Origin of the sequence: Streptomyces sp. NRRL F-5123 (assembly GCF_000721495.1) — a bacterium.
Taxonomy (GTDB): domain Bacteria; phylum Actinomycetota; class Actinomycetes; order Streptomycetales; family Streptomycetaceae; genus Actinacidiphila.
Genome location: NZ_JOHY01000007.1, coordinates 173015 through 258343, shown reverse-complemented (window position 1 = coordinate 258343; position 85329 = coordinate 173015). Strand labels below are relative to the sequence as shown.

Below are 85329 nucleotides of genomic sequence, written 5' to 3'. Positions count from 1 at the left end.
CGCCGCCACCTCACCCCCGCCGCCTGACCACCCGCCCCCGCAACACCCCACGAAGGAGAACCGACATGGCCGGCGCCTACTGCAAGTTCTGCGGAAACCGATGCTTCGTCTACCGGATCATCCCCGACGGCCCGCAGAAGGGCTGGGCCGGACACCTCGCCACCTGCGCCCCCGGCATGGCTCACGACCGCGAGAAGACCGGGTACGACCACACCACTGCCACCAACCCGATCCAGGCCGACTGACGCCGCGCCGCCCCCGCCGCCCCGTGTCGCCGAAGCTCGGCGCGCGGGGCGGTGGTCGTCGTACCGTGCGGCCATGACCTACGCAAACGACCCCGAACGTCTCGCCCGGCTACTCCGCGACCTCGCCGACGCCCTGGAAGAAACAGGCGTCAATCCGGTCGGGACAACGCGCGAACGCCACCTAATGGACGACGCCCGCGCCGCAGCACGAGAGTTGCACCCGCCGGAGTCCGGACGGACGGCGAGGTTCCACGCGTTCTGAGGCGGCCCCATCGTCACAACCCGGTCACACCGCCCACACGCCGCCCCCACAAGCGGGAAACTCCCCTCCACGAACACCGAGGGGGGACCACCCATGCACACCCGCACCACCGCGGCCGCGCTCACCGGCATAACTCTGCTGGCCACAATCGTCGGCTGCTCATCCAGCGGCAGCGACGACAAAGCCGCACCCGTGCCGACCACCACGAGCCCGGCCGCCGTGACCACCACCAGCGCGCCCACTGCAACGCCCACCCCGACGCCGCCCACGACGTACACCATCGGCCAGTCCTGGCCATGGCGAAGCGATCAGGGCGCGACCGGCTCCACGACCGTCCTCGGCTACAAGCAGCCCGTCCTCAAGAGCGACCCGCCCGACGAGAGCCTCGGCGTCCCGGCCGGCTCGCAATGGGGACGCCTCGACATCAAGATCTGCCAGAAGTCCGGGCCGTCGATCGAGGTCAGCCAGGACCCCTGGCACGTGAAGTTCGACGACGGGTCGCAGGCGGACACGACGGGACTGTCCGGCGGGGACTTCCCGAAGCCGGAGTTCCCCATGGACGGGACGGTCCGGGCCGGCGATTGTACGCGCGGCGGGATCATGTTTCCGATCCCGAAGGGGCAGCGGCCGGTGGGGGTGGTGTACGCGCCGGAGTCGGCGCCGGAGCCGATCTACTGGGCGATCCCCGCGAAGTAGCCGCGCGACGGCGACCGCCCCGTCACCGAGCTGGTGACGGGGCGGCAGTGCGTCCGGGGTCAGATCTCGGGGGTCCACTCGTCCGCGCGGTAATCGGGGTGGTCGGCATAGGCCCGTGCGAGGTGGCGCAGTGCGGGGCGGAGGATGTGAAGCGTCATGCGCGCGGCACCCCGGGTGCCAGCGTCAGGCCCGTCAAGGCCGGGCGCCATCTGGTCGTAGATGCCCAGCACGCCGCGCACGGCCTCAATGTCCCGTAGCACTCGCGCCGGGTCGTGCCGGGCAATGTGGGCGGCCAACTCCGGGCTGCTCGCCGTGAGGCCGCGCCAGTGCTTGTCCTGCTCGTAGGGCGTGTGATGCTCCGGCGGCCACATGCAGACGACCGACTCGTCCGTCCAGCCCGGGTCGTCCCCCGGGCCCGTGTGCCAGTCGGGCGGTTCGGCGAGCGTGCGCACGATGGCCTCGTCCTCGTCGAGCCGCGCCCGCAGGAACGCCACCAGGTCATCCACCGTTGCTCTCCCTCTTCACCCGCGGGCGCGTCGTCCCCGACCCCTTCCCCCGGAACACCGCCTGCACCGTCGCCTTCTTGATCCCCAACCGGTTCGCGATCTCCTGATACGACAGGCCGCCCCCGCCGTCCCACAACTCACGGATCAGGTCATCCCGCTCCTGCGACCAGTCCTTGTTCCGCTCGGCCTGCGCGGCCATCACCCGGCTCTTTGCCTTCACCCGCTCCTCGCGGTCGGGGATCTGCTCCACCGCATCCAGGGCGTCCGCCACGCGCCGCACCTCCTCGTCGCCCACTTCAGCCCTTCCGTTCTCGGCGGGCCGCTTGCGACCAAGCGTAGGGGTCCCCTACGGTGGTTGCCAAGCAGCGCACGCTGCTTCAAGTAACGGCGGCCCGACCGGAGTTCGCACCTCCATATGGCCGGGCCGCCTGACCTCCAACGACCTGTGACAGCACTGGAGATCCCGTGAAGCGTACCGAGACCCCTGCGCCCGAGCCCACCCCCGGGCCGCAGCCCAACGTCGTCTCCGCCGAGCCCGCCACCGTCGAGGCCTGCGCCAACGACTACCAGCAGCGCAACGACGAGCACGCCGGCGGGCACAGCAGCGCCAGCCCCCACACGTTCCACCGCCGCTGATGGGCCGCCTGTCCTGGCTCGGCGGCAAAGACACCGCCAGCAGCGACGCCGCGTCCGCACGCCGCGCCCGCGCCCACCGCCGCAGCATCCCCAAGGCCGCCGCCGCCAGCGAGACCTGGGAGCAGCAGGACCGCGCCCGCTTCGGCAACGGCATCTTCCGCCGCCGCTGACCCACACCCCGTTCACCACCACACCCCAAGGAGAAACCCATGAGCAGTAACGACCCCTTCATCAACCAGCGCGCTGACGAAGTCCAGGCCGCCGTCGCCACCGGGGACATCGAGCGCGCCGCCGACCTCGTCGCCCACCTCATCGTCGAGGAGGGAGCGACGGGCGTCGCCCAGGTCACCGACGCCATCAACCGCAGCAAGTAGCCCGACCGCCGCGCCCGGCGATCCGTCCCCCACGGCCGCCGGGCGCGGCCCCACCCCAGAAAGGACCCCCGTGGCCGAGCGCCCCACACTCACCCCGCTCCAGCGGTACGTCGTCGCCGGCATCACCACCGGCGTCGCCACCATCGCCGGAATCGGCCTCGCAGGGTCCTACGCCGCCGTCCGCCAACTCGCCCTGGACAAGGGCTTCGGCTGGTTCGCCAACGTCTTCCCCATCGGAGTCGACGCCGGCATCGTCGTCCTCCTCGCCCTCGACCTCCTCCTCACCTGGCTGCGCATCCCCTACCCGATGCTCCGCCAGACCGCGTGGCTGCTGACCGCCGCGACCATCGCCTTCAACGGCGCCGCCGCCTGGCCCGACGGGCTCGGCGTGGGCATGCACGCGACCATCCCCGTCCTCTTCGTCGTATCCGTCGAGGCCGCCCGTCACGCCATCGGGCGCATCGCCGACATCACCGCCGACAAGCACATGGACGGTGTCCGCCTCGCCCGCTGGCTGCTCGCCCCCGTGTCGACGTTCCGGCTGTGGCGCCGCATGAAGCTGTGGGAGCTGCGGTCGTACGAGGAAGTCATCCGGCGAGAGCAGGACCGCCTCACGTACCGTGCACACCTCCGCGCCCGCTACGGGGTGATGTGGCGGCGCCGCGCCCCCGTTGAGGCGGTGCTGCGCCTGCGCCTCACCCGCCACGGTGCGCCGCTCCACGCGGCTGCCGCACCCGCATCACCGGGGCGCCGCACCATGATCTGCACCGCCTCACTCGGCCGCCTCACCGTGCCGCCCCGCCCCATCCCGGCGGCCGTGGAGGATGCGCCCGCCGCGCTCCCCGTACCCGCCCCCGCGGGTGATGCGCCGGTGATGCGCGCAGCTCAAACCCCAGATGCGCCCCAGCCTCACCGGCCGGACGACGACACCGAGTTCACCCGCCACGCCGACGATGCGCTCCGCCTCGCCGATATGTCGAAGGCCGCCGCAGTCCGCACCGTCGCTGAGGCGCACCCCGATGATGCGGCGCCTCAGATCGTGGCCCGCCTCGCGCAGCACGGCATCACCGTCACCGCCGCGTACGTCCGCACCGAGCTGTCGCGGCAGCGCCGCCGCACCGCCGCATCATCCGGCACCGGCTACTACCCGTGACCCCGGAGGTCCGCATCATGACCGCCACACCCGGCGCGGACGAGCACCGCATCCGCCACGCACTCCACCGCCGCGGCGTCGGCTACGCCCCACAACCGCCCGCGCGCGACCGGGACTGGTTCGACGACTACGTCGACGCCACCACCCAACCCAGGACACCCCCGCCGGGCCCACCCCCCGACCGGGCGACCGCGCAGGCAGCCGACGGCCCCGAACCCCGCTGGGACCTGCGGCGCCTCACACACTGGCCCTACGCCCGCCCCACCATCGGCGCGGCCACCGCCCTCATCCCCTGGTGGGGCGGATGGTCCGCCGCCACCCGGTGGGGCGCCATCCTCACCCAAGCCCGCCACGAAGCCGGCGTCAGCGCCGCCTGGGTCATCGCCTGCACCGGCCTCACCGTGGGCGCCGTCCTCGTGCACCGCCGCCGCGGCTGGCCCTCGTACGCCCTGCTCACCTCCGCGTTCGTCGGGACCGTCGCCATGGCCTCACCCCTCGACATCGTCCGATTCGTCACCGGAGCGTTCTGATGAACCACACCACGATCACCGTCGGCTGCCTCGCCGTCAGCCTCGCCGTCACCGGGCTCTACGGCTGGAAGTGGTGGAAGACCCCCGGCCGGAAACCCGCCGACCTCGCCCCGTTCGCCGGGTCTTACGTCCTCGGCGGGCTCGCCACCATGTGCGCCGGCGTCATCGGCATCCTCGCCGGGTGGACAGCGCTCGTCGGCAACGGCGTCGGGAAGCACGCGGTCAGCGGCACTGCGGGTGGCAAGGCGGAGGTCCTCAACCACGGGTCGGCGGGAGTCCTCACGGAGGGCGGGCACCTGGTGGCGTTCCTCTTCGCGTTCGGGTTCGTCGTGGTGTGGAAGGCCGCGGACAAGGCGGTGAAGAAGAAGCTGTTCTGGGGCTGGTTCGCGGGCTCCACGATGACGCTCACCGTCGGCGTGGCCGGGCTGTTCCTGCACGTCACAGGGGTAGCGAACGGCATGGGTGACGGCATCCTCGGCTGGTTCAACGGGGGGCAGGCATGAGCTGGTCGCAGCACCTCGCAAAGGGAGTGAGGATCCTGGGGGAGCGGTGGTTCGAAGGACCCCGCAGGTGGATCTCCGCGGGGGAGGGCGGGTTCGACAAGGCGGTGCGGGCCGCGATGGTCACCGGGGTGGGGTACGGGCTGTGGCGGCTCCTGTCCACCTCGTGGAAGGTCTTGGCCCTGGCGGTGTTCATCGTCGCCATCCTGGCGCTGCGGGCCGCGACGAAGGCCGCCAAGGCCCCGCCGAAGAAGCCCTCCACCGCGGTCCTGGACGTCCCGCCGACACCTCGCCGGGAGCTGTTCGCGGGTGAGTTCCAGGACGCCGTCAGGGGCGTCCTCGGCGACTCCCCGGCCGTGCACCTCACGACCCTCGCCGACCACCTCCACGCGCTCACCGGCGACACCTGGACCGGCGCCCAGGTGCGGGCCGCGTGCACCACCCACGGCATCCCCATCCGCCCCAAGGTGCGGGACCTGGGCGGTGACCGGGTGTCCAGCGGGGTGCACCGGGACGACCTCGACCCTCTCCCCCAGCCCCTCCCGGAAGGGGCCCAACAGGGGCCCGTAGGCGACTACACCGCAGGTCACAGCGGCAACGCCACGCCCCTACCGGTCCCCCACGCTACGGCCCCTACGCCCACCGTCCGGCGAGTGGGGGACCTGCGGATCACGTCCGTCGACGACCCCGACAACCCCGCCCGCACGCACGTCACCGTCGCCGACCCCATCCGGGCCGGCCGAGTCAGGAAGGGGTGACCGCATGTCTGCCAGATACCGGCGGCGCCGGTGGCATCGCCCCACCTGCGGATCGTTCCTGCTCGCCGTGGCGATCGGCGCTGCGGGGGTGTGGGTGGTCGTCCGCGCCGTCGTGGCGTGGCTCACCGGACACCCCGCCGCCGTCGCGGCCGTCGTCGCCCTGGCTGCGCTCGGCGGGACCGGGATCTCGCGTCTCACCGGCCGTGCCACCGCCCGCAGGGTACAGCGCGCGGACGCGGTCCGCGAGTACCTCGACCTCGACCCCGCCGCGTTCGAGGCCGCAGTCGCCGACCTGTGCTGGCGCGACGGGTGCCGGGACGTGCAAGTCGTCGGCGGCGCCGGAGATCTGGCCGCGGACGTCCTCGCCACCACCCCGGACGGGCGCACGATCCTGATCCAGTGCAAGCGGTACGCCGCCGGCCGCAGCGTCAGCTCGCCGGACGTGCAGCGCGTCGGGGGCACCTACCAGATCGTCCACGGCGCGCAGCTCGCGATCGTCGTCACCACCGGCACCTACACGGCGGACGCCCGCGCCTACGCCAGGCAGGCTGGGATTCGGCTCGTCGACGGCGACGGTCTCGCGGAGTGGGCTCGGGGCGGCCGGCCGCCCTGGACATGACCGCGGACACGACGAGGCGCCCCCGCTCTCCCGAAGGAGAGCGGGGGCGTTCTGCTGTTCAGGTGCGGCGCCGGTCCAGCAGCGCAGCCGGAGTTGACGGCGCCGGTGTCGTCGGCGCGGGCGCCCCATCCCGGCGACACACCAGCGCGTCCGGATCGTCCACCGCGGGCTGGAGGGTGTACCCGTCCGGGCACGCCGGACCCGCAGGACCCAGCGGCCCCTGCGCACCCGCGGGACCAGCCGGGCCCGGGTCACCCTGCGGACCCGCCGGGCCAGCAGGACCAGCGGGCCCGGCGGCGCCGTCCGTGCCCGCCGCGCCGTCGGCGCCCGGCTCCCCTGTTGCGGAGGCGCCAGCCGGACCGGTCGGCCCCGGCGAGCCCGGCGGACCAGACGGGCCCACGGGCCCCGGCGGGCCAGACGGCCCGGTCGCGCCCTGCCGGCCGGAGTCGCCCGGCGTGCCCGGCGCACCGCGGCTTCCGGGCGGTCCGGCTACCGGCGAGGCGCCGAGCTGCTGCACCTGCTGCGCCAGGGCGTCGCGTGCGGCGTTGGCCTGGGTGAGGTTGTGCCCGAGCTGCTGCATTGTGATGACCACCCACGCCAGCAGCGCCAATCCCAGCACTACCGCAGCCGCGTACAGCGCGTCCGTACGACGGTCCCGCACCCGATCCGCTCCATGCCCGGTCACGACCCGGCTCCCTTCGTCTGGAGCCACACCGTCAGCAGCACGATCAACACCGGGGCGACCAGCGCGGTGAACACCAGCCTGCGGTCCGAAGCCCGCTGCGCCGCAGCCGCCTGCCGCTCGTCGTCACGCCGCCGCGCCTCCCGGCGGGCGGCCTCCTCCAACGTGGCGATACGGGCGGCCTGCTGCGCGGCCCGTTCGTCCTGCGCTTGCTGTTGCAACGCCAGCATCTGCGCATCCACCTTGCCGTCGAGCCGGGCCGCAAGTCCGCTGATGTCCTCCTTGAGGTCGGTGCGTACATCCTCCAGGCGGCGCATCAGCTCGCTCGTGGTCGGCTCGTCGGCCACAGGTCAGGCGCCCTTGACCGGAGGGGCGGCCGTGATGACGGGCCGGGACACGGGCGGCACCGGTGCGGTCACCTGCGTACGAGTCCACATTGCGACGATCGCGGCGGCGGCGGACATGACGACGGCCTGCCGGTCCGCGGACCAGTCCAGCCCGAAGCCGACCGCGGCGGCGATCCCGGCCTGGACGAAGTTCAGGACTGCGGCGCCGAGCCCGTCGTGGGTGGTGGCGGCGACGAGGATGCCGACCGCGGCCGCGGCGACGGTGTTGATGACGGCCTGCTGGTCGCCGGAGACGTTCACGCCGAACGCGGCGATGAGCTTGACCGTGACGGCGATGAGGGCGAGCCACAGGGCGGGCTCGCGGCCGAAGATCTTCATGGTGGTCCGTTTCTGCTGGTGCGGGTTGGGGGTCAGGACGCGGCGGGCGCCGGGGCGTCGCCGGTGTCGACGGTCACGTGCACGGTCGCGGTCGCGATGGCGTCCTGCACCGCGCTTACGATCCGGCCCACGTCCGCGCCGGTGCCGAGCTGCGCCGCGAGCGCGGTGATCGCCGCCGTCTGCGCCTGCTCCCGTGCGAGCAGCGTCTGCACGTAGCCCCACGTCTGCACGAGGTACGAGTACGCGTCGGGGATGTGACCCTTGCCCGCCTTGACGCTGGCCGCGTCCTTGTCGGCGTTGCGGTACGTCCACGGTGCAAGGGCGAGGCCTGCGATGGCCTTGTCCACGCGGGCGAGGGCTGCGGCCTGGTCGGGAGTCATGTCGTCCTCCGAAGGGGTCTTGCCGGGCATCCACTGCCCGAAGTCGGGGTGCATCGAGGTGTTCTTGTCGCAGCTCACGCCGCCGATCCGGACCGTGCTCGCGTACTGCCGGATGTGCGCCCGGGAGTCCCACCGGCCCTGCGACCAGGCGACCGTCTGCCACGCCCACGTGGCGAGCCGGTGGTCCAGGAGGTACGACACGACTCGGTACCCGCCGTACACCCCGGTCCGCGCGAGGCCGAGCACCGAGACGACGCCCTGGAAGTACGCGACGACCGCGGACGGCGAGGCGTCGAAATCGACGGCGAAGAAGATCGGCCTCAACGGCGGCATGCCGCATGCGGCCGCCTGCGCCGCGGCCGCCTTGGCGTCCGCGATCCCCGCGGCCCGGCCCGTGCTCGCGCGCTGCGCGGTCGTCTCCCACACCACCACCGCCCACACACCGTGCGCTGCAAGGTCGGCGGCCTCCGACTTGGTGAGGTTCTTCGACGGGTTGTGCGACAAATAGCGGGCGGCAAAGGCGATGCCAGCCGCCGCGAGTGCCGCACCGCCGGGACGGCCGGACGAGTAGTCCACGCCCTGAGATTCGGTCATCACACCACCTCGAAAATCGTGACGATCAGGCTGGTATTGGTGCCCTGAATCGTCTGGGATGCGGCGGGCGAACCCACCAGTTTGAAGGTGTGGGACCCCGCGCTCGCGAGGACGCCGGTGTACTGCTGCGGGATCGTGGACCGGTTGCCGGACGCCGACGCTGCGAAAGTGCCCAACGGCGCCACGAGCGTCCCGTCCACGTTCAGCCGGACCGTGAGCAGGGACGTGGTCGCGCCCGTCAACTGCACGTCCCACACGCACGTCACCGAGTAGGCGGCGCCCGCTGTCGCCGTGGTCAGCGTGATCGTCGCGCCAGGCACGTCGCCGTTGGTGGCGGCGCCAGCCAACGGTCCGGTACCCACCGCCGAGTACACCGCCGGTTTGAGCCGGTTGAGCATGTCCGCGGTGACCGTCTGGCCCGCCAGGATCGTCACGTGCGCCTCCTACAGGGCGAGGGTCATCGGGTGGGCCAGCCGCACGTCCGTGCCCGACGGCCACGTGCGGCTGATGCCGTTGCGGGCGCGGGTGACCTGCATGGTCTGCGGGCTGGTCTGGGTGCCGGCCACCGGCATGATGCGGATGCCCCACGCGAACCAGACGGCCGACGCAGGCGGCGTGCCCGCGTGACGGGCCCGCATCTGGCCCATGGACGCGGACGCTGGGGCGGTGAACGTCTGCGCGAGGAACTTCCACTGCCCAGCCGGGACGGCGGTCCCGACGCCGAGGCTGCTGCTGATGAACGCGCTGGCGGCCGTATACCAGTCGACGCACGGTCGTAGATCGCTATGGCCGCCGGGACTGTACGCCCACATGCACACGACGTAGGACGCGCCGGGCGTGATCGAGCCGACCGCGGTCCGGGCGGTCGAAATCGCGCCGCCGGACGCTGACACCCCGTCCGGGGTGATCTGCAGGACGGGCGCCGTGACGCCGTCGGGGCGTGGCATCGTCACCGCCGCCACGGTTGCCGTCGTAGCCTGCGCCGACCACCCGCTGATGCCTGAGTCCATCCACGCATTGGCATTGAGGACGCTCGTCCCGACCGCCTCGACACGCATTACCTCGCCGCCGCCGACCCGCACATCCCACGGGGCCTCAGCAGGGTCGGCCGTCCACAGTGGGCCCGAGGTCGTGGCCACACTCAGCGTCGTGCCCGACGCGGTGACCGATGAGGCCAACGTGCTGCCGCTGGTGTCCGCCTTGCCGAGCACCACGTCACCGACCACGCCCACCTGGTACGGGGCGTACGGCTGGCACGCGAGCGAGAGCCGCCACGCGACCTGCGCCAACGTCTCCGTGTAGCCCAGCACCAGCTGGTCAATCGCGTCGGGCGGGAGCTGGCCCAGCAGCGGCGGGGTGATCCGCATCCGCGACCCGGTGTCCAGGCGGCACACCTGCGGGATCAGCGAAGGGGCCTTCTCCAGCCAGACGTTGACCTGCGGGAACCTGTCTGCATCGACTGTGCCCACGTGCGCGCGCCACGCGGCGTGCGGGACGGTCTGACCGTCGGCGTACAGGTTGAGGGTGACGTTCTCGTCGTACCCGGACCCGATCCCGAGGGGCGGCTCCTGGACGGACAGGCGGCCATCGATCACCTGGTACCGGCCGCTGGAGCCGTTGGTGCGCGTCACCGTGCTGTCGTTGAGCCTGCCCTGGAGGTCACCGACCGGGGTGAGCGGCGCCATCAGCGGCTGCGGGGCCGCGACGTACGACAGGTCCAGCGCCGACGCCTGGTTGTAGAGGGTGGCGCGGCCGCGGGCGCGGATGCCGAGGCGTTCCCGGGTCTCGTAGAGCAAGCCCTCGTCCGCGCGGACCGCGTCGGTGATGACGTTGAGGAGGGTGTCGATGGGCTGCGGGCCCATCAGTTCGGTCTCGTTGCCGATGGCTGCGATCGACAGCGGCACCGCCTCGTCCAAGATCACTCCGAGGAGGCGGTCCGTCATGGTGTCGCCGTCGTATCCGTCCACTGCGAGGTAGGTGCTCGCGGTAGTGGACGGCGACCACACCGCGAGGTGGCCGACGCTGGGTACTCCGGCGTCGTCGGCTGCCCCGCCGTTGACGTCGATGGTGCGGATCGCCCCGAGGGTGACGCTGGCCTCCGACGTGTTGATCACGCGGGTGCCGTCCAGCCACACCTGGATGCTGATGGCGGTGCCGGACTGGGCGACGGTTACACGGACCTGATGCCACTTACCATCGTTGATGCCGATGTTGCTGTAGTACGGACCGCCGAAGTCGTCGAACGCCGTGTCTGCCCACTGCACGGACAGACCCCCGTCAGCCTGGGGCTGTGCGTCGATCTCCCACACGTTCGCGCGGGTCCCGAGCGCGGTCCAGCTGATGGCGGCAGCGAATCCGAGGGGGAGATCAGTGGGGAACTGGACGAGGCACTCCACGGTCCACGACGATGCGACGCCGCCACCGAGTGCGCCGTGCAGGGTCCCGCCGTTGGAGAAGTCCGGCAGCGCCAGGCTGCCGGCGGGCCCGACGGTGGCGCCGAAGCGGGGCGCGCCAGCCTTGACGCGCATCGGGGAGCCGTTGAGTAGCCCGGACGCGGCCTGAGTGGCTGTGGGGCCGTCCTCCATGGGCCAGTACGCCAGTGGCGTGTCGATCCGGCCGGAGGTGAGGGTCTGCCTCATGGGGCTGCGGAGAGTGTTCTTGGCCTGCCCGTATCGCTGGAGCAGGCCGGTGGCGGTGATCGGTGTGGTGACGTCCTGGCCGCCGGTCGTCCACTGCGGCGGCCACTCGGACACCTCGCCGGAGAACCGCAGGTATCGATTGGTGATCGCCCCGACAGGGGCAGTCCAGGTTCGCGGCGACGGGGCGGTGTCCACGAAGCTCGTGGTGCCAGCCGCCTGCGACTCGAACGACGGGTTCGCGACGACGGTGCCGCCGATGCCCGAGCGGACCTCTGCCGCGTAGATTTTGCGTGCGACGAAGTCCTCGTCGGTATCTACCCCGGGGGACCCCACCAGCAGATTCGCGGACCCGGAGAAGATCGCGGTGGTGCCCGTCCCGGTGACCGGGGAGCCGACCTGCGTCCACGTCCCGGCCAGGGTGTCCGCGGTGTAGAAAACGACGGTCCACCCCCCGGCCCCGTTGTTGACGTCGAGGGTGGCGCGCACCGCCCGGCGTGACCACGGCGGGAGGCGTAGCCGGTCCGACTCCGCGAAGAGAGTCGTGGACGAGGTGGGGCACCAGACCAGGATGATGCGCCCGTCGGGAGTGATGCCCAGGTACCAGGACTTGTCGCCGGCCGGGGCCCACTTCGCGACCAGGGCGATATCTACGGCCTGTGCGGCGTCTCCCCACACGGGGAGTTCGGCGCCGACGCGCACGTCCAGATCCCCTGTGACGTCGAGGACCGACGCGTCGGGTGTGGACGCGGCCTGGTACGCCCCGTACGGGGAGTCCAGCCACGGGGTGCCGTACGCGGCGCCGACCTGGAGCGGCGTGTTGAGCCCCAGGTACGGGTAGTGCGGGCTGAGGGGGTTGCGGGCGGAGTAGTTGCCGCTGTTGTTGTCGAGGGTCAGCGAGCACGAGCCGCGGTCGGCGAGCACCCCGCCGGAGGCGCTGATGCCCCGGGTGATGGTGATCGCGTCGGTGCCGCTTGAGCGGACGTCGCCGGATACGTCGACCCAGGTGCCGTTGATCTGGAGGCGGGCCCACACGTCCAGCTTCGTCTGGGGAAACGTCATCGGGTCCGACCTCCAAGGGCCTTCTGCACGTCTCCGCCGGCGACACGCTGGATGAGGTCCCGCTGCGGGACGAGGAGCTGCTCGGCGAGGACGCGGCCGTCGAGGGCGAACTGCACGAGGATCGGCTGCGCACTGCCGCCGCCCGCGCCGGACAGCATGTGCCGGGTCTCGTTGGCGGTGTGCACCCGGGACCCGGCGGCGAGGTCCACCAGTTCGGGGCCCTGCTCGCCCACCAGGGTCATCCGGGACCGGGGACCACCGGAGGCGGCGCCGACGACACCGCCGTGCGCGTACCGGCCGCCACCGGCAACAGGGACGCCGGCGCCGGACACGAGGCCGCGGTAGGTGATCGTGACGGTCTTGCCGTGGACCTTGTCGATGGCCCGCTGCGCCGCCGCGACCTTGTTCTGCAAGTCGATGACGTTGCCCCTCAGCGCGTACTCCTTGCCGGGCGGCGCGGCCTTGAGGTCGGCCTTGGCCTTGGCCAGCTTCGTCTGGAGGTCTGTGAGGTCGCCCTTGAGGAGCGCGGTCTTGTCGGGCGTCGCGAGGATCTGGTCAGCCAGGGCTTTGGCCTGCGTTTTGGTGAGGCCCATCTGCGTGGCGGTGCGGATCAGGGTGTCCCGCCCGCGGTCATAGATCCGCTGCACCTCGGCCCAGGACTTGCCGTTGTCCCGTGCGGCCGCGGCCGCAGCGTCCGTCTTTTCGGCGAGGTCGGCCAACGGCTTGTAGGCGTCACGGGACTTCTGCGAATTCAGGTCGAGCTGCCCGTTGACCATTTTCAGCGCGGTGTGGTGGCCCTTGATTGCGGCGGTCGCGTCGTCGATTGCCTGCTCGAAATCCGATTCGGCGTTGAGCCCTTCGCGGTTCGCATCGTTGAGCGCCTGAATGCTTTGCCTCAGTCCGTCCGCGCTCTGCTTCTGCGCGTCCAATTTCTGCTGCACGTCCTGCGCCTGCTGCCCGAACAGGCCCATGCTGTCTGCCGCCAAGTCCTGTTCGAACTTCGCGTCCGCCACCGCGCTCTTGTAGTCGTCGAGCTGGGCAGTGAGGTCCTTGGTCGGCTTGCCGTTCTTGGCCAGCTCGTCGCCCATTTTGGCGATCGCGGCCGCAGCGAGGTCGGCCTGCCCGTTCTGCACGAGCTGCGCCAGTGACTTGTCGACGGCGTCCAAGTCTTTCTCGGCTTCCTTTAGGGAATTCGACTTCCCCATTCCGAGAGTGAAAACCTTGTTCATCGTGTCATTGAATTTGTCCATCTTGGACCCGCCCCCGCTGAGGCGGTCAATGGCACTGTTCAGCCGGTCAAAATTCCCGCCGAAAGCAACCGCGGCCTCACCAGTGATTTTGCCTGTGCGGCCGAACTGCCCCATCGCGCTCGTCAACTTCTGGACGTCCGGCGCGGCCTTCCCGCTGCCCTGCAACGCCTTCATCGCGAGGACCACACCGGCCACCACGGCGACCGCCCCGGTCACCTTCGTGCCCGTGCTCAGCGTCGCCAGCGCCGCCCGCACACCCGCGAGACCACCACCGGCAGCGGTCGACGCCGCGCGCAGTGCGACCAGGCGGGTCGCGAGGGACTGCACGCCGCCCGCGACGGACGTGAGCCCTGCGCCCGCCAACTTCACCAACTTGAAGGCGGTGTAGAGCTGGAGCAGCCTGCCCAGCGCTTCGGGCGGGACAGCGTTGACGATCCGCGCCAGCGCGTCGACCACGGTCAGCATCGACGGCCCGGCCTGCGCCATGCCCTGGATGACGTGGGACACCGTCGTCGCGAGGTCCTGGAGCACCTGGCGGACGTGGGGGCCTTCGCTCCTCGCGTAGGCCATGAACTGCTGGATGGGCCCGTCCGCGCGCCCCTCCGAGAGGAGGCGGGAGAAGTGGACGGTCTCGTCCCCGGCCCTCTTCAAGACCTTGTTGGTGTAGGTGTCCAGCTTCGCCATCAGCGAGTCGAACCCCGGCGTCGACACCGCGCCCCCGGCGAGGGTCATCAGCCGGTCCAGCTGCGCACTGGCGTCCTGCGCCAGGGGCGACAGCTTCGGGAGGATCCCCTCGACCACCGCGAAACTCTTGATCACCGGCTGCATCGTGAAGTCCGCGAGGCTGTTGGACCACGCGGTGAAGGCGTCCTTCAACGTGCCGTACGCCGCCGCCGCCTTCAACGTCACCGCCGGGGCGCCCTTCAACGCCGTCAGCGCCTTCTGCTCCGCCTGGACCGCCTTCTCCGTGCGCACCCCACCCGCGATCTGCTGCTGCTGGAGCACGTCCAAGGACTTGGACAGGTCGCTGATCTGGCTGATCTGCGGAGCAACCGCAGCCCCGAACGCGATCATCGCAGCCCCCGCGGCCCCGGCGCCGGCTGCGATCGGCCCGAGCTGCGCCGCGACAGGCAGCAGGGCTGGGGCCAGCGAGACCAGCGCCCCGACGAGGTGGTCCGTCGCGCCGGACGCCCGGCTGCTGCTGGTGGTGACGGATCCGACGCTGCCGCTCAGGCTGGACAGGCTCGTGCCCGCGGTGGTGGCGGCGCCGTGCAGGTGGGTGAGGTCGGTGGTGAGGGTCTGGGTGTGGGTGCTGAGGGTGTGGACGCGGGTGCCTGCGGCGTCGGCACGGTCGCGGAGGGATCCGACGGCGGTGGCGGCGGACGACGCCCGGGTACGGAGCAGGGCCAGGGCGACCGCGGTCTCCGTCGCCTTGTCCCGCAGCCGCTCCAGCTTGTCGGCCGCACCCTCCGCCGCAACCCGCAGTGCCTCCAACGCGGTTGCCGCGACGGTGCTGCGGGTCGCGAGCGTGGCGGTGGACTGCCCGGCGTCACGCGCCTGGCTCTTCAGGTCCCTCAGCGCGCGGGCGGTGGCCGTGATGTCGCCGGCGCTGCTCGCGAGGTGCACGCGGATCTCGACCGGCCCGAGGCGCTCCAGGTCCCGGACGGCGTGGCGTACTTGATCGGCGCCGGTGTGGGTGTCGTTGTCGACGCGGGCCCGTACGCGGACGTCTCCGGCGGCGGCGCGGAGGTCGGTGAGGGACCGGGTGGTGCTGTCGGCGTCGCGGCCGACCGCCCGGAGGCTGAGGGCTGCGGTCCCGGCCCGGGTGGTGAGGGTCCGCAGCCCGTTCGCGGTGGACTCTGCGACGCCCTTGAGGGTGCGGAGTTGGGCGTTGACGGCGGTGAACCCGGCGGCCGACTGGTCACGGATCTGCACGTCGATGCTGACGTCATTCGACACCGGGATCACCTCCTTCAGGTGTACCGAGCTGCTCAAGCCGTAGGAGCCGGATCAGCTCGGCGGGCTCGGCGAGGATCTCGGACGGGGTTTTGTGCCAGCGGTCGCAGAGCGCGAGCACGAACTTCGCGCGCTCAAGCTCTGCTGGGATTACGTGAGGGGTTCCATCGGAATTGAGACCGCCGGGGACGGCTCGCCACCGGGCGAGCTCGGCGGCAAAGGGCCGGAGGGCACGCCGTTCAGCGCGTCCAGCCACCGGTTGACGATGAGCTGATTGAGGGAACGGTCCTGCTTGCGGACGTTCTCCAGCGTCGGCGCCAGCGGCTTGCCGTCCGGGCCGTCCAGGTTCCAGGACTCCAGCTGCCCGGCGAAGCTGGTGACGAGCGCCTCGTGCGTGGTCTCGTTGGGCATGGAGATCAGCTCGTCCGTCGTCATGTCGCGGACGGTGATCTCCAGTCCCTCGTGCTCGGTGCCAGTGAAGTCCAGGTCGTACAGCTTCTTCGGCGGGGTGTAGCCCATCGCGACTCCTCGAATGGGTGGTGGGTGGGTGGTGGTCGCTCAGGACCAGGTCGGCACGGTGCCGTCGCAGAGCACGCCCGGCACGCTCCACGTGAACTCGCCGGAGTCCGCGCGGGTCAGCGGGTAGTCCGTGAACAGGCACTCGTTGGTGAGGGTCTGGCCGCTGACGGTCAGCGTCAGCGTCCGCGCCACCGAGGTGGATGAGATGGTCTTGAACACGTCGTGCGCCTGACCGGTCGCGTCGTTGAAGACGCCGTTCAGCGTGACGCTGAAGTCCGCCAGCAGAAGCAGCCGCTCCATCGCCGACTTGTCCAGACCCGTGGTGTCCTGCGTCGCCCGCGGCGTCGCGAACTGCAAGTTGGTGCAGTCATTGACGATCGCCTTCGCTGTGCCCGACGCATCGTCGACCGAGCACACGCTCCAGCCGAGCCCGCTCTCCTTGGCCATGGTGGTCAGCCCCTTTCTCTGTCGTCTGCTACGTGCTGGAGGTGCTCGCCGCAGTCCTCGACCCAGTCGGCCGGGCGGGTGTGCACCCGGGACGGTGCGCCGCGGTCGAGGCGGTGGTCGCCCCCGCGGACGAGGTACGTCTCGGGGGTGGTGTGGTGGTCGGCGAAGCACCGCTGGTACGCGTCGAACCGGAACACGGTGAGGCCGGCCGCGGTCGTTAGCTCCTTGAAGGTGCGGCGGCTGGCCGTGCGGATGTACGCGGCCTGCTGCCGGCCGAGGTCGGTGCGCTCGTCGATGGTCGACTCCCACCCGCGCAGGTACGCCGGGCAGCCGACCTGCTCGCACGCCGCGACCACACGGACGTCCCGTTGACGGCGGATCGCGTACGTCTTGAACGCCTGCGGGGGAAGCTGGGATTCGATGCGGAACATCAGAAGTCCACCGCCACAGGGTTCCGGTTCGCCATGACGGCGAACACGGCCTGCGTGAATGTGCCGCTGGTGGTAACCCTGAGGTACCGCTTGACGGTCTGGCCGGCCGCGGTCTGGATCCGCTGCGCCCCGGCCGCGGTCGCCGCGGTGAACGCGCCGCCGGTGACGTCTGCCCAGGCGTCGCCGACGCCGTTGTCGCTGGACTCCTGGAGCTTCGCGGTCACCGATGTCCCGGTCAGCGAGAGGACCTGGAGGTACGCCTGGAGGCCGTGCGTGGTCGCCCCGGTGCCCATGTCGACGCCGGTCCCGGACGTGCCGGTGGTGTCCGTGCGGGGGCCGGGGGTGAGCTGCTGCCCCCATTCCAGCCCGTATCCGTTGGCCTGCGCGCTGAGGGAGAAGGTGAAGCTGCCGTCGTCGCCGCGGGTGCCGTCGTAGCCGATCTGCTTCGCGACGAGGCACGCGGCGGGTCGGCCGAGGGTGACGGTGTGGAGGTACATGCAGTGCACGTCGGTGCGGGGCAGCTTGGACAGCACGCTGTGCGCGTCGTCCGCGCCGATGCCCGGGTTGAAGAAGGCCGTCCAGCTGAGCGCCCCGTCACGCACGAGGCCGAGGCGCTCGAACGCCAGCTTGTCGATGCCCGTGACGGCCTGCGTGCCTTGCGGGCTCGACAGCGTCGGGCTGTTGGTGTCGCCGCTCAGGTTGTGGCCGCTGACGAGGAGGCGGTCGCCGAGGCCGCTCTGCTTGCTCATGGCGTCTGCTCCCAGAGGTCGTCCGCGATCAGCGGGAGGGTGATGGTCATGACCCGGTACGTGGTCTCGCCGACGGTCAGGTAGCCGGGGCGGGCGCGGAGCGGCTCGCCGCGGGCGCCGAAAACATCGACCTGGCGGACGGTGCCGTCGAGGGTGAAGTCGCCGATGTACGCCGCGAAGAGCTGATCCGTCGCGCCGACCACCGCGGGGTCGATCGCGTCCATCGGCTCCTGCACCGCGGTGGTGTAGATCCGCACCGACAGCTCGACCCGCGCGGACGTCTGCCCGAGGCCGGACGTGCGGACGGGCGTGACGTCGCTGACCCACACGCCGCAGGTCAGGCCGCCGGACGCCGGGGGGTTGAGCGGCTCGTGGCCGTTCACGTCTTGGAAGAGGCCAAGGGTCCCGGCGTGGGAGATGGCCTTGTCCAGCAGGGTGCTGATGTCGAGTCCCATGGGTCACCTCATCTCCGGCAGGTAGCGGACCTGGAGCAGCTGCTGCGCGGTGTCGGGCGCCTCACGCGCGAGCTGGGTCTTCACGCGCCGCCAGTGGCCGTACCCGGCGAACCTCGTCACCGGGGAGTTGCGGGAGCCGACGCCCTCCAGCCACGGCCCGTACACCACCCCGCCGTCGGACACCCGGTCGGTGTCCGGCGTGACCCGCTCGGTGCGGATCTGCGACTCGTAGTAGCCCGTGGGGTGCCGCAACACGCGGCCGAGCTCGGCGAGGACCATGTCCTCCGCGCGCGCCGCGAGGGTGTCGCGGGCATCGTCCACGTACCGCGCGACGGCGGCCTGGGCGCGCCCGTCGAACAGCGGGCCCGTCGCAGTCACGCGGATCTCGTCAGCCACGTCACACCGCCCTCGTCCTGGCCATGCGCCCGTGAGCGGTCAGGCACTGCTGCCGGATGTCGTCGACCGTCGGCTGGAGCGGACGCTGCTCCCCACTGCCCGAGGAGGACGAGCGGGACGTCCGCGCGTACCCCGCCAGCTCCTGCGACAGCGTCATCACGGCCTCCGCGATCGTCAGCGTCCGCACCAGCGCCGGAGGCTCCCACGCCACCAGAGGGGCACCGTCCGCGATGCTGGCCGCCGTGGTGCCCAGGGCACCGCGGACCACCGTCAGGGTGCGGGGCGCATACACGTGGGTGCCTGCGGTGTGCGCGGCGAGCGGCGTGCCGTCCCACTGCCGGCGCACGACGACGGTGTCCCCCGCGATGTCGTCGACGCGGACGCGCTCCCCGTCGAAGAGCAGCACCTCGTCCTCATGCACCAGGCTGGCATCGGCAAGCTGGAGGGTGACGGCGTTCGCCTGAGCCGTGACGTCCGCTGCCAGGGTTGCGCCGGTGTCAGCCATGCTGCGGCCGGTGACGAGGAGTCGTTCGCCACCGGCACGCAGCACGCTGCCGACGCCCACCAGGGAAGCGTCGGACACCGTGAGGGTCGTGGCCGCCTCATCCACGGCCCCCACGGCAGTCCCGGCCGGCCGCTCGACGTTCTTGTAGCCCCACAGCCCAGTGACGGTGATGGCGTTCTGCTGGGTGTCCCCGGTAGAAAAGGCGCTGCTGGACGACAGATCGATCTCCAGGGACCGGTACGGGGGGCCGCTGCGGTTCGGCTGGAGGATCACCGTGTCGGTGGGGATGGTGACGCCGCCGGACACCACGCCGTGCAGTTCAACGAGCTCGGAGTTGTCGAGCCACAGGCGCCAGGAGCGGGCGTACTGGCCGTTCGGCCAGTCCCAGGAGCGGGCGTCGAGCACTGGGTAGAAGCGGCGGTGGCACAGGCGGTCCACCGACCTGGATCCGGCGGCGATGGCGCGGTCGATCCGGGCGTCAGCGCGCGCGGTCACCTTGTAGTCGAGGGCGTCCTTGACGTCCTCGCGGGTCGCGTACCACGGCTCCATGTAGTCGATCACCTGTGTCACCTCCTCTCCTCGTACGGTTGGGGTTGGTCAGTCCTGCTCAGAGCCGGTCGCCGACGTGCCGCCCGCCGGGCCGCCACCCGTCGAAGGCGCAGAAGAGCCCTCCATCCGGCCCTTCTTGGAGCGGCTCCCCATCGTTCGGGCAGGCTTGGACGGGGCGGTCTCGCTCGTCGGCTGCGAGGGCTGCGGCTTCTCGGAGGATGTCTCCGAGCTGTTCGAAGCTGATGGCTCCTCCTCGTCGCCCCACGTGGCGGTGACCCCGGCGATGGACGGGCCACCGTGAACGGTGATCTTCGGCATGGGCTCTCCCTCCTCGATGTGTCCGGTTGCGCCGCACTGGGCGCACCGCGGCGCGCCGACGGCGTACGCCGCCGTGCACGCGGTGCACACCCACAGCGCCATGTCAGGCCGCCGTCACGGTCGCGCCGTCGTCCAGCGGGATGTACGTCAGCGACCACTTCACCGACCCGGTGGTCGAGGCCGTGGTCTTCAGCCCGAGGTTCCCCACCGGCAGCACCACCGCGTGCGCGGGGAGCCCGGTGCGGGCCGACGTCGGGGCGTTCGACCCGGCGCCGTCCGCGGAGAACAGCGACGTCGCGTCGCCGCTGATGCCGTACAGCGTGCCGACCTCGTCGGAAGTGATCACGGTCGCGGCGCACACGTCGCCGACGGTGCCGGTGGTCGGGGTGTGGACGAGGTTCGCGGAGGTGGCGGTCGACCCGATGACGGTGGTGACCTCGCCGACGATGCTGGTGAGGAGGACCCGGCCGCCGGCCACGGTGAAGAGGGTGCCGGTCGCGGTCTGCGGGAGCGTCGCGGTGGCCCGGTCGACCTTCGTGCCAAGGAGGATCGTGCGGAGCTGGCCGCCCTGGATGAGCACGGACATGGTCAGGCCCCCCGGATGGCGAGGTTGTCCGCCTTGCGCTGGGTGGTCAGGTCGTGGAACACGGCGGTGACCAGGCCCGAGCCGCCCGCGGACACCTTGACGTAGGACTTCCCGTCGGGGAGGGAGTCGCCGCTGACGTAGAACGCGACAGTGCCGCTGCTGATGGTCACGGCGTTCGACGCGGCCTGCGTGGAGGTGACCCATGCGGCGGTGCCGTTGGTGGACGTGTTGGTGATCTTCCGGGTGATGGTGTTGCCCGGCGACGCGTACGACCCGCCGAAGCTGTCGGAGCAGGTCAGGGTGAACGTGTCGTTGCCGGTGCAGACGAACGTCACGCCGAGGCAGTCGCGCAGCGAGAACGCCGCGCCCGCCGCGATCGGGGCGACGTCGAAGCTCCGCCCGAGTCCTTCCATTGCAGCCATCAGGGTGCCTTCCTTGCGGGGGGTGAGTGCCGTGTCGGAGCGGCCCGGGCGGGGGTGTCAGTGCCCGCCCGGGCTGGCGGGTCAGCGGGTGGCGATCTTCACGAACGGCGAGAGGGTGTTGGAGCCCTTCCGCGGGGTGATCGCCGTTTTGATCCAGGGGGTGCCGTCGACCCGCTCGATCACGCGGACCGCGGTCTTGTCGTTGCCGAACTTGTACTCGGTGGACGTCTGGGCCTGCATGGCCTGCCGGTCACCGATGAGGTAGTAGCCGAAGTCGACGAAGTTGATGTCGCCCGCGGTACCGACCGAGGAGACCTTCTCGGTGAAGATGACCGGCCGGCCGAGGATCGTCATCGGCGGGGCGCCGGCGCCGTCAGCGGCCGGGGTGCCGATCCACACCGCGGAGCCACCGGTGCCGACGGACAGGGCCATGGTGGCCAGCTCCGGGAAGGTGTCGATGTGCGCCACCCACACCGCCCGCGCGATGCTGGAGGGGAGCATGCGGGAGTACGCCTTGACGATGTTCTCCCACACGATCGACCCTGCCGCCTGGCCGGACTCCTTCGCGACGGACACGGCGGCCGGGGCGTTGAGGTAGCCCAGCGGCTGACCGACGCCGTTGCCGTCGGTGAACGCGACGTCCTCGAACCAGGCGAGCGCCTCGGGGTAGGACTCGTTCATGAACTGCTGGAGGCTGATGATGCTGTCGGAGAACAGCTCGTTGGGGATCTCGCTGTACAGGGTCAGCTTCTTCGCCGCCAGCTCGATCCGTCCGAACGTCGGGCTGCTGTCGGTGAGGGAGCCGCCCTCCTCGGTCCAGTAGCCGACGACACCGCCATACACCGAGCTGGCGTTGCTGGTGGAGTCGAGCATCGGGTACGGGACCGTCAGCGACTCCATCGGGACGACGCGGGCGCGGGAGCGGACGACGGCCATCTCCAGGGCGACGCGCAGCAGCTCGGAGCGGAGGATCTCGGGAATGAGGAACCCGCCGTCGCTGGGGACGGTGCTGCCGAACGCGTTCTGGATCTTCGCGATGTCGGACTGGGCGCTGAGCGCGTCCGCGCCGCGAGCACCGGCCCAGGTCGCCGCGAAGTAGTCGGACCAGGTGCCCCACCGCTCGTCGAGGCCGGCACCGGGAGCCTTCGCGTTGTAGTGCTTCGACCGGGCGACGGGCTTCCCCGCCGGGTCCAGGTTGAGCCGGTTGATGGACTGGAGGAGCTTGTCGTTGCGGAGGATGTCCGCGAACTGGCGCTGGGTCTCGTCGCGGATCTGGTCGGCGATCGCAGGGTCGTCCTTGGCCTGGGCCTTGGCGTAGTTGACGATGAACTCCGTCAGAGACTCGGGGGACTTCGCGATCTCCTTAAGCGTCGCGGTGTCACCGATGGCCTCGGCGAGTTCGTCCTGGTTCCGCGGGACGGCGAGAGTGGGCATGGTGTCTCCTCCTTCAGGCGTCCGTCGCGGACGACGCTGGGGTCTGGGTGAGGTGTTCGAGGGCCTGCCCCCAGGGGGCGGGCGTGGTGAGGTGGGCCAGGGATGCGGCCCAGTCGTCAGGCTGCTCGTCGGCCAGCTCGTCCAGGTCGGTGGTGGCCGGGGGGTCGAGGGGCGCGGTGTCGAGGTGCGCCTGCGCCAGTTCGCGGAGCGCGGCAACCTCGGTCTCGGTGAGGGCGTCGGCGACGGAGATCACCAGGGCGGGCGCGGGTGCCTCGGCGGCGGGCTCCGGTCGGGCCGGGGGCGGGCCGGGCTTCGGCCGCTCCGGCTCGGCGGGCCCGCGGTACCCGTACGCCGCAGGGTCGAACCGGGCGCGCATCTGCGCTGGCTCGTCCTCCGCAGGTGCCTGCTTCGCCGACATCACCTCATCGACCAGGCCCGCCTTGAGTGCGTCCTCGGGGAGGTACCACGTCTCGTTCCGCATCACGGCCCGCCACTCGTCGCGGGTACCGCCAGCCTTCGCGGCGTAGACGTCAGCGATGTTGTTGGAGATCAGGTCGAGGACTTCGGCCATCTTCTGCATCTCAGCCGCGTCACCAAGGCACATGCCCGAGGCGTCGTGCACCATCAAGGTCGCGTTCGGGGCGGCTACCACGCGGTCCCCTGCCATGGCAATGACGGACGCGATGGACGCGGCCAGAGAGTCGATCTGCACGGTGGTCTGTGCGGGGTGGGAGCGCAGCGCGTTAGCGATCGCAATCCCGTCGAAGACCGAACCGCCGGGGCTCGAAATCCTGACCTTGATCTTCGGTGCGGTGATGGCGCCGAGTTCCGCGACGAACTCGTCGGCGGTGACGCCGAGCCACCCACCAATCTCGTCGTACAGCAGGATCTCCGCCTCGTCCTCCGACGCCGCGTTCTTGATCGAGTACCAGGCGCGCGTCTCCTGCGCCTTGGCCTGCGCCGGGCGTCGCGGCTGGAAATCGGGGACCTCAATCCATGGCATCGACTGTCATCCCCTTCCGGGCCTGCTTCCTCTGGTGGGTCCGTTCGGCGTGGCAGTTGGCGCACACCACCTCGCACTTGGCGATCTCGGAGAGGAGCCGGTCGTAGCTCGCGCACGTCACCCCGGCGCTGACGTTGAAGTCCTTGGTGATTGCGTCGAGGTGGTCGAACTCCATGACGTAGTACGGGTAATGGACACCGCAGTCGGCACACGGCCGGTCCTTGGCCTCCCGCACTGCGTTCCGGTTCTTGGTGAGGGTCCGGTGCTTGATGGCCCGGACCGCGGCGGGGTCGCTCTCGCGCCTGCGCCGGGACGCTTCGGCGTTCGCACGTCGGTACGTCTCCAGCGCCTCGGCGGAGAGCGTGCTCCGACGCTCGTTGGACTTCTGCGTCTGGGCGGCAGTGCACGCGGGGCAAGGGGTCTCGCCCTCGTCCCGGTGTGCCTGGTAGCCAGTGGCCGTTCCCGTCCGGCCGTCGGGGGACCCGGCCGTTGGCCGGGCGCAGGCGGCGCCGGGGATGAGCACGGCGTCCTTGCAGGGCTTGCACGGGTACTGCCCGGCGGCCAGGTGCGCGGCATGGCCTTCCGCGGTCCCCTGCGCCCCGCCGGAGCAGGCTCGGCTCTCTGCTCGCTTGCGTTTCGCCGCCGCGTTGGACGAGGCGTCCCAGCGTGCCCGCGCCTCCGGGCTGGCCTTCTGCTTCTGCTCGGCGCACTTCGCGGTCCACGCCGTGCGGCACGGGCCGCACGCTGCCTCGCTGTGGGCGCGGTGTGCGGTGTACCCGGCGGTCGTCCCGGTGCGTCCGGCGGGGTACTTCTTCGTCGGGCGCGCGCAGGCAGGGGTAGCCTGATCCATGTCGATCTCCTCAGAAGGTCGGCCATGCCCCGGGGGTGTTACCAGCACCCGCCGGGGTCCAGTGTTCGTACGGCTCATTGTACCGTTTCCGCAGGTCAACTGCCTTGCGGAGGGGCCGGGTTGGGGTGCGCAGAGGACGCTCACGAGTCCTCCTTGCCGCGCTTGACGACCTTGCAGCGGCACTCGTTGCCGTACTGGGCGCCGATGCAGTGGATGTAGCCGGACCCGCCGGGGTAGTCCGCGTAGGCGTCGGCCCGGTTCTTGTAGAGCGCGCCGTCGTTGTCGGCGCAGGGCTGGCACACGTCGTCGTCGTGTTCGGACACGGCGATCCAGCGGAGGGCGTCGTCGACGTCGGGGACGTCCGAGCCGCCGGTGATCCCTGCGACGGCGCGCTGCCACGCGGCCTGCGCCGGTGTCGTCGCGGGCGTGCCCGGCTCGGCGGGCAGTTGGAAGCCGAGCATGGGCAGGATCAGCGGCGCCAGCGACGGGGCACCGGTCACGAGACGGATCAGCAGCTCCCGGTCCGGGTCACTGCCGGGCTGCCCGAACTCCATCTCCGGCAGGCCCACCGCGGCGAGGGCGTCGGGCCCGTACACGCCGGCGGCGATGAGGGACTGCACCGCCTCGGCCTTGGAGGTGAGCCGTGCGGCTTCGGCGTCTGCGTCCTCGGGGACAGGGGAGACGTAGTCCCACTCCAGGTCGCGCGCGCTGGGCCCGTACATGGGCAGGAGCCGGGTGTTGAGGGCGGCCTTGGTGCGTTCCAGTCGGGGCACGAGGAGCCAGCGGGCGAAGACGACCTCGGCGGCGTCCGCGTTGGCCCTGTTGACGTCGTCAACGGCGCCGAGGAGGGGCTTGGGGAAGCCGAACGCGCCGCGGATTTTCTCGTCGCTCACCTGGGACAGCTCGGCGAACTGCATGTCGCGGTTGGTGTACTTGCGGTCGACCCACTGGATGCCGTTCTCCAGGATCGCAACCCGGTGGGCCGCTGCGACGCCGCGGTGCTGCTCGTTCCAGCGCGCGCGTAGCTCGTCGAACTCGTCGTCGTCGAGGCGCTTCTCGACCTGGAGGACCCCGCCCGGCTCGGCCGAGCTCACGAAGAAGTTCCGGTTCCACTCCCTGCTGTACCGGGAGGCGTCGAGGTCGACGAGGACGGTCTGCACGGGGCCGAGCCCGCGGTACGGGTCCAGCGGGTTGGGGCGCAGCATGGAGATCACGTCGTCCAGACCGAGCGGGACAACCTCGCCTCCGGGCCCGCGGTACTCGTACCCCGAGAGGAACTCCGTCGCCGAGGGGATGGGCTCGATGCGGTCGGGGCGGACGGGCCACAGCTCCAACGGCAGGGACGACGCGGCGTGGCGGGAGATGACCCACCGCTGCTCCCCCGTCAGTTCCTCGTGCTGCTGGGCTGCCTCCCTGAACGCGGGCCCGGTCATGAACGGGTTCGGGGCGTGCCACAGGTCGAGGGCTGCGTGCGCGGTGACCTCGGTGCGGTCGTTCTTCAGCCCGGACCGGGCCTTGCGGTAGAGGCGCCACTCGACCTGCGAGTACGACGTGCACGTGCGGTCGACGATCGCGAAGAGGGTGCCGTTGGTGCCCTGGGCGCGCATCTGCGCTTCCATGCCCGCGGGCCGGCCGAGGATCCCGCCGAGACGGCCGCCGCGGGTGGAGGCGTAGGGGACTGGGGGGTTGGCGGCAGCGTTACGGAGTACGGCGCGGAGGGGGTCCAGCAGTGTCTTGCCCACTGGGCCCCCTCTCGCTGTACGCCACCGTCTGGGCCGTCACCCAGAGCGCCCCGCCCACGACGAGCCCAACGCCGAGTCCGAAGATAATCCCGAATCCCACTGCCATGAGTGTAAATCCTCCTGTCAAGTTGGCTAGTGGCAGGAAATTCTTCGGTGCGCGGGGTGTGGGGATCCTCATGACGACTCCTCGAAAGTTGGGTGCGGCGAGCGCGCCGCGGACTACAGGCGGCGGATCCGCGGCCGGCCGCCGAGATCCCGCTCAGCCACCACGTACCGCATCGCGTCCATACCGTGATCATTCAGCTTCAACGGGGCGTCCTTCGCGGGCTTCTCGCCCGCCTGCTGCGCAGCCGTGCCCCGGTCCCAGACGTACCCGGTGATCTCGTCCTCCGTCGAGCACGGCTTCTTCGCCGCGTCCAGCTCCGGGTCCCGCGCCACCAGCGCGCCGCGCATGATGAACAGCCGCGGCCGACCGTCGCCCGCGGGCTTCAGCCGCGCCTGCACGGCCTGGATCCCGTCCGACACGCCCTTGTGCGCCGCGGTGGTGGACAGCTTCAGGTGCCGCTCCAACGTCGCCCGGTCCTCCGCGTCGTGGTCGGTGATGACCGCGCGCGGCCGCGGCTCGGTCCACTCGGTCACGCAGGCCTCGCAGGTGAAGCAGTTGTGCGAGCTGGTCTTGTTGGCCCGGCAGTGGCTCACGCAGCGCTGCACCGTACGGAGCACGGCGCGGGCGTGGTCTTCCACGAGGGTCTTGGTGCGGTACATCTCCCGGTAGAGGAACAGCCGGCCGTCCGGGTCCTCGGCCCAGAACTGGATCACGGTCGGGTTGACGTAGCCGAGGTCGACGGACCACCAGCGGGTCCAGTCCTTCGGTACCTCGAACGGGTCGACGAGGTGCACGGCCGGGTCCCACGCCTCGTAGACGAGGCCTTCGGCGGCCACCCATTTGCCGAAGCGCATGCGGTCCTTGCGGGCGCCGGTGAGGCTGTCGAGGCGTTCGAGGTAGGCGCGCCCGTACTCGGTCCATTCGCCGTCGTGGTAGAGGCGGGGGTTGTCCTCGTGGCGGGAGTACAGCATCTGGCAGCGCCCGGCGTTGGCGCGCTGCTTGAGGTGGTGGGTGGGGGGCCCGGGGTTCGTCGCCATGATCAACTGCTGGTAGGAGAGTCGCCCGTTCCGCAGCCGGGTGACGATCGTGTCGAGGTCTTCGGCGGTCGTCTCGATCGCCTCGTCGACGAAGCACAGGTCGTACTCGGTGGACAGTAGCCGGGTGGCGCGGTCGAGTCCGCCGACGACGATCGCGGACCCGTTGCTGTACCGGAACGCGGCGGGCTCTTGCGCGGACCCGCCGTAGAACTTTACGACCTGGGCGGCGATCGCTTCGGCGGCGACCTTCTGCCGGAACGTCACCAGCGTGGACGCGGTGAGGGAGGCGTGGGTCTTGCGGACGATCAGGGCCCGCACCTTGGGGGTGTGGAGGCAGGCGAGGTGGACCTTCATGAGCGCGCCGACGCTCTTGCCCGTGCCGGCCGCGCCGGACATGAGGATCTCGTTGGCCTTCGACCGGAACATGTCCAGGGCTGCGCCGCGGGGCTCGTAGCGGACGACGGTCGCGGTCACTTGAGGTCTTCCGGGTCGATGCCGATGAGCTGGTAGGTGACGTCGCCGGAGTGCTGGACCTGCGCGGGCGCGTCGAGGCCGTCGAGCTTCCGCAGGGACTCGGAGAGGGCGCGGAGGCGGTCGGCGGCGGCGAGGAGCGGGGCGTCGTCGATGATCGTGTTGCCCTGGTCGTCCTTGACGACGCGGCCGTGGGAGACGGTGATGTGCTCCGTCTCCAGGATGTCGAGAACGACCTCAACGGCGTACTCCAGGCGGGTGCGGTGTGCGGCGCGGGCCTGCTCAACGGTGGCGGCGGTGGCTTCCCGGGTGGCGCGTAGGCCGCGTTGGATGTGCCGGTGGGCGTTGCCTTTGCTGCCGAGCCCCATGGTGTCGCTGATCTCTTGCATGGTCCAGCCGTCGATGGCCCAGCGGGCGGCGGCCCAGGCGCAGCGGGCGTCTGTGGCGGGGTTGGGCATGTAGCGGCCATTGCCAGGGTTGCGGCGGGGGTCGGCTGCTGGTGGGGGTGGGGGGATGCCTTCGGCTTCCCAGTCGCGGGCGCCGGGTTCAGTGGTCACCGGGTGCCTCCTTCCGCCGCCGCGAGCGCAGCCGAGCCGAACGGCGGGTGCTCGCGAGCGAACTGGAGACCGTCCGGCAGTTGCTCGCGCGGCACGAGGCCCGTGGTGTAGCCGCAGTCGCAGAAGGCCACCCCAAGGCCGGTGAGTCGCCGTTCCGTCCAGGTGCGCCCGTCCGTGTCCGGCGCGCCGGGGCGGGCTTCGTTCTGGATGAGGATTCGCGGCTGGTGGTTGAGAGTCCAAGGGGCGTCGTCGTTGGTCATGATGCTGCTCCCTCCTCCCTGGTTGTTGATCGTCGCATGGGGTTATGCCTGTCGGCTATGACTGCTGGTCAGGGGTGGTGTTCCACCAGCGGGCGCCGGTGGCGTCTTGGTGTACGGGCCCGTCGTGGTGGCCGCGGAGGACGCACGGGCCCATCGGCTGCCCGAACCCGGTGTCGAGGGACGCGTCGCATGTGCTGGCCGCGCGCAGCTCGTCGATGCGGTGGTCGCGTTGTTCGAGGGCGGGGCCGATGATGCGCCACGCCGCTTCGGCGAGGGCGGGTGCTGCGCTGGGCCGTCCTGCGGTGTGTTGGCGGAGGGCACGTTCGAGGGTGCGGCGGAGGATGCGGCGCTGCTCGGCGGGGTCGGCGGGGGTGGGCATGTGGTGCTCCTTGCTGGGGTGGGCGCCCCGGGATGGCGGGGCGCCCGGGGGTGGGTCAGTCCTCGGTGCGTTCGGGCCAGTGCCAGGTGCCGCCCTCGTGGGAGGTCTCGCTGTGCGCGACGTCCCTGTCGGGGAAGATCGTGTCAGGGAGGAACACCTGCACGCTGATGCGCTGGTCGCGGGTCTCGGTCACGATTGCTGCGCGGCAGACGGGGGTGCCGGTGGCGGTGCTGACGTAGTGGACGATGCGGCCCACGGTGGGCTTGGGCATGGTCAGTTCTCCTTCGTGGTGTCGCGGTGGGGTTCGGCGCCGTTGGTGTCGTCGGTCCACTGGCCGAGGACGGTGTGCTGGTGCGGGCCGGGGTGTCCGGCTTCTCCGTGGCAGGTGATGGGGGTGTCGGGCTGGTTGCCGACGCCGATGATGCTGGCGTTGCAGGGGGTGGTGGGCATGGGTCAGTCCTCCTTGGTGGTGCGCGGGATGATCACGATGCGGTCGCCGGGCTGCGCCTCGACCTGCGCGATGCGGGCCTCGACGAGTTCGGTGTGTGCCTGGGTGGTGCGGTCGAGTTGGTCGTACGCGGCGGCGATGGCGGCCAGCCCGGTGGGCGCGTCGTTGGAGGCGCGGCAGGCGGTGCACCGTTCGCTGAAGGTGCAGGTGCACGGCAGCGCGTCGTGGGGCGTTTCGGCGGGGGCCCGGTAGCGGTCGGTGCGGTGGCCGCACATGCACTTGGGGTCGGCGCAGTGCTGGTCGCGGGGTGCGTGGGTGTCGGCGGCGCGGGCGCAGGGCGGGCAGATCACGGCTGCTCCTGGTTGATGAGGCGGGCGACGGCCAACGCCTGCGGAGACGCGCCGATCTGTTCGGCGTCGTTGGCGGCGGTGTCGAGCCAGTCGACGAGGGCCAGGCCGAGGGCGGGGTCCATGGTGGCGATGCGCAGGGTGTCGGTCACGGGCGGATCTCCTGGTCGAGGGGGATGAAGTGCTGCACCATCTCGTCGCCCCACAGGCCGCTTCCGCCGCGTGCGGCGTGCTCGGCGCAGATCGCGGTGCCGACCATGTACGTGCGGCCGGGCGCGTAGTCGCGCCACCAGCAAGGGTGGAGCAGGTTGATGGCGACGATGAGGCGGTGGGTGGCGGGCGGGAGCTCGTCGCCGCGGTGCCAGGTGCACCGCGGGGCCGCGACCGGTCCGGGCGGCGCGGCCGGCCGCGGGCGGGGGATGGCTTCGACGGGGAACAGGGCCAGGGCGGGCGCGCTCATGCGGTCCACCGCCTCACGGGGATGCCCGCGGCGTCGGCGAGCGCCGCGGTGTGCGACGCGCCTCGGGAGCTGTTGCGGATGAACGCGAGGCACAGGTCAGCACCGAGGTTGACCATCTCGGCGTTGCGGCGGAACCCTGCGGCCTTCCCGTGCTGCTGCCAATCGGCGGGGTGCGGCTCCACCTCGATGCCGCGGGTGGTGGCCCAGGCGTGGGCCATGGCGTCGGCGCCGCGCGGGCACGCGCCGTGGACGACGGTTATGTGGCGGCGGGTGAGGAGCAGGGAGGTGAGGGCGATCTCGATGCTGACGGGCTGGTGCCAGTCGCGGGAGCCGGTGACGAGGACGCGGTAAGTGGGGGTGCTCACGCCTGCTCACCGCCTGCCGGGATGGTGAGGCGGCGCAGGGAGTCCACGGCTGCCTGGTCCTGCTCGGTGAAGCCGGCGTCGGCCCAGATGCGTTCCTGGGCCTGGTCGAGGGCGTAGGTGAGCGTGGTCCGCTCAGCCTCGGACAGCACGGCGGGCACTTGGGCCTGGGCCGCGGCTCGCCGCTCCAATTCGGCGAGCGCGCCCGCCGTACCCGGGTAACCCTTCGCCACGATGAAGTTGCGCATCGCCTCGGACGGCATCGCGACCTCGCAGGTGACGTCGCACCACTGGTGGTCGCCAGCTGCGTGGGCGCACCGGGTGATCGCCCGGTCCTGCTGCTCCTCGCGGGCTGCGTCGTCCTCGATGTGTGCGACCTCGGCTGCGGCTTCGGCGTACCAGCGCGCGGCGGCGCGGGCGGCTTCCGGGTCGGTGGTGCCGAACCGCTCGAAGTGCAGCGCGCCAGCAGCGGCCTGCATCGCGGCGACCGTGGGCGGTGGCTGCTCGGTGCGCTGTGGGCGCGCGGTCGGTGCCGGAACCGGGTTGGGCTGGGTCATCAGTTCTCCTGGCGGGGGTTGTGGGCGGCGCCGTGTGGGCGTGTGCGGGGCGTTGGGGGTGTCGTGCGGGTGTGCGGTTACTCGGGGGTGTGTTCGGGGCTCAGGTGGGCGTATGGCCAATCAGTCGATGCGGATGTCGGCCAGTGGGACGCCGGCCTGGAGTTGGTCGTGGAGGGACCGGTAGCGGGTGATGGCGCCGTCGCCGCGGCGGTTGAGCTGGCGGCGGGCGGCAGCAGTGAGGGCGGACCAGCAGGTGGCGCAGAGGTACTTGCCGGGCGCGCGGCGGTTGGTGCAGCCGGGGCAGGGGCTGGGGTTGGTCGGCATGGAGGTCTCCGGTTCGGATGGCGGTGCGGGTTCGGCGGGTCAGAGAGCGGCGATCACGCGGGCGGCAGCGGAGTCGGACGCGTGGCCCTGCTCGGCTGCCCACTCGGCGATGTCGAGGGGCCACCGCTTGTCGAAGTAGTCGATGACGACGGTCGCGCCGTCCTGGCGGACGGTGTTGGACGGGCCGGCGCCGAAGTAGTCGGCGTGCTCGGCGATGACCATTTCGGCGTCGCTGGGGGTGAGGCACTGGAGGCGGGTCTCGGGCATCGGGGTGGTCTCCGTTCAGGTCGGGGGCGGTGTGGCGCAGTTGCAGTCGGGTGTGCAGATCGCGGAGGTGGCCGGGTGGGTGCCGTGTGGCCAGGCGCCTCGGTGGTGTCCGGGTCCGTGGGTGGGGGTGTCGGGCCCTGCTCGGGGCTCGGGGGTGTGGCGGGTTGGTCGGATGAGGTCGCGGAGGTAGGCACCCAGGTCGCCCTGGCGGCGGAGGGCGGTGATGTCGTCCTCGGTGGGGTCGGTCACGCCGTCTCCCGGTGGCCGAGTGCGGCTTCGGCGGCTTCGACACGGGACGGGTGCGGCGTGGTCCTTGCCCGGGAGGCGCCGGGGCGCCCACCGCGCTGGCACTGCTGGCCTGAGCGCGCCTTGCACCAGGGGCAGTCGACGGCCAGGTAGTCGGCGCTTCCCGTGCGGATGGCAGCTTCGCGGGCGGCGGCGGCCGGGCGGTGGGGCGCGAGTTCCTGGCGGACGTGGTCGGGGATGTAGCGGCCGATCGCGGCAAGGCGGGCGGTGACGTCGGGGTGCGGGCCGCCGGTGATGGCGAGGGGGGTGGTGGGTGCGGGGACGGCTCCGGATGCGACGTCGGCGATCTGCCCGCGGAGGCGGTGGAGGTACTGGGGGTCTTGGTCGCCTTCGGGCGGGACGTAGGTGTAGTTGGTGAGGCGTTCGGCGCGGATCTTCCGGGCGATGCCGATGATGTCGGGGCTGGTGGCGCGGTAGCGCTTGTCGGCGGGGGTCCCGGCCTGGTCGACGTAGAAGCGGGAGAGGGCGGCTTCGGCGGTCTGGTAGTCGATGCTGGCGGCGTTGAGGTCGGCGTGCCAGGCGAGGGTGTCGGCGTCTCCGACGGTGCGCTGGTCGCGGGCTGCGGCGAGGCCGAGGAGGAGTCCGATCTCGGCGAAGGTGATGGTGTCGGTCATGACTGCTCCTGGGCGCGCTTGGCGTCGGCGAGTGCTTGCATGCGGCGCCCGGCTTCGATGGCCTGGTTGACGCGGGCGTCGGTGACGGAGGGGCGCTGGCTGGGGTCGGGAAGCTGGTGGACGTTGTCGCCGACTGCGGCGGGCAAGTAGCCCTGTTCGGCTTCGGGTTGGGCGGGGGCGTCGGCGAGGACTCGCCAGGCGGGGATGAAGTAGTTGCCCCTGCGGGGCTGCTTGCGGGCGCCTTGCCAGCTGGAGCGGGCGGAGACGACGAGGCGGGGGATGGTGCACCGCTGGATCAGGGCCTCGATGAGGAACCACTCGGCGGAGTCGAGGTCCCAGCCGACGACGAGGCCGGCGCGCTCCAGTTCGTCAACGAGGGGTTGCGAGGCCGCGGGGATGCGGGGGCGGTCGCCGATGCGGGGCGGCTCGGGCGAGCGCGCGTAGCTAGCTGTCTCTTCCTCCTTCTCCTTCTCTGAAGGAGAAGGAGGGACGGGACGGGACGGGGTGCCGTTATTAACGGCGTTACGAATCTCGCTGACCTGCGGTGACTGCTGATTTGTGAGGCGGTTTTCTTCCGCGTTCGTGTCGCCGTCGTGTCGCGTTGCTGTTGCCGTCGTGTCGTTTCGGTGCTCCGAGGGGCTGTCCGTAACGCCGTTACGCGCGGCGTTACGGACAGCCTTCTCTGCGGCGGCCTTAGCTTCCTTCTCGGCCTTCTTCCGGTCTCGCCATGCCTGCTGCCGGAGGGCGTTCGCTTCGCGTTCGGCTTGGACCTTGGCGCGGTCGGGGTTGTATTCGAGGTAGTCGTGGATCGTCCAGCCGCCCTCGGCGCGGTCCCACAGCCCGGCGGCTTCCAGTTCCTTGGCGGTGGCCTTGATGCCGCGGATGCGGGCGATGACGGGCAACTCGCGGTCGAGGATCTTGCCCTCGGTCAGGTTCTCCGAGGCCCAGCAGAGCGCGGAGACGTGCAGCCGGAAGGCGCGGTCGGACAGGAGCGCGACCTTGCGGTGTGAGGGGAAGCGGTCGTCCAGGCGGACCCAGGGCATCGGGGCTTCTTTCGGTTTGTGCTGGTCAGGGGCTCAGGGCATGTGAAATCGGACCCTTCAGGGGGGCTCGCCTTGATCGTGCCTAACGTGACCATCATAGCTAAGAACGCAAATTCGCGCTGTTGTGATCTGTAGCGATTCCGCTACCCTGGCGGCATGAGCACCCGTACCGAGCACCACGCGAAGATCGCTGAGGCGCGCAACGTCCTCGGTGAGGTGATCTCGCGCGCCCGCTTCGGCGGAGAGGCGACGGTGCTGATCAACCGTCGGAAGGAGGCAGCCGTGATCGTGCCGTTCGACTTCTACGAGCGCGCCCTGGACGCCCTCGGCGAGCGCCCGGTGGCGGCGCCCGGCGACGTCCTGGCGGCCGAGAACATTGCGCGGCGCGCGGCGGCCAAGTCCGAGTCCTGACACGGCCCTCTCCTCTCCGTGCTGGCCCCGCCTTGTGCGGGGCTTTGTGCTGTGCGGGGGCCCGCGGCGGGGGAAGTCGCCGCGGGCCGGGCGGGTCAGGAGCAGTCGGGCACGACGAGCCAGCCGGGCGCGGACGTGTCCTTGTAGCCGAGGGCCATGGCGGCGGCGACGAGTTGCCGGTCCCAGTCGGCGAGCTGCTCGGCGGTGGCGCTCTGGGGGGTGACGTGCTCGTACTCGCCGAGGTCGACCTCGTTGCACTTGGTGACGAGGAAGAACATGTCCCGGTCGTAGTCACCGGCCGAGAGGTGGCCGACGTCGGGGCAATCGGCCTTGATCTTCGGCAGTTCGGCCTCGGCGTGCTCGGACTCGACCCACGCGTACTGGTCGGTGTTGATACGGAGGCCGTAGGCGAAGTAGGTGGAGCGGCTGAATCCCATCGGGGTGTCCTTCGTGGTTCAGGCGGTGGTGGGCTGGAGCATGCGGAGCCAGCGCTCCGGCGTGCGGGTGCGGAACAGCACGACGGGGTCGACGACGGCCACGACCTGGGCGCGCGGGCACTGCCACGACAGGCCCGGGATCCCGCTGTCCGGGTCCGGCTCCAGGGCCCCGTCGGGCTCGACCCGGTACAGGGCGCCGTCGGGGTAGTACGCGGCGAAGGAGCGGGCGACGTCGCGGCCGGTCGTCACGTAGACGATGTCCGTGCGGGTGGCGTAGGCCGGGCCGCCGTGCTCGGCGGCGATCGCGGACAGGGTCCGGGTGGTGCCGGTCTGGTCGGGCGGCAGGATCCAGTCACCCGCCGTGAGGCCGGGGATGCCGCCGTGGAAGTACGTCACCGGGCCACGCTCCGGACGCTTCCGCCGCGGCGGAGGGCGCCCTTCGGGCGGAGCGTGGTGCCCGCTTCGAGGAGCAGGTTCCGGACGTACCCGTACGAGCGGCCGGTGGCGAAGGCGATGCCGCGGATGCTGTCGCCGGCCTCGTACCGGGTGCGGTAGGTGGTGGCGGTGTTGGTGCGGTCGGTGCCGCGGTGGATGGTCATGGTGCGGTGGTCCTCTCGGGGCGTGGTCAGGCGGCGTTGTGGGCGGCGTAGTACGCGTCGCGGATCTCGCGCTTCGGGATGCCCCGCTCCGGCACCCTGATGCCGTTCTCCCGGGCCCAGGCGCGGATCGCCGGGTAGTCCGCGGTCGTCCCGGCGGGGAGGGTGGTCGTGCTGCCCGGCTTCGGCTTCGTGCTCTTCGCTGCGGCCAGGTCCCGCTCGGCGTTCGCCAGCTGCGCCTTGAGCCGCTTGATCCGCGCCTCGGCGTCCGTGACGCGGGCCTCGCGCTCGGCGGCCTGCCGCAGGTCGGCCAGGGCGGAGCGGGCCTTACCCGCGAGGGACTGGACGCGGCTGGAGGTGTGGGCGGCACCCCACTCGATGAGGGCTTCGGTGGTCGTGGGGATCTGCTCGGCCGGGGGCGGGGTGGGGGTGATGTCGGTGACGGTCACGGTGGTCTCCTGGGGTTCGAGGTCGGCGAGCGCCTGATCGAGGGCCTGGTCTGCGGTGATGTCGCCGCGGGCGATGGCGTCGCGCTCTTCGGGCAGGAGGCCGGCGCGCATGCCGAAGCGGTGGTGGAGGGAGCTGGTTTGGATGTCTTCGTCGAGGCAGGCGGCCAGGACGGGGCAGGCGGCGCAGGTTCGGCGGGCCCGTGCGTAGGAGGGGAGGGCGTTGGCACCGGCGGGCGGGAACCACGCTTCGAGGGGCTGGCCTTTGCAGGCGGCGTGTTCCCACCAGCGCTCGTGTGCGGTGCGTGGGGCGGTCACAGGGCACCGTCCTGGTAGTCGGCCTGGGCCTGGGCGTACTGCGCGGCCAACGCCGCTTCGGCGCAGGTTTTGTGGGCGTGGTGCCGGTGGGAGTCGAGGAGCCGTGTGGGCTGGCCGCAGTAGCGGCACGGGCCGGGCCCGTCGTAGTCCCAGTGGGCGGAGGACGACCAGTCGAGGATCTGGCCGGGGTGGAATTCGGGGATCGCGGAACGGCGCCGCGTGCGGGCGGTCATGACGCCTGCGCCCGGGCGGCGCGCTCTTCGGGGGTGAGACCCCCGAAGACCCCGTACCTGTTGTGCTTGGACAGGGTGCCTTCGGCGGTCAGGGCCAGGGCGAGACACTGCCGGCGTACGGGGCAGGTCCGGCACGTGGCGCGGGCGGCTCCGAGGTACCGATCGTTGAAGAAGACTTCGGGCTCGTCGAAGCGGCACAGCGCCTTGTCGGTCCAGGTGGTGGCCGGCGTCTCGGGCGCGGGCTCGGCCACAGGCTTGGTGCGCCAGCGGGTCACGGTGCGCGGGCTGATGCCGAGCTGCTGGCCGATCTCGCGGGCGCTCTTGCCCGCGGCGGTGAGCTGGGTGATGGCGTAGACGAGGCCGATGGGGGTGGGGGCGCTCACGTTGTCACCGCCCGGTCCGGTCCGACCCGTGTGGTCCAGACGTGCCACAGGTCGTAGGTGGCGCCGCAGGGGGCGCGGTGCCTGCTGCGCCACGCCGTGACCATGTCGGCCGCGCAGGGCCCGCACATGGGTGCGCTGTCGGCCCCGGCGTGGAGGGGTGGGGAGGTGACCGTGGTGGGTCCGGTGACGGCGTACGGCCAGGTGTCCCGGGCCTGGAGGTCGGGCCGGGTGTGCACCCGGGTAGTGGCGGGCTGGTCGCAGCGCGCGCACTGCGTAGTGAGGACGGCGTCTGTGTCGAAGAGCGCGAGGGCGGTCATCATTGAGCCACCGCCGTGGGGAGGCGCCAGACGCGGATGACCGCGCCCGGCTCGTCCAGGGCGTCCAGCCCCTCCCCGGGGAACACCTTCCGCGCGACGACCTCGACGACCCGGGAATCGTCGGCGATCGCCCCGGAGGTGGTGAGCGCGTCGAACGTCGCACGGAGCAGCTTGTCGATGTCGCCGCTGTCGCGGGTCGTCGGCCAGGTCGTGCGCCGCTTCGGGGCGGAGGCGGGCTTGCGGACGGTGAACGCGATCTCGATGGACAGCGGGCCGTCGAGGGGCGGGCGGTGCACCGGCGTGGCACCAATGTGCCCGGACGTCATGGCGGCGACTGCGGCGTCCTCGACGGCCGCACGCCAGGGCTTGACGCGCTTGGACTGTTCGATGAGGCGGCCGTTGCCGACGTGCCGCTTGGAGCCCTGGGGGGCGGGGCGGTGGCCGTGGACGGTGATGGTGATGTCGGGGGCCGGGGCCCCGGCCGCCGTGGTGGCGGCCGGGGCGGTGAGGGGGAGCGTGTTCACTGCTCGACCTCCGTGGTGGTGCCGCAGCTGCGGCAGGTCAGGCCTGCCGGGGTGCGGTCGTGCGGGGTGGTCATGTGCCCGCACACGGGGGTGTGGCAGGGCAGGTACGCGTCCGCGGCCGGGCGCCGCGCGGGCTGCTGCGGGGCTGTGGCGGGGCGGGCCTGCCGCCACGTCCACACCCCCGCTGCGACGGCCACGACGACCCCAGAGAGGGCGACGATGGAGGCGGCGATGGCTTCGGTGATGTGCATCAGCCCGCCACCTCCGCCCTGTCGTGGAGCTCGCGGTTCATGCGGTCGTTCACTGCGCCGAGCTGGCGGCACTGTGCGTCCAGCGACGCCCGGGCCCGCTCGCACAGGACCAGCGCGCGCCGCAACACGGACCGTTCCTCCGCCCAGTCGGCCGGGGCCGTGGTGGTCAGGCGGGCTTCGAGTCGGCGGCGCAGTGCGTCGTTCTCCTCGCGGGCTTCCGCGAGCTGCTTGGCGAGGCGGACGACGTTGAAGTGCTCCGTGCCCGCCGTGCCGACCGCGTCCTCGCGGGCGTCGGCGAGGCGGCGGATCTGCGCGCGGGCGTCCGCGAGCTGACGCGAGAGGGTGCGCTTCGTCGTCATCACGCCACCCCGCCCGCAGCCGGAATGAGCGGCCACTCCGTACGGACGGACGCCGCCGTCTCGTGCTCGCCACGCCCCGTGAACCACGCGGCCAGTGACGCCTGCTGGTCTGCGCGCCACTTCTGCTGCGCCTCGAACATGGCGGCGGGCCCGCGGTCCCACACCTCGCCCAGCCGGGCGTACCGCCCGTCGAACTGGGCCTCGGCGATCAGCAGCGCGGCCAGGGCATCGGCCTCGGCGGTGTGCCAGTCCTCCAGCTCCACGCCGTACCGTTCCGCGGTCGGCTTCAGCTTCCGCATGCCGGTGCCGCGGACGTACCTGTCCATCTGCTTGTCGATGACGTGCGGGTCGAGGAGCGGCAGGACCGCGTCCGGGCCGACGCGGTCGGCGACGGTCGGCAGGTTGTTGCGCTGGAGGTCGTAGTGCAGCACCGACCAGTCGAAGGAGTGGTTGAACGCCACCAGCGGCATGCCCCAGCCGATTGCCGCGGTGAGGCGGGACGCGATCTCGTCCAGCGCAACCGCAGGGTCCTGGCCTTCGGCCTGCACGCGTTCGGTGGTGTACCCGTGGATCTCGGCGGCCTCGTCCGGGACGGGCACGCCGGGGTTGATGACCCACGACATGACGGTGTCGTCTCGGCCGCCGCCGCGGACCATGAAGGCGGCGGTGACGATGCGGGCGGTGGTGGGGTCGGGGCCGGTGGTCTCCGTGTCCCAGGCGCCCCGGCGCATCTCGATGAACTTCATGTGCTCTCCTTGTGGTGGCCGCGCCCGCCTGCTTCGGACGGGCGGGCGCGGCCGCGAAGCGGGTGGCTACTGCTGGGCGCGGTCGAGCGCATCCACCTCGGCCACGAGGCTCAAGGTGAGGGTCCGGATCTGCTCCGGGCTGGCGGTCGCGAACGGGCCGCCCGTCACGCGGATGCACCGCTCGTCGAGGTCGTCCTCGGTCATCCCGAGCGTCGCGGCGAGGTCGTTCACGTCCCACTCGTGCGGCGCCGAGTCGACGCTGCGCTCGACCGGTCGCCCCGGTGTACGGGCGGGCCGCGCGGCGGCCTGGGTGATCTCGTCGACGGTCACCCGCGGCTGCGGGAACGCCTCATCGACTGTGACCTCCCGCTGGTTGATCGACCGGAAGAGGATCTGCAACTCGGTGAGGTCGTGCTCCGTCCACTTCCCCGACGGCCGACCCACCCGCGTCTCAATGCGGTCGACGTGCACGCCGATCCCCTCGAACGCCTGGACCGCCTGCGAGACGCGCTGCGGCAGCGGGACCCCGCCGCCGTCGGCGAGGGTCTTGCGGCAGGTGTCGATGGCCTCGTCGACGAACCATCCGGGCAGCACGGCGAAGATCTGCTCGCGAACCCTGCGGGCGCCGTTGTTGGCGTTCGACTCGTAGATGTCCCGCATGTCGGTGAGCTTCGTGGGACCGGTCTTGGTGTCGCGGCGGTGCGGGACGATGAACGTCGAGGAGACGCGGCTGTTCTTCTCGACGTCCCACGCGAAGGCCTGCATCTCGGACTCGCCGTACTCGTCGTCGCGGCGCATCTCGATCAGCCCGTACTGCATGTTGCCCCAGCAGCGGGCCAGCTCCCGGGCAAGCTGCACGGTCGGCCCGGACACGGTGCTGCCCGCGCGGGGGAAGGAGTAGAACGCCTTCTCCGCGAGCGCGCGCCGCTTGCAGACCTGCTGCATCTCGGCGATGGCGGAGGTGATGTTGCGGGGGCACTGCTGCGCGACGACGATCGCGGCCTGCACCTCGGCGACCGCGCGGGACTGCTCCACCGCGGTGCCCTGCCCGACCCGGGCCGGGGCCGCCGCCGGGGTCATGCGCTCGATGGACTGGTGGCTCACAGGTACTCCTCGGTATCAGCGCGCTCGACGTACGGGGGAAGGGAGAGGTAGGCGATGTCGTCGCCGTAGCCGGGCCACCGGCCGGTGCGCTGGCACTCGGCGAAGACCTCGATCGCGCGGCGGTTGCGGGCGGCGCCGATCCGGCGCGACGCGGCATCGACCTCGAAGACCGTGACCACGAAGGGCGGGGTCTTCTCCTGGCAGACGAAGACGAACGCTGCGGCCTCGTCGGCGAGGTCAAGGGCGCGGGCGCCGGCCCGGTACCAGTCGTCCTGCTGGTGGTAGCCGTACGTCGCGACCGCGCGCGCCAGGGCGGCGGGCTCGGCGGAAGCGCAGGTCTTGTAGTCGGGGATGATCAGCCGCCCGGGCCCGGGGTCGGGCAGCCAGTCCAGGCGGGCGCGGCGCATGACGCCGGTGCGGCGGTCGCGCCAGATGAGGGTCTGCTCGGGGCGGCCTCGGTCCGGGTCGAACAGGGCCCGGGCGATGGGGTGTTCGCGGAGTGCGGCGGCCATGGCCTTGATGCGGTCGTACTCGGCGGTGAGGACGGGGACGGCGCCGCGTTCGCGGGCCTCGGCGCGCTGCTGCTGTGCGGACTTGGTGCGCCAGTCGTCGGCGTCGACGATGACGATCTCGGGGCCTTCGCCGAGGACGTGCATGTGTGCGGCCTGGCCGAAGTCGAACACGGCACGGGCCTGCTGGCCGTGGTCCTGCTCGTAGCGGAACTTCGCGGGGCAGGACGGGGCGAGGAGCTTGCGGGCGCCGCTGGAGGAGAGGGAGCCGCCGGGGACGGGGTCGGCGTGGTATTCCTCGGCGGTCATCTGGTAGATGCCGCCGGGGAGGTCCCGGCCGCCGGCCGGGGTGGTGGCCCCGGTCAGGGTCTGGGTGGTCATGAGGCGGTGGCCTCCGTCGTGGTGCGGGTGTAGGTGCGGTTGCCGGGCCCGGGCAGGGGGGCCAGGAGCCCGGCGCGGACGAGCGCACGGGCGTCGAGGCGTCCGGTGTTCCGGGCGGCGCCGAACCCGGCCGCGGCGTTGGCGGCGGCCAGGTCAGCGGCGCGGATCGGCTCGGGCATGTGCTGTATGGCCAGCGCGAGGTGCGCGCGGCGCGTCAGGACGGCGGTCATGCGGCAGCCGCCTTCCGGGCCGCGCGGTAGGCGTTGATGCGTGCCATGTGCGCCTCGGTGCACGGTTCGCACCGGCAACCGTGGTTGTTGTAAGTGCTCGCGTTGCCGTGGCCCGCACGGTCTGCGCTCTGGGGGTTGTGGGCGGCGCGGTGACGCCACTGCTTGTGGCGGCGGGCGTTGGCGTTGCGGCAGTCCTGGCAGCGGCAGCCGTGCCGGTAGGTGCTCATCCGGCCGTGTTCCTGGTCGTCCTGGGGGAGCGCGGATTCCGCTTCCGTGACGGTGGGGAGGAGGCCGAGCATGTCGAGCAGGTGTCGGCAGTCGGCGACGCTGGTGGCGCGGGAGGCGACGGCGAGGAGGACGGGGTCAGCCACGGGGCTCACCGCCCTCCGTGACCTCGACGAGCCCGTTGCGGGCGGCGGCCCGGACCCGGTCGGTGATGGCCTGGACGCCGTCGTTGGTGTACTCCGGGCCGAACTCCAGGCGGATCGTCAGGTGCGGGTTGGCCCCGGCGAAGGCCTGCGTGAGGACGCGGGTACGCGGCGCGGGCCGGGCGGGCTCGCCCGCGGCCATCGCGGCGGCCACCTCGCGGAGGGCCTTCGCCATCCGGCGCACCGCGACATGGGCCGCGGTCTCCGCGTCGGTCAGCGCCCCGTGATCCAGGGCGACCGCGTCGTCGGCGTCGTTCTGCCACACCTCGATCTGGTCCGCGGCTTCGAGGTACGCGTCGCGTCGGGTCTCGGCGCGGTGCTGCTGCCGGACGTACGCCTCCTCCTCCGCCAACGTCGGCTCGTGCCCGACGTACAGGTCGAGGTACTGCACCAGCCGGGCCAACAGCCCGGGGGACTGGAGGACGAACTCCTCCGTGTCCTCCCGGCCGTCCAGGGCGCGGGCCTGGGCGATGGCCTGCCGAATCTCCGGCATCCTCGGGGCGCTCACGCGACCTCACCCCTCCGCAGCCACGGCCACTGCACCACCAGCGGGTCGGCGATCTCCGACAGGGACTCGGCCAGGCGCCCCGCCTCGCGGGTGCGCATACGGATCGTCAGGGTCGCCGGGCCCAGCGCCCGGACGAGGTCGTCGATGAACTTGTCGTCGCGGGACCCGGTGTCCTGCACGTGCGGGTCATGCCTCGGGGCGTCCGTGTCGAGGAGCCGGTCCAGGTCCTCACGCAGGTCGTCCCGGTCGGCGAGCACACCGATCACGTCGGCGAGGAGCTGCCGCGCGTACCCCTCCACGCCGAGGTCGGCGCCGTCCGGGAGCGGGGTCGGGGTGATGCGGTGGATGCGGGGCTCGGTCATCGGGCACCCCCGGTGCACTGGTGTCCGGCGGTGGCCGGGGCGCCGCACCCACGCGGGCACGGCTCCGGCGGCAGCACCTCGTGGAAGGACCCGGTCAGCGCTCCGGTGGCGGCCACGACGACCGCCATGAACGCGAAGGCGGGCAAGAAGTTGTTCATCGGAGTCCCCCATGGATCCCGGTCGTACGAGAGGAAAGGTGGGCCGCGGGTCGCGCGGCAGGGGTGGAGTGCAGGTACTCCGTCAGCTCGTCGAGCCAGCACCGGGCAACGAGAGCCCGGTCACGGGCCGCGTCCGCCGTGGCGTGCACGGCGCGCGGCACGACGCGCTGCACCCACAGGGCCGACGCCCCGGCGATCCACCAGGCGCCGACAGCCCCGCCGAACGCGAGGAGCCCGCGCAGGACGTCCAGTTCGGTGGCCTCATCCACGGCGACCACCCCGCGGGGGCAGCGCAGCCCCGACAACCAGGGCACCGACGATCGCGACCGCGGAGAAGATCAGCAGCCACACGAAGTCAGCGGCGTTCACGGGCGCTCACCGCCCACAGCCAGGCCCGTCGCCACGGCCAAGGCGGTCTCCGCGGAGTCGTACTCCCACAGCCCGTCCGGGCCGACCACCGGCAGCACCTGCCACCGGCCACCCACGTACGCCCGCCGCTCACCACCGGTACGGCGGCTCGCGAGGATCGCCCACCGGTCACCCTGCGGCTCCCGGCGGACCATCACCCACTCCGAGTCCGACACCGGCACCTGGTACTCGGTGACCAGCGCGGCCGTGTCCAGCTCCGCGACGCGCTCGCGCAGCGTCCGGACCTCCGCGGCCTGTTCGGCGGCCGCCTTCTCCCGGAGGCCGTGGAGGATCTGCTGGGCGCCGGTCTTGTCGCCGACCGCCTGGGTCAGGTAGTCGAGGGCCGCCGTCTCCACGTCCGGCCTGTGCCACGCGCTCATCGGGACTCACCGCCCCGCGCGGCCACCGCGACCCGGAACGAGTTCAGCAGCTCGTGGATGTACGCGATCGCCCCGTCGATGGGCTCGTACTCGACGGCCTGCCCGAGCGAGATCAGGAAGTTGTCCAGGCTCTTGGCGTCGAGCTGGTCGGCCCACGCGAGCGGTGACTCAACGGCCGCCGTGACGCGGGCCTCGGCGGTGGCGACCTGCTGCTCCAGCTCCGCAACGCGGGCCTGCGCGGTCTCCAGCTCGCCGGTGAGCGCCTGCACGTGCCGCTTGTTGCCCTTGGCCACCGCAGTCAGCGTGTCCACGCGGTCGGCGTAGGCGTTGCGGTCGGTGCGCAGCCGCTCGACCTCGGCCGCCTGCTCGGCCAGCACCTCGGCGCGATAGTTGTCGAGCATCGCCTTGGCGTCGGTCGGGCTCATGGGCCCGGCCGCGAGCGGAGCGACGATGCAGTTGAAGAGCGGTCGGCGGGCGCTCACAGCACACCCCCGGTCTGCACGTCGGCGGTCCGCACCGGCTTGTCGCCCCACACGACCGGCGGGTTGTATCCCGCGTCGGTGGACGCGGCGTAGTCGGCGGAGTTGCAGGTGCTCGGGTACGCGTGCGGCGGCACCCAACCCGGGTAGTCCGCGTCGCGGGAGACGTGCGCGCCCGGCAGCTTCACCAGCCCGGCGAACGCCCGATCCGCGACGATGTCCAGCGCGTGACGATCCGGGTCCGACACCGGCAGGAGCTCCCGCAGAACCTCCAACCGGACCAGACGCCGAGCCCGCATCCGCTCCAACACCTGCGCATCCGTCGGCTGCACGTACATGTGCCACCCCGGACCGCCCTTCGACGGTGCCACCCACTGCTGCGCGTGCTCCCGCTCCGGGATGCCATCCCACCGGCACGCCGACGGCGCGATCAGACGGGCCCTCACGCCGTCACCTCGGCCGCGTCCGCAGCCGCGTACAGCACCGCGCACACCGACTCGGTAGTCCGGCCCTCCACGTCACCCCACGCCGCGACGTGCATCTCGCACTCGATCGGCCGGTCCAGGTGCACGACCGGGTCGTCCTCGGTGATCTCCAGCCGCCCGGCCAGCACGCTGATCGCGCGCTCCGACAGCTCCGTCTCCACGTGCCGACCGGACACCGCCACGCGGATCGCGGCCACGATGCTCAGCGGCCGGGACAGGCGCGGCGTCCTCAGCACGCGGTTGAAGGGGTCGGGCAGGTAGTCGCCCTGGTGGTGCCCGTTCGCCGCGATCAGCCGCGCGGCCGCCCGCAGGGCACCGGACAGGGTCGTGGGGTGCGGGGCCGTCACGGTCGTCAGGACCGGCCGGCGCCCGTAGGTGGGGACGGACGTAGCGCTGACGTCCGGCATGATGATGGTCAAGGCTCTCGCCTCTCTTTCGTGAGTTTCGAAGGGGCGTGATGCCGGCGGGGTCGTCCGGGGCCGGGAAGCAGCGGGCGGCCCTGCATCACGCAGGGGGGTCAGGAAGCGCGCTTACGCGCGGGGAGCGGCTTCAACGCCGCGAGCGGGTGCACCCCGGCCACGGCGGGGGCGGGTGCCGGCTTCGCCAGCGGCCCGTACGACGGCTCGTGGTGATGCATCTGGTCGATGCGCTCCAGGTCGGCGTCCGTGAAGGTGACGACCCGGCCCTTCTTGCTGTGCGGCAGCTCCTTGATGTGCCGCTGGAGCCAGGACTTCTCAACCCGCAGTGCGGCGGCGGCCTCGTCGTAGTCGTAGATCGTCACGCCGACGCCTCCTCGACCGGCTGCACGAGCGCCGCGTACGCCTGCACCGTCGTCGTACTCCGGCACACCGGCTCGAAAACGACCAGCAGGTCGACACCGAGCCGCTGCGCGAGCGCCATGGCCTTCTCCTCCGGGAGGGTCTTCTGCTCCCCGGTGAGGAGGCTCCCGACTGTTCCGTGAGCCACCCCGGCGGCTCGGGCCAGCTGCCGCCCAGTGACAGGGGAGCCGTTGCCCGTGCGCCGCATGAGCTGCCGGAACAGGTCGGTGTCGACGAGGCGGTACATGGTCGTGCGGTCTCTCATGTTCACCTCGGTGGATGGTCCGTTCATTTCGGTGAATGAGTAGAGCATTGCACAGCCTGAACGGAACGTCCATCTCAATGAACGGTGTTACGAAAACAAGACATCACCCCCGTGCGCCCTAGCGCGCGCCGTCCATCGTGGTGGACACTGCGTTCAGCATGTGAAACGTGTGTGGCGCGCGAGCAGCACGAGAGCGCGCGCCACGGGCTACGCCAGATGGACACCCCACGGCCCATTTCGCGCACAGGAGTGGCAGGATGATCACCATGGCCGCGCAGGGAGCAAGCACGCGCCTGTCCGACCTCGTCGCCGACAGGCGGGCAGAGCTACGACTCAGCCTCGTCAAACTCGCCGAGCGCTGCATCGACCCCGAGACAGGCGTTCAGGAGTGGAAGGTTGGTCGGCTCCACCGGCTCGAACGCCGTGAAGCCATGGAAGCGATCACGGTCGAGCAAATCCGCGCACTCGCGGCCGGCCTCCAGTGCGCCGTACGTGAGGTCCAAGACGCCGCAGGGGAGCAGTTCTTCGGCGTGGAGACGGTCGAGGTCGAGGATCCGCACGCCGAGCGCGTCCGCATCCTGGCCCGCCGCGCGAGTGACCTGTCCTCCGAAGACCTGGAACGCCTGATCACGATCGCGCAGAGCTTCTCGGTGCGCCACGACGGCAAGTAGTACGACTTTCCGCTTCGGCCTTGGCCGAGTGTGACCGACGTGGCATCATCTGTGATCCGCCTGGGGGGCGCAAAGTTGGCACGAAACGCACACCGAACATCTACACGCGTACATTCGAACGCGCGTGCGTATAAGGTGGGCGTGCCCAAGGCGAGGGGGTTCGATGGAGTCAACGACGACTACTGCCACGAACGGGATCTTCCAGATCGTGCCCGCGGCGGCCTACCCCGCCACTGCGGACCCAGTCATCTACGTCGAGATCGACGGCAGCCCCACCGTGCTCATCCGCGAGGGCACCACTCTGGAAGACGCCGTCGCCGAACTCAACCGCACCGTCACACACCTCGTACGCCACGGCATTTGGCAGCTGGCAGGCGACGGCGACACCAAGCCGCCGTCGCACCTGCGCCACGTCAGCTGACCTGCGGCACCAGCGCCAACCTCTGCGCCGGGGCGACCACCGGGGCCATCGCAGCCTCCACCGCGGCCAGCACATCATCCGCCAGGTCGTCCACCAGGTGCCCGTACCGGTCCACCGTGGTCTGGATGCTCTCGTGCCCTAGCCGAAGTTGAATCGCGGGGAGCGGGATCCGGCCATTGATCAACCACGCCACATGGGTGTGTCGAAGATCGTGGATCCGAGGCCGTTTCGGCAGACCCTTCGCGACCGCGGCCGCCACGGCCGGCTGCCACTTGCGGTGGTAGAAGTTGCTGTGGCGCCACGCCCCGCCCTGCGCCGCCCGGAACACGAACGCCTCCGGCGGCATCCCCGTGACCTGCTCGCGCACCACGGCGGCCTGGTCCGGGGTCAGGAAGATCCTACGGCGGGCCTTCTTCGTCTTCGGCGGCCCCAAGAAGAACGACGCGTCACTTCCTGCCTTCGCCTTCTTCCACGCCCTGTGCACGTCCACATAGGGCCGTGGCGCGGTCAGGTTGCAGTCCCGCACCTGCACGGCCGACGCCTCGCCCCAGCGCATCCCTGTGCCCACGAGCCAGTCCGCGAGGAGCCGCGCCGCCGGGTCCCGGATCTCCGCTGCGACTCGCGCGTACTCGTCGCGTTCGAGGAAGCACATCTCCTCCTCAACGTGGTCGTCAACCCGAGGCAGGCGCGACCCCTTGCACGGGTTGTCGGTGCGGAGCTGCTGGTGCTTGCTGTCGACCGCGGCCTGCATGACACAGAACAGCAACCCGTGCCGGTTGCGGATGCTCTTCGGGTCCGCCGGCGGCCGGAGCCATTTCCCCTTCGCGCCGTCGGGCGCAGGCTCTCCGGTCTCCTCGGCGCGAACCCAGTCGGCAACGTCGTCGGAGGTGATGTTCGCGATCGAGGCGGGCACCGTGGTGCCGGACGCCTGGGTGTGGTGGATCAGGGTGAAGTGGAGGCGGATTTCGCGCCGGTAGTCCTCGCGGGTGCGGTCGTCGATGCCGGTCAGGCGGTCGACGTAGCGGTTCGCGTAGTCGAGGAGCGGGGCGTCGTTGGGGACCTCGGCTTCCTCGACGAACCCCTCGCCGCGGACCCAGCCGGGCGGCCACTGCTGCTTGTGGAGGTTGACGAGCTGCTTGAAGGTCTCGGCGGATTCAGGGTCGGCGAAGCGTTCGGTCTGTACAGGGCCGTTCCCGCCGCCCAGGCGCCATTTCACCTGGAAGGTGGTCTCGCCGTTCTTCTTGGGGCGTTCCACGATGCTGGCCATGGCCCCGGACGGTAGTCCGTTTTGAGGGGGTGCGGGAGGGGGTTGTGTTCCCGCGTTGTTCCCAAACTCCGGGCATGAACAAGGGCTGACCTGTTTTTCCAGGTCAGCCCTTGATCAACCAGGGTGAGTGACGGGACTCGAACCCGCGGCATCCTGGACCACAACCAGGTGCTCTACCAGCTGAGCTACACCCACCATCGGCGGCACGTCCCCCCGGTGATCTTGCCGGGGTGGCGTCGCCTCGAAAAGTGTACAGGGTGGCGAGGGGTGGTCGCGCCCTGCTTTCGCACGGGTCCTGCGGGGGCCGGGGCGGTGCCCCGCCGGGGCGGTGCGCCGCCCGGGTCAGTGCGCCGCCGGGCCCTCCGCCGGGAGGACGTGGCGGGCGGCGATCGCGCGGGCCGTGTCCGTGTCGGGGCCGGGCTGCGGGACGAAGACGGCCTCGCGGTAGTAGCGCAGCTCGGCGATCGACTCGCGGATGTCGGCGAGGGCGCGGTGGTTGCCGTTCTTCTCGGGGCTGTTGAAGTAGGCCCGCGGGTACCAGCGCCGGGCCAGCTCCTTGACCGAGGAGACGTCCACGATCCGGTAATGCAGGTGCTGCTCCAGCGTGGGCATGTCACGCGCGAGGAAGCCGCGGTCGGTGGACACCGAATTCCCGCACAGCGGCGCCTTGCGCGGCTCGGCGACGTGCGAGCGCACGTAGTCGAGCACGATCCGCTCGGCCTCGGCCAGGGCCATCCCGCCGGCCAGCTCGTCCAGCAGGCCGGAGGCGGTGTGCATGGCCCGGACCACGTCCGGCATGGTGTCGAGCGCCTCGGCGGGGGGGCGGATCACGACGTCCACCCCCTCCCCGAGCACGTTCAGCTCCGAGTCGGTGACGAGGGCTGCCACCTCGATCAGCGCGTCCTGCGCCAGTGACAGCCCCGTCATCTCACAGTCGATCCACACCATCCGGTCGTTCATGCGTCTCACCCTACGGGGCGGTCACGTGGTCCCGGCAGTGCGGCGCCCAGACCGCGTGCGCCACGCAGCCGGGAGCGGGCGGGCCCGTCCTGCGGCTCGCCCCGCCCCGGCTGGTCGGGGACGCGCGCGGCGTACGCGTCGCTCTCCGGCTTGCCCAGTGGCGCGAGCACCTGCGAGACCGGCGGGTGGTGCCCCGCCGGCGCCGCCGCCCCGGCCGGCGCGGGGCCCCGGCGCAGCGCGGACAGGTCGGCGGGCGGCGGCTGCCGTTCCGGCTCGTCCTGCGGCCTGCGGGCCCGGTAGGCGGCCCGGTAGGACGCGGGGGAGGAGCCGAGCTGCCGCCGGAAGTGGCCGCGCAGTGCCACCGGGGAGCGGAAGCCGCAGCGGCCCGCGACCTCGTCCACCGAGTAGTCCGACGTCTCCAGCAGCCGCTGCGCCTGGAGCACCCGCTGGGTGATCAGCCACTGCAGCGGCGCACTGCCGGTGAGCGAGCGGAAGCGGCGGTCGAAGGTCCGCCGGCTCATGTACGCGCGCGCGGCCAGCGCCTCCACGTCGAACTGCTCGTGGAGGTGCTCCAGGGCCCAGGCGACGACCTCGGCGAGCGGGTCGGCGCCGATCTCCTCCGGTAAAGAGCGGTCCAGGTGCCGCTGGCCGGTCTGCCAGTCGGACCGGCGCGGCGGCACGACCAGCCGGCGGGCGAGCGCCGCGGCCGCCTCGCCGCCGTGGTCGGTGCGCACCACGTGCAGGCACAGGTCGATGCCGGCGGCGGTGCCGGCGGACGTCAGCACGTCGCCGTCGTCGACGAACAGCTCGCGCGGGTCGACGTGCACGGACGGGTAGCGCTTGGCGAGCGTGGGCGCGTACATCCAGTGCGTGGTGGCGGGCCTGCCGTCCAGCAGCCCGGCCGCGGCCAGCACGAAGGCGCCGGTGCACAGGCCGATGATCCGGGCGCCCTCCTCGTGAGCGCGGCGGATCGACTCCAGCGCCTCGGGCGGCGGGGCCTGGGAGATCGACCGCCAGGTCGGCACGACGACCGTGCCGGCCCGGGAGAGGGCCTCCAGGCCGTAGGGCGCGGTCAGTTCGAGACCGCCGGTGGTGCGCAGCGGTCCGTCCTCGCCGGCGCAGACCAGGAGCCGGTAGCGCGGCACCCCGGCGTCCTGCCGGTCTATCCCGAAGACGGACAGCGGTATGGAACTCTCGAAAATCGGGCCACCGCTGAACAGCAGCACCGCGACGACTTCCGGTCGCCGGCGCGCGGAGAGCTTACGGATGGCGCGAGGCGATGCCGATGGTGCCTGCGACGGGCTCTCCGTCGCCGTAACGGAACCGGACTCCTGGCTCATGGAGCTCAAGCCCCCCTCGAATCGACGCGTCGTCACCTCGGTCCTGCACGTACCCCCCGCGCGGCCACCCAAGATCAAATCTACTGTGTCAGGTGGGGCGTCAGTGACGTCATTGTCACCTGACGGCAAATCGACAAGACAACGTGGCGTAAAGCATTCGATCACGAAGCGTTTCACTCGTTGCGCGCTGAGGGAAGTACGCCTCCCGTCACTTCGGCCACGCAGTGCGTCACCCGCGACACGCCGCATCGTAGAACCGCAGGTGACAGGGGTGTTAGCGGGCGTCCATCCGAACGCCGGTGCATGGCCCGGAAGTTGGCCGAAAATCGACCTTCAGGAGCGGGGGGCGCGTACAACGCGCCGGTGCGCGCGCGGGGCGGCTCCCGGGCGCGCCGCCAACTGGCGCACGGAACGGGTGAATCCGGTGGATATCCCGTGGCAGCAGCGGGTATGACCGTCTCACGGCGCGCGGCCGCCCGCGGGTGATCCGATGCGCCCCCGGGATGCTCCGGTGCGCCGCGCCGTGCGGCCGGTTGGCGGGATGGCGTTGCGCTCGCGGCGCCGCTCCGGCATTCTCCTGGGAACTCCGGGTACGTGACCGGTGGAGACGCTGCCGAACCTGTGCAGGCGGTCCTTACAGCCGTACTCTGGAGAGAGCGGGACGGGAAGTGGCGAACTGGCCCAAACCGGCCGGTCCGGCGGACCGACCCGCACGACCCGTCCTGTCCGCTGCTCGGCGCGTCAGCGCCGCCCTCGCCGAGAATCCGCATCATGGCCGGTCATGACTTCCCCGAGCCCGCCGATCGCAGGCCGCTAGCCGAATCGGCCGCGGCGCTGCCCGAACAGGCGCCCGCCCGGCATCCTTGCGATCCGGCCTTCCGGCACGGTGTCGTCGTCGGGTTCGACGGGTCCGTCTCCAGCGAGCGCGCGCTCGCGTACGCCGTGGGCATGGCCCGCAGGACGGCGTCCGCTCTGATCATCGTGCATGTGGCCAACCGGCTGCCGGCCACGGTGTGGGCGGGCTGCGAGCCGCCGGTCTTCGTCGACGTCCCCGACCACCGCACCGAGGTGCTCGGCCTGGAGCTGGCCTGCTCGGACCACCTCGCCGAGATCTCCTGGGTGCTGGTGGAGCGCGGCGGAGACATCTGCCACGAGCTGGAGGAGGTCGGCCGGGAGTACGAGGCCGACGCCATCGTGGTCGGCGGCACGCACGGGCTGGCCGGGCGGATCTTCGGCTCGGTCGCCGGGCGGCTCGCCCGCCGGGCGCAGCGCCCGGTCGTCGTCATCCCGTAGGAGTCCGCTCCTGGCGTGACAGTCACCCGTTCAGCCGTCACTCGTCCGGGTGGGGTTCGCGCGCGCCCGGTGCGGCTACTCCAGGGTGACGGACTTCTACTCCACGGTGACGGACTTCGCCAGGTTGCGCGGCTTGTCGATGTCGCGGCCCAGCGCGAGGGCGGTGTGGTAGGCGAAGAGCTGGAGCGGGATGCCCATGAGGATCGGGTCCAGCTCGTCCTCGTTCTTGGGCACCACGATCGTGTGGTCCGCCTTCTCCTGCACCTGGTGCGCGACCGCCAGGATCCGGCCGTTCCTGGCCTTGATCTCCTCCAGCGCCGCGCGGTTCTTCTCCAGCAGGTCGTCGTCCGGCACGATCGCGACGGTCGGCATCGACGGGTCGATCAGCGCCAGCGGCCCGTGCTTGAGTTCGGAGGCCGGGTAGGCCTCGGCGTGGATGTAGCTGACCTCCTTGAGCTTCAGCGACGCCTCGCGCGCGACCGGATAGCCGCGGACCCGGCCGATGAACAGCATCGAGTGCGCGTCGGCGTAGGACTTGGCCAGCTGCTTGATGTCCTGCTCGGTCTTGAGGATCTCCTCGATCTGCGCCGGCAGCCGGCGCAGCCCCTCGATGATCCGCCGCCCGTCGGTGACCGACAGGTCGCGCACCCGGCCGAGATGCAGGGCCAGCAGCGCGAAGGCGACGACGGTGTTGGTGAAGCACTTGGTGGACACCACGCAGACCTCGGGCCCGGCGTGCACGTACGTGCCGCCGTCCGCCTCGCGGGCGATGGCCGAGCCCACGACGTTGACCACACCCAGCACCCGGGCGCCCTTGCGCTTGAGTTCCTGGACGGCCGCCAGCACGTCGTACGTCTCGCCGGACTGCGACACCGCGACGTAGAGGGTGTCGGGGTCGACCACGGGGTTGCGGTAGCGGAACTCCGAGGCGGGTTCGGCGTCCGCGGGGATGCGCGCCAGCTCCTCGATCAGGCCCGCGCCGATCTGCCCGGCGTGGTAGCTGGTGCCGCAGCCGAGGATCTTGATGCGGCGCACGCTGCGCGCGTCGCGCGCGTCCATGTTGAGGCCGCCCAGGTGGACGGTCGCGAACCGGTCGTCGATCCGGCCGCGCAGCACCCGGTCGACCGCCTCGGCCTGCTCGAAGATCTCCTTGTGCATGTAGGTGTCGTGGCCGCCCATGTCGTACGACTCGGCCTCCCACTCCACCGTGGTCGGCGTAGCCGTCGTCTGCGAGCCCTCGGTGGTGTAGGTGCGGAAGTCGTCGGCCTTGAGAGTGGCCATCTCGCCGTCGCCGAGGGTCACGACCTGCCGGGTGTGGGCGACGAGCGCGGCCACGTCGGAGGCGACGAACATCTCCTTCTCGCCGATCCCCAGCACCACGGGCGAGCCGTTGCGGGCCACGACGATCCGGCCGGGGAAGTCCTGGTGGAGCACCGCGATGCCGTACGTGCCCTCGACCGACCGCAGCGCCTCGCTGACCTTCTTCTCCAGCGTCTCGGCGGCGGACCGGGCGATCAGGTGGGCCAGCACCTCGGTGTCGGTCTCGGAGGTGAAGACGACGCCCTCGGCGGTGAGCCGGACGCGCAGCTCGGAGGCGTTGTCGATGATGCCGTTGTGGACGACTGCGACCTTCTCCTCGCCGTCCAGGTGCGGGTGCGCGTTGACGTCGCTGGGCGCGCCGTGGGTGGCCCAGCGGGTGTGGGCGATGCCGGTGGTGCCGGCGAAGCGCTTGGGGATGCGCGACTCCAGCTCCCGCACCCGGCCCTTGGCCTTGACCGTCCGCAGCTCGCCCGACCTGCCGGTGATGACCACGCCGGCCGAGTCGTAACCGCGGTACTCCAGCCGCTGCAAGCCCTCCAGCAGCAGTGGGGCCACGTCACGCTTGCCGATGTACCCGACGATTCCGCACATGAGCCGTCCGTCCCTCTCCGTCGTCCTGCGCTTGTCCCTGAAGCTCTGCTTGCCCTGGTGCCCGGGTCTTCTCAGCCGTAGACGATGCGGCGCAGCTGGCGCTGGGAGAGCGCGGCGGGCGCGACCGCGCGGTGCGGCAGCTCCTCGCCGATCCGCGCGAAGATCTCCGCGTTGACCAGGCCTTTCGCCTGGAGCTCACGGTGTCTGCGGCGGACGAACTCCTCCGTCGTCTCGTCGAAGTACGCCAGGACGTCCAGGACGACCCGGGACGCCTCGCCGCGGTGCAGCGGCGTGGTGCGCACCAGGTGGTCGATCAGGTCGTCGTACGGGGTCCGGCGTTCGAGCACCCGTTGATACTGGTGTGATGATCTTTGCTTTGCAAGAATCCTGCCCGATTTCGGGCAGAAAGGTGGGTCTGGAACGGCCAAAGGGGTGATGGTGGACGCGGGAAAGTCATATATCGGGTCAAATGGTTTCGCGGTCGGTGCGGTGGGGACGGTGGGGTGCGAGGGGGTTCGTGAGCGTGCCGGCGAACTGGAGCGCGGCCGACGGATCGGCCAGGTCCACCATCCGGCGGTTGTTCCTGAGCTGGAGCCGGTTGAGGCAGGACAGCGCGAAGCTGTCGGCGAAGAGGTCGTGCCGCGCGAAGCGGTCGGCGAGGTGGGGGTGCGCCTGCTGGTAGTCCGCGACGCATTCGGCGACCGTGCGCCAGAAGGCGTCCTCGTCGAGCACGCCGCGGGTGTGCAGGATGGCGCTCAGGAAGCGGAGGAAGCAGTCGAAGACGTCGGTGAAAACCGCGAGCACGCGTTCCTCGTCGGGCACGTCGGCCGCCCGTATCCGCTCGGCGGCCGGGGGCAGCGGCAGATCCGGGTCCATGACCATGATCTCCTCGGCTATGTCCTTGAAGACGGCCCGCTCGACGGTGCCGCCGTCCGCGCCCAGGACGAGGATCACGTTCTCGCCGTGCGGCATGTAGGCCAGGCCGTACGCGTAGAGGCTGTGCAGGACCGGGACGAGGTAGGCGTCGAGGTAGCGGCGCAGCCAGCGGGCCGGGGGCAGGCCGGAGCGGGCGATCAGGGCGGCGGCGAAGGAGTCCGTTCCGCGGTCCGGGGCGTCCGGGCCGCCTGGGCTGTACGAGCCGGCTGAGCAGACTGAGCCGTCTGCGCTGTTCGAGCCGTCCGAGCTGTTGCCGGTGTGATCGTCGGCTCGGGCGTCGGCGTCGGCGTGGGGATGGGTGTGGGCATGGGCGTCGGCGTCGGTGTGGTCGTCGGTGTGCAGCAGGGCCGCCATCGTCACCGGGGTCTCGCCCGGCGCCAGCCCCGCCACCGGGCTCTCCCGCCACAGCGCGGCCAGCATCATCCGGTACGGCGACCCGTGGGCGGTCGCGGCTTCGTAGCCGCGGTGGTGGTAGCCGACGGCGGCGCGCTCGCGGATGATCGAGAAGCGCGCGGCCTTCAGTGTCGGGTCAGCGGCGATCAGGCCCGCGAGCCAGTCGTTGATCGCCGGGGTGCCCGCCATGTACGCGGCGGACAGGCCGCGCATGAAGCCCATGTTGAGGACGGAGAGCGCCGTCTTCACGTAGTGCCGCTCGGGATGGGACGCGTTGAAGAACGTACGGACGGACTGCTGCGCGAGGTAGCCGTCGTCCCCGGGCCCGAGCGGGACCAGCCGCCCGGCGGCCACCTCGCCGGCGAAAGTCACCGAGAGCTTGTGCTCCCACTGCCAGGGGTGCGCGGGGAGCAGGACGTACGCAGCAGGGTCCAGGCCGCGCGCGGCGAGCGTGCCGCGCAGCCGGGCGTACTGCACGGTACCCAGCTCGGCCGCCATGAAGTCCCGCTCGGCCACGCCCTCTCCCGCGCTGAAGACCGCGTGGTCGCGGTGGGCCGCGAGCCAGAAGAGCCGTACGGGCGCGGCGGCCTCCGGCGTGTAGCGGCGGTGGTCGCAGGAGCCGAAACCGAGCCGGCCGCTGTTCGCGACGAAGCAGGGGTGGCCCTCGGTCATCGCCGCCTCGACGGCCTGGAAGCCGGTGGTGGGCAGCTCGGCGGCCGTACGGGCGCGGGGCTCGCGCGGGCGGCCCCGGAAGGCGGTGGCGGAGAGGGTCGCGGTGATCTCCTCCAGGTAGACGGGGAGGATGTCGTCGCTCAGGCCGAGGGTGCTGCGCAGGCCGGTGAAGAAGGCGAGGGCGTCGGGTTCGGCTTCTTCACCGGACGGGGTGTGGCGGGTGAGGGAGGCGGGGTCGACCTGCCAGTGGTCGAGGGCGAGGCGGCGGGCGGTGAAGCGGTGGGCCGTGCGGCCGTCGTCGGAGGTGACCTCGTAGCGGGCGGGCCCGTCCGGGGCGGCGGGTGCGGGGCCCAGGCGTACGGGCTCCAGGAGGCGCTCGTGGGCGAATTCACCGAGGGCCTTGGCCAGCAGCCGGCGGGTGGCGCGCTGCCAGGCGCCGGGCGTGAGGTGGTCCACGGCGGCGGGGACGTACGCGGCGGGCCCGTCGCGCGTCGTGGGTGCGTACGCGCCGGCGTCGTCGCTGGTCGCGGGTGCGTACGCGCCGGCCTCGCCGTTTGTCGAGGTGGCGGTCATCGGGTGGCCTCGAAGCGCTCGCGGGTGCAGATGCTGAGCAGCGCGTCCTTCTCCGGTTTGACGACCGTGCCGACGATCTCGAAGCCGACGGTCGCGTTGAGCCGGTGCACGGCGGTGTTGCGTACGTCCGGCTCGACGACCACCCGGCGGGTCGCCGGATCCGCGAAGAGCTCCGCCAGGACGGCCCTGATCACCGCGCGGGTGAAGCCGTGCACGGGGGCGTCGGCGGGCGCGACCAGGAAGTGCATGCCGACGTCGCCGGGCTCGGCCGGGTAGAGCCCGGCGAGTTCGACCCGCGCGGGGTCGTACCGCTCCATGACGCACACCGGCTCGCCGCCGTGGAGGCCGAGGAAGGCGTCCTCGTACGGGGCCGCGGCGATCTCGGCGTACGCGCGCTCGACGTCCTCCCGGGTCGCGTCGCCCATCAGCCAGAACGACGCCTTGGGGTGCACGACCCAGCGGTGCAGCAGCGCTGCGTCGGCGCCGGGGTCCACGGGGCGGAAGACGAAGCGGGCCGGGGCGGGGGTGCCGGGCCCGGCGGGGGCGGGTTCGGCAGGGGCGGCGGGTTCGGGCGGTTCCGCGGTGGTCGATTCGGGGGCGGTCATGCGGTGAACTCCTGGAAGGCGATCGCGGTCTCCACCCGGTAGTGCTCGCGGCCGAGCAGCTGCCGGATGATCCGCGAGTTGCGGTAGGCGGCCATGCCGAGGTCGGGGGAGGCGAAGCCGTGGGTGTGCAGCTCGGCGTTCTGCACGAAGATGCCGCTGCCGGTGACGTCGATCGCGTAGTCGCGGGTGACGTCGTAACGGCCCTGATCGTCGTGCCGGACGCGGTCCAGGACGGGCGTGAGGAAGCCGGGCACGCGGTAGCGGTAGCCGGTGGCGAGCACGAGACCCTCGGTCGTGAGGGTGTGGTCGACGCCCTGCTCGTCCTGGCGCAGGCCGAGGGTGAACGCGCCGGGCGCGTCCGGCGTGTCGTAGGCGGCGTGCACGAGTGAGGTGTTGGTGAGCAGCCGGGCGGGGACCTTGCCGCGCCGGCTCTTGACGTAGAGCAGGTCGAAGATGGCGTTGATCAGCTCGGAGTTGATGCCCTTGTAGAGGTTCTTCTGCCCGGCGTTGAGGCGGTCGCGGGTGCCGGGGGGCAGGGCGTGGAAGTAGTCCACGTACTCCGGGGAGGTCATCTCCAGTGTGAGCTTGGTGTATTCGAGCGGGAAGAAGCGGGGGGAGCGGGTCACCCAGGTGAGCCGGTAGCCGTGGGTGTCGATGTCCTGGAGGAGGTCGTGGTAGATCTCCGCTGCGCTCTGGCCGCTGCCCACGACGGTGACGCTGCCCTTGCGGCGGAGCTGCTCGCGGGCCGGGAGGTAGCCGGAGGCGTGCACGGCGCCGCCGCCCAGGCCCTCGCACGCGGGCGGCAGGTAGGGGGGCGTGCCGGTGCCGAGCACGAGGCGGGGGGCGCGGAAGGACTCGCCGGTGTCCGCCGTCACGGTGTAGAGGCCGTCGGCCTCGTCGTACGTGACCTCGGTCGCGGTCCTGCCGAAGCGGATGGAGGGGATGCGGGCGGCGGCCCAGCGGCAGTAGTCGTTGAACTCCTCGCGCAGGGGGTAGAAGCTCTCGCGGATGTAGAAGGCGTAGAGGCGGCCGGATTCCTTGAGGTAGCTGAGGAAGCTGAAGGGGGACGTCGGGTCGGCGAGGGTGACCAGGTCGGAGAGGAAGGGCGTCTGGAGGGTGCTGCCCTCCAGGAACATCCCGGAGTGCCAGTCGAAGTCGGGCTTGCTCTCCAGGAAGACGCCGTCGAGGCCGTCGATCGGCTCGGTGAGGCAGGCCAGGCCCAGGTTGAAGGGGCCCAGCCCGATCGCGACGAAGTCGGCGGTGGTGTCGCGGGGCCTCCGGGGCTCAGGACGCGTGGACAAGGGATCCTCCTACCTGGCCGTCCTGGCCGTCCTGGCCGTCGTGGCCGGCGTCCTGGTCGGCGGCGTGGCCGGCCAGCAGATCGAGGACCTCGGCGATGTCGGCGGGCGTGGTCAGCGGGTTGAGCAGGGTGAACTTGAGATAGTGGCGGCCTGCGACCGTGGTGCCGGACACGACGGCCGCGCCGGATGCGGAAATGGCCTTGCGGGCGTACAGGTTGGCGCGGTCGACGGCAGCGGGGTCGGGGCTGCCGCCGACCGGTTCTGGCGGCAGCCAGCGGAAGACCAGGGTGGAGAGGGCGGGCCTGGCGGCCACCTCGAAGCGCGGGTCGGCGTCCAGCAGCTCCCAGCCGCGCCGCGCCAGGTCCAGGACGTCGTCGAAGAGCGTGCCGATACCGTCCGCGCCCATCACGCGCAGGGTCATCCACAGCTTGAGCGCGTCGAAGCGGCGGGTGGTCTGGAGCGACTTGTCCACCTGGTTGGGGATGCGCTCGGCGGCGGCGCGGCGCGGGTTGAGGTAGTCGGCGTGGTGGGTGGCGTGCCGCAGGGCGGTCCGGTCGCGGACCAGCAGGGCGCTGGAACTGACGGGCTGGAAGAAGGACTTGTGGTAGTCGACGGTCACGGAGTCGGCGTGCTCGATGCCGTTGAGCAGCCGGCGGTGGCGGTGGGAGACCAGTAGCCCGCAGCCGTACGCGGCGTCGACGTGCAGCCAGCTGCGGTGCCGGGCCGCCAGGTCGGCCAACTCGGGGAGCGGGTCGATGGAGCCGAAGTCGGTGGTGCCGGCGGTGCCGACGACCGCCATCGCGGTGAGGCCGGAGCGGCGGCAGCGGTCCAGCTCGGCTTCCAGGGCCGGGACGGAGACGCGCTTGGCGTCGTCCGCGGGCACCGCGACGACCGCGTCCGCGCCGAGTCCGAGCAGCCGGGCGGCTTTCTGGACGCTGAAGTGCGCGCACTCGGAGGTCAGCACGCGCAGCCGGTCGGGAGCGGCGCCGCGGCCGAGCGCCTCTTCGCGGGCCAGCAGCAGGGCCTGGAGGTTCGACTGGGTGCCGCCGCTGGTGAAGACGCCGTCGGCGGCCGGGCCGAGGCCGAGCCGTTCCGCCGTCCAGCCGATCAGCCGGCGCTCGATCAGGGTGGCGCCGGCGCTCTGGTCCCAGGTGTCGAGCGAGGAGTTGACCGCGCTGAGCACCGCTTCCGCCGCCACGGCCGGGATGACGACGGGGCAGTTCAAATGGGCCAGATAGCGGGGATGGTGGAAGTAGACGGCGTCCCGGAGGTAGACCGACTCCAGCTCTTCCAGCGCCGCGGCCGTGTCGCCGAGCGGCCGGTCCAGGTCGATCGCGTCGATACGCGGTGCGAGCGCATCGGGGCGGACGCCGGTGAACGGCCGGTCAGCGGCGGCCAGTGCCGCCGCCACCCGCTCGACCCCTTGGAGCACGGATGTGCGGTAGTGCTCCGTGGTGGTGCCGTTGAGCAGGTGTGCGCGCATGAAGGGGCCTCCCGATGGATCATGAATTAGGTAAGCCTAACCTAACTTCGATCCATCGGGTGCCCGACGCACGGAGTGGGCTGTCCGCGCGCCCGGCTTGGCCGGATCTCCTCAGTCCCACCGGCCCCGGAGGGTGCCCGCCGGTGTGCCGACCCCGGCGTCCCGCCCCGGGTCTCAGCCGGCCAGCCCCAACTCCCTTGCGATCAGCATTCGCTGCACCTCACTCGTCCCCTCGCCGATTTCCAGGATCTTGGAGTCGCGCCACATCCGCGCCACCGGGTAGTCGTTCATGAAGCCGTAGCCGCCGTGGATCTGCGTGGCCTCGCGGGCGTTGGTCACGGCCACCTCGGAGGAGTGGAGCTTGGCGAGCGCGGCCTCCTTCTTGAACGGCTCCCCGTGCACCAGCCGGGACGCGGCGTCCCGCCACGCCAGCCGCGCGGTGTGCGCGCGCATCTCCATGTCGGCGAGCTTGAACTGGATCGCCTGGTTGGCGCCGATCGGCCGGCCGAAGGCCTCCCGGGTCCGCGCGTACGCCACCGACTCGTCCACGCAGCCCTGCGCCAGCCCCGTCGCCAGCGCGGAGATCGCGATCCGCCCCTCGTCGAGGATGCGCAGGAACTGTGCATAGCCGCGGCCCTGCTCGCCGAGCAGATTCGCCGCCGGGACCCGGCAGTCGGAGAAGGACAGCTCCCGGGTGTCCGAGGCGTTCCACCCGACCTTGCTGTACTTCTTCGACACCGTGAAGCCCGGTGTGCCGGACGGCACGATGATCGACGAGATCAGCGGCCGCCCGTCGTCCGTCCGCCCCGTCACCGCGGTCACCGTCACCAGCCCGGTGATGTCCGTGCCGGAGTTGGTGATGAAGCTCTTGGTGCCGTTGATCACCCACTGGCCGGTGCTCTCGTCGAGCCGCGCGGTGGTGCGTGTGCCGCCCGCGTCCGACCCGCAGTCCGGCTCCGTCAGCCCGAAGGCCCCGAGCATCTCGCCCGAGCACAGCTTGGGCAGCCACTCCTGCTTCTGCTCCTCGGTGCCGAACCGGAAGACCGGCATCGCCCCCAGCGACACCCCGGCCTCCAGCGTGATCGCGACCGAGGAGTCCACCCGGGCGATCTCCTCCAGCGCCAGGCCCAGCGCGAAGTAGTCCCCGCCCATCCCGCCGTACTCCTCCGGGAAGGGCAGCCCGAACAGCCCCATCCGCCCCATCTCCCGCACGATCTCGTACGGGAACTCCTCCTTCTCGTAGAAGTCGCCGATCGCCGGGGCGATCACCTCGCGGGCGAACTCCGCGACGGTGACGCGCAGCTCCTCGTACTCGTCGGACAGCCGGTGGTCGATGGTCATGGCTACTGCTCCCGGTGGGTGAGGGCGCGGACGGTACGGGACGGGCTCGGCCGTCCCAGCTGCTCCGCCATCCAGACGCTTGTGGCGCCGAGGCGGCCGAGGTCGACCCCGGTGTCGATGCCGAGCCCGTGCAGCATCCACACCAGGTCCTCCGTGGCGAGATTCCCGGTGGCGCTCCTGGCGTACGGGCAGCCGCCGAGCCCGCCGGCCGAGGCGTCCACCACGCTGACGCCCCGCTGGAGGGCGGCCAGCGTGTTCGCCAGCGCCTGCCCGTAGGTGTCGTGGAAGTGCACAGCCAGCCGCTCGACCGGAATCGGCCCGCCTGCACCGGACCGCCCGGCGCCGCTCCACTCCGCGTCCAGCCGGCCGGGACTGCCGGGACTGCCGGGTTCGCCGGTTCCGCCTGATCCGTCCGATCCCGTCAGCTCGTCCAGCAGCGCCGCCACCTGCCCGGGCGTCGCCACCCCGATCGTGTCGCCGAGGCTCAGCTCCGTGCACCCCATCGCGTACAGCCGCCGGGCCACCGCGGCGACCTGCGCGGGCGGCACCGGGCCCTCCCACGGATCGCCGAAGCACATCGACAGGTAGCCGCGCACCGCCAGCCCCTCCTGCCTGGCCCGCGCCACCACCGGCTCGAACATCGCCAGCGACTCCGCCACCGTCCGGTTCAGATTCGCCCGCGCGAAGGACTCCGTGGCGCTGCCGAAGACCGCGATCTCCCGCACTCCCAGATCGAGCGCCCGCTCCAGGCCCCGCTCGTTGGGCACCAGCACCGGCAGCCGCACCGCGGGATCCCGCCCCGCCAGATCGGCGAGCAGCGGCATCAGCTCGGCGGCATCGGCCAGTTGGGGCACCCAGCTGGGCCGCACGAAACTCGTCGCCTCGACCGTCCCCAGCCCCGCGTCCGCCAGCCGGTGCACGAACTCCGCCTTCACCGCGGTCGGCACCACCGCCTTCTCGTTCTGCAGCCCGTCCCGCGCCCCCACCTCGTGAATGCGCACCGCCCGCGGCAGCCCGTCCGCCCGCACCGCCGCCGGCAGCCCCAGCTCCAGCACCCCGGGCTCCGCCGCGCCGCCCGCCGCCACCTCTTCCGCCGCCCTCACGATGCACCCCCGGCCGCCGCGTCCCGGCCCGCGTCCGCCCCGGGACCGGCCTCCGCCGCGCCCTCAGGGCCACCCTGTCCCTGCCCCGCCGGGGTCACCACGGCCAGCACCTGGTCCATCGCCACGGCCGTGCCCACGGCGACGTCGATCTCGGCCACCGTCCCGTCGTGCGGCGCGGTGATCACGTGCTCCATCTTCATCGCCTCGACCACCAGAAGGCTCTGGCCCGCCACCACCTCGTCGCCCTTGGCGGCCTTCACCACCGTGACCGTCCCCGGCATCGGCGCCGTCAGCGCACCGCCGCCCGCACCCAGCGCCGCGCCCCGCAGCGCCTCGGCCACCGGGTCGTACGGCCGCACCCGCCAGCCGTCACCCTCCCGCCCGAGCCATTCGCCCGCGTGGGAGAAGGTCAGCACCCGGTCCGCCAGCTCCAGCCGCACCCGCCGGCCGTCGACCGCGATCCGGGCCGGCACCGCCGGCAAGTCGCCGATCCGCACCTCGCCCGGCCGCACCCGCACCTCCACCGGATCACGCCCCGGCACCCGCAGGTGATGCACCGTCCAGGCCGGCTCGCCGCCGAGCCGCCAGCCGCTGGGGACCGAGAAGGGGTCCGTCCAGCCCTCCGGACCGGGCCGCGGTGCCAGGGCTTCGTGGCGCAGCAGCGCCGCCGCCGTGTACACCTCCGGCGGCACCTCGGACGGCACCAGCCGGGCCGCCTCCCGGTCGATCAGCCCGGTGTCCAGATCCCCTGCCACCACCGCCGGATGGCCGAGCAGCCGCCGCAGGAAACCGGTGTTGGTGTCGAGGCCCAGCACCTCCGTCTCCGCCAGCGCCGCCCGCAGCCGCCGCAGCGCCGTCTCCCGGTCGGGTCCGTGCGCGATGACCTTGGCCAGCATCGGGTCGTAGGCCGTGCCCACCTCCGTGCCCTCCGCGAGCCCGGAATCCACCCGCACCCCGGGCCGCCCCACCGGCTCGCGCAGCGCCAGCACCCGCCCCGCCGAGGGCAGGAAGTCGACCCGCCCGTCCGCCGGCCGCGCCGTCTCCGCGCACACCCGCGCCTCCACCGCGTGCCCGCTGAGCCTGACGTCCCCCTGCGCGAAGTCCAGCCGCTCGCCCGCCGCCACCCGCAACTGCCAGGCCACCAGATCCAGCCCCGTCACCAGCTCCGTCACCGGATGCTCGACCTGGAGCCGGGTGTTCATCTCCATGAAGTAGTACGCGGACGGATCGGCGCCCGGCACGATGAACTCCACCGTCCCCGCGCCCGTGTAGCCGCACGACCGGGCCGCCTGCACCGCGGCCTCGCCCATCGCCGCCCTGGTCACCGCGTCCAGCAGCACCGAGGGCGCCTCCTCGACGACCTTCTGGTGCCGCCGCTGGAGGGAGCACTCGCGCTCGCCCAGATGCACCACCCCGCCGTGCCCGTCGGCCAGCACCTGGATCTCGATGTGCCGCGGCCGGTCGATCCAGCGCTCCACCAGCAGAGTGTCGTCCCCGAACGACCCCAGCGCCTCCCGCCGGGCGGCCGCGATCTCGTCGGCCAGCAGCGCGGCGTCCCGCACCAGCCGCATGCCCTTGCCGCCGCCGCCCGCCGAAGGCTTCAGCAGCACCGGCACGCCGATCTCCCGCGCGGCCTCCGCCAGTTGGGTGTCGGTCAGCCCGCTGCCCTGGCTGCCGGGCACCACCGGCACCCCGGCCGCCCGCACCGTCTCCTTCGCCCGGATCTTGTCGCCCATCAATTCGATCGCGGCCGCGGGCGGTCCCACGAAGGCCAGCCCCGCCTCGGCGCACGCCCGGGCGAAGGCGGCGTTCTCCGCGAGGAAGCCGTAGCCGGGGTGCACGGCCTCGGCCCCGGCGGCGAGCGCGGCGCGCACGAGGTCGGAGGCGGACAGATAGCTCTCCACCCGCACCGCGGTGTCGGCCTCCCGGACGTGCCGCGCCTCGGCGTCCGCGGCGGTGAAGGCGGCGGCCGACCGCATCCCCAGCTCGCGCAGCGTGCGGATGATCCGTACGGCGATCTCGCCCCGGTTGGCGACCAGCACGGTGCCGAAGGCGGTGGGTCCGGCGAGCCGGGGGCGGGCCCGACCGGCGGCGTTGGAATCGACTGTGCTCATCTCGGCCTCACATCCGGAAGACGCCGTAGCCGGGCGCGGCGGGATCGGCGGCGGGCAGCGGGGCGTTGGCGCAGGCGGTGAGCGCCAGGCCCAGCACCGTGCGGGTCTCCAGCGGGTCGATCACCCCGTCGTCCCAGAGCCTGGCGGTGGCGTAGTAGGCGTTGCCCTGCGTCTCGTACTGCTCTCGGACGGGTTTCTTGAAGGCTTCCTCGTCCTCCTCGCTCCACTTCTCGCCGGCTGCGGCGAGCTGGTCGCGCTTGACCGTCGCGAGCACCGAGGCGGCCTGCTCGCCACCCATCACGGAGATCTTGGCGTTGGGCCACATCCACAGGAAGCGCGGGCTGTACGCCCGGCCGCACATCGAGTAGTTGCCCGCCCCGTAGGACCCGCCGATCACGACGGTGAGCTTGGGGACCCGCGCGCAGGCCACGGCCGTGACCATCTTGGCGCCGTGCTTGGCGATGCCGCCCGCCTCGTACTGCCGGCCGACCATGAAGCCCGAGATGTTCTGCAGGAAGAGCAGCGGGATGCCGCGCTGGTCGCACAGCTGGATGAAGTGGGCGCCCTTGAGGGCCGATTCGCCGAACAGGATGCCGTTGTTCGCCACGATCCCCACCGGGTGGCCCGCCAGCTGGGCGAAGCCGGTGACCAGGGTCGTTCCGTACTCCGCCTTGAACTCGGCGAACCGGCTGCCGTCGACCAGCCGGGCGATCACCTCGCGCACGTCGTAGGGGGTGCGGGAGTCGACCGGCACCACCCCGTAGAGGCCGGCGGGATCCACGGCCGGCGGCTCGGCCGGCCGCAGCGGCCAGGGCGGGGCGGGGCGCCGGGGGAGGGTGGCGACGATGTCCCGCACGATGCTCAGCGCGTGCGCGTCGTCCTCGGCGAGATGGTCGGTGACCCCCGAGATCCGGGAGTGCACCTCGCCGCCGCCCAGTTCCTCGGCCGTGACCACCTCGCCGGTGGCGGCCTTCACCAGCGGCGGCCCGCCCAGGAAGATCGTGCCCTGCCCCCGGACGATCACCGCCTCGTCGCTCATCGCCGGGACGTACGCGCCGCCTGCGGTGCACGATCCCAGCACGGCCGCGATCTGCGGGATGCCGCGGGCGGACATGGTGGCCTGGTTGTAGAAGATCCGGCCGAAGTGGTCGCGGTCGGGGAAGACCTCGTCCTGCCGGGGGAGGAAGGCGCCGCCGGAGTCGACCAGGTAGACGCACGGCAGCCGGTTGTCGAGGGCGACCTCCTGGGCGCGCAGGTGCTTCTTGACCGTCATGGGGTAATAGGTGCCCCCCTTGACCGTCGCGTCGTTGGCGACCACCACGACCTCGCGTCCGGCCACCCGGCCGATACCCGCGATCACCCCGGCGGCCGGCGCCTGCCCGTCGTACATCCCCTCGGCGGCCAGCGGTGCCAGTTCGAGGAAGGGCGAGCCGGGGTCGAGCAGCCCGTCCACCCGGTCTCTGGGCAAGAGCTTCCCCCGCGCCGTATGTCGGGATCTGGCCCTCTCCCCACCGCCCAGGCGCGCGGCCGCGAGCGTGTCGCGCAGGTGCGCGGAGAGTGCGGTGTGCGCGGCCGCGTTGGTGCGAAACGCCTCGGATGCCGGATCCGCGGTAGTGGTGAGGACGGGTGCTGCCATGGTTCTGCCCCCCCGGTGATGCGAGCGAGGATGTTAGCGGTCGTTAACTTGATTACCCCACGTTAACGCTCGCTAACCGGATTGTCTAGACTCGACCTCATGAACTCGACGAATTCGGCGCTCAGCCGGCGCGACCAGATCCTCAGGGAGGCCGCGCGGCTCTTCGCCGAGCGCGGCTTCCACGGCGTGGGCGTGGACGAGATAGGTGCCGCTGTCGGTATCAGCGGTCCCGGGCTCTACCGGCACTTCGCGGGCAAGGACGCGATGCTCGCCGAGCTGCTGGTGGGGATCAGCGGCCGACTGCTGACCGCCGGCCGGCGCCGGGTCGCCGAGGCGGCCGGTCCGGAGCAGGCGCTGAACGCGCTGATCCGCGGCCACATCGACTTCGCGATCGACGACCGGCCGCTGATCACCCTGCACGACCGCGAGCTGGACCGGCTGCGCGAGTCCGACCGCAAGCTCGTCCGTCAGCTCCAGCGTCAGTACGTGGAGGTGTGGGTGGGAGTGGTCGGCGCGGTCCATCCGGACGCCACGGAGCGTGAGGTGCGCACGGCTGTCCACGCCGTCTTCGGCCTGCTCAACTCGACGCCGCACCTAGGCGCCCAGGCCGTCCTCGCGAGCCGCGCCGGGATGTCCGAACTGCTGCGCAAGCTGGCTCTCGGCGCCCTGGGCGCCCTGGACAGCGCGCAGGACTGGCGGGTAACTTACTGAGCGCTTGCTTATCCCGTCCGTCGTGCCGCCCTGCCGGTGCGAGGCGGGGAAACGGCGGGCCGGTCAGTCAGTTCAGTCGTCACCACTCGCCGACGGGAGGCGCGCTGTGCGTCGTACGGTGTTCAACGAGGACCACGAAGCATTCCGCGAGACGATACGCGCCTTCATCGAGGCCGAGGTCGTCCCGGTCTACGACGAGTGGCTGGCCGCCGGCCAGGCGCCGCGCGACTTCTACCGCAAGCTCGGTGAGCTGGGCGTCTTCGGTATCGAGGTGCCCGAGGAGTTCGGCGGCGCGGGCGAGGAGAGCTTCAAGTTCCAGGCCGTCGTCACCGAGGAGTGCGCCCGCGCCGGGGTCAGCTTCGGCGGCAGCAGCGTCCACACCGGCCTGTGCCTGCCGTACGTGACGGCGTACGCCACCGAGGAGCAGAAGAAGCGCTGGCTGCCGGGCTTCGCGAGCGGCGAGACCATGTTCGCCATCGCGATGACCGAACCGGGCACGGGCTCCGACCTCGCCGGCATGAAGACCACCGCCAAGCTCTCCGCCGACGGCAGCCACTACGTGCTCAACGGTGCCAAGACCTTCATCACCGGCGGCGTCCACGCCGACCGCGTCATCGTCTGCGCGCGCACCGCGCCCGCGACGAAGGAGGACCGCCGGGCGGGCATCTCGCTCTTCGTCGTCGACACCGCGTCGGACGGCTACACGGTGGGCCGCAAGCTGGACAAGCTCGGCCTGAAGACCTCCGACACCGCGGAGCTGTCCTTCACCGACGTCCGGATCCCGCTGGAGGACCTGCTCGGCGAGGAGGGCAAGGGCTTCTCCTACCTCGGCCAGAACCTGCCCCAGGAGCGGCTGGCCATCGCGGTCGGCGCCTACGCCCAGGCCGCCGCCGCGATCCGCTTCACCAAGGCCTACGTCCAGGACCGCACGGTCTTCGGCCAGTCCGTCGCGTCGTTCCAGAACACCAAGTTCGAGCTGGCCGCCTGCCAGGCCGAGGTGGACGCCGCCCAGGCCGTCGTCGACCGCGCCCTCGACGCCCACGACGTGCGCGAGCTGACCGCCGCCGACGCCGCGTCCGCGAAGCTGTTCTGCACCGAGGTCGCCGCGCGGGTGATCGACCGCTGCCTGCAGCTCCACGGCGGATACGGTTACATGAACGAGTACCCGATCGCGCGCCTGTACGCCGACAACCGCGTCAACCGCATCTACGGCGGCACGAGCGAGGTCATGAAGTCGATCATCGCCAAGTCGATGGGCCTGTGAGCGAACTGAACGAGCCCCTGGAAGCACTGCTCGCCCTGCTCGATCTCGAACCGATCGAGCAGGACATCTTCCGCGGTGTCAGCCGCCCGGCGGTCGTGCCGCGGGTCTTCGGCGGCCAGGTCGCCGCGCAGGCCCTGGTCGCCGCCGGGCGCACCGTCCCCGCGGACCGCGGGGCGCACTCCCTGCACGCGTACTTCCTGCGTCCCGGCGACCCCGGCGCGCCGATCGTCTACCAGGTCGACCGCATCCGTGACGGCCGCTCCTTCACCACCCGGCGGGTGGTCGCGATCCAGCACGGCCAGCCGATCTTCCACCTTTCGGCCTCCTTCCAGACCGCGGAAGAGGGGCTGGAGCACCAGGAGCCGATGCCGCAGGCGCCCGACCCGGAAACGCTGCCGGACGCCGCGGAGCTGCTGCCCGCCCATGCCGACAAGTTCCCCGACCCCGGCGTCGTCGACCGGCTGCTGGAAGCGCGCGCGGCCGTCGACCTGCGCTATGTCGAGGACCCGCCGTTCCTGACCGCCGGCACCGCGCGCGAGCCGCGCTCCCAGGTCTGGTTCCGCACCCGCGGCAAGCTCGCCGACGACCCGCTGCTGCACGTGTGCCTCGCGACCTACGTGTCCGACATGACGCTGCTGGATTCCGTACTGCTCGCGCACGGGCGGGGCGGGTGGGCGGTCGGCGACGTCGTCGGCGCGAGCCTGGACCACGCCATGTGGTTCCACCGGCCCTTCCGCGCCGACGAGTGGCTGCTCTACGACCAGCACAGCCCCTCCGCCTCCGGCGGCCGCGGCCTGGCCTCGGCCCGCATCTACACCCAGGACGGCCGGCTCGCCGTCTCGGTCATCCAGGAAGGCCTGGTCCGCACCCCCCGGACCTGACGGGGTGGCCGCTCCGCTGCTCACGCCGCCGGGCCGTCCGCGAGGAGCGGCAGCCTGGCCCGTACCAGGAAGCCTCCTGACGGTGCGGGCAGCGCGGCGAATTCCCCGCCGAGCTGGACGGCGCGCTCGCGCAGCCCGGCCAGGCCGTGGCCGCCGGACGGGAGCGCGGCCGGCGGCTCGGCGCCCGGGCCGTTGCGCACCTCCACCAGCAGTTCGGTGCCCCTGCGCTCCACACGCACCCGGGTGGGGGCTCCGGGCGCGTGCTTGCGCACATTGGTCAGCGCCTCCTGCACGATGCGGTACGCGGCCTGCTGCACCTCGGCCGGCGGCTCGCCGTCCGCCCCTTCCACGACCGCGGCCAGGTCCCCGTGCGTCTGCGGCCCCGCCGCCGCGATGAGCGCCGGGATGCCGGCCAGGCCCGGGCCCGCGGCCAGCTCCCGCGCCGTCGCGGCGGGCAACCGGAGCAGGCCGACCATCCGGCGCAGCTCGTCCAGAGCGTCCCGGCTCAGCTCGCGTACGGCGCTCGCCGCGGCCCGCGCCTGCGGCCCCTTCGCCGTCGCCTCCAGCGCGCCGGACTGCACGGCGATCAGGCTGATGTGGTGGGCGACGGTGTCGTGCATCTCGCGGGCCAGCCGCGCCCGCTCGCGCACCACCGCCTGCTCCGCGGCCAGCGCGTGCTCGCGCTCCCTGCTGGCCGCCAGCTCCGCCAGCCGTCCGGTCAGCTCGCGGCGGGAAGATGCCAGCAGGCCCAGCGCGGTCGGCGCCACGGCCAGCAGTGCGGACAGCATGACCGCGAGGATCGTGTCCGACAGCGACCAGGAGACCGGGTCGCGGAAGGGCCAGGGCGCGAGGTTCACCACCGCCGCGAGCAGCGCGCAGCCGCCGATCAGCAGCGCCCGGCCGGACATCCACCCGGCCATTGCCGAGCGGCGCGTACGGCGCGGCAATATGCCACGTCCTCGCGCGGCCCCGCCCGCCGAGATCTCGTAGAGGGTGCCCATCGGCGAGAACCAGATGTAGCCGAGGGCGAGTGCGGGCAGCGTCGTCGCGTACGCCGCCAGGGGGAAGCGGTGGCGCAGGGGCAGAGCCGCCGTGCCGAGGCAGGCGAAGACCAGCGAGACGGGCCCGCCGAAGGACCGGGTGGCCCATACCTCGGTCGCGGAGAGGGCCAGCAGCGCCGTGTCGGGGGCCGCGGCGCGGAATCTCACCCGCGCTCCGGATACCGGGCCAGCCCCGACTGGTGCGCGATGACCGCGGCGGCCACCCGGTTGGGGGCGCCCAGCTTCCGCAGCACCGCGCGGACGTGGTCCTTCACCGTGCCCACGGAGATGCGCAGCTCCGCCGCGATCCGCGCGTTCGGCTCGCCCGCGGCCAGCAGTGCCAGCACGTCCCGCTCCCGCCCGGTGAGCGCGCCCACGGCGGCGCCCGGCGCCTCCCGTACATTGCCGGGCTCCCGCTCCGGTACGGGATCCGGGCCGTGGAGCGGGGCGCAGAGGAAGCCGTCGACCACGGCCCGGCCCACGGTCGGGGTGAAGACCGTGCCCCCGGAGGCGAGGATGCGCACGGCGTCGATCAGGGTGCCGACCGCGGTGTCCTTGAGCAGGAAGCCGCTGGCCCCCGCCGCCATCGCGGCCCGCAGGTGCGCGCTGGTGTCGAAGGCGGTCAGCATGGCCACCGCGGGCGGCTCCGGCAGGGCACGCAGCGCGCGCAGGACACTCAGACCGTCGTCGGGCTCGGGCATCACCGCGTCGAGCAGCACCAGGTCGGGGCGGGAGCCGGCGACCTCGTCCAGCGCCTGGTGGCCGTCACAGTCGGCGACCACGCGGATGTCGCCCGAGGATTCGAGGATGCTCCGCAGGGCTGCCCTGACCAGCGCTTCGTCGTCGACGATCGCTACCTGGACCACGCTGCCGCCCGCCTTCCTCGCCATCCTTCACTGATCGTAACGAGGGATCGGGGGCGCGTCAGGTCCACGCGGACCGCCGCGGGGCCTCAGTCGGGCTGCGGAAGCCCGGCCTGCGCCAGCAGGTACGCCGTCATCGGCGCGTACAGGTGCGGCGGCACGTTGTCGTCCAGCGGCACCGTCACCAGCACCTTCCCCTCGGCCTCGCCGACGAAGAGGGCCGGGTCGTTACTGTCGGCGAAGCCGACCGTGTCGATGCCTCGGGAGCCCGCGCAGCCCGCCCAGCCGTGGTCGGCGACCACCAGATCGGGCGGCGCCTCGCCCTGGCGCTCCAGACCGGTGAGGACCTCCCGCATGGGGTCCGGCGAGTGGGTGTGCACCAGGCCTCCGGCCCGGTGCAACATGGCGACCGACCCGACGTGCCGGATCTCGCCCCCGTCGGCGTAGAGCCGGTCGGCGGGCAGGACCAGGGTGCAGCCCGCCGCCCGCAGCGCGCGGCCGAGCGTGTGGTGCACCTCGTACAGCCCCGCGGGGTGACCGGTGGCCAGCAGTACCCGGGAGCGGTTCTCCGCCGCCTTGTGCAGCGCGACCGCCATCCGGTCCAGGCCGTCGACCGTCAGCTCCGGGTCGATCGTGTCCTGCCCGACGACATGCCCGGCGTCCGCCACCACACCGCAGCGCTCGGCCATCAGCCCGAGGACGTCCGTGCGGTCCGTCCAGCGGTCGCCGAGGTCCAGGCCGAACCAGTAGTAGCGGTTGCCCTCCGCCAGCTCGCGGTAGTGGTCGAGGTTGTTCTCCCGGCTCGTGGCGACGTCCCCGGCTATCCGGGCGCGTATCAGGTGGGAGACGAGGGCGCGGCGGGTGGGCGCGGCGGCGCCGGGATGCTTGGGCATGGGGACATTGTCCCGCCCGGCGGCCGACGCGTGCGAGGACCTGTGGATCGACGCCGAGGCGTAATAGACCGCCCGGTTGCGCGGGAACGTACAACTCGGGGACTTCCCGCGGCGGCGTACGGTCGCCGGGACCCGCACCGCGTGCGTCCTGCACGCAGAAAGGCAGTCAGCATGAGCAGCGCACAACCGCGCGGCCCCGTCGACTCCTCGCGCACCCCGCGCTTCGCAGGCCCGGCCACCTTCGCCCGGCTGCCCCGGCTGGACGAGGTGGGCAGCACCGACATCGCCGTCGTGGGCGTCCCGTTCGACAGCGGGGTGTCCTACCGCCCGGGGGCACGCTTCGGCGGCAACGCGATCCGTGAGGCGTCCCGCCTGCTGCGGCCCTACAACCCCGCGCAGGACGCGTCGCCCTTCGCACTCGCCCAGGTCGCCGACGCCGGCGACATTCCCGTCAACCCCTTCGACATCGCCGAGGCGGTGGAGGGCGTGCAGGCGGGCGCGGACGACCTGCTGGGCACGGGCGCCCGGCTGATGACACTCGGCGGCGACCACACCATCGCGCTGCCGCTGCTACGGGCCGTCGCCGGTCGCCACGGCCCCGTCGCACTGCTGCACTTCGACGCGCACCTGGACACCTGGGACACCTACTTCGGCGCCCCCTACACCCACGGGACGCCCTTCCGCCGCGCGGTCGAGGAGGGCCTGCTCGACACCTCGGCGCTCTGCCACGTCGGCACCCGCGGCCCGCTGTACGGGCGCCGCGACCTGGACGACGACGAGCGGATGGGCTTCGGCATCGTGACGTCGGCCGATGTCATGCGGCGCGGCGTCGACGAGGTGGCGCAGCAGCTCAGGGAGCGGATCGGCGACCGCCCGCTGTACGTCTCGGTCGACATCGACGTCCTGGACCCCGCCCACGCGCCCGGCACCGGCACCCCCGAGGCAGGAGGCCTGACCTCGCGCGAACTGCTGGAGATCCTGCGCGGGCTCGCCGACTGCACGCTGGTCTCCGCGGACGTCGTCGAGGTCGCCCCGGCCTACGACCACGCCGAGATCACCTCGGTCGCCGCCTCCCACACCGCCTACGAGCTCACGACGATCATGGCCCGGCAGATCGCGGCCGACCGGGACGCCTCCTAGCGGCCGCGCCGGCGCCGGCTCGCCGGCCGGAATCACCCGAAGGGATTACGACCAAGGTCGCACTCCTGTGCGACCTTGGTCGTTGTTTTTGTTGCGGGAGGATGAAATGCGCAGCTGGACGTGTTGGAGTCGCGGGGTGGACGACGGACGAATCGGTGGGAGGACGGCGTGACGACGGCGAAGCCGGAAACAGCGGCGAAGGACGGCCCGGGGCAGGGATGGCTCCGCCGGCTGTCCGCGTACTGCTGGCGGTACAGGCGCAGCGTCCTGCTGTCGCTCGGGGCGTCGCTGCTCGGCATGGCGGTCACCGCACTGGTGCCGCTCGTCCCGCGGCTGATCATCGACGACGTGATCGTCAAGCACGACAAGCCGCTCGCCCCATGGGCGTTCGCCCTTGTCGCGGCCGCGGTCGTGGTCTACGGGCTGACGTACATGCGCCGCTACTACGGCGGCCGGCTCGCGCTGGACGTGCAGCACGACCTGCGGACGGAGATGTTCGGCACGATCATGAGGCTGGACGGCCGGCGCCAGGACGAGCTGAGCACCGGCCAGGTCGTCGGCCGCGCCACCAGCGACCTCCAGCTCATCCAGGGCCTGCTCTTCATGCTGCCCATGGTCATCGGCAACCTGCTCCTCTTCCTGCTCTCGCTGGTCGTCATGCTGGTGCTCTCACCGCTGCTGACCCTGGTCGCGCTGGCGGTCGCCCCCGCGCTGTGGATCATCGCCAACCGCTCGCGCCACCGGCTCTTCCCGGCCACCTGGTACGCCCAGGGGCAGGCGGGGGCCGTCGCGGGGATCGTCGACGGCTCCGTCACCGGCGTGCGGGTGGTCAAGGGCTTCGGCCAGGAGCAGCAGGAGATGAGCAAGCTGACCGAGGTCAGCCGCAAGCTCTTCGCCGGCCGGCTGCGTACGGTCCGGCTCAGCGCCCGCTACACCCCGGCCCTGCAGGCGGTGCCGTCGCTGGGGCAGATCGGCATGCTCGCGCTCGGCGGCTGGATGGCCGCGCGCGGCCAGATCACCCTGGGCACGTTCGTCGCCTTCTCCACCTACCTGGCGCAGCTCACCGGCCCGGTGCGGATGCTGACCATGGTGCTGACCGTGGGCCAGCAGGCCAGGGCGGGTGTCGAGCGCGTCTTCGAGCTGATCGACACCGAGCCCACGCTGGAGGAGGGCACCGCGGAACTGCCCGCGGACGCGCCCGCGACCGTCGACTTCGACCACGTCACCTTCGGCTACAGCGCGGACCGCCCGGTCCTGGACGGCTTCCACCTCGCCATCGCGCCCGGCGAGACGGTCGCCGTCGTCGGCGCGTCGGGCTCGGGCAAGTCCACCGTCTCGCTGCTGCTGCCCCGCTTCTACGACGTCACCGGCGGCGCGGTGCGCGTCGGCGGCGTCGACGTGCGGGACCTGACCTTCGAGTCGCTGCGGTCGCGTATCGGCATGGTCCCCGAGGACAGCTTCCTGTTCTCCGACACCGTGCGGGCCAACATCGCCTACGGCCACCCCGACGCCACCGAGGAGCAGATCCTCGCCGCGACCCGGGCCGCCCAGGCGCACGGCTTCATCAGCGCGCTGCCGGACGGCTACGACACCGTGGTCGGCGAGCAGGGCCTCACCCTGTCCGGCGGTCAGCGCCAGCGCGTCGCCCTGGCCAGGGCGATCCTCACCGACCCGCGGCTGCTGCTGCTCGACGACGCGACCTCCGCCGTCGACGCCCGGGTGGAGGCCGAGATATTCGACGCGCTGCGCGAGGTCATGCGCGGCCGGACGACCCTCCTCATCGCCCATCGCCGCTCCACGCTGGCCCTCGCGGACCGCATCGCCGTCCTCGACGCAGGGCGGCTGTCCGACATCGGCACGCACGACGAGCTCCAGGAGCGCAGCGCGCTCTACCGCGCGCTGCTGACCGACCCGGACGCCCTCGGCGCCGACGTGATCGAGATCGACCCCGTCGCCGCCCTCGGCCGCGAGGACGGGACTGCGGAGAGCGGCGGCGCTCCGGCCGGTTCGGACGCGCCCGGGGCGGTCACGCCCGAGCTGTGGCCGGCCGACCGGCGCCGGCCGGAGCAGGAGGACGGCGCGGCCGGTGCACCGCGCGCCGGTGCGGCACCGGCCCGGCCAGGTGGCGGCCCCGGGATGATGGCCGGGGCGCTCGCGGGCATGCCGGCCACCCCGGAGCTGCTGGCGAAGGTGGCCGCGCTGCCGCCGGCCCTGGACACCCCGGAGGTCGACGAGGAGCGGGCGCGGGCCGCCGACCAGTCCTTCGGCCTGCGCGCCCTGCTGCGCGGTTTCCGCTCACCGCTGCTGGTGAGCCTGCTGCTGGTCGCGGTCGACGCCTTTGCCGGGCTGCTGCTGCCGGTGCTGATCCGGCACGGCATCGACGCGGGCGTGCGCCGCCAGGCCCTGGGCGCGGTGTGGGCGGCGTCGCTGCTCGGGCTCGGGCTGGTGCTGGCACAGTGGGCCGCCGAATGGGGCTCCGCGCTGCTGACCGGCCGGACCGGTGAGCGGGTGCTCTACACCCTGCGGGTCAAGATCTTCGCGCATCTGCACCGGCTGGGCCTCGACTACTACGAGCGCGAGCTGACCGGCCGGATCATGACGCGGATGACCACGGACGTCGACGCGCTGTCCACGTTCCTGCAGACGGGCCTGGTGACCGCGCTGGTCAGCGTGCTCACCTTCGCGGGCATCCTGGTGGCGCTGCTGCTCATCGACGTCGAGCTGGCCCTGTTGGTCTTCGCCACGCTGCCGATCCTCGTCGTCGGGACGTGGGCCTTCCGCCGGAAGTCGGTCCGCGCCTACGAGCTGGCCCGTGAGCGGGTCGCGGTCGTCAACGCCGACCTGCAGGAGCATGTCGCGGGGCTGCGTGTGGTGCAGGCCTTCCGCGGCGAGCGGAGCGGCGCCCGGCGTTTCGCGCGGCGCAGCGCCGAGTACCGCCAGGCCCGGGTGCACGGCCAGTTCCTGATCTCCGTCTACTTCCCCTTCGTGCAGCTGCTGTCCAGCGTGGCCGCCGCACTGGTGCTGATCGTCGGCGCCCACCGGGTCGGCGCGGGGACGCTGTCCGCGGGCGCCCTGGTGGCGTACCTGCTCTACATCGACCTGTTCTTCTCCCCGGTGCAGCAGCTCTCGCAGGTCTTCGACGGCTACCAGCAGGCGACGGTGTCGCTCGGCCGGATCGGCGAGCTGCTCCGCGAGCCCACCACCACCCCGGCCGCCGACGATCCGCGGCAGCCCGGCCCGCTGCGCGGCGAGATCGCCTTCCGCGACCTGCACTTCCGCTACGGCGGGCCGCAGGCCGAGGGGAGCGAGGCCCTCTCCGGCATCGACCTGCGCATACCGGCCGGCCAGACCGTCGCCTTCGTGGGCGAGACCGGCGCGGGCAAGTCGACACTGGTCAAGATGGTGGCCAGGTTCTACGACCCGACCGAGGGCGCCGTCCTGGTGGACGGCCACGACGTGCGCGAGTTCGACCTCACCGGTTACCGGCAGCAGCTCGGCGTCGTCCCGCAGGAGCCGTACCTCTTCCCCGGAACGGTGCGCGACGCCATCGCCTACGGCCGGATGGACGCCACGGACGCCGAGGTCGAGGCCGCGGCCCGCGCGGTGGGCGCGGACGCGATGATCGCCACACTGGAGGGCGGCTATCTGCACCAGGTCGCCGAGCGCGGGCGGAACCTGTCCGCGGGCCAGCGGCAGCTGATCGCGCTGGCCCGGGCCGAGCTGGTCGACCCGGCGATCCTGCTGCTGGACGAGGCCACCGCGGCGCTCGACCTGGCGACCGAGGCCCTGGTCAACCAGGCCGCCGACCGGCTGGCCACGCGCCGGACGACGCTGGTCGTCGCCCACCGCCTGAGCACGGCGGCGCGCGCCGACCGGGTCGTCGTCCTCGACCACGGGCGGGTCGTCGAGGACGGTACGCACGAGGCGCTGCTGGCCGGCGACGGGCGCTACGCGGAGCTGTGGCGGACCTTCACCGGCGAGGTGCGGGCGGCGGCCTGACGCGCCGTCCGCCCGCGCCCGCGGGGCGGTCCTCCCGGTGACGGCTCAGTAGTCCAGGCCGTAGCCGATCGGGAAGAGCGGTGTGGCCGGGTCGTCCGCGCGCGGCACGGCGACCGGCAGCCGGCCGGTCGGCGACGCCTTGCCGGCGATGACCCGGGCCACCGCGCGCATCGACACGTCCGTCCAGCCGTAGGTGGCGAGCGATGCCGCCACCGGCGGCAGGTACGCGATGTCGTAAGGGTTGCGGATGGCGACCTGCACGACCGGCACCGAAGCGGCGGCCAGGGCCGTGACGAGCGCGATCTGCGCGGTCGCGGCGGCCGTCACGTTGTAGGTGCACACCACGACGGCGTCCTTGCCGGACGCCGCGGCCACGGCCTGCTCGATCAGTGCCTGTGCGGGCGCGGTGCCGGTGGACAGCGCCTGGGCGGGGTGGCCGAGTTCGGTCAGGGCCCGCGCGAGGACGGCGGTGGGCGGGCCGCCGGTCCCCGACGGGGCTGCCGGGTCGGCTCCGACCACCAGCAGCTCGCGGTGCGAGCGGCGAGGCAGCGGCAGCACGCCCGCGTCGTTGCCGAGCAGGGTGATGCCGCGGTCGGTGATCCGGTCTGCGGTTGCGAGGTGGGCCCGGGTGCCGACTGCCCGGTCGACCCCGGCGCGGCTGACGTACGGATCGCGGAAGAGGCCCAGTCGGAGCTTGAGGGCCAGGATGCGCTCCAGCGAGACGGCCAACCGCTCCTCGGTCAGCTCGCCCGAGGCCACGGCGTCCAGGACGCCGCGGTAGGCGACGTCCAGCAGGGGCGGGTTGAGCAGCTGGTCGACACCTGCCTTGAGCGCGAGGACCGGCACCCGGTCGTCGCCGTACTTCTCCCGTACGCCCGCCATGTCGAGCGCGTCGGTGACCACCACCCCGTCGTAGCCGAGTTGCTCGCGCAGGACGCCGGTGAGGATCGGGTGGGAGAGCGTCGCCGGGTCGCCGGAGTCGTCCAGGGCGGGCACCAGGATGTGCGCGGTCATGATCGAGTCGATGCCCGCCGCGATGGCCGCGCGGAAGGGCGGGGCGTCGGTGCTCTGCCACTGTTCCAGGGTGTGGGTGATCACCGGCAGTGAGAAGTGGCTGTCGGTGCCGGTGTCGCCGTGGCCCGGGAAGTGCTTGGCGGTCGAGGCGATGCCGGCGCTCTGGTAGCCCCTCACCTGGGCGGCGGCGAGTGCGGAGACCGCGGCCGGGTCGGCGCCGAAGGAGCGCACGCCGATCACCGGGTTCGCCGGGTTGATGTTCACGTCCGAGACGGGGGAGTAGTTCTGGTTGACGCCCATCGCGGCGAGTTCGGTGCCGATCACCCGCGCCGCGGTGCGCGCGTCCGCGGGGCTTCCGTCGGCGCCCAGCGCCATGCCGCCGCCGAAGAGCGTGCCAGGCGCTCCGATACGGGCCACCGCGCCCTGCTCCTGGTCGGTGGAGATCAGCAGCGGTACGGGGGTGCCCTGCCCGAGCGCCGCACGCTGGAGGCCGTTGGACAGGTCGGCGATCTGGTGGGGGTTCTGCGTGTTGTGGGCCCAGGCGAAGTAGATGATGCCGCCGACGTGGTATTTCGCCAGCAGTTCCGCGCCGGTGGAGACACCGATCTGGCTCTGGTTGGCGGCCGCGTCCGCGGGGTCGGGGTCGGTGGCCGACGCCCCGTAGACCCGCATCACGAACAGCTGGCCGACCTTCTCCTCCAGGCTCATGCGCTGGATGAGGGAGCGGATCGTACGGCGCTGCGCGCTGCTGAGCGCGGAGCGGCCGCCGGCCGCGGCGGCGGGCGCCGCACCGGCGGCGACGACGGAGCCGGCTGCGGCGGCGGTGAGCAGGGATCGGCGGGATGGGTGATGGTGCACGACGAACTCCTTCTGACGGAGGAGGAAGGCACGCTGAAGGAAATTTCCAGGTGTACACGGATAGCGTGGAAGTTTTCGCCAGTCAATGGTCTGATCGAACCCCGCGCGAAGTCCTCCGTGCGGCCTACTCCCGCTCGGTGCGCCTGATCCTCCGTCAGGCGAACTCCGGCCGCGCCGGCATGTGCTCGCGCGGCACCTGGAAGACCACCGAGACCCGGAAGGCCACCACGCACTCCGGCAGTGGCTCGGGCTGACTGACGTGCAGCTCCAGCTGGTTGCCCGACACCCGCAGGGCGGCCGCGGTGGCCGTGCTGCACCCGGTCGGCCGCGTCCAGCCGACCAGCACCTGCCGGGTGAAGTCCGTGCCTCGCGCCACGGCGGTCAGCTGCGCCCTGGCCTGCCCGTCGGTGAAGGCCGCGGCATAGCGCTCGGCGTCGGCTCGGCTGCCGAGAACCTCGTGGCCGTCACGGGGGCCGCGGGGGGCCGGGCTGAAGAAGACCACCTGCCCCACGGACGTCCCGTCACCCGCGGTCGGGGAGGTGCTCGCCGGCCCGGGCGTGCCCTGCTGCCCGCCCGAGCTCTCCTGCGTCCCGCACCCGGCGCCCACCAGGGCGAGAGCCGCCGCCAGCACCACGGCCGCAGCCGCCCTGCCCGAAGTCGTCGTCACCGTCATGCCGGTGGGACGGGCCACCCGCCCCACCGGTTCCTTGCCCCTGGCGGGGCGTCAGGCCGCCGCGGGCCAGTGGGCGCGCAGCGTGGCCACCGCCACCTCGATCGACGGCCTGCGCGCGGCACCCTGCCGCCACAGGGCGTAGAGCCGCCGCACCGGGGCGGGATCCAGCCGCAGCACCCGCACCCCCTCGGGTATCGCCCCGCGCCCGAGTCTGGGCACCAGTGCGATGCCGAGTCCCGCCGCCACGAGCGCCACCTGCGTGCCGTACTCGCCCACCTGGAAGGCCATGTCCGGCTCCCGGCCGGCCTCTCGCAGCGTCCGCACCAGCCAGTCGTGGCAGACCGAGCCCGGCGGCTGGCAGATCCACCGCTCGGCCGCCACATCGGACCGCACCAACCGCTCCCGGTCCGCCAGCCGGTGGCCCGCGGGCACCAGCACGTCGCATGTGTCGTCTCCGATGGCGCACCGTTCCACACCCTCGGGAGCCGGGAGCGGCGCGATGTCCCAGTCGTGCGCCACCGCCAGGTCCACCACGCCGCGCGCCACCAGATCCACCGACAGGTGGGCGTCCACCTCCAGGAGCCGCAGCTCGAGCGCCGGGCAGGTCGCCGCCAGCTCCGCCAGAACCGAGGGCAGCAGCCCGCTGGCCGCGGTGGGGAACGCCGCCAGCGTCAGCCGCCCCGACGGCCTGCCCCGCTGCTCCTCCAGCGCCACCTCCGCCTGCTCCACGATCACCATCAACTGCTCGGCAGTCGCGACCAGCAGCTGCGCGGCGTCGGTCAGCGTCACCCCGCGCCCCTGCCGTTCGAGCAGGACCGTCCGTGTCTCCCGCTCCAGCTTCGAGATCTGCTGCGACACCGCCGAGGGCGTGTATCCCAGCGCTGTCGCCGCGGCGCCGATGGAGCCGTGCGCGTGCACGGCGTGCAGCGCCTTCAGCCGCCCCAGGTCGAGCATGCGTCCCTCCTCCGCTCCGCGGACCTCACCTGCCTCCGGACCGCTCCCGGACCGCTTCCGGACCGCTCCCGGACCGGACCCGACGGCCGGCCGGCCCGGATGCCGCGGCCCCGCCGTACGTCAGGCGGACTCCATCAGGAGCCGGGCCAGATGCTCCTGGGCGGCCCCCAGCAGCCCCGGCAGCTCCGGGACCTGCGGATACCAGCGCTTCTCGTACTCCCAGCAGAGCCAGCCGTCCCACTCCGCCCGGCTGAGCACCTCGACCGTCTCCGCCAGCGGCAGCGCACCGGCCCCCAGCGGCAGCGGGGTGGTGTCGGCCGCCGAGGCGATGTCCTTGACCTGGACGTACCCCAGATACGGCGCCAGCGCCGCGAAACTCGCCGCGGGCTGTTCTCCCGCGAGCCAGGTGTGCATGACGTCCCAGAGCGCACCGGCGCCCGTGTGCCCGACCCGCCCGACCACGCGCGCGACATCGGCGCCGGCGCGGTGCGAGTCATGGGTCTCCAGCAGCACCCTGACCCCCAGGTCGGCCGCCGCCGGAGCCGCCGCCGCGAGCCGCCGGGCGGCCAGCGCGTCCGCCTCCTCGGCCGGCAGGTCCTTGCCCCCGGGGAAGACCCGCAGGAATGATGCCCCGAGGTCGCGGGCCAGGGTCACACCCGCGGCGATCTCGTCCAGCACCGGCTGATCGTCCCCGGCTGCGGCCACCGTGGCGTATCCGGCCACCGTCAGGATCTCGATGCCGGCCTTGCCGAACTCCGCGACCACATCAGCTCTCTGATCCGCGGACAGGCCGGTGTGGACCGGACCCTCGGGGCTCGCGCGGAGTTCGACGCCGTGGAAGCCGTTGTCCGCGGCAAGCCGGGCCACCTGGTCGACGGGCAGTTCGGGAACACCGAGAGTGGAGAACGCGAATCTCATTCGCCGGACACTAGGCACCTGATCCGGCCTGGTCAACCGTCTTCCGGCGGCGTGGCAGGCCGCCGTACGGCCCGCAGACGTGCACCGGCTGCCGCCGGGCTAGAGGGTGAGATGCCAGTCCTGGCCCATGAGAGCCTTGCCGAAGCTGTGGTGCGGCTGCTCGCCGACCAGCCGGAAGCCGGCCCGCTGATAGATCGACCGGGCATGGCCCAGCACGTCGTTCGTCCACAGCACCATGTCGCGGTAGTCCGCCGAACGGGCGAAGGCCAGGCACTCCTCGACCAGCCGCCGGCCTATCCCGTGCCCGCGCGCCGACGGGTCGACCAGCAGCAGCCGCAGCCGCGCCGTGCCGGGCAGCGTGTCGCGTACACAGAAGACGCACCCGGCGCGCCGCCCGTCCAGCTCGGCTATCCACACGGCCTCACACCCCGGCTCCCGCGTTTCGGCGAAATCCGCGACGATACGCGCGACCAGCGTCTCGTACTCCTCGTTCCACCCGAACTCCTCCGCGTAGACCGCCGCGTTGCGCTCCACGACCCACCCCAGATCACCCGGGCGCGGCCCGCGCAGGGTGACCCGGCCCTTCGCGGGGGGCCGGGCGCTGTCCCGCAGGATCTCCCGCACCGTCCGCATGGCCTCGGCCAGCCGCGGACGGTCTTCCGGCGCTATCCGGTCGACCAGCGTGGCCACGGCTTCCTGTGACTTCTCCTCCAGCAGCCCAGCTGCCTCCCGGCCCTGGTCGGTCAGCTCTATCCGCTGCCTTCTCGCGTCCTCGGCGGACGGGCCGCGCGTGACGAGCCGCTGCTCCTCGAAGCGGGCGAGCATCCTGCTGAGATACCCGGCGTCCAGCGACAGTTCGAGCCGCAGGTCCGCGGCGTCGGTGCGCGGGGCGTGCGCCAGCTCGTACAGCACGCGCGCTTCGGTGAGAGTGAAGGGCGTGTGCAGGTGGCGGCTGTAGTCGAGCGCGCCGATGAGGTTGGTGTAAAAGCGGTTGAACTCGCGGATTTCTCTGACGGCCATGGTGTGTCCCCCGTCCTGCCGTTGAGCCGGTCACTGCCCGACCGGTCGAACCTTGACTGAGTCAAAGGTAGGCCGACGGGTGGCCCGGACGGAAGGGGGCTTTCGCCGCCTGTGGACAACTCTCAGACGCGCCCGGCGGCCGGAGGCGCGGTCGACCCGCGGACCATCAGTTCGGTCGCGATCGTGGTCACCCCGCCGGGCGGGGGCGCGAGCCGCCCCATCACCAGCCGGCCGGCCCGCGCGCCCGCCTCCTGGAGCGGAATGCGGACCGTGGTCAGCGCGGGCGAGGCGTCGGCGCTGAAGGGCAGGTCGTCGAATCCGGCCACCGACACGTCCGCAGGGATGCGCAGCCCGCGGTCGCGCAGCGCGGCGCAGACGCCGAGGGCAACCGTGTCGTTGGCGGCGACGACCGCGGTGACGTCGGTGTTCCGGCGGAGCAGTTCGAGCGTCGCGTCGTAGCCGGCGTTCCGGTCGTAGCCGCCGTGCACGGTCAGCGGGTCGTCCGCGGTGTCCTCCGCCGTGCCGGTGCCGGCCGTCCTGTGGCGCGGCGCGAGGCCGTGGGCGGCGAGCGCGGCGCGGTGGCCCGCCAGTCGGTCGCCGGTGGTGCTGCGTTCCGCGGGCCCCGTCACGTAACCGATGCGGCGGTGGCCGAGTGAGAGAAGATGCTCCGTCAGCCGCCGGGCCCCGCCGAAGTTGTCGAACGCCAGAGTGGTCAGCGGCCCCGTCCCGCCCGGAAGGGTCAGCGGCGGGCGGCCGCACAGCACGATGCGCGTACCGGACGCGGCCAGGCGTGCGAGGCGGGCGCTGACGGAATCGGTGTGTGCGGGGCTGTCCACGGCGCCGCCGGTGAGGACCACGCCTGCGGCCCGCTGGCGCTCCAGCAGGGTGAGGTAGGTGAGTTCGGCCTCCGGCGAGCCGCCGGTGTTGCAGACGACGGTCAGCTTGCCGCCCGGCTCGGCGGCGCTCACTCCGACCTCCGCCTGGAGCGCGCTGGCGATGATCCCGAAGAAGGGGTCGGCGACATCGTTGACCAGCACGCCCACCAGGTCGGATGTTGCGGCGGCGAGTGCGCGTGCCTGGCCGTTGACCACGTAGTCCAGTTCGGCCACCGCGCGCTGCACCCGCTCGCGGGTGCTTCCGGCCACCGGGTAGTTGCCGTTGAGCACCCGGGAGACCGTGGCGGACGACACCCCGGCGCGTGCCGCGACATCGGCCAGAGTCACTGCCATCTCGCTGCCGTCCTCCGTCTTCTGGTCCTTCGGCTCCGACCGGACCTGTCGGTGGTGACCGGCTGTGCGGGCCGTGGGCTGGATCGCGTGGTCCCGCGGGTCATGTTCTCATCCCGGCAGCCCGGGCGTCATCGGGAGTGCGCTCCAGAGCGACAGCAAGCGCTTTCTCCCCTCGTGGTGCCTCTTGCTCGAAACGGGACTCGCGGGTTAGCGTGGGACCGAAAGAAAGCGCTTGCTGTACGCCTTGCTGCGGCGCTCGCCATCAGTTGCCGCCGTGGGTTCCGCACCGGCCGGGCCCGCCGAACCACCGAGAAGAGGACCCCACGTGACACGCAGGACTGTGCGGATCGCCATGAACGGCGTCACCGGACGCATGGGATACCGGCAGCACTTGGTCCGCTCCATCCTCAGCCTGCGCGAGCAGGGCGGGCTCGACCTGGGAGACGGCACCGTGCTGTGGCCGGAACCCGTCCTGGTCGGCCGACGGGAGCACGCGCTGCGCGCCATCGCGGAGCAGCACGGCATCGAGAACTGGTCGACGGACCTGGACGCGGTACTGGCCGACCCGTCGATCGAGATCTACTTCGACGCCCAGGTGACCTCGGCACGCGAGGCCGCGGTCAAGCAGGCCATCGCGGCCGGCAAGCACATCTACTGCGAGAAGCCGACTGCCACGTCGCTGGACGGGGCGCTGGAGTTGGCCAGGCTCGCGCAGGAGGCGGGCGTCAAGCACGGCGTGGTCCAGGACAAGATCTTTCTTCCCGGCCTGCTGAAGCTCAAACGGCTCGTCGACGGCGGCTTCTTCGGCCGGATCCTGTCCATCCGCGGCGAGTTCGGCTACTGGGTCTTCGAGGGCGACTGGCAGAGCGCGCAGCGCCCGTCGTGGAACTACCGCGCGGAGGACGGCGGGGGTATCACCGCGGACATGTTCCCGCACTGGGACTATGTCCTGCACGAGATCTTCGGCCGGGTGCGTACGGTCCAGGCGCTCACCACCACCCATGTCCCGCAGCGCTGGGACGAGCGCGGTAAGCCGTACGACGCCACAGCCGACGACGCCGCATACGGCATCTTCGAACTCGAGGGCGGCGCCGTGGCACAGATCAACTCCTCCTGGACCGTCCGCGTCAACCGGGACGAGCTGGTGGAGTTCCAGGTCGACGGCACCCACGGCTCGGCCGTCGCGGGGCTTCGCAATTGCCGCGCCCAGCACCGGTCCGCCACCCCCAAGCCGGTGTGGAACCCGGACCTGCCCGCGACGGAGGTCTTCCGCGACCAGTGGCAGGAGGTCCCCGACAACACCGACTTCGGCAACGGCTTCAAGGCGCAGTGGGAGCTCTTCCTGCGCCATGTCGTCCTCGACGAGCCCTGGCGCTGGGACCTGCTGGCGGGTGCGCGCGGCGTCCAGCTGGCGGAACTCGGCCTGAGGTCCTCCGCGGAGGGCCGCCGGTTCGACGTGCCGGAGCTGTCGCTGTGAGCATCGAACTGCCCGACGAGTCGGGAACGACCCGCCGGTACGTGCCGCGCACGGAAGCCGTGGCAATGGCCACGGATCTGCCGCTGCGCAGCCGGGTCGTCTATTCGGCCGCCCATGTGGTGGCCGATCCGCTGCGCGCCGCGGCGGACGCCCCCGCGGCGGTGGACTGGGACGCGACGCTCGCCTTCAGGCGCCACCTGTGGGCGCACGGCCTCGGTGTCGCCGAGGCCATGGACACCGCCCAGCGGGGTATGGGCCTGGACTGGGCCGGGGCCGCCGAGCTGATCCGCCGTTCCGCAGCCGAGGCGCGGTCGGTGGGCGGCCGGATCGCCTGCGGGGTCGGCACCGACCAGCTGACCGGTCCCGCCACGCTTGCCGAGGTGACGGCCGCATACGAGGAGCAGCTCGCCCTCGTCGAGGCCGCCGGAGCGCAGGCCGTGCTGATGGCCTCGCGGGCGCTGGCGGCCGCCGCAAAGGGCCCGGACGACTACCTGCGGGTGTACGGGCATCTGCTGCGGCAGGCCGCCGAGCCGGTGATCCTGCACTGGCTCGGCCCGATGTTCGACCCGGCACTCGACGGCTACTGGGGCAGCGCCGACCTGGACGCGGCGACCGAGACCTTTTTGGAGGTCGTCGCAGCGCACCCGGACAAGGTCGACGGCGTGAAGATCTCACTGCTGGACGCGCGGCGCGAGGTGGAGCTGCGCCGCCGGCTCCCCGGCGGGGTGCGCTGCTACACCGGCGACGACTTCAACTACCCCGAGCTGATCGCCGGGGACGAGCAGGGCTTCAGCCACGCGCTGCTCGGCATCTTCGACCCGCTGGCGCCGCTGGCCTCCGCGGCGGTCAGCGTCCTGGACACGGGTGACAAGAACGGGTTCCGCCGGATCCTGGACCCCACCGTCGAACTGTCGCGCCACCTGTTCTGCGCGCCGACGCGCTTCTACAAGACGGGCGTGGTCCTGCTCGCCTGGCTGGCAGGCCACCAGCAGCACTTCACCATGGTCGGCGGGCTGCAGTCGGCGCGCTCGCTGCCGCATCTGGCGCGCGCCTACGCACTCGCCGACCAGGTCGGGCTCTTTCCCGATCCCGCCCTCGCGGAGGACCGGATGCGCCGGCTGCTGACCCTGCACGGAGTGGACGCATGACAGACACCGGACGGACTGAGCCGTACGGCCTCGCACGGCTGAGCATCAACCAGGAGACGGTCAAGCAGTGGTCGCTGCCGGACCTGGCCGAGGGATGCCGGGCCGCGGGCATCGACAAGGTCGGGCTGTGGCGCGCGCCGGTGCAGGAGTACGGCGTGGAACGCGCCGCGCGCCTGATGCGGG

Annotated in this window: 108 protein-coding genes and 1 tRNA gene (1 of these 109 running past the window's edge); 23 read left to right on the top strand and 86 right to left on the bottom strand. The window is 72.0% G+C overall.

Annotated elements, in window-relative coordinates:
• From IH54_RS0109645 to IH54_RS41490, 3 genes are all read left to right on the top strand, one after another.
• A partial coding sequence (locus IH54_RS0109645; protein WP_234343429.1) for a hypothetical protein occupies positions 1 to 245 on the top strand: 245 nt, incomplete at its 5' end.
• Between the two features lie 73 nt (positions 246 to 318).
• A complete protein-coding gene (locus IH54_RS45435; RefSeq protein ID WP_159011759.1) occupies positions 319 to 507 on the top strand; it encodes a hypothetical protein in 189 nt (62 codons plus the stop codon).
• Between the two features lie 93 nt (positions 508 to 600).
• Complete coding sequence (locus tag IH54_RS41490) at positions 601 to 1203, top strand: hypothetical protein (RefSeq protein ID WP_052397248.1); 603 nt, start codon at positions 601 to 603, stop codon at positions 1201 to 1203.
• Positions 1204 to 1262: 59 nt separating this feature from the next.
• Here IH54_RS41490 and IH54_RS41485 read toward each other — a convergent pair whose 3' ends face one another.
• Together IH54_RS41485 and IH54_RS0109630 are read right to left on the bottom strand one after the other, a co-directional pair.
• Positions 1263 to 1709, bottom strand: coding sequence for a DUF6221 family protein (locus IH54_RS41485; protein ID WP_052397247.1), 447 nt, complete (start codon positions 1707 to 1709; stop codon positions 1263 to 1265).
• On the bottom strand, positions 1702 to 2004 hold the full coding sequence (locus tag IH54_RS0109630) for a hypothetical protein (RefSeq protein ID WP_031514882.1): 303 nt from the start codon (positions 2002 to 2004) through the stop codon (positions 1702 to 1704). The genes IH54_RS41485 and IH54_RS0109630 overlap by 8 nt, the downstream gene beginning before the upstream one ends.
• Positions 2005 to 2174: 170 nt before the next feature.
• On the opposite strand from IH54_RS0109630, the gene IH54_RS45430 reads away from it, so the two are divergent.
• The 8 genes from IH54_RS45430 (at position 2175) to IH54_RS41475 (ending at position 6279) form a co-directional block, all read left to right on the top strand.
• Complete coding sequence (locus IH54_RS45430; RefSeq protein WP_159011756.1) at positions 2175 to 2345, top strand: hypothetical protein; 171 nt, start codon at positions 2175 to 2177, stop codon at positions 2343 to 2345.
• Positions 2345 to 2515: a hypothetical protein gene (locus IH54_RS45425; RefSeq protein ID WP_159011754.1), complete on the top strand. Its 171-nt coding sequence runs from the start codon at positions 2345 to 2347 to the stop codon at positions 2513 to 2515. The genes IH54_RS45430 and IH54_RS45425 overlap by 1 nt, the downstream gene beginning before the upstream one ends.
• A gap of 39 nt (positions 2516 to 2554) precedes the next feature.
• Positions 2555 to 2719, top strand: coding sequence for a hypothetical protein (locus IH54_RS45420; RefSeq protein WP_159011752.1), 165 nt, complete (start codon positions 2555 to 2557; stop codon positions 2717 to 2719).
• 70 nt (positions 2720 to 2789) lie between these two features.
• Positions 2790 to 3872 (top strand): DUF2637 domain-containing protein, encoded by a 1083-nt coding sequence (locus IH54_RS46670; RefSeq protein ID WP_078862056.1) that lies wholly within the window; start codon positions 2790 to 2792, stop codon positions 3870 to 3872.
• Between the two features lie 17 nt (positions 3873 to 3889).
• On the top strand, positions 3890 to 4402 hold the full coding sequence (locus IH54_RS41480) for a hypothetical protein (RefSeq protein ID WP_052397246.1): 513 nt from the start codon (positions 3890 to 3892) through the stop codon (positions 4400 to 4402).
• Positions 4402 to 4905, top strand: a complete 504-nt coding sequence (locus IH54_RS0109600; RefSeq protein ID WP_031514876.1) for a hypothetical protein — start codon at positions 4402 to 4404, stop codon at positions 4903 to 4905. The genes IH54_RS41480 and IH54_RS0109600 overlap by 1 nt, the downstream gene beginning before the upstream one ends.
• Positions 4902 to 5660, top strand: coding sequence for a hypothetical protein (locus tag IH54_RS0109595; RefSeq protein WP_159011750.1), 759 nt, complete (start codon positions 4902 to 4904; stop codon positions 5658 to 5660). Before IH54_RS0109600 ends, IH54_RS0109595 begins: the two co-directional genes overlap by 4 nt.
• A gap of 4 nt (positions 5661 to 5664) precedes the next feature.
• Positions 5665 to 6279 (top strand): restriction endonuclease, encoded by a 615-nt coding sequence (locus IH54_RS41475; RefSeq protein WP_052397245.1) that lies wholly within the window; start codon positions 5665 to 5667, stop codon positions 6277 to 6279.
• A 681-nt stretch (positions 6280 to 6960) separates the two neighbouring features.
• Here IH54_RS41475 and IH54_RS0109585 read toward each other — a convergent pair.
• The 36 genes from IH54_RS0109585 to IH54_RS0109410 form a co-directional block, all read right to left on the bottom strand.
• Positions 6961 to 7308 (bottom strand): hypothetical protein, encoded by a 348-nt coding sequence (locus IH54_RS0109585; RefSeq protein WP_031514870.1) that lies wholly within the window; start codon positions 7306 to 7308, stop codon positions 6961 to 6963.
• Positions 7309 to 7311: 3 nt separating this feature from the next.
• The gene (locus tag IH54_RS39525) at positions 7312 to 7686 is read right to left on the bottom strand and encodes a hypothetical protein (protein WP_052397244.1); all 375 of its coding nucleotides are present in this window, start codon (positions 7684 to 7686) and stop codon (positions 7312 to 7314) included.
• Positions 7687 to 7718: 32 nt separating this feature from the next.
• Entirely contained in the window at positions 7719 to 8660 is a 942-nt protein-coding gene (locus IH54_RS44370; protein ID WP_052397243.1) for a glycoside hydrolase domain-containing protein, read from the bottom strand.
• Positions 8660 to 9094: a hypothetical protein gene (locus IH54_RS0109570; protein WP_031514866.1), complete on the bottom strand. Its 435-nt coding sequence runs from the start codon at positions 9092 to 9094 to the stop codon at positions 8660 to 8662. Before IH54_RS0109570 ends, IH54_RS44370 begins: the two co-directional genes overlap by 1 nt.
• Positions 9095 to 9103: 9 nt before the next feature.
• Complete coding sequence (locus tag IH54_RS0109565; protein ID WP_031514864.1) at positions 9104 to 12358, bottom strand: hypothetical protein; 3255 nt, start codon at positions 12356 to 12358, stop codon at positions 9104 to 9106.
• Complete coding sequence (locus IH54_RS0109560) at positions 12355 to 15567, bottom strand: hypothetical protein (RefSeq protein ID WP_159011748.1); 3213 nt, start codon at positions 15565 to 15567, stop codon at positions 12355 to 12357. Before IH54_RS0109560 ends, IH54_RS0109565 begins: the two co-directional genes overlap by 4 nt.
• 147 nt (positions 15568 to 15714) lie before the next feature.
• Complete coding sequence (locus IH54_RS0109555) at positions 15715 to 16083, bottom strand: hypothetical protein (protein ID WP_031514860.1); 369 nt, start codon at positions 16081 to 16083, stop codon at positions 15715 to 15717.
• Between the two features lie 39 nt (positions 16084 to 16122).
• Complete coding sequence (locus tag IH54_RS46665) at positions 16123 to 16530, bottom strand: hypothetical protein (RefSeq protein ID WP_234343427.1); 408 nt, start codon at positions 16528 to 16530, stop codon at positions 16123 to 16125.
• Between the two features lie 5 nt (positions 16531 to 16535).
• Entirely contained in the window at positions 16536 to 16961 is a 426-nt protein-coding gene (locus tag IH54_RS45415; protein WP_031514857.1) for a hypothetical protein, read from the bottom strand.
• Entirely contained in the window at positions 16961 to 17710 is a 750-nt protein-coding gene (locus tag IH54_RS0109540) for a hypothetical protein (RefSeq protein ID WP_031514856.1), read from the bottom strand. Before IH54_RS0109540 ends, IH54_RS45415 begins: the two co-directional genes overlap by 1 nt.
• Positions 17707 to 18165 (bottom strand): hypothetical protein, encoded by a 459-nt coding sequence (locus IH54_RS0109535; RefSeq protein ID WP_031514855.1) that lies wholly within the window; start codon positions 18163 to 18165, stop codon positions 17707 to 17709. The genes IH54_RS0109540 and IH54_RS0109535 overlap by 4 nt, the downstream gene beginning before the upstream one ends.
• Positions 18166 to 18168: 3 nt before the next feature.
• Complete coding sequence (locus tag IH54_RS0109530; protein WP_031514853.1) at positions 18169 to 18561, bottom strand: hypothetical protein; 393 nt, start codon at positions 18559 to 18561, stop codon at positions 18169 to 18171.
• 1 nt (position 18562) lies between these two features.
• Complete coding sequence (locus IH54_RS0109525) at positions 18563 to 19636, bottom strand: hypothetical protein (RefSeq protein ID WP_159011746.1); 1074 nt, start codon at positions 19634 to 19636, stop codon at positions 18563 to 18565.
• A 27-nt stretch (positions 19637 to 19663) separates the two neighbouring features.
• Entirely contained in the window at positions 19664 to 19933 is a 270-nt protein-coding gene (locus tag IH54_RS0109520; protein WP_159011744.1) for a hypothetical protein, read from the bottom strand.
• A gap of 103 nt (positions 19934 to 20036) precedes the next feature.
• Positions 20037 to 20519, bottom strand: a complete 483-nt coding sequence (locus IH54_RS0109515; RefSeq protein ID WP_031514846.1) for a hypothetical protein — start codon at positions 20517 to 20519, stop codon at positions 20037 to 20039.
• 2 nt (positions 20520 to 20521) lie between these two features.
• Complete coding sequence (locus IH54_RS0109510) at positions 20522 to 20941, bottom strand: hypothetical protein (protein WP_159011742.1); 420 nt, start codon at positions 20939 to 20941, stop codon at positions 20522 to 20524.
• Positions 20942 to 21022: 81 nt separating this feature from the next.
• Positions 21023 to 22375, bottom strand: coding sequence for a phage major capsid protein (locus IH54_RS0109505; RefSeq protein ID WP_052397241.1), 1353 nt, complete (start codon positions 22373 to 22375; stop codon positions 21023 to 21025).
• A 13-nt stretch (positions 22376 to 22388) separates the two neighbouring features.
• Positions 22389 to 23378, bottom strand: a complete 990-nt coding sequence (locus tag IH54_RS41470) for a head maturation protease, ClpP-related (RefSeq protein WP_052397240.1) — start codon at positions 23376 to 23378, stop codon at positions 22389 to 22391.
• A complete protein-coding gene (locus tag IH54_RS45410; protein WP_159011740.1) occupies positions 23365 to 24228 on the bottom strand; it encodes a hypothetical protein in 864 nt (287 codons plus the stop codon). The genes IH54_RS41470 and IH54_RS45410 overlap by 14 nt, the downstream gene beginning before the upstream one ends.
• Before the next feature lie 140 nt (positions 24229 to 24368).
• Positions 24369 to 25970 (bottom strand): phage portal protein, encoded by a 1602-nt coding sequence (locus tag IH54_RS0109485; RefSeq protein WP_031514834.1) that lies wholly within the window; start codon positions 25968 to 25970, stop codon positions 24369 to 24371.
• Positions 25971 to 26189: 219 nt separating this feature from the next.
• Positions 26190 to 27587, bottom strand: coding sequence for a phage terminase large subunit (locus IH54_RS0109480; RefSeq protein ID WP_043180291.1), 1398 nt, complete (start codon positions 27585 to 27587; stop codon positions 26190 to 26192).
• The gene (locus tag IH54_RS0109475) at positions 27584 to 28141 is read right to left on the bottom strand and encodes a hypothetical protein (protein WP_159011738.1); all 558 of its coding nucleotides are present in this window, start codon (positions 28139 to 28141) and stop codon (positions 27584 to 27586) included. The genes IH54_RS0109480 and IH54_RS0109475 overlap by 4 nt, the downstream gene beginning before the upstream one ends.
• Positions 28138 to 28401 (bottom strand): hypothetical protein, encoded by a 264-nt coding sequence (locus tag IH54_RS0109470; protein ID WP_031514829.1) that lies wholly within the window; start codon positions 28399 to 28401, stop codon positions 28138 to 28140. Before IH54_RS0109470 ends, IH54_RS0109475 begins: the two co-directional genes overlap by 4 nt.
• A gap of 55 nt (positions 28402 to 28456) precedes the next feature.
• Positions 28457 to 28780 (bottom strand): hypothetical protein, encoded by a 324-nt coding sequence (locus IH54_RS0109465; protein WP_031514826.1) that lies wholly within the window; start codon positions 28778 to 28780, stop codon positions 28457 to 28459.
• Positions 28781 to 28835: 55 nt separating this feature from the next.
• On the bottom strand, positions 28836 to 29051 hold the full coding sequence (locus tag IH54_RS0109460; protein WP_031514824.1) for a hypothetical protein: 216 nt from the start codon (positions 29049 to 29051) through the stop codon (positions 28836 to 28838).
• Positions 29052 to 29053: 2 nt separating this feature from the next.
• The gene (locus IH54_RS45405) at positions 29054 to 29230 is read right to left on the bottom strand and encodes a hypothetical protein (RefSeq protein WP_159011736.1); all 177 of its coding nucleotides are present in this window, start codon (positions 29228 to 29230) and stop codon (positions 29054 to 29056) included.
• Between the two features lie 3 nt (positions 29231 to 29233).
• The gene (locus IH54_RS47600; RefSeq protein ID WP_031514822.1) at positions 29234 to 29578 is read right to left on the bottom strand and encodes a hypothetical protein; all 345 of its coding nucleotides are present in this window, start codon (positions 29576 to 29578) and stop codon (positions 29234 to 29236) included.
• On the bottom strand, positions 29575 to 29727 hold the full coding sequence (locus tag IH54_RS45400; protein WP_159011734.1) for a hypothetical protein: 153 nt from the start codon (positions 29725 to 29727) through the stop codon (positions 29575 to 29577). Before IH54_RS45400 ends, IH54_RS47600 begins: the two co-directional genes overlap by 4 nt.
• Positions 29724 to 30035 carry a hypothetical protein gene (locus tag IH54_RS0109440; RefSeq protein WP_031514820.1) on the bottom strand — a complete coding sequence of 104 codons (312 nt, stop codon included), beginning with the start codon at positions 30033 to 30035 and terminating at the stop codon, positions 29724 to 29726. The genes IH54_RS45400 and IH54_RS0109440 overlap by 4 nt, the downstream gene beginning before the upstream one ends.
• On the bottom strand, positions 30032 to 30400 hold the full coding sequence (locus IH54_RS0109435; protein WP_031514818.1) for a DUF2493 domain-containing protein: 369 nt from the start codon (positions 30398 to 30400) through the stop codon (positions 30032 to 30034). Before IH54_RS0109435 ends, IH54_RS0109440 begins: the two co-directional genes overlap by 4 nt.
• Positions 30397 to 30954 carry a hypothetical protein gene (locus IH54_RS41465; RefSeq protein ID WP_052397239.1) on the bottom strand — a complete coding sequence of 186 codons (558 nt, stop codon included), beginning with the start codon at positions 30952 to 30954 and terminating at the stop codon, positions 30397 to 30399. The genes IH54_RS0109435 and IH54_RS41465 overlap by 4 nt, the downstream gene beginning before the upstream one ends.
• Before the next feature lie 120 nt (positions 30955 to 31074).
• A complete protein-coding gene (locus IH54_RS0109425) occupies positions 31075 to 31278 on the bottom strand; it encodes a hypothetical protein (RefSeq protein ID WP_031514814.1) in 204 nt (67 codons plus the stop codon).
• Between the two features lie 39 nt (positions 31279 to 31317).
• Complete coding sequence (locus IH54_RS0109420) at positions 31318 to 31545, bottom strand: hypothetical protein (protein WP_031514813.1); 228 nt, start codon at positions 31543 to 31545, stop codon at positions 31318 to 31320.
• A 15-nt stretch (positions 31546 to 31560) separates the two neighbouring features.
• Complete coding sequence (locus IH54_RS45395) at positions 31561 to 31794, bottom strand: hypothetical protein (protein WP_159011732.1); 234 nt, start codon at positions 31792 to 31794, stop codon at positions 31561 to 31563.
• Positions 31791 to 32465, bottom strand: coding sequence for a hypothetical protein (locus tag IH54_RS41460; RefSeq protein ID WP_052397238.1), 675 nt, complete (start codon positions 32463 to 32465; stop codon positions 31791 to 31793). Before IH54_RS41460 ends, IH54_RS45395 begins: the two co-directional genes overlap by 4 nt.
• On the bottom strand, positions 32462 to 33508 hold the full coding sequence (locus IH54_RS0109410; RefSeq protein WP_031514810.1) for a hypothetical protein: 1047 nt from the start codon (positions 33506 to 33508) through the stop codon (positions 32462 to 32464). Before IH54_RS0109410 ends, IH54_RS41460 begins: the two co-directional genes overlap by 4 nt.
• A gap of 156 nt (positions 33509 to 33664) precedes the next feature.
• Here IH54_RS0109410 and IH54_RS0109405 point away from each other — a divergent pair, with 156 nt between their 5' ends.
• On the top strand, positions 33665 to 33919 hold the full coding sequence (locus tag IH54_RS0109405) for a type II toxin-antitoxin system Phd/YefM family antitoxin (RefSeq protein ID WP_031514808.1): 255 nt from the start codon (positions 33665 to 33667) through the stop codon (positions 33917 to 33919).
• Between the two features lie 95 nt (positions 33920 to 34014).
• On the opposite strand, the gene IH54_RS0109400 is transcribed toward IH54_RS0109405, so the two are convergent.
• From IH54_RS0109400 to IH54_RS0109280, 25 genes are all read right to left on the bottom strand, one after another.
• Entirely contained in the window at positions 34015 to 34356 is a 342-nt protein-coding gene (locus IH54_RS0109400) for a hypothetical protein (RefSeq protein ID WP_031514806.1), read from the bottom strand.
• An 18-nt stretch (positions 34357 to 34374) separates the two neighbouring features.
• Complete coding sequence (locus IH54_RS39515; protein ID WP_043180288.1) at positions 34375 to 34752, bottom strand: hypothetical protein; 378 nt, start codon at positions 34750 to 34752, stop codon at positions 34375 to 34377.
• Positions 34749 to 34955, bottom strand: a complete 207-nt coding sequence (locus IH54_RS0109390; protein WP_031514804.1) for a helix-turn-helix domain-containing protein — start codon at positions 34953 to 34955, stop codon at positions 34749 to 34751. Before IH54_RS0109390 ends, IH54_RS39515 begins: the two co-directional genes overlap by 4 nt.
• A gap of 26 nt (positions 34956 to 34981) precedes the next feature.
• Positions 34982 to 35716 carry a WhiB family transcriptional regulator gene (locus IH54_RS41455; RefSeq protein WP_052397237.1) on the bottom strand — a complete coding sequence of 245 codons (735 nt, stop codon included), beginning with the start codon at positions 35714 to 35716 and terminating at the stop codon, positions 34982 to 34984.
• Positions 35713 to 35949, bottom strand: coding sequence for a hypothetical protein (locus IH54_RS0109380; protein ID WP_031514802.1), 237 nt, complete (start codon positions 35947 to 35949; stop codon positions 35713 to 35715). Before IH54_RS0109380 ends, IH54_RS41455 begins: the two co-directional genes overlap by 4 nt.
• Entirely contained in the window at positions 35946 to 36332 is a 387-nt protein-coding gene (locus tag IH54_RS45390; RefSeq protein WP_043180286.1) for a WhiB family transcriptional regulator, read from the bottom strand. Before IH54_RS45390 ends, IH54_RS0109380 begins: the two co-directional genes overlap by 4 nt.
• Positions 36329 to 36652, bottom strand: a complete 324-nt coding sequence (locus tag IH54_RS45385; protein ID WP_031514797.1) for a hypothetical protein — start codon at positions 36650 to 36652, stop codon at positions 36329 to 36331. Before IH54_RS45385 ends, IH54_RS45390 begins: the two co-directional genes overlap by 4 nt.
• Entirely contained in the window at positions 36649 to 37173 is a 525-nt protein-coding gene (locus IH54_RS0109365) for a RusA family crossover junction endodeoxyribonuclease (RefSeq protein ID WP_031514795.1), read from the bottom strand. Before IH54_RS0109365 ends, IH54_RS45385 begins: the two co-directional genes overlap by 4 nt.
• Positions 37170 to 37424, bottom strand: coding sequence for a hypothetical protein (locus tag IH54_RS0109360; RefSeq protein ID WP_031514793.1), 255 nt, complete (start codon positions 37422 to 37424; stop codon positions 37170 to 37172). Before IH54_RS0109360 ends, IH54_RS0109365 begins: the two co-directional genes overlap by 4 nt.
• Positions 37424 to 37783, bottom strand: coding sequence for a hypothetical protein (locus IH54_RS0109355; RefSeq protein WP_159011730.1), 360 nt, complete (start codon positions 37781 to 37783; stop codon positions 37424 to 37426). Before IH54_RS0109355 ends, IH54_RS0109360 begins: the two co-directional genes overlap by 1 nt.
• A complete protein-coding gene (locus tag IH54_RS0109350; RefSeq protein WP_031514789.1) occupies positions 37783 to 38529 on the bottom strand; it encodes an exonuclease domain-containing protein in 747 nt (248 codons plus the stop codon). Before IH54_RS0109350 ends, IH54_RS0109355 begins: the two co-directional genes overlap by 1 nt.
• A 66-nt stretch (positions 38530 to 38595) precedes the next feature.
• Positions 38596 to 39633: a hypothetical protein gene (locus IH54_RS0109345; protein WP_234343425.1), complete on the bottom strand. Its 1038-nt coding sequence runs from the start codon at positions 39631 to 39633 to the stop codon at positions 38596 to 38598.
• Entirely contained in the window at positions 39630 to 40523 is an 894-nt protein-coding gene (locus IH54_RS0109340) for a PD-(D/E)XK nuclease-like domain-containing protein (RefSeq protein WP_031514785.1), read from the bottom strand. The genes IH54_RS0109345 and IH54_RS0109340 overlap by 4 nt, the downstream gene beginning before the upstream one ends.
• Positions 40520 to 40753 carry a hypothetical protein gene (locus IH54_RS0109335; RefSeq protein ID WP_031514783.1) on the bottom strand — a complete coding sequence of 78 codons (234 nt, stop codon included), beginning with the start codon at positions 40751 to 40753 and terminating at the stop codon, positions 40520 to 40522. Before IH54_RS0109335 ends, IH54_RS0109340 begins: the two co-directional genes overlap by 4 nt.
• Complete coding sequence (locus IH54_RS0109330) at positions 40750 to 41124, bottom strand: hypothetical protein (RefSeq protein WP_159011728.1); 375 nt, start codon at positions 41122 to 41124, stop codon at positions 40750 to 40752. Before IH54_RS0109330 ends, IH54_RS0109335 begins: the two co-directional genes overlap by 4 nt.
• A complete protein-coding gene (locus IH54_RS0109325; RefSeq protein WP_159011726.1) occupies positions 41117 to 41689 on the bottom strand; it encodes a hypothetical protein in 573 nt (190 codons plus the stop codon). The genes IH54_RS0109330 and IH54_RS0109325 overlap by 8 nt, the downstream gene beginning before the upstream one ends.
• Positions 41686 to 42051, bottom strand: a complete 366-nt coding sequence (locus tag IH54_RS0109320) for a hypothetical protein (protein WP_031514777.1) — start codon at positions 42049 to 42051, stop codon at positions 41686 to 41688. Before IH54_RS0109320 ends, IH54_RS0109325 begins: the two co-directional genes overlap by 4 nt.
• Positions 42048 to 42209 carry a hypothetical protein gene (locus IH54_RS45380; protein ID WP_159011724.1) on the bottom strand — a complete coding sequence of 54 codons (162 nt, stop codon included), beginning with the start codon at positions 42207 to 42209 and terminating at the stop codon, positions 42048 to 42050. Before IH54_RS45380 ends, IH54_RS0109320 begins: the two co-directional genes overlap by 4 nt.
• A complete protein-coding gene (locus IH54_RS0109310; protein ID WP_031514775.1) occupies positions 42206 to 42478 on the bottom strand; it encodes a hypothetical protein in 273 nt (90 codons plus the stop codon). The genes IH54_RS45380 and IH54_RS0109310 overlap by 4 nt, the downstream gene beginning before the upstream one ends.
• Before the next feature lie 96 nt (positions 42479 to 42574).
• Positions 42575 to 42997 carry a hypothetical protein gene (locus IH54_RS0109305; RefSeq protein WP_031514774.1) on the bottom strand — a complete coding sequence of 141 codons (423 nt, stop codon included), beginning with the start codon at positions 42995 to 42997 and terminating at the stop codon, positions 42575 to 42577.
• Positions 42994 to 43479, bottom strand: a complete 486-nt coding sequence (locus IH54_RS0109300) for a hypothetical protein (protein ID WP_031514767.1) — start codon at positions 43477 to 43479, stop codon at positions 42994 to 42996. The genes IH54_RS0109305 and IH54_RS0109300 overlap by 4 nt, the downstream gene beginning before the upstream one ends.
• Positions 43476 to 43922 (bottom strand): hypothetical protein, encoded by a 447-nt coding sequence (locus IH54_RS44365; RefSeq protein WP_107060130.1) that lies wholly within the window; start codon positions 43920 to 43922, stop codon positions 43476 to 43478. Before IH54_RS44365 ends, IH54_RS0109300 begins: the two co-directional genes overlap by 4 nt.
• Positions 43919 to 44380 carry a DUF6197 family protein gene (locus tag IH54_RS0109290; protein ID WP_052397236.1) on the bottom strand — a complete coding sequence of 154 codons (462 nt, stop codon included), beginning with the start codon at positions 44378 to 44380 and terminating at the stop codon, positions 43919 to 43921. Before IH54_RS0109290 ends, IH54_RS44365 begins: the two co-directional genes overlap by 4 nt.
• Positions 44381 to 44478: 98 nt before the next feature.
• Positions 44479 to 44742, bottom strand: a complete 264-nt coding sequence (locus tag IH54_RS0109285) for a helix-turn-helix domain-containing protein (RefSeq protein ID WP_031514763.1) — start codon at positions 44740 to 44742, stop codon at positions 44479 to 44481.
• Entirely contained in the window at positions 44739 to 45044 is a 306-nt protein-coding gene (locus IH54_RS0109280; protein ID WP_031514762.1) for a helix-turn-helix domain-containing protein, read from the bottom strand. Before IH54_RS0109280 ends, IH54_RS0109285 begins: the two co-directional genes overlap by 4 nt.
• A 257-nt stretch (positions 45045 to 45301) precedes the next feature.
• Here IH54_RS0109280 and IH54_RS0109275 point away from each other — a divergent pair, with 257 nt between their 5' ends.
• A complete protein-coding gene (locus tag IH54_RS0109275; protein WP_031514761.1) occupies positions 45302 to 45715 on the top strand; it encodes a hypothetical protein in 414 nt (137 codons plus the stop codon).
• Between the two features lie 163 nt (positions 45716 to 45878).
• A complete protein-coding gene (locus tag IH54_RS0109270; protein WP_159011722.1) occupies positions 45879 to 46136 on the top strand; it encodes a hypothetical protein in 258 nt (85 codons plus the stop codon).
• Here IH54_RS0109270 and IH54_RS0109265 read toward each other — a convergent pair.
• The 4 genes from IH54_RS0109265 to IH54_RS0109250 all read right to left on the bottom strand — a co-directional run bounded on the left by IH54_RS0109265 (position 46129) and on the right by IH54_RS0109250 (position 49703).
• Entirely contained in the window at positions 46129 to 47403 is a 1275-nt protein-coding gene (locus IH54_RS0109265; RefSeq protein ID WP_031514757.1) for a tyrosine-type recombinase/integrase, read from the bottom strand. The genes IH54_RS0109270 and IH54_RS0109265 overlap by 8 nt on opposite strands.
• 122 nt (positions 47404 to 47525) lie before the next feature.
• Positions 47526 to 47598 (bottom strand) — tRNA-His (locus IH54_RS0109260).
• 147 nt (positions 47599 to 47745) lie between these two features.
• Positions 47746 to 48363 (bottom strand): oligoribonuclease, encoded by a 618-nt coding sequence (orn, locus tag IH54_RS0109255; RefSeq protein WP_031514756.1) that lies wholly within the window; start codon positions 48361 to 48363, stop codon positions 47746 to 47748.
• Between the two features lie 5 nt (positions 48364 to 48368).
• Positions 48369 to 49703, bottom strand: coding sequence for a helix-turn-helix domain-containing protein (locus tag IH54_RS0109250; protein WP_078862053.1), 1335 nt, complete (start codon positions 49701 to 49703; stop codon positions 48369 to 48371).
• Positions 49704 to 50474: 771 nt separating this feature from the next.
• Here IH54_RS0109250 and IH54_RS0109245 point away from each other — a divergent pair.
• Positions 50475 to 50996: a universal stress protein gene (locus tag IH54_RS0109245; protein WP_031514753.1), complete on the top strand. Its 522-nt coding sequence runs from the start codon at positions 50475 to 50477 to the stop codon at positions 50994 to 50996.
• A gap of 96 nt (positions 50997 to 51092) precedes the next feature.
• Here the strand turns inward: IH54_RS0109245 and glmS are convergent, their stop codons facing one another.
• The 10 genes from glmS to IH54_RS0109195 form a co-directional block, all read right to left on the bottom strand.
• The gene (gene glmS, locus IH54_RS0109240; RefSeq protein ID WP_031514751.1) at positions 51093 to 52907 is read right to left on the bottom strand and encodes a glutamine--fructose-6-phosphate transaminase (isomerizing); all 1815 of its coding nucleotides are present in this window, start codon (positions 52905 to 52907) and stop codon (positions 51093 to 51095) included.
• Between the two features lie 71 nt (positions 52908 to 52978).
• Entirely contained in the window at positions 52979 to 53254 is a 276-nt protein-coding gene (locus IH54_RS0109235) for a hypothetical protein (protein WP_031514749.1), read from the bottom strand.
• A 118-nt stretch (positions 53255 to 53372) separates the two neighbouring features.
• Positions 53373 to 55481, bottom strand: a complete 2109-nt coding sequence (locus IH54_RS46655) for an IucA/IucC family protein (protein WP_063762269.1) — start codon at positions 55479 to 55481, stop codon at positions 53373 to 53375.
• A complete protein-coding gene (locus tag IH54_RS0109225) occupies positions 55478 to 56086 on the bottom strand; it encodes a GNAT family N-acetyltransferase (RefSeq protein WP_078862052.1) in 609 nt (202 codons plus the stop codon). Before IH54_RS0109225 ends, IH54_RS46655 begins: the two co-directional genes overlap by 4 nt.
• Positions 56083 to 57387 (bottom strand): lysine N(6)-hydroxylase/L-ornithine N(5)-oxygenase family protein, encoded by a 1305-nt coding sequence (locus tag IH54_RS0109220; protein WP_052397234.1) that lies wholly within the window; start codon positions 57385 to 57387, stop codon positions 56083 to 56085. Before IH54_RS0109220 ends, IH54_RS0109225 begins: the two co-directional genes overlap by 4 nt.
• Entirely contained in the window at positions 57371 to 58870 is a 1500-nt protein-coding gene (locus tag IH54_RS0109215) for a pyridoxal phosphate-dependent decarboxylase family protein (protein ID WP_052397233.1), read from the bottom strand. Before IH54_RS0109215 ends, IH54_RS0109220 begins: the two co-directional genes overlap by 17 nt.
• Before the next feature lie 174 nt (positions 58871 to 59044).
• Complete coding sequence (locus IH54_RS0109210; protein ID WP_043180348.1) at positions 59045 to 60205, bottom strand: acyl-CoA dehydrogenase family protein; 1161 nt, start codon at positions 60203 to 60205, stop codon at positions 59045 to 59047.
• An 8-nt stretch (positions 60206 to 60213) separates the two neighbouring features.
• The gene (locus tag IH54_RS0109205) at positions 60214 to 61314 is read right to left on the bottom strand and encodes a hydroxymethylglutaryl-CoA lyase (protein ID WP_420711728.1); all 1101 of its coding nucleotides are present in this window, start codon (positions 61312 to 61314) and stop codon (positions 60214 to 60216) included.
• Positions 61311 to 63428 carry an acetyl/propionyl/methylcrotonyl-CoA carboxylase subunit alpha gene (locus tag IH54_RS0109200; RefSeq protein ID WP_078862051.1) on the bottom strand — a complete coding sequence of 706 codons (2118 nt, stop codon included), beginning with the start codon at positions 63426 to 63428 and terminating at the stop codon, positions 61311 to 61313. Before IH54_RS0109200 ends, IH54_RS0109205 begins: the two co-directional genes overlap by 4 nt.
• A gap of 7 nt (positions 63429 to 63435) precedes the next feature.
• A complete protein-coding gene (locus IH54_RS0109195) occupies positions 63436 to 65064 on the bottom strand; it encodes a carboxyl transferase domain-containing protein (protein ID WP_031514735.1) in 1629 nt (542 codons plus the stop codon).
• Positions 65065 to 65163: 99 nt separating this feature from the next.
• Here IH54_RS0109195 and IH54_RS0109190 point away from each other — a divergent pair, with 99 nt between their 5' ends.
• The 3 genes from IH54_RS0109190 (at position 65164) to tesB (ending at position 67920) form a co-directional block, all read left to right on the top strand.
• Complete coding sequence (locus IH54_RS0109190; RefSeq protein WP_031514733.1) at positions 65164 to 65775, top strand: TetR/AcrR family transcriptional regulator; 612 nt, start codon at positions 65164 to 65166, stop codon at positions 65773 to 65775.
• A 106-nt stretch (positions 65776 to 65881) separates the two neighbouring features.
• Positions 65882 to 67039, top strand: a complete 1158-nt coding sequence (locus IH54_RS0109185) for an acyl-CoA dehydrogenase family protein (RefSeq protein WP_031514730.1) — start codon at positions 65882 to 65884, stop codon at positions 67037 to 67039.
• Positions 67040 to 67044: 5 nt separating this feature from the next.
• Positions 67045 to 67920 (top strand): acyl-CoA thioesterase II, encoded by an 876-nt coding sequence (gene tesB, locus IH54_RS0109180; protein ID WP_031514728.1) that lies wholly within the window; start codon positions 67045 to 67047, stop codon positions 67918 to 67920.
• A 20-nt stretch (positions 67921 to 67940) separates the two neighbouring features.
• Here the strand turns inward: tesB and IH54_RS0109175 are convergent, their stop codons facing one another.
• The 3 genes from IH54_RS0109175 to IH54_RS0109165 all read right to left on the bottom strand — a co-directional run bounded on the left by IH54_RS0109175 (position 67941) and on the right by IH54_RS0109165 (position 70716).
• Positions 67941 to 69128 carry a sensor histidine kinase gene (locus IH54_RS0109175; RefSeq protein WP_031514726.1) on the bottom strand — a complete coding sequence of 396 codons (1188 nt, stop codon included), beginning with the start codon at positions 69126 to 69128 and terminating at the stop codon, positions 67941 to 67943.
• Positions 69125 to 69850 (bottom strand): response regulator, encoded by a 726-nt coding sequence (locus IH54_RS0109170; RefSeq protein ID WP_031514724.1) that lies wholly within the window; start codon positions 69848 to 69850, stop codon positions 69125 to 69127. Before IH54_RS0109170 ends, IH54_RS0109175 begins: the two co-directional genes overlap by 4 nt.
• A 62-nt stretch (positions 69851 to 69912) precedes the next feature.
• On the bottom strand, positions 69913 to 70716 hold the full coding sequence (locus IH54_RS0109165; RefSeq protein ID WP_031514722.1) for a phosphatase: 804 nt from the start codon (positions 70714 to 70716) through the stop codon (positions 69913 to 69915).
• Positions 70717 to 70887: 171 nt separating this feature from the next.
• On the opposite strand from IH54_RS0109165, the gene speB reads away from it, so the two are divergent.
• Entirely contained in the window at positions 70888 to 71856 is a 969-nt protein-coding gene (gene speB, locus IH54_RS0109160; protein ID WP_031514720.1) for an agmatinase, read from the top strand.
• Positions 71857 to 72024: 168 nt separating this feature from the next.
• Positions 72025 to 75855 carry an ABC transporter ATP-binding protein gene (locus IH54_RS0109155; protein WP_052397231.1) on the top strand — a complete coding sequence of 1277 codons (3831 nt, stop codon included), beginning with the start codon at positions 72025 to 72027 and terminating at the stop codon, positions 75853 to 75855.
• A 45-nt stretch (positions 75856 to 75900) separates the two neighbouring features.
• On the opposite strand, the gene IH54_RS0109150 is transcribed toward IH54_RS0109155, so the two are convergent.
• The 6 genes from IH54_RS0109150 to IH54_RS0109125 form a co-directional block, all read right to left on the bottom strand.
• Positions 75901 to 77727, bottom strand: coding sequence for a glycoside hydrolase family 3 protein (locus tag IH54_RS0109150; protein WP_031514716.1), 1827 nt, complete (start codon positions 77725 to 77727; stop codon positions 75901 to 75903).
• 154 nt (positions 77728 to 77881) lie between these two features.
• On the bottom strand, positions 77882 to 78418 hold the full coding sequence (locus IH54_RS0109145) for a hypothetical protein (RefSeq protein ID WP_159011720.1): 537 nt from the start codon (positions 78416 to 78418) through the stop codon (positions 77882 to 77884).
• Between the two features lie 33 nt (positions 78419 to 78451).
• A complete protein-coding gene (locus IH54_RS0109140; RefSeq protein WP_031514712.1) occupies positions 78452 to 79354 on the bottom strand; it encodes a LysR family transcriptional regulator in 903 nt (300 codons plus the stop codon).
• Between the two features lie 120 nt (positions 79355 to 79474).
• Entirely contained in the window at positions 79475 to 80272 is a 798-nt protein-coding gene (locus IH54_RS0109135) for a sugar phosphate isomerase/epimerase family protein (RefSeq protein WP_031514710.1), read from the bottom strand.
• Positions 80273 to 80371: 99 nt separating this feature from the next.
• A complete protein-coding gene (locus IH54_RS0109130) occupies positions 80372 to 81292 on the bottom strand; it encodes a bifunctional helix-turn-helix transcriptional regulator/GNAT family N-acetyltransferase (protein WP_031514708.1) in 921 nt (306 codons plus the stop codon).
• Between the two features lie 122 nt (positions 81293 to 81414).
• Positions 81415 to 82521 (bottom strand): LacI family DNA-binding transcriptional regulator, encoded by a 1107-nt coding sequence (locus tag IH54_RS0109125; protein ID WP_031514706.1) that lies wholly within the window; start codon positions 82519 to 82521, stop codon positions 81415 to 81417.
• A 325-nt stretch (positions 82522 to 82846) separates the two neighbouring features.
• Here IH54_RS0109125 and IH54_RS0109120 point away from each other — a divergent pair, with 325 nt between their 5' ends.
• The 3 genes in view from IH54_RS0109120 to IH54_RS0109110 are tightly spaced (each overlapping or abutting the next) and all read left to right on the top strand, a layout consistent with a single transcriptional unit that may run on beyond the window.
• Positions 82847 to 83998, top strand: a complete 1152-nt coding sequence (locus tag IH54_RS0109120; protein WP_031514704.1) for a Gfo/Idh/MocA family protein — start codon at positions 82847 to 82849, stop codon at positions 83996 to 83998.
• Complete coding sequence (locus IH54_RS0109115; protein ID WP_031514702.1) at positions 83995 to 85146, top strand: dihydrodipicolinate synthase family protein; 1152 nt, start codon at positions 83995 to 83997, stop codon at positions 85144 to 85146. The genes IH54_RS0109120 and IH54_RS0109115 overlap by 4 nt, the downstream gene beginning before the upstream one ends.
• A protein-coding gene (locus IH54_RS0109110) for a sugar phosphate isomerase/epimerase family protein (protein WP_031514700.1) crosses the window boundary here: on the top strand, positions 85143 to 85329 show its beginning. 668 nt of this gene lie beyond the right edge of the window; the window shows 187 of its 855 coding nt (coding positions 1–187); the start codon lies at positions 85143 to 85145; its stop codon lies off the right edge, out of view. The genes IH54_RS0109115 and IH54_RS0109110 overlap by 4 nt, the downstream gene beginning before the upstream one ends.

Coding starts and splice junctions, on each gene's coding strand:
- IH54_RS45435 (WP_159011759.1), top strand. CDS start 319: ATGACCTACGCAAACGACCCCGAACGTCTCGCCCGGCTACTCCGCGAC.
- IH54_RS41490 (WP_052397248.1), top strand. CDS start 601: ATGCACACCCGCACCACCGCGGCCGCGCTCACCGGCATAACTCTGCTG.
- IH54_RS45425 (WP_159011754.1), top strand. CDS start 2,345: ATGGGCCGCCTGTCCTGGCTCGGCGGCAAAGACACCGCCAGCAGCGAC.
- IH54_RS45420 (WP_159011752.1), top strand. CDS start 2,555: ATGAGCAGTAACGACCCCTTCATCAACCAGCGCGCTGACGAAGTCCAG.
- IH54_RS41480 (WP_052397246.1), top strand. CDS start 3,890: ATGACCGCCACACCCGGCGCGGACGAGCACCGCATCCGCCACGCACTC.
- IH54_RS0109600 (WP_031514876.1), top strand. CDS start 4,402: ATGAACCACACCACGATCACCGTCGGCTGCCTCGCCGTCAGCCTCGCC.
- IH54_RS0109595 (WP_159011750.1), top strand. CDS start 4,902: ATGAGCTGGTCGCAGCACCTCGCAAAGGGAGTGAGGATCCTGGGGGAG.
- IH54_RS41475 (WP_052397245.1), top strand. CDS start 5,665: ATGTCTGCCAGATACCGGCGGCGCCGGTGGCATCGCCCCACCTGCGGA.
- IH54_RS39525 (WP_052397244.1), bottom strand. CDS start 7,686: ATGAAGATCTTCGGCCGCGAGCCCGCCCTGTGGCTCGCCCTCATCGCC.
- IH54_RS44370 (WP_052397243.1), bottom strand. CDS start 8,660: ATGACCGAATCTCAGGGCGTGGACTACTCGTCCGGCCGTCCCGGCGGT.
- IH54_RS0109565 (WP_031514864.1), bottom strand. CDS start 12,358: ATGACGTTTCCCCAGACGAAGCTGGACGTGTGGGCCCGCCTCCAGATC.
- IH54_RS0109555 (WP_031514860.1), bottom strand. CDS start 16,083: ATGGGCTACACCCCGCCGAAGAAGCTGTACGACCTGGACTTCACTGGC.
- IH54_RS46665 (WP_234343427.1), bottom strand. CDS start 16,530: ATGGCCAAGGAGAGCGGGCTCGGCTGGAGCGTGTGCTCGGTCGACGAT.
- IH54_RS45415 (WP_031514857.1), bottom strand. CDS start 16,961: ATGTTCCGCATCGAATCCCAGCTTCCCCCGCAGGCGTTCAAGACGTAC.
- IH54_RS0109540 (WP_031514856.1), bottom strand. CDS start 17,710: ATGAGCAAGCAGAGCGGCCTCGGCGACCGCCTCCTCGTCAGCGGCCAC.
- IH54_RS0109535 (WP_031514855.1), bottom strand. CDS start 18,165: ATGGGACTCGACATCAGCACCCTGCTGGACAAGGCCATCTCCCACGCC.
- IH54_RS0109520 (WP_159011744.1), bottom strand. CDS start 19,933: ATGCCGAAGATCACCGTTCACGGTGGCCCGTCCATCGCCGGGGTCACC.
- IH54_RS0109515 (WP_031514846.1), bottom strand. CDS start 20,519: ATGTCCGTGCTCATCCAGGGCGGCCAGCTCCGCACGATCCTCCTTGGC.
- IH54_RS0109510 (WP_159011742.1), bottom strand. CDS start 20,941: ATGGCTGCAATGGAAGGACTCGGGCGGAGCTTCGACGTCGCCCCGATC.
- IH54_RS0109505 (WP_052397241.1), bottom strand. CDS start 22,375: ATGCCCACTCTCGCCGTCCCGCGGAACCAGGACGAACTCGCCGAGGCC.
- IH54_RS41470 (WP_052397240.1), bottom strand. CDS start 23,378: ATGCCATGGATTGAGGTCCCCGATTTCCAGCCGCGACGCCCGGCGCAG.
- IH54_RS45410 (WP_159011740.1), bottom strand. CDS start 24,228: ATGGATCAGGCTACCCCTGCCTGCGCGCGCCCGACGAAGAAGTACCCC.
- IH54_RS0109470 (WP_031514829.1), bottom strand. CDS start 28,401: ATGACCAACGACGACGCCCCTTGGACTCTCAACCACCAGCCGCGAATC.
- IH54_RS0109465 (WP_031514826.1), bottom strand. CDS start 28,780: ATGCCCACCCCCGCCGACCCCGCCGAGCAGCGCCGCATCCTCCGCCGC.
- IH54_RS0109460 (WP_031514824.1), bottom strand. CDS start 29,051: ATGCCCAAGCCCACCGTGGGCCGCATCGTCCACTACGTCAGCACCGCC.
- IH54_RS45405 (WP_159011736.1), bottom strand. CDS start 29,230: ATGCCCACCACCCCCTGCAACGCCAGCATCATCGGCGTCGGCAACCAG.
- IH54_RS0109440 (WP_031514820.1), bottom strand. CDS start 30,035: ATGAGCGCGCCCGCCCTGGCCCTGTTCCCCGTCGAAGCCATCCCCCGC.
- IH54_RS41465 (WP_052397239.1), bottom strand. CDS start 30,954: ATGACCCAGCCCAACCCGGTTCCGGCACCGACCGCGCGCCCACAGCGC.
- IH54_RS0109425 (WP_031514814.1), bottom strand. CDS start 31,278: ATGCCGACCAACCCCAGCCCCTGCCCCGGCTGCACCAACCGCCGCGCG.
- IH54_RS0109420 (WP_031514813.1), bottom strand. CDS start 31,545: ATGCCCGAGACCCGCCTCCAGTGCCTCACCCCCAGCGACGCCGAAATG.
- IH54_RS41460 (WP_052397238.1), bottom strand. CDS start 32,465: ATGACCGACACCATCACCTTCGCCGAGATCGGACTCCTCCTCGGCCTC.
- IH54_RS0109410 (WP_031514810.1), bottom strand. CDS start 33,508: ATGCCCTGGGTCCGCCTGGACGACCGCTTCCCCTCACACCGCAAGGTC.
- IH54_RS0109405 (WP_031514808.1), top strand. CDS start 33,665: ATGAGCACCCGTACCGAGCACCACGCGAAGATCGCTGAGGCGCGCAAC.
- IH54_RS0109400 (WP_031514806.1), bottom strand. CDS start 34,356: ATGGGATTCAGCCGCTCCACCTACTTCGCCTACGGCCTCCGTATCAAC.
- IH54_RS0109390 (WP_031514804.1), bottom strand. CDS start 34,955: ATGACCATCCACCGCGGCACCGACCGCACCAACACCGCCACCACCTAC.
- IH54_RS0109380 (WP_031514802.1), bottom strand. CDS start 35,949: ATGACCGCCCGCACGCGGCGCCGTTCCGCGATCCCCGAATTCCACCCC.
- IH54_RS45385 (WP_031514797.1), bottom strand. CDS start 36,652: ATGATGACCGCCCTCGCGCTCTTCGACACAGACGCCGTCCTCACTACG.
- IH54_RS0109360 (WP_031514793.1), bottom strand. CDS start 37,424: ATGCACATCACCGAAGCCATCGCCGCCTCCATCGTCGCCCTCTCTGGG.
- IH54_RS0109355 (WP_159011730.1), bottom strand. CDS start 37,783: ATGACGACGAAGCGCACCCTCTCGCGTCAGCTCGCGGACGCCCGCGCG.
- IH54_RS0109350 (WP_031514789.1), bottom strand. CDS start 38,529: ATGAAGTTCATCGAGATGCGCCGGGGCGCCTGGGACACGGAGACCACC.
- IH54_RS0109340 (WP_031514785.1), bottom strand. CDS start 40,523: ATGACCACCCAGACCCTGACCGGGGCCACCACCCCGGCCGGCGGCCGG.
- IH54_RS0109335 (WP_031514783.1), bottom strand. CDS start 40,753: ATGACCGCCGTCCTGACGCGCCGCGCGCACCTCGCGCTGGCCATACAG.
- IH54_RS0109320 (WP_031514777.1), bottom strand. CDS start 42,051: ATGACCGAGCCCCGCATCCACCGCATCACCCCGACCCCGCTCCCGGAC.
- IH54_RS45380 (WP_159011724.1), bottom strand. CDS start 42,209: ATGAACAACTTCTTGCCCGCCTTCGCGTTCATGGCGGTCGTCGTGGCC.
- IH54_RS0109305 (WP_031514774.1), bottom strand. CDS start 42,997: ATGAGCGCGTGGCACAGGCCGGACGTGGAGACGGCGGCCCTCGACTAC.
- IH54_RS0109280 (WP_031514762.1), bottom strand. CDS start 45,044: ATGAGAGACCGCACGACCATGTACCGCCTCGTCGACACCGACCTGTTC.
- IH54_RS0109275 (WP_031514761.1), top strand. CDS start 45,302: ATGATCACCATGGCCGCGCAGGGAGCAAGCACGCGCCTGTCCGACCTC.
- IH54_RS0109270 (WP_159011722.1), top strand. CDS start 45,879: ATGGAGTCAACGACGACTACTGCCACGAACGGGATCTTCCAGATCGTG.
- IH54_RS0109265 (WP_031514757.1), bottom strand. CDS start 47,403: ATGGCCAGCATCGTGGAACGCCCCAAGAAGAACGGCGAGACCACCTTC.
- orn (WP_031514756.1), bottom strand. CDS start 48,363: ATGAACGACCGGATGGTGTGGATCGACTGTGAGATGACGGGGCTGTCA.
- IH54_RS0109250 (WP_078862053.1), bottom strand. CDS start 49,703: ATGAGCCAGGAGTCCGGTTCCGTTACGGCGACGGAGAGCCCGTCGCAG.
- IH54_RS0109245 (WP_031514753.1), top strand. CDS start 50,475: ATGGCCGGTCATGACTTCCCCGAGCCCGCCGATCGCAGGCCGCTAGCC.
- glmS (WP_031514751.1), bottom strand. CDS start 52,907: ATGTGCGGAATCGTCGGGTACATCGGCAAGCGTGACGTGGCCCCACTG.
- IH54_RS46655 (WP_063762269.1), bottom strand. CDS start 55,481: ATGACCGCCACCTCGACAAACGGCGAGGCCGGCGCGTACGCACCCGCG.
- IH54_RS0109225 (WP_078862052.1), bottom strand. CDS start 56,086: ATGACCGCCCCCGAATCGACCACCGCGGAACCGCCCGAACCCGCCGCC.
- IH54_RS0109215 (WP_052397233.1), bottom strand. CDS start 58,870: ATGCGCGCACACCTGCTCAACGGCACCACCACGGAGCACTACCGCACA.
- IH54_RS0109200 (WP_078862051.1), bottom strand. CDS start 63,428: ATGAGCACAGTCGATTCCAACGCCGCCGGTCGGGCCCGCCCCCGGCTC.
- IH54_RS0109195 (WP_031514735.1), bottom strand. CDS start 65,064: ATGGCAGCACCCGTCCTCACCACTACCGCGGATCCGGCATCCGAGGCG.
- IH54_RS0109190 (WP_031514733.1), top strand. CDS start 65,164: ATGAACTCGACGAATTCGGCGCTCAGCCGGCGCGACCAGATCCTCAGG.
- IH54_RS0109170 (WP_031514724.1), bottom strand. CDS start 69,850: ATGGCGAGGAAGGCGGGCGGCAGCGTGGTCCAGGTAGCGATCGTCGAC.
- IH54_RS0109165 (WP_031514722.1), bottom strand. CDS start 70,716: ATGCCCAAGCATCCCGGCGCCGCCGCGCCCACCCGCCGCGCCCTCGTC.
- speB (WP_031514720.1), top strand. CDS start 70,888: ATGAGCAGCGCACAACCGCGCGGCCCCGTCGACTCCTCGCGCACCCCG.
- IH54_RS0109140 (WP_031514712.1), bottom strand. CDS start 79,354: ATGCTCGACCTGGGGCGGCTGAAGGCGCTGCACGCCGTGCACGCGCAC.
- IH54_RS0109135 (WP_031514710.1), bottom strand. CDS start 80,272: ATGAGATTCGCGTTCTCCACTCTCGGTGTTCCCGAACTGCCCGTCGAC.
- IH54_RS0109130 (WP_031514708.1), bottom strand. CDS start 81,292: ATGGCCGTCAGAGAAATCCGCGAGTTCAACCGCTTTTACACCAACCTC.
- IH54_RS0109125 (WP_031514706.1), bottom strand. CDS start 82,521: ATGGCAGTGACTCTGGCCGATGTCGCGGCACGCGCCGGGGTGTCGTCC.